A 115343-nucleotide genomic window follows, 5' to 3' on the forward strand; every position below is an offset into this window, starting at 1 on the left:
AGGTGCGGACGCTTCCTTCGTTCCTGTTTCCAGGCCCTCCGGGCGCTTCCTTCGTTTCCAGCTTAGCAGATCCGATTTCCGTTTCTGCCACCCGCTGGAGCGGGCTGCTGGGGCAGGAATTCGCTTTTCGCGTTTTCCGTTCCCGGCGGGGTTGAACATTACCAGGCTTTCTCGGTCCCCCTGACCACATCCCCTGCGAGCACGCAGAGGTGTAGACCACTGGGGTTAGGATCTGGCTTGATAGGTGCTGCCGACCCGCGACCCAAAGCCGCGTTGGGGTCAGGCAGGAGTACGACAGTACATCCCACCGCCAGTAGAGGCAAATCGTTTCCGGTAGTCCCTAGCTCCGACCAACGGGTACGTCTCGTGCGGAACCGGGACTTCCTATGACATACGCTTCAGAACAGTACGCCGTCCAGGACAGGTAGTGACGGCGCCACACCATCTCCGCCCCTGGGAGGCTTCCCATGACAACCGTGACGTCGCCGCTTGCTGGACGCGCCATCGGTCTCGCCGCAGTTCCCGACCCGGTCTTCTCCGGTGCGATGGTCGGTCCCGGTACCGCCATCGATCCCGTACGTGAACCCTCGGAGGTCGTCTCCCCTCTCGACGGGGTCATCGTCTCCATGCACCCGCACGCCTTCGTCGTCGTGGACGACCAGGGACACGGTGTGCTGACCCACCTGGGAATCGACACCGTTCAGCTCAACGGCGAGGGCTTCGAGCTCCTCGTCAAGAAGGGTGACACCGTGACGCGCGGACAGGGCGTGGTGCGTTGGAACCCTGCCGCGGTCGAGGCCGCCGGCAAGTCCCCCATCTGTCCCGTCGTGGCCCTGGAGGCCACCGCCGAGTCGCTCTACGACGTCGTCGAGGACGGCGATGTGAAGGCCGACGACCAGCTCTTCGGCTGGAACTGAGCCGGTCCGTCCTCGTGACGACCGCGAGTTCGACATTCAACGCGGCGGCCGGGGCCGTCGCTCAATCGGAGACGGGTGAGATGGAGACAACGCTGCGAGGCGTCGGCGTCAGCCACGGAGTGGCGATCGGCGAGGTCCGGCACATGGGTACCGCGGTCCTGGAGCCGCCGGCCAAGCAGATCCCCGCGGACGAGGCGGAGCGCGAACAGGGGCGCGCCCGTCAGGCCGTGGAGGCTGTGGCCGCGGACCTGATTGCCCGGGGCAATCTGGCCGGTGGTGAGGCCCAGGCGGTTCTGGAGGCCCAGGCGATGATCGCCCAGGACCCGGAGCTCATCGCCGACGTCGACCGCCGGATCGCGGTCGGCAGCACCGCCGAGCGCGGTATCTACGACGCCTTCTCGCACTACCGCGAGCTGCTCGCGGGGGCCGGCGAGTACATGGCGGGCCGGGTCGCGGACCTGGACGACGTGCGGAACCGGATCGTCGCGCGGCTGCTCGGCGTGCCGATGCCCGGCGTGCCGGACAGCGACGAGCCGTACGTGCTGATCGCGCGGGACCTTGCGCCCGCCGACACGGCGCTGCTCGACCCGACGCTGGTGCTCGGGTTCGTGACGGAGGAGGGCGGACCGACCAGCCACAGCGCGATCCTCGCGCGGGCGCTGGGTGTGCCGGCCATCGTGGCGCTGCCGGGCGCGGGCGAGCTGGCCGAGGGCACGCTCATCGCGGTCGACGGTTCCACCGGTGAGATCTTCGTGGACCCGAGCGAGGAGAAGAAGGCGGAGCTGACGAAGGCCGCCGCCGAGCGCAAGGCCGCGCTGGCCACGTCCAGCGGTCCGGGCGCGACCTCCGACGGTCACAAGGTGCCGCTGCTCGCGAACGTCGGCGGTCCGGCGGACGTGCCGGCGGCGGTGGAGGCCGGCGCCGAGGGTGTCGGTCTGTTCCGTACGGAGTTCCTCTTCCTGGACGACAGCAAGAAGGCTCCGTCCGAGGAGAAGCAGGTCGAGGCGTACCGGAAGGTGCTCGAGGCGTTCCCCGAGGGCCGTGTGGTCGTGCGGGTGCTCGACGCGGGCGCCGACAAGCCGCTGGACTTCCTGACGCCGGTGGACGAGCCGAACCCGGCGCTCGGTGTGCGGGGTCTGCGGTCGCTGCTCGACCACCCGGAGGTGCTGCGGACGCAGCTGACCGCGCTGGCGAAGGCGGCCGAGGGGCTGCCGGTGTACCTCGAGGTCATGGCTCCGATGGTGGCCGACCGTACGGACGCGAAGGCGTTCGCCGACGCGTGCCGTGAGGCGGGGCTGCGGGCCAAGTTCGGTGCGATGGTCGAGATTCCCTCGGCCGCGCTGCGGGCGCGCTCGATCCTCCAGGAGGTCGAGTTCCTGTCGCTGGGCACGAACGACCTGGCGCAGTACACCTTCGCGGCCGACCGTCAGGTCGGTGCGGTGTCCCGGCTCCAGGACCCGTGGCAGCCGGCGCTGCTCGACCTGGTGGCGCTGTCCGCCGAGGCGGCCAAGGCCGAGGGCAAGAGCTGTGGTGTCTGTGGCGAGGCCGCTTCGGATCCGCTGCTCGCGTGTGTGCTGACGGGTCTGGGGGTCACCTCCCTGTCCATGGGTGCGGCGTCCATTCCGTACGTGCGGGCGACGCTGGCCAAGTACACGCTGGCGCAGTGCGAGCGGGCGGCGGCCGCGGCGCGTGCCGCGGACACGGCGCACGAGGCGCGGGTCGCCGCGCAGGCGGTGCTGTCCGGGGAGTGATCCCCTGAGTGCTCGATGAAGGGGCTTTCCGTCACCTGGTGGCGGGGAGCCCCTTCGTCGTGTCCTGCCGGGGGTCAGTGATGGGTGGTCCAGTCGTCGTCGGGGTCGGGGGCGAGGGGGTGGCCGGCGCGGTACTCGACGCCCGGTTCCGGGGAGAGGGGTTCGCCGGTGCGGGCGTCGGTGCAGTAGGCGGCGAAGACCTCGGCCTCGGTGAGGGGGGTCAGGGTGCCGTCCGTGAGGCGCCAGCCGTGGAGCCGGTCGGGGGTGCCGGGGGTGGTGGTGCGCAGGACGATGCCTCCGGGTGCCGCGAGGGCGATGCCTGCGGCGAGCACGGCGGTGAACTCCGGTCCGGTGGCGTCCTCGGGGGGTGTGGTGCCGTGGGTGTGGAGGACGGCGAGGAGTTGGTCGTCGGCGGCCTGGACGCTGCAGACGAGGTGGTGGGTGCCGGGACCGGCGGCTTCGAGGAGTCGTAGGAGCAGGCGGGCCGCCCGCTCGTACGCCGCTTTGCCGATGTCCTTGTCGCAGACGGCGCAGTCGCCGGCGGTGGCGAGGACGGTGGTGGCGTACTCCCAGGTGGCCTGTCGGACGGCGGTGTCGACGAGCTCGGGGAGGAGGGTGGTGAGGGGCTGGCCGGTGTAGGTGACGCGGGCGCCGGTGGTGGCCAGGTGGGCGGTGAAGCGGCTGCGGCTCGCGGGGTGGTCGGGGTCGGTGCCGGTCTCGGCGCACCAGAGCGCGTACTCCTCGGGGTCGAAGAGGGTGACGGTGGTGTGGCCGCCCTGGGTCGCGAGGGTCCTGAGGAGGGCCTCGATCTGCCGCAGGTAGGTGGCGTGGTCGTCGAAGGCGAAGGTGCGGTACCGGCGCATGGCCGCGAAGTCCTGCTCGTCGGCGAGGAGTCCGACGGTGCTGGGGACCTCGCGGCGCAGGGCGCGGCGGAGGTGTGCGGTGGTGGTGCCGGTGCGTGTCATGTCTCCCCCTGGTGACGCTCCGATCAGTGCTCACTCACCGTAACCTTCGGCACTGACAGTGACGGCTTGGTGAGGCGTCGGCGGACGAGGCGGTTCTGGGCGGCGGTGGTGGCGACCAGGGCGGCGCCGAGGAAGGGCCAGGCGAGGGGCCCTGCGGAGACCAGGCCGGTCATGAGGAGGGGGCCCGCGAAGCGCTGGGTGGACTGGGCCAGGCCGTGGACTCCGAGGTAGGCGCCCTGGGCGTCGTCGGGGGCGAGGGCGACGGAGATCTCCCAGGAGACGAGGGTGTGGATCATCTCGGCGAAGGTGAGGACGACGGCGGCCGTGGTCAGGGCGGTGATCGCGAGGGTGCGGCCGCCCAGGGCGGAGACGGCGAGGGCGAGCGTGCCGACGGCGAAGAGTCCGGCCAGGGGGCCGAGGAGGCGGCGGGCGGCGTCGGTGGTGGCGCCGAACCGGGAGAGCGGGACCTGGAAGAGCACGACGAGGGCGCTGTTGACCACCATCAGGAGCGGCGCGAGGCCGACGGGGGCGTCGGTGGCGTGGACGATCCACAGCGGGAGGGCGACCTGGAGGATCGAGTCGTGGAGGAAGAAGACCGCCTCGCCGGCGGTGAAGGCGAGGAAGCCTCGGTCGCGCCAGGGGTTGGAGGGCTTGCTCGTGGGGGTCGGGTCGGTGGAGGCGGCGGCGACGCGCGAGGACGCGGGGGCCGGGGGTTCGGCGCAGCGGAGGGTGAGGGCGGCCATCACGAGGTAGGACAGCGCGTCGCCCACGAGCAGGAGTTGGAAGGCGGTGGTGGAGCCGACGGCGAGCGCGGCGGCGGCGCCGAGGCCGCCGAGGGTCCAGCCGATGTTGGAGGTCGTGCGGTTGATGGCCTGGTAGCGGACGCGGTCGGGGCCGGCGACGCGGGCCGCGTAGAGCTTGGTGAGGACGTTGGTGGCGCGGTCGGGGAGGGCGCCGGCGGCGGAGAAGAGGACGAGCAGGAGGTAGTTGTCGGTGGCGAGGAGCGCGAGGAGGGCGGCGGCGCGGAGGAGTTGGGTGCAGATGATGACGCGGACGAGGGGGAAGCGGTCGGCGAGGCGCCCGCCGAGGGGGGCGCCGGCGATGCCCGCGGCGCCGGAGAGGGCGATGAGGAGGCCGACCTGGCCGAGGCCGAGGCCGGTGACGTAGGTGAAGTAGAGGGCCATGGCCGTGGACCAGAGTCCGGTGCCGCACTTGTCGATGAAGCCGATGAGGAGCATGCGGCGGCCGTCGGCGCCGCCGGGGATGCGGTCCTTGAAGGGTGGGCGGGCGGTTCGGGTGGTGCTGCGGCTCATGGATCCCCCTTGCGAACTGCTTTGTATTGATACATAATTGATTACGTGGCAGCACAATATGCGATCGAAGGGGCGACGGCCAAGGGGATTGCCGCGTCCGTGGAGCGGGGCGTGTCCGAGGGCGGACTCGCCCCGGGCGACGCCCTGCCGCCGGTGCGGCGGCTCGCCGACGAGCTGGGGGTGAGTCCGGGGACCGTCGCCACGGCCTACAAGGAGTTGCGGCAGCGGGGGCTGATCGTCACCCGGGGCCGGGGCGGGACGGTGGTGGCGGAGGTGCCGTCGGCGGCCTCGCGGCGTCCCCCGCGCGTGCCCGCGGGCCTGGTGGACCTGTCCACCGGGTTCCCGGACCCGGCCTTCCTCCCCGTACTGCGGCCCCCGGCGGCCGTCGACCCGGTGTACGGCTCCCATCGCGCCGCGCCCCGGCTCGCGCGCCTGGAGGCGCTGACCAGGGCCTGGTTCGAGCGGGACGGGGTGCCGGCGGAGCATGTGACGTTCGCTCACGGCGCCCTCGACTGCATCGCGCGGCTGCTCTCGACGGAGCTGCGGCCCGGCGACTCCGTGGCGGTCGAGGACCCCGGGTTCCACCATGTGCTCGACCTGGTGCCCGCGTTGGGACTGCGGGCGGTCCCGGTGGCCGTGGACGGCGAGGGGCTCGTACCGGAGTCGCTGCGGGCCGCGCTGCGGGGCGGGGTGCGCGCGGTGGTGTGCAGCCCGCGCGGGCAGTGTCCGACGGGTGCGTTCTTCACGCGCGCGCGGAGGGACGAACTGGTGGAGGTGCTCCGGGGGTTCCCCGAGGTGCTCGTCGTCGAGGACGATCACAACGCGGAGGTCGGCGGGGCCGCGGCGTACACGCTCGCGGCGGCCGGGCTCGACCGGTGGGCGCAGGTGCGGACCGTGTCGAAGCACCTCGGCATCGACCTGCGCTGGGCCGGGGTCGCGTGCGACGCGGTGACGCTGGCGCGGCACGACCGGCGGATGGTGATGACCTCGGGCTGGGTCAGTCACGTCCTGCAGGAGACGGTGGCCGGCCTGTTCGCCGACGAGGCCGTACGGGACCTGGTGGCGGCGGGCGAGGAGGCGTACGCGGAGCGGCGGACGGCGCTGATCGGCGCGCTCGGCGCGCACGGGATCCGTGCGGTCGGCGCGAGCGGCCTGAACGTGTGGGTGCCCGTGCGCGACGAGTCCGCGGTGGTCAACGGGCTGCGGACGCAGGGCTGGTGGGTCGCGGCCGGGGCGCGGTTCCGTGTGGCGGCCCCGCCGGCCGTACGGATCACCACGGCGAGGCTGGCACCCGTGGACGCGATGCGGTTCGCGGCGGACTTCGCCGAGGTCATGGGGGACGCGCAGGCGACGTACGGCGGGTGAGGGCGCGGGCCGGCGGGGCGTGTGGCCCAGGTCACGGGAACGCCGGCGAACCATCGCCCAGTGCCTTATGTGGAATCACCTATGAGAGATCGTTTCCGCGCCGGGGACCCCGCGGCGCTCGGAGAGGCGTACGACGAGCACGCACGCGTGCTGTACCACTACGCCTACCGGGTGTGCGGGGACCGGGCGGCCGCGGAGGACGTCGTGTCCGCCGCGTTCCTCGAGGCCTGGCGCTGCCGCGGCAAGGTGCACGCCGACGGCGGCAGCCTGCGCCCGTGGTTGCTCGGCATCGCGACCAACATCATGCGCGGCGCGGCCCGTGAGGCGCGCCGGCGGGACGCCGCGCTCGCCAGGATCCCCGAGCGCGGGGTCCTGCCGGACTTCGCCGACGACGTCCTCGCCCGGATGACGGACGGGGAGCAGATCCGTGCCGCCCGTGCCGCGCTCGGCAGGCTCAAGCGGCGTGAGCACGAGGTCTTCACGCTCGTGGTCTGGGCAGGTCTGGACTACGCCGCGGCCGGGGAGGCGCTGGGGATCCCGGTCGGCACCGTCCGCTCCAGGCTCTCCCGAGCCCGTGAACGGCTCCGGAAGCTCGCCGAGGCCGAACTGCGCGCGGGGCGGCGCCGGGAGCGGGCCGCCGCCTCCGCCGTCCGCTCCCCCGGGCGGCCCGTCCCGGGCGGCGCCCCGGCCCGGGCAGGAGGCCCGCCGCCCGCCGCCGGGAGCGCACCCGGATCCGTCTCCGCGCCGGCGTCCGTGCCCCAGCCCCTGCCCGTACCGGGCTCCGTCGCCGTCCGCTCGACCGTCCATCCGGCCCTCGCGCCCCGACCCACCCAGGAGACCCAGGCATGAACGCCTCCGCCCCCCGCCCGCCGCACGCCGACGCGGACGAGCTCCTGCGTGCCGAGCTCACCGAACTGCTGCCCCCGCCGCACGTCCCCGACCTGACGGCGGAGCGGAACCAGCACCTCAGGCACACCGTCCTGCGGACCGCCCTGGCCGCCGGGAACGGCGCGACCGCCCGCCCGGTCCGGGCGAGCCGGCCGCGTCCGGGGCTCCGACTCGGCTGGATCGCCGCTCCGATGGCCGCCTGCGCGGTCGTCGCCGGAGTGGCGGTGCTCGCGCCCCAGGACGGACCCGCCGGGTCCCCGGACCGGATCTCGGTCGGGCAGCCCGCCTCGCCCGAGGCGGTACGGATCCTGTCCGATGCCGCGCTCGCCGCCGCCGCCGCTCCCGCCCCGGACGCCCGGCCCGGTGGGTACGTCTACGTCAAGAGCCTCGTCGCCCACGCGGGGCGCGACGCGTCCGGCGGTCCCGCCACGCTGCCGCCCGCGCATCAGCGCGAGGTGTGGCTCTCCGTCGACGGCAGCCGGCCGGGGCTGCTGCGCGAGCCGGGCGCCGCCGACACCGAACTCGGCAGCGAGGCACCCGTGTACGAGGTGGACCGTCGCGGGGCCACGCCCCGGAGGACCACCCTGGAATCGGCGCCGCCCTCCGTCACGAACCCGACCCACGCGTACGTGGCGACCCTCCCCACGGATCCGGAGCTGCTGCTGCGTCTGATCCGGGACCAGACGCGCGCGGGCGAGGGCGACGCCGATCAGCGGGCGTTCACCGCGATCGGGACGATGCTCGCCGAGACCTGGGCCCCGCCCAAGGTGACCGCCGCACTGTACGAGGCGGCGGCGCGGATCCCCGGCGTGACCGTCCTCCCGTCCGCGAAGGACGCGGCCGGCCGCGAGGGCGTCGCCGTGGCCCGTACCGCCCACGGCGAGCAGACCCAGTGGATCTTCGACCGGACGACGTCGGCGTTCCTCGGTGAGCGCACCGTGCTCACCGCGACCACCTCGGCCGGCCGGGCGGGGACGGTCCTCGGGGTCTCGGCGGTGCTCGCCAAGGCGGCCGCCCCGGCGCCCGGCGAGCTGCCGAAGGACTGACGGAAAAGGGCCGCGGGCCCGCCGGTCCGGTCGGATCGGCGGGCCCCCGGCGTGTGCTCAGCGACGGCGGCGGTCGGCCGCGAGGGTCTCGTAGAAGTGGAGGAGGCCGAGGTCGTCGACGGAGCCGGCGTTGACGGCCTTGGCCAGCGGGGTGCCCTGGAGGAGGCGCTTGACCGGGACCTCGATGCGCTTGCCCGTGAGGGTGTGCGGGACGCCCGGGACCTCGATGATCTCGTCGGGCACGTGGCGCGGGGAGAGTTCGCTGCGGATCGTCCGCTTGATGCGGTCGATCAGGTCCTCGTCCAGGGTGACGCCCTCGACGAGGTGCACGAAGAGCGGCATCCAATATCCGCCGTCCGGCTCCTCCAGGCCGATGACGAGGGACTCGCGGATCTCGGGGAGGCGTTCGACGGCCTCATAGATATCGGCGCTCCCCATCCGGACGCCCTGGCGGTTCAGGGTGGAGTCGGACCGGCCGTGGATCACGACCGAGCCGTGGTCCGTGATCGTGATCCAGTCGCCGTGGCGCCAGACGCCCGGGAACATCTCGAAGTAGCTGTCCCGGTAGCGGCTGCCGTCGGGGTCGTTCCAGAAGTGGATGGGCATGGACGGCATGGGGTTGGTGACGACGAGTTCGCCGACCTCCCCGATCAGCGGCTTCCCGGAGGGGTCCCAGGACTGGAGGTCGGTGCCGAGGCCCGCCGCCTGGAGCTCGCCGATGTGGACGGGCAGCGTGGGGACGGCGCCCGCGAAGCAGGAGCAGACGTCCGTGCCGCCGCTGACGGAGGCGATCCAGAGGTTCTCGCGGACCTCGTCGTGGAGCCAGCGGAAGCCGTCGGGGGGCAGCGGGGAGCCGGTGGTGGCGACGCACTTCACGGCGGAGAGGTCGAAGTCCCGGCCGGGGTGGACGTCCGCCTTCGCGCAGGCCATCACATACGCGGCGGAGGTGCCGTAGAGGGTGGCCCGGGTGCGTTCGGCGACGCGCCACTGGGCCGCCGTGTCGGGGTAGCCGGGGCTGCCGTCGTACAGGACGACGGTCGTGCCGGTGAGGAGGCCGGAGACGAGGAAGTTCCACATCATCCAGCCGGTGGAGGTGTACCAGAAGAACACGTCCTCGGGCCCGAGGTCGCAGTGCAGGCCCAGCTGCTTGACGTGCTCGACGAGGATGCCGCCCTGGGACTGGACGATCGCCTTCGGCAGCCCGGTCGTGCCCGAGGAGTACAGGACCCACAGCGGGTGCGAGAACGGCACCTGCTCGTAGACCGGCTCGACGTCGGCGGCGACCAGGTCGGCCCATTCGAGGGTGCCCTCGGGGGCCGGGGTGCCGAGGAGCGGGATGTGGACGACGGCGCGGAGGGTGGGGAGCTCGGCGCGCAGTTCGGCCACGGTGTCGCGGCGGTCGTGCTCCTTGCCGCCGTAGCGGTAGCCGTCGACGGTGAAGAGGACGACCGGCTCGACCTGCTGGAAGCGGTCGAGGACGCTGCGGGCGCCGAAGTCGGGGGCGCAGGACGTCCACACGGCGCCGACCGCGGCGGTGGCGAGGAGCGCGACGACGGACTGCGGGACGTTGGGCAGGTAGCCGCTGACGCGGTCGCCGGGGTTCACGCCGAGGGCGCGCAGTTCGGCGGCGAGGGAGGCGACCTGGCGGCGGAGCTCGCCCCAGGTGGTCGGCGTCGGCTCTTGTGTTTCGTCCACATGGAGCAGGGCCGTGTCATGGGGACGCTCGTCGGCGGCGCGCAGGGCGTGCTCGGCGTAGTTGAGGGTGGCTCCGGGGAACCAGTCCGCGCCGGGCATGGAGCGGTCGCCGAGGACCCGCTCGTACGGGGTCGAGAACCGGACGTCGAACCACTCGGCGACGGCCTGCCAGAAGGCTTCGAGTTCCTCGACCGACCAGCGGTGGAACGCCGCGTACCCGCCCTCGGCGGGGGCGCCGTGGTGCTCGGCGGCCCAGGCCTGGAAGCGGGTGACGGCGGCCGTGGCGATGCGTTCCTCGTCCGGCTGCCAGAGGGGCTCGGTCGGCGCTGCGGATGTCATTGGGGCGGCTCCCTGGCTGTACGCGGGTCTGCGTGTGTCTCGCGCACGTGCTGGGGTGTGCGCGTGACGCGGCTGACAGGACGATGCCATGTGATCGTCTTTCGCACCAGGTCTGCCCGCCCATGGTCGGGCAGTTGAACATGTGCTCCCACCACGGGTGAACGCCGGCTGAACGGAGCTTGTTCGGCCTTCGGCGAGTGGCAGGGTGAGCTGCATGGACGGTCGGGAACTGGTGCGTTCGATGAAGGTGTTCGGTGCGGTGCAGGGCTTGCGGGCGGTGCGGTCGGCGTGGCGGCGGCGCCGTACGGATGCGTGGGGGCTGCCGCCCCTGGGGGCGGAGCGGGCCAGGGTGCCGGGGCTCGCGGTGGAGGCGAAGCCGGCTCCGGGCGGAGGGACCGTCCGGTTCGCCCGGTCCACGCTCCGGATCTGCGTGTCGTCGGGGGGCACCGTCTTCTGGGGATGGGACGGGGCCGGACCGCTCCCCTCGTACGCCCTGGCCGGCGAGGCACCCGACGCGGACCCGAGGGCCTTTCTGGAACCGGACACCGACGGCGGATGGCGGATCGTGTCGGAGCGGGTGACCGTGACGGTCTCCCGGCACGGGGCGGTGGAGCTCCGGACACCGGGCGGGGTGATGCTCCGCCGCGACCTGCCGCCGCGCTGGTGGGAGCCGGTGACCGGCCCGGGCGAGGACACGGCGGCGGGTGACGGCGGCGGGACGGTCGCGGGTGACGGCGAGGGGGCGCGCGCGGATGCCGGGGCGGGTGCCGTGGCAGGAAACGGTGCCGGGGCGGTGGTCCCGGGTTCCGCGCGGTGGGTGCAGCGCAGTGAGGTGCCGGCCGACGCGCGGTTCTTCGGTCTCGGCGGGCGGGCGGCGGGGCCGCGCCTGCGGGACGGCTCGTACCGGCTGTGGAACACCGACCCCAAGGGGGGCTTCGGCCCCGGGGACGATCCGCTCTACCTGACCATGCCCGTGCAGTTCGTGGTCTCGGACGCCGGTACGCACCTGGCGTTCCACGACAACTCCTGGGACGGCCGGGTGACCCTCGCCGAGGGCGAGGAGGGGGCCGGGTCGGGGCACGACCGGCCGGGGACCAGTGAGGTGCGGATGACGGGCGGGCCGCTGCGCTGCTGGGTGGTCGTCGGCACCCCCGCGCGCGTCCTGCACGGCTGGGCGGCGCTGACGGGCGCGCCCGCGCTGCCGCCGTCCTGGGCGCTCGGGCCGCAGCACGCGCGCTGGGGCTTCGGCAGCGCGCGTGAGGTGCGGCGGGTGGTGGCCGGGTACCGGGAGCGGGGGCTGCCGCTGTCCGCCGTGCACCTGGACATCGACCATTACGACGGGCACCGGGTGTTCACGGTCGACCGGGAGCGGTTCCCCGATCTGCCGGGGCTCGCGGAGGAGCTGCGGGAGCAGGGCGTGCGCCTGGTGTCGATCGTGGACCCGGCGGTGAAGGCGGAACCGGGCGACCCGCTCTACGACGGCGGCTCCGCGGCGGACGCCTTCGTGAAGGACGCGCGCGGGCAGGAGATCCGCGGGGTGGTGTGGCCGGGCGAGTGCGCCTACCCGGACTTCACCGACCCCGCCGTCCGGAAGTGGTGGGGCGGTCTGTACGAGGAGCGGCTGCGGCAGGGCTTCGCCGGGGTGTGGCACGACATGAACGAGCCGGTGTCCTTCGTCCCGTTCGGCGACCCGACCCTGCCCCGTTCGGCGCGGCACGCGCTGGAGGGCCGGGGCGGCGACCACCGGGAGGCGCACAACGTGTACGCGCTCACGATGGCCGAGGCCGGATACGAGGGGCTGCGCCGGCTGCGGCCCGACGAGCGGCCGTTCCTCTTCTCGCGCTCCGGCTGGGCGGGCATGCAGCGGTACGGGGGCACGTGGTCCGGCGACGTGGCGACGGGGTGGCCGGGGCTGCGGGCCTCGCTCTCCCTCGTCCTGGGCCTCGGGCTGTGCGGGGTGCCCTACTCGGGGCCGGACGTGGGCGGCTTCGACGGCAGTCCGTCCCCGGAGCTGTTCCTGCGCTGGTACCAGCTGGGCGCGTGGCTCCCCCTCTTCCGTACGCACGCGGCGATCGACGCGGGGCGGCGCGAGCCGTGGGAGTTCGGCCCCGAGGTCCTGGAGCACGCGCGTGCGGCGCTGGCCGAGCGGGAGCGGCTGCGGCCGTACTTCACGACGCTGGCCCGGCTGGCCCGGATGACGGGTGCGCCGTACGTGCGTCCGGTGTGGTGGGGGGCGCCCGAGGACCGGGTGCTGCGTGACTGCGAGGACGCCTTCCTCCTCGGCGACGCGCTGCTCGTGGCCCCGGTGCTGACGTCGGGCGCGGACCGGCGGGCGGTACGTCTGCCGCGCGGGCGCTGGTACGACACGGCGACGGGGCGGGCGTACGAGGGTCCCGGGCAGGTGCTGCTCGACGCGCCGCTCTCGCGTGTGCCGGTCCTGGCCCGGGCGGGTGCGGTGCTCCCCGTGCGGGGCGAGGGAGGCGAGCCGGAGCTGGAGGTGTGGGCGCCCGCGCCCGGGAGGACCGGGGGCGGGCTGGTCGTGCGGGACACCGGGGACGGCTGGGAGCCTGCCGCGATCGAGCGGTACCAGTCGCGGCTCGTGGACGGCCGGGTGGTGGTGGAGCGCGTCACGGACGACGGGGTGGAGGAGCCGGGGCTGCCGGTGCGGGTGCGGGGGCTGTGAGGGGCGTGGATCCAGAAGGTGGACGCACGCGGGGGTCCCGTGGGCGGATCCGCTGTCCGGGGAAACGGATCCCTCGTCCGGGGCCTGTCACCCGTACTCCCCCGCGAACCATTTCCGTACCGCCTCCGTGTGCAGCGGGAAGGCCAGTTCCCGGGGTGTCGTGAGCACGTGATGGCCGCTCGTCTCGTCCGTCGGTGTCGACGGCGGGAGTTGTGCGGCCGGGCGGGGCGGGAGGAGGCCGAAGAGGAGGAGGTGGCCGGCCGGGGAGCTGAGCGCGTCGGCGAGGCGGACCTCCTCGGCGGAGGCGGGGATGCCGGTCTCCTCGCGGAGTTCGCGGGCGACGGCGGCACGCCAGTCCTCGCCGTGGTCGATGAATCCGCCGGGCAGCGCGACCCCGCCGCGCGCGGGTTCGATGGTGCGGGTGATGACGACGAGGCCCGTTCCCGTTCCGTCCGTGACCGGGAGGAGCGCGACCGCGACGGGCAGCGGGTTGCGGTAGGCGGTGTGGCCGCAGGCCGGGCAGGTGCGGGGCCAGCCGGCGCCGGGCAGGTGGGCGGCGCCGCAGGCGGAGCAGTGGGTGTCCTTCACGGCCCGACGGTATGCGATCGGCCTTTCCCGGCGCTGCCGGAACTGATAGACGGTGCGCATGACAGGACTCGCCACCGCCCTCCGTACCCTCGCCGTCACGGCCGCGGCCGGGCTGCTCGCCGTCACCGGCACCCTCGCCGCGCCCGCTCCCCCGGCCTCGGCCGCACCCGAGCCCAGGGCTCCGAGGGAGTTCGTGGCCCTGAGTTCCGTGGACCGGACGATCCTCCAGGAGATGCGCTACGGGACGGAGCACAACTTCGTCGGCGAGCCGGTGGACGGCTACCGGCAGCCGCTGTGCATCCTGACCCGTCCCGCGGCCGAGGCGCTGCACCGCGCGCAGCTCCGGCTGCTCGCGCGGGGCTACACGCTGAAGGTGTACGACTGCTACCGGCCGCAGCGGGCCGTGGACCACTTCGTGCGGTGGGCGAAGGACCTGGAGGACGAGCGGATGAAGAAGGAGTTCTATCCGCTCGTCGACAAGTCGAGGCTGTTCACCGACGGATACATCGCGGAGAAGTCCGGGCACAGCCGGGGTTCGACGGTGGATCTGACGATCGTGCGGCTGCCGGCGGCGCCCACGCGCGCGTATGTGCCGGGCGAGGAGCTCGTGGAGTGCTGGGCCCCTCAGGAGGAGCGGTTTCCGGACAACTCCGTGGACATGGGGACCGGGTACGACTGCTTCGACACGCGCTCGCACACCGACGACCCGCGGATCCAGGGCGCGCAGCGGGCCCACCGGCAGCTGCTCAAGGGCGCCCTCGCCGAGCAGGGGTTCGTGAACCTGCCCGAGGAGTGGTGGCACTTCACCTTCAAGCCGGAGCCGTTCCCGAGCACGTTCTTCGACTTCCCGGTGGCGCGGAGGTCCGTGGCCGGGCACTGAGCCCTTCTCAGCACCGGTCTCCCGTGCCACACTTCTGACGCTTCGTCAGATCACGGGAGGTCCCGATGGCACGGACGCGCAGACCGGTGGTGGCCGGCTGGTTCACCGACGACACCGTGCCGGGGGCGGAGTTCCGCCTGCTCGGCACCCGCTGCACGGCCTGCGCGTCGGTCTTCTTCCCGCGCGAGGACGACTGGTGCCGCAACCCCGGCTGCCCGGGCGGCGGAGAGCTGGCGGAGGTCCCGCTCTCGCCGCGCGGCCGGGTCTGGTCCTACACCGACGGCCGGTACCGCCCGCCCGCCCCGTACGTCTCCGACCCGGACGAGCCCTGGGAGCCGTACACCCTCGTCGCGGTCGAGCTCGCGGCCGAGGCGATGGTGGTCCTCGGGCAGGCGGCCCCGGGCGTGTCGACGGCCGACCTGGCCGTCGGGACGGAGGTCGAGGTGGTGCCCGGTGTCCTGAACGAGGACGAGGAGCACACCTGGACCACCTGGAACTGGCGGCCCGTGGCACCGGAGCGCAAGGAGGAGCGGTCGTGAACGACATCGCCGTGCTCGGGGCCGGGATGCATCCCTGGGGCAAATGGGGGCGGAGCTTCGTCTCGTACGGGACGGCCGCCGCCCGGGCCGCACTCGCCGACGCCGGTCTGGAGTGGTCCGACATCGGCTCGGTCGTCGGCGCCGACACCATGCGGTGCGGATACCCGGGCTACGTGGCGGGGGCGACCTTCGCCCAGGCCCTCGGCTGGCAGGGGGCCCGGGTCACCAGCGTGTACGCCGCCTGCGCCTCGGGGGCCCAGGCCATCGGGACCGCCCGGGCCCAGATCCTGGCGGGCCTCGCCGACGTGGTCCTGGTCGTCGGGGCCGACTCGACGCCGAAGGGGTTCTTCGCCCCGGCCGGCGGCGAGCGGCCCGGCGACCCCGACTGGCTGCGCTTCCGGCTCCTCGGCGCGACCAACCCCGCGTACTTCGCTCTCTACGCGCGCCGCAGGATGGCGCTGTACGGCGACACGGCCGAGGACTTCGCCCAGGTGAAGGTGAAGAACGCGGCGGCCGGCGCGCTCAATCCGCTGGCCCGCTACCGCGCGCGCGTGACGGCCGAGGAGGTCGCGGCCTCCGCCGTCGTCGCCGATCCGCTGCGGCTCCTCGACATCTGCGCCACCTCGGACGGGGGTGCCGCGCTCGTGCTGTCCAGCATGGAGTTCGCGCGCCGGCACGGGCACGCCGACCCGGTCCGGGTCCGGGCGGTGTCCACCGTCTCCCCCACGTACCCGAAGGCGGTCCTCGACCTCCCCGACATCGCGACCGACTCGGCGGCGGCCGTCGACCCCGCCCCGCACACCTTCCGCGCCTCGATCGCCCGCGCCGCCTACGAGGAGGCGGGGATCGGCCCCGAGGACCTGTCCCTCGCGGAGGTGTACGACCTGTCCACCGCCCTGGAGCTGGAGTGGTACGAGAACATCGGGCTCTGCCCGCCGGGCGAGGGGGCCAAGCTGCTGCGGGACGGCGCGACGGCCCTCGGCGGGCGCCTGCCGGTGAACACCAGCGGCGGTCTCGGCTCCTTCGGGGAGGCGGTGCCGGCCCAGGCGATCGCCCAGGTCTGCGAGCTGACCTGGCAGCTGCGCGGCACGGCGGGCGACCGGCAGGTGCCGGGGGCACGGGTCGGGATCACCGCGAACCAGGGTCTGTTCGGGCACGGTTCGGCGGTGGTGGCGGTGCGCTGACCACCGCCGGGCACCGTGCCGTCAGGTGGTGACGGCCGAGGGGGTCCGGTCCGCGAGGACCAGGGCGTGCTGGACGACCGCCACGAGGACGTTCTTCACGGACTCGCGGTCCCGGGCGTCGCACATCAGCAGCTCCACCTCGGGGTCGAGGTCGAGCGCGCCGCGCACGCTCTCCGCGGGGAACCGCCGGGCGCCCTCGAAGCAGTTGACGGCCACCGTGAACGGGATGCCGCGCCGCTCGAAGTAGTCGATGGCCGCGAAGCTGTCCTCCAGGCGGCGGGTGTCCGCGAGGACGATCGCGCCCAGGGCTCCCTGCGCCAGCTCGTCCCACAGGAACCAGAACCGGTCCTGCCCCGGGGTGCCGAAGAGGTAGAGGACGAGGTCCTCGCGGAGGGTGATCCGGCCGAAGTCCATGGCGACCGTGGTGGTCGTCTTGGTCTCGACGCCGTGCAGGTCGTCGACGGGCCGCCCCGCCTCGCTGAGGATCTCCTCGGTCCGCAGCGGCCTGATCTCGCTGACCGCGCCCACCAGCGTCGTCTTGCCGACCCCGAACCCGCCCGCGACGAGGATCTTCAGGGTCACCGGCTCGACGAAGGGCTTCTTGCGGCTAGAGCGCCCGAAGGCCATTGATCACCTCGCGAAGGATGCTCACGTCCGGCAGCTCGGCCGGCGGAACGGGGCGGGTCACATGGACGAGTTCGTCCTCGACGAGGTCGCCGACGAGGACCCGGACCACCCCGACGGGGAGGTCGAGTCCGGCGGCGAGCTCGGCGATCGACTGGGGCTGCTCGGAGCAGCGTTCGACGATCTCCACGTGTTCCGGGGAGAGCGTCTGGTCCCGGCCGGGGTCGTCGGCGGCGGGTTCGGGAACGACCACCGCGATCAGGTCGAGCCGGTGGCGGGTGGCGGCGCTCGTCCGGCCGCGGGTCATCGCGTACGGACGGACCACCGGACCGGCGTCGTCGTCGAACCAGTGGTGGTGGCCGGGGGTCAGGTCCCGCTCGCGCTGGTTCCGCTCGGCTTCGTCACTCATGCCGTCCCACTCACCCTCCCGAGGGCAGGCCGGTCCGGGGAGCCGTCGTGAGGTGGGCCCCGACCCGCTTCACCATCAGCGTCATCTCGTAGGCGACCTGGCCGACGTCGGAGTCGGCGTCCGCGAGCACCGCCAGGCAGCTGCCGTCGCCGGCGGCCGTGACGAAGAGGAAGGCGTCCTCCAGCTCGACGACCGTCTGGCGGACCTTGCCCGCCTCGAAGTGGCGGCCGACGCCCTTGGCGAGGCTGTGGAAACCGGAGGCCACGGCGGCCAGGTGCTCGCCGTCCTCCCGGGTGAGCTCCTGGGAGGCGCCGGTGGGGAGGCCGTCGCTGGAGAGCACCAGGGCCTTCCGGATGGATCCGACGCGCTGGACGAGCTCGTCGAGGAGCCAGTTCAGCTCGCCGTTCCCGTGTCCGTGTCCGGAGGTCGTGCTGGGTGCTGCGGCGTTCGGTGCGGTCATCGACCGTCCCCCTCGGGTGTCGTTCCTGGTGCTGTCGGGTCGTCCGGTTCGGTGGTGTCCCGCCGGCCGCGCTGCCAGCCACGCTGCATGGCGGCCATGCGGGCGCGTACCTCCTCGGCGTCGCGCTCGAAGGAGTCGGGCCCGTCGGACGGCGCTCCCGCGCCCGTACGGGCGTCGCCGCCGGTTCCCGCGGCACGGCCGCCCTCGGTCTCGCGCAGCTGGGGCGCGAGGCTGGCCTGGCGGACCCGGCGGGGCAGCCCGACGAACGGCTCCGGGCTCTCCGGGGCCGCGGGACCCTCCGGCGGTACGGGGACGAGGACGGGACCGGCTCCGGGCGCCGGCGGAAGACCCCGCCGGCCGTCCTGCGCGAGGCCCGGCCGGTCACCCTGCGGAAGGCTCCGCCGGTCGTCCTGCCAGGATCCCCGACGGCCGTCCTGCGGGAGCTCCGTCCGGTGCTCCCGCGGGTGCGCGCGGTCCGGCTGCGGCTGGGAGCGGTCGGCCGGTCCGTGGGCGCGGCCCGGCTGGGGGTGCGCGCGGTCGGGCTGGGCGTGGGCGCCGTCCGGCTCGTCGAGGCGACGGCCGTGGTCCACGACGAGCGTCGGGGTGCGGCGGCGCGGCAGCGGCACGGGGCCGAGGAGCGTGGCGTCGGCGGGCGCGTCCTGTTCGGCGCGGCCGGCCGTCCGGTCCGGGGCCTGGTCGTGCTGCTCGCCGGCGGGCGCGAGCCCGGTGCGGCGGCGGTCGCGGGGCAGGAAGAGACCGCCGCGCTCGCTGTCGCTGTCGAGGAGGTCCGCGGACCGGTCGAGGAGGACGTCGAAGTCCTCGGCGCCGAGCGGTGCCTCCAGCTCCACGGGGCCGTCCATCGCTCCCGGGGCCTCGGTCACGTCGGGGACCTTCGTGAGGGCCGGGCGGCGCGTGGGAAGGACGCCCGCGTCGCCGGACGCGTCCTCGGTCCGCCCGGGGCGCTCCAGGGTCTTGCGGTCGAGCCGGAATCCGGCGCCCTGGGTCTCGGGCGCGTCGGTGAGCAGCGCGGCCGGGATGAAGACGACCGCGGTGGTCCCTCCGTACGGGGAGGTCTGCAGCGAGACCCGGACGTTCTGGCGCTGGGCGAGACGGCTGACGACGAAGAGGCCGAGCCGGTCGGTGTCCGAGAGCTCGAACTCGGGGGTCTCGGCGAGCCGGAGGTTGGCGTCGAGCAAGGCGTCGGGGTTCATGCCGAGGCCGCGGTCGTGGATCTCCAGGGTGAAACCGTTGGCGACCCGCTCGCCGAGCACCTGGACGGCGGTGTGCGGCGGCGAGTACACCGTGGCGTTCTCGAGGAGTTCGGCGATGAGGTGGGTGAGGTCCGCGACGGCGGGGCCGCCCACGCCGAGGCGGGGCAGCCGGCGCACCTCGATCCGCTCGTAGTCCTCGACCTCGGCGACGGCGGCGCGGACCACGTCCATGAGCTGGACGGGCTTGCGCCACTGGCGGGAGGGGGCGGCACCGGACAGGATGACGAGGCCCTCGGCGTGCCGGCGCATGCGGGTGGTGAGGTGGTCGAGGCGGAAGAGGTCGGCCAGCTCGTCGGTGTCCTCCGTGCGCCGCTCCATGGTGTCGAGGAGGGTCAGCTGACGGTGGAGCAGGACCTGGTTGCGGCGGGCGAGGTTGACGAACACCTCGGAGACGCCGCGGCGGAGTTCCGCCTGCTTGACGGCGGCCTCGACGGCGGCGCGCTGGAGGGTGTTGAGGGCCTGGCCGACCTGGCCGACCTCGTCCTCCCCGTACCGCAGATGGGGCACCTCGGTCCCGACGTCGACCTGCTCGCCGGCGGCGAGGCGGCGCATCACGCTGGGCAGCCGGACGCCGGAGACCTCCTGGGCCTCCTTCTGCAGGCGGCGCAGGTCGCGGATGAGTGCGCGGCCGATGCGGAGGGAGATGACGACCGAGGCGACGAGGGCGAGGAAGCCGAGGACGCCGGCGACGCCGACCTTGAGGAGGACGCTGTACGCGGCGGGCTGGACGCGGTCCTGGTAGCGGTCGCCGGCAGCGGTGTTCTCGCGGGCCAGGTCGTCGAGGACGGGGCTCGCCTGGTCCTGCCAGCGTTCGGCGGTGATGGCGCGCGGGCTGTCGGTGGGGCCCTCTTCGACGATCGCGTTCTCGGCGGTGCGCAGCGGCAGGGTCTTGGGGCTGCGCCAGTACTTCTCGAAGTGCTCGCGTTCGGCGGCGGGCAGGAGTTCGAGGTTGACCTCGTAGAACTGCTCGCGGTTGGCGACGAGGTCGGATATCTCCCGGATCTCCTCGGCGGTGACGCGGTCCGCGACGAGCGCGGAGAGGACGAGTGCGTCCTCGCGGGAGAGCAGCTCCCGCGCGCGCGTGATGCCGACGAGGGCGCGGCCCTGCTTGTCCATCTCCACGTTCTCGAGGGCGTGGAGGGTGATGAGGAAGCTGTAGCAGGGGTCGACGAGCCGGTTGTAGAAGTCGAGGGCCTGCATGCGGCCGATGTCCCGCTTCTCCACCGAGCGGCGCAGCGAGGCGAGGCCGTCGAGCGCGTCGAGGAGGGAGGTGAGCCGTTGGGCGGTGACGGGCCGCATCTCCTCGCGGACGCCGGGGTCGGCGGCGTTGGCGCGGATGCGGGCGATCTGCCGGTCGGTGGCGCGGCGGGTCTCGCGCAGGGCGGGGAGGGTGTCGGAGCCGCGGGGGTCGGCGAGGTAGATGAGCGACTGACGGCGTTCGATCTGGATGACCCGGGCGGTGTCCTCCAGGGGGTAGCCGACCTTGTCGACGATGTAGCCGACGTCGAGGAGCTGGTCGGCCTCACGGCCCGTCAGGACCGTGGCGAAACCCCACAGTCCGGTGAGGGAGACGAGCGGTACGAGCAGCAACGCCACGATCTTCCTGCGGATGGACTTCCCGCGAAAGCGCATGGCCTCCCCCAGCTCGGCCCCCGCGCGACGCGGGGGTCCTTCACGTTCGTGACGTCCGGCGTCAACACGCGGCGTCAACCTTGAATTTCAACAAACGGCGGCGCGAGCCTACTACTGCATCGCGGCCATCCCGAAGGCGTGTCCGAGCTATTTTCAGCCTGCCGAGTGAGTGTTGATCATGAGATGTCCTGGTATTACGGGAGTTGAGATTGGCCACTGTGGCGTAGGACACCTGATGGTGTGGCATTTCTCCGGCCTGCGCGGATGGCTGGAACTGTTCGTTCCGCGGGGATGTGAGCCGAGTTCGCCCCCACCCGGGCGAAACCTTTTCCCTCTCTCGTGCGTCAATGAGTACGGGGAGGGTTCTGTCCGCGTAAAGGCGCTCAAGACGGGCAACCGACCCTGAAGTCGTTCAGTGGTGGGGAGTGACAGGACAATGGAACACGAGGCGCGGTCGGCGCGGCAGTTGTGGGTGGAGGACGAACGGGCCCGACGGCGGATGCCCGATCCGGTGCGCAACGCCGCCGTGCGGGCCGTGATGATCACGTCGGTGACACTCGTCCAGGCCGTGGTGGCCTTCTTCTGCACGGTCGCGGGCGCGTGGCTGGCGTTTCCGGTGACCGTCACCGCGGTGGCCTCCACCGTCGTGGCGACCTGGAGCGTCCTCGACGTCTGGATCACCCGTCAGGTGTGGCGTCAGCGCAACGGCGTGGTGTCGGAGCCGAGCAGCACGGCGCGTCCCTCGATCCGGGACCGGCGCGACGAGGGCCGGACGGAGACGGCGCCGCTGTCCGAGGCGGCCTGAGAGAGAGCGAGGGCGAGCGGCCCGGTCCCCGGAAGGGGCCGGGCCGCTCGCCTTTGTGCGCCCAGGGTCACGCGTCGCCCGACGGGGCCGCCGGCTCGTCGGACTGGTGGCGGCGGAACATCCGCGTCGCCGTGATCTCGCCGTGGATCGTCTCCCCCGACGCGGCCGGCTGCGGCAGTCCGGGCCGGAGGTGCTCCTCCACGCTGATGTACTTCAGTCCGGCCCGCAGGTCCGCGTCGTTCCGCAGCCGGATCACCAGCGGGAACTCGGCGAGCGCCGTCGTGTCGAACAGGCCCGTCGTGTACAGGAGCTGGACGCCCAGCGCGTCCGACACGGCCCGCTGGAGCTCCAGGAGGTACGTGGCGTTGGCGCGGCCGATCGGGTTGTCGAGGAACAGCGTGCCCGCGTGCCGGTGCTTGTCGCGGCCCCGGTCGTTGGAGCGGAGCGCCGCCATCGTGCAGTACAGCGCGATGGCCGCGGTGAGCAGCTGGCCGCCGGAGAAGACGTCGCCCATCTGGCCGACGGGGACCCGCTCGGCGCGCAGCACCGCGTCCGGCTTGAGGATCTCGACCGAGACGCCCTTGGGCTCCAGGGCCGCCTGGACGCCCCTCAGGAGCAGCGACATGCCGTCGCGCCGCAGGTCGGAGTTCTTCTTGACGGCGGCGCGGGTCGCCTCGTCGACGACTTCGCCGAGCCGCTCGGCGAGCGTGGCCTGGTCGGGCTCCTCGAAGCGGATCCGCAGGAACTCCTGGCCGGACCACTCGCCGAGGCCCTCGGGGAGCCGGGAGAGCCGCTGGGCGGAGCGGAGCGTCGCGAGCGAGGACTCCACGAGGCCGCGCAGCCGGTCCACGATCGAGTCCCGGTTGCGCTCCAGCTGCTCCAGCTCGTCGGTGAGGACGCGCAGCCGGGGCGCGAAGGCCTCGGCCCACTTGGCGGCGTGCTCGGGCAGCGCGGACGCCGGCAGTTCGCGGATCTGCTGGCGGGCGGGGGTGCGGACCTGCTCGTAGCGGGTGGAGTTGGCGTGCCGCACGAGGATGTCGCTCGCCTCGCGCACGGAGGCGTCGGCGGCGGACAGCTCGGCGGTGCAGGCGCGCAGCGAGCGCCGGGCCTCCGCGGCCACCGTACGGGCCTCCTCCAGGGTTCCGCGGTACGGCTCGGTCTCCTCCCGCTCCTCGTCCGTGTGGTCGCGGAGCAGGTCCCGCAGCAGGGCCGCCGTCTCGTCGAAGCCGCCGGCCGCGTCCTCGGCGGCGCGGTGGTCACGGAGCAGTCCGGCGTGGGCGGCACGCGCCGCTTCCAGGGCGTCGGTGCGGGACGCGAGTTCGCCGGTCGCGGTACGGAGCAGGGCCTGGGCCCGCTCGGCGTCGGCGGGCACCAGCTCCTCGGGCAGCTCGGTGTGCGCCTCGCCGTCCTCGGGGGCCAGCCGCTCGGCCTCGCCGCGGAGCCGGCCGAGCTTCTCGCTCGCCTCCGAGGCGCGGGTCTCCAGCATCTGGACGAGGGCCTCGGCGCGGGCGGCGGCGGCCTGCCGGGACGGGCCGTCGGCGCCGTCGGTGGACTCCAGGAGCTGTTCGGCGCGGGTGCGGACCTTGTTGGTGAGGCGGTCGAGCTCCGCGAGGGCGGCGGACTCGTCGCTCTCGGCGCGGGCCTGCTCGGCGCGCAGGTCGGCGCCGACGCCGACCTTCTCGTACACCTGGGAGGCGGCCCGGTAGGCCTCGCGGAGGGTCGGGAGCGCGGCGCGGGGCGCGTCGGGCTCCTCCTCGGGGAGGGTCTCGGGGGCGCCGGCGATCTCGGCGCGCTCGGCCCGCAGGGCCCGGGCGGTGCGGTGGGCGTCGTCGGCCGCGCGCTGGGCGGCGCGGCGGTCCTCGTCGGCGGCGCGGGCGCGCTCCAGGCAGGTCTGGGCGCGGGCCTCGGACTCGGTGGCGTCGTCGGCGAGCTCGCGGAGCTTGGCCTGCCAGGCGGAGCGCTCGCGCAGCCGGAACGCCAGGCCCGCGAGCGCGTCGGCGACCCGCCGGGCACGCTGGGCGGCCTCCTGACGCTCGTCCCGGAGCCCTGCGGCCTCGGCGGCGGCCTCGTCGGCCTCCGTGCGGGCCGCGCGGGCCTCGTCGAGGGCGGCGGCCGCGGCCGCGGCGGTCTCGCGGGCGGTCGTGGCGACGGACGCGAGCTCGGCGAGCATCCCGAAGGGGCAGTCGGCGCGCCAGGCACCGATCCGGGAGGCGAGGGCGCGGTCGCCGGCGAGACGGGCCGCGAGGCCGCGGATCTCCTCGTCGCGGGCGGTCGCGCGGGCGCGCAGCGCGTGCCGCTCCTCGTCGGCCGCGTGCTCGTCGTGCATGGCCGGGTTCGGCGGCACGAGGAAGACCCCGCCGTCCTCCGCCGCGTCCTGGGCGGGCACGGGGGCGAGCAGGGCGGCGGCGGTGCCGACGGCGACGGCGGAGCGGGGCAGCAGGGCGGCGGTGCCGAGGACCTCGCGGGCTCGTCCGTACGAGACGGGGTCGGTGATCACGACGCCGTCGACGAGCTCGGGGCGGGCGGCGAGGACGCGGGCGTGGTCGGCGGGGTCGACGGCCTGGGCGAGGTAGCGCCAGCCGGGGAGGGCGGGGATGCCGTGCTCGCCGAGGTACTCGACGGTGGCGAGGACGTCGGGGCCGGGCGGCAGCAGGCCGCCGTCGCCGAGGGCACCGAGGATGCGGGAGTCGTCGGCGGCGGCGGTGCGCAGTTCGAACAGCTGGCGCTCGGCGGAGGTGACGGCCTGGTCGAGCAGGCCGCGCAGCTCGTCGGCGTACCGGTCGAACTCGGTGACGGTGAGCGGGCCCTGGGGCTCCGATCCGGTTCCCGTGTCCTCCTCGGGTTCGGCGTCGGAGCCGGTGGCGGCGCGCTGGCCCGGGAGCGGGGAGCCGGAGGACGGCAGGCTGAGCAGTTCGGCGAGGCGCTCCTCGGAGGCGAGGGACTCGGCGGCGCGCCGCTCCGCGTCGTAGGCGTTCCCGGCGGCCTCGGCGGCGTCCGCCGCACGGGCGGCGGCGAGTTCGGCGCGGGACTCGGCGCCGGCGGCCTCACGCGCGCGCTCGGCCGCGGTGCGGGCGGCCTCGCGGGCCGTGTCCCAGGCGGCGACCGTCGTCTTCTCGGCGTCGCTGGCGGCGAGCGCGGCGCGGGCCGGGTCCGCGTCGGGGGCGGTGTCGTCGAGCCAGCCGGCCCGTACGGCCTCGGCGGTCTCCTGCTCGACCTCGGCGAGCCGCTGGCGCAGGTGGCCGGCCTCGCTGCGGGCCCGCTGGGCCTCGGTGGCGGCGGTGGTGGCGTCGCGGTGGGCGGTCTCGCTCGCCTCCTGGAGGGCGGTGGAGCGTTCCTCCTCCTCCGCCGCGTGGCGCTCGCCCTCCTCGGCGGCGCCGGCGAGGGCCCGGACGAGATCGGCGGCGGCCTTGGCGCGGGCGGCCAGGGCGGGGGCGGCGTCGCGCTCGGCCTCGAGGATGGCGGCGGCCACGCGCGCGGAGCGGTCGCCCGCGGCACGGTGGCGGAGCACGACCTCGGCGGCCTGCCAGGCGGAGTGCATGGTCCGGGCGTCGACGAGTTCGCGGCGCTGGGCGGCGGCGCCCTTCTCGCCGGCGGTCAGGGCCAGGGAGGCGTGCCGGTAGGCGAGTTCGGCGGCGATGAGGGAGCTGCGGCTGCGGGCGGTCTCGGCCTCGGCGACGGCGTGCCCGGCCGAGGTGACCTGCTGGGCGAGTTCGGCGGCGCGGCCGCGTTCCTCGGCGGCGCGGGCGGAGAGCCGGCGGGCGAGCGAGCGGGTGCGGCGCTCGGCACCCGCGTGGACCTCGCGCGCGTGGGCCCGGGTCCCGGCGGCCTCGACGATCCGGCCGAGGAGGTCCACGGAGCCGGCCGTGAAGTCGCGCTCGGCGGTCAGTTCGGCGCGGCGGCCGAGCTTGTTGCCGAAGCCGCCGACGAGGTCGGCGAGGCCGTCGGTGTCACGGGTGTCGGTGACGGCGCGCAGCAGCAGGTCCGTGAAGTCGGAGTCCTTCTTGACCGCGAAGAGGCCGGCGGCCTCGCCCTCGTCGGCGTTCATCTCGCGCTGGTAGCGGAAGAGCTCCGGGTCGAGGCCGAGGTCGCCGAGGTGCTCGTTCCAGCGGTCGTGGATCTCCTCCCAGACCACCTCCAGGTGCGGGTAGGCCTTCCCGGCCTCGGTGAGCGCGTCGCGGAAGCCCTTCATGGTGCGGCGGCGGCCGGTCGCGCCGGAGGCGCCCTCGACGGGCGGGCGGACGGAGGTCGCCTCGGCGACGGGCAGGTTGTCCAGGCTGAGGCCGGGGCCGGGCCGGAAGGAGTACCAGGCCTCGGCGAACTTCCGCGGGTCGTTGGAGACCTGGCGGCCGCGCCACTCGCTGGCCTTGCCGACGACGACGAGTTCGCCGGTGAGGGTGTGCTGCCACTCCAGGGCCACGTGGCCGCAGTCGTCGGCGAGGAGGAACTTGCGCAGCACGCCGGAGCTGGCGCCGCCGAGGGTGTTGCGGTGGCCGGGGAGCATGACCGAGAAGATCAGCTTGAGGAGGACGGACTTCCCGCCGCCGTTCTCCAGGAAGAGCACGCCCGCGGGGGCGGGGCGGCGCGGCGGGCCGACCGGCTCCTCCTCGAAGAACTCCGCCTGGGTGGGGGCGGGATGGGGCACGGGCGCGCCGACTCCGCGCAGGTCCAGGACGGTGTCGGCGTAGCGCGCACCGGCGGGGCCGATGGAGTAGAGGCGGACCCGGGACAGCTCGTACATGGCGAGGGACTCTCGTGCTCGTCGTGCTCAGGAAGGTCGGTTGCGCGGGGAGGTCACGCGGGGGCGGTCACGCGGGGCGGTCACGCATGGAACGGCAGGCCCGCGTCGGCGGCGAGTTCCAGGTCGTCGCCCTCGGGCGGCGGGAGGAGGGTCGCGGAGCCGTCGCTGACGGGCACGACGCCGAGTTCGAGGAGTTCGGCCATGGCGGCGGAACCGGCCATGTCGCGGACCTGGAGCTGGTAGCGGGCGGTGGTGCGGTAGGAGCCGCCGCCCTCGTCGCCGGTGCGCTGGAGGAAGCCGGAGTCGGTGAGGAACGCGGCCGCCTTGCCGACGATGCCGGTGGTGGAGCCGGCGAGGCGGCGGGCGTCCTTGGTGGCTCCGGTGGCGCTCCGGCGGGCGTAGATCCGCCAGGCGGCCTCCAGGCCGGGGGCGTCGGAGGCCGGGTCGGTGTTCTCGCCCTGTTCCTCGGCGCGCTGCTCCAGGCGCAGACAGGCCTGGCGTACGAAGGCGTCGACGCCGTTGACCGTGAGGCGGCCGATGTACGCGTCGTCGGCGAGGTCCTCGGGCCGGGGGAAGGCCATGGCGGCGACCGCGAGGTGGGCCAGGCCGTGCAGGAACCGGTCGGCGGAGTCCGTGGAGGCGCGGCGGGCGTAGTCGCCCATGCGGACGGCGAAGACGGAGTCCTCGGCGGCGGTGACGGCCATGCCGGCGCGCGGGGACACCTCCAGGACGACGAGGCCGAGGCCGGTGGCGACGGCGTCGGCGAGGCGCGCGAAGGCGGGGTCCTCGCGGTAGCGGCGCAGGAGCTCGGTGTATTCGGCGTCGCGGGCCGGGAGCAGCTTGGGCTGGAGCCCGAACGAGACGAGCCGGGCCGCGTCGGCGGCGTCCGCGGGGGTGACGGCGGAGGCGGTGGAGGCGGCCGGGGGCTGCTGGGGCTCCTGCTCGCTCCACGCGTCGGTGTACTCGGCGTGGGTTTCGCTCACGGCTGGGGCTCCTCGGTACGGCTCTCGGTCGGTACGGCGCGGGGGGCGGGTCGGGGTACGGGCAGCGGGACGGGGGTGACGGCCGCGGGGGCGGCTGCGCCGCTGCGGTCCACGGGCGCGGGTGGCTCGTCCGTGAGCCGCACGGCACGCACGGACGGCATGTCCCCGCGCCGGGCCTGCTGGGCCCGGGAAGGCATCGCCACCGTCCCGAACCGCGGCCGGGCGCCGCGGCCGCCGGCCGACTCCGGCGCGGCGGCGGGAGCGGGTACGCCGGGGTCCGCCGGCTCCGCCGGGGGCGCCGGTTCGGCGGCGGGCACGGGTGTGTCCTCGGCGGCGGCCGGTGCGGGTGCGTCCTCGGCGGCGGCCGGTACGGGTGCGGCGGCCGGGAGGGCGCCGTCCTCGGCTACGGGCGGTACGGGTACAGCCGGGAGGGCGTCGTCAGCGGCGGTGCCCGGTGCCGGTACCGCCGGGAGGACGCCGTCCTCGGGCGCGGTCGGTACGGGCACGGCCGGGAGAGCGTCGTCGGCGGCGATGCCCGGTGCGGGCACGGCCGGGAGGACGCCGTCCTCGGGGGCGGGGCCCGGTGCCGGTACGGCCGGGAGGGCGCCGTCCTCGGCCACGGCCGGTGCGGGTACAGCCGGAAGGGCGTCGTCGGCGGCGCTCGTCGGGGTCGGGGGGACGAGGGTCACGTGGCCTCCGTGCGGTCCGCGGCCATGCCCACCGCGTCGAGCAGCGCCGTGCCGACGATCAGGTCGGCGCCGCCGAACTCGGGGTCGTCGAGCGGGGTGCCGTCGTCGACGGCGAAGAGGAGGCGCTCCTCGCCCTGACGGTAGGCGGTGCCGACCGGCGGGCTCGCCGCGTGGACGGCGAGGAGGGCGACGAGGTACGGCAGGTCGGCGTCGAGACGGCGGGCCTCGGCGAGCAGACCGGAGAGGCGGCGCGGGGCGTCGTGCTCCAGGTCGAGCAGGCGCATGGCGCTCGCGAGCTGCTCCTCGCTGAAGCGGGAGTCGTCGGGGGTGGCGATGAGGTCGGGCTCGGGCATCTCCGCGCCGAGGTGCTCGCGCTCGACGGGCGGGGTGAGGAGCAGGTCGACGAGGTCGCCGAGGCGGACGGAGGCGGGGGTGCGCAGTCCGGTGCCGTGGGCGAAGAAGGCGTCGGTGACGCGGGTGGCCCCCTCGACCGGGAGCGGCAGGACGGGGGCGACGAGCTGCCCGTACAGATCGAGTCCGGTGTACGCGGCGGGGGCCGCGAAGGCCTGCCGGTCCTGTTCGGCGCGGAAGAGCGGCCCGGCCTCCAGGAGGCGGGACTGGAGCTGGGTGTGGCGCCGGATGCAGTCCTTGACTATGTCGACGAGCTCGGCGGCGCGCCGCTTGTGCTCGGCCGTCCTGACGTCGGCCGTGGCCTCGGCCTCGTCGCGGACCCTGCGGATGTTGGTGAGGATCGCGTTCTCGTGCCGGTAGCGGTCGGCGACGTGGTCGAGCGCCTCGGCGATCATGTCGGGGACCGTCTGGAGCCAGTCGACGGCGCGGACGTTGCGCCGGGTGGCCTCCAGGGTCTTGCGGAGGGTCTCGGCGTACTGCACGGTCCGGTAGCGGGCCTGCTCGGCGGCGAGCTGGGCGTCGGCGAGCCGGCCCCGGTTGATGAGGACCTCCAGCTTCACCTCGGCGGCGATCTGGGCGCTGGTGACGTCGGTGTCGAGGGCTCCGACGAGGACGTTGACCGCTTCGTCGGTGGTGCGGAGGTAGACCCCGCCGCCGTATCCGGGGACCTCTTCGATGAGCTTGAAGTCGTAGTCCCTGCGGGTGTAGACCCCGTCGGTGCCGAAGGTGCCGTAGACGGCGCGGAAGCCGCGGTCGACGCTGCCGACGTTGATCAGGTTCTCCAGGACCCAGCGGGCCACGCGCTCGTGCTCGGCGGTGGGGCGGGTGGGGGCCTGGGCGGCGACGCGGGGCAGCAGGCGGGTGACGATCTGCTCGTGGTCGGCGCCGGTGTCGAAGTCCATGTTCAGCGTGATGAGGTCGATCGCGGCGAGGGCCACCTCGGCCATCGCGTAGACCGTGTACTCGCCGGCGAGGTTCGCCTTGCGTGCGTCGAGGTCGTGCAGCGGCGCGGTGCACGCGAGCGCGCGGAGGCGCCGCGCGAGCCCTTCGTCGGCGGCCGGGCCCTGCGCGGGGCGCGGCCCCGCGCTGAGCTGGGGCGGAGCGAGGTCCGTCGAGGCAGGCGAAGTCACGGTGCACAGATTAGGTCCTCACCATGACAACGGTCGAAACGGCGCAGATGCGACCGGCCCGGCCGGTAGCCTCGTCCGGCCTGTGCGCTCAGCCCGCGGAGCCTGCCGGATCGTCGACGGCCTGGGCGTAGGCGGCGGCGACCCGGGTGCGGGAGTCGTCGAGGTAGCGGGCGAGGAGGCGCTCCGCCGAAGCCCGTTCCCCGGCGCGCAGGGCGTCCAGAATCTCCCGGTTCCTCCGGAGATAGGGCTCGTGCAGGGCGTGCGGGTCGTCGACGACGTGGAAGGCGAGGCGGAGTTCGGCGAGGACACCGCGCATCAGTTCGTCGGTGCGGGCGCTGCCCGCGAGGGCGACGAGTTCGCGGTGGAAGTGGATGTTGGCCGTGGAGACGCCCGTCCAGTCGTCGGCGCGGGCCGCGGCCTCGCCCTCGGCGACGGCGGCGGCGAGGCCGTCGACGGCGAACGGCGGCTGCCCCAGGCCCCGCACGACGGCGCACTCGACGAGCCGCCGGGTGCGGTAGATGTCGTCCACGTCACCGACGGCGAGGACGCGGACGAAGACACCCCGGTTGAGCTCGTGGACGAGCAGGCGCTCGTGCGTGAGGAGACGGAAGGCCTCGCGGAGTGTGTTGCGGGACACACCGAGGGCGCCGCCGATGCTCTCCTCCGAGAGCCGCGCCCCGGGCGGGAAGTAGCCCTCCGCGATCCGGGTGCGCAGGATGTCCGCCACCCGTTCCGCCGTGCTGGTGCGCCCCAGCAGCACACGGTCGTCCGTCAGCCCGCCGGCCCCACTCACGTCCACAGCGCCTCGTCCCTTCCGTCGTCCGCGGCCGAGTCAACCGCAGAAACGGATGAGCGACAACACGCCTCTTGTCGGATCGTTGAACAATCCTCTACCTTGACGGCACCGCACGGTTCCTCGGTACGCCTCTCAGGCACGCTCCTCCCCTCTCCTGCGAGGTGCAGATGAGCACGACACAGACCCGGCAGTACTCCCAGGGCGAACGGCCCGGCGACACGGGCACGTTCGCCTGGCTGCGCGGCCTCGGGCCGCGCGGCCGGCGCGCCTTCGGCGGCGCGTTCGGCGGATACGCCCTGGATTCCTACGACTTCTTCACCCTGCCCCTGTCGATGGTGGCCATCGCCGCCTACTTCCATCTCGACAAGGGCCAGACCGGCCTCCTGACCACCGTCACCCTCGTCGTCTCGGCGGTCGGCGGCGCGCTCGCCGGCGTCCTCGCCGACCGCGTCGGCCGGGTGAGGGCCCTGATGATCACGGTCGTCACGTACGCGCTCTTCACCGTGCTCTGCGGCTTCGCGCCCGACTACGAGACGCTGCTGGTCTTCCGGGCGCTCCAGGGCCTGGGCTTCGGCGGCGAGTGGGCCGTCGGCGCGATCCTGGTGGCCGAGTACGCCTCCGCCCGGCACCGCGGTCGGACGCTCGGCGCCGTCCAGAGCGCCTGGGCGGTCGGCTGGGCGCTCGCCGTGCTCGTCTACACCCTGGTCTTCCAGTGGGCCGACGCGGACCTCGCCTGGCGGATCCTCTTCTGGACGGGCGCACTGCCCGCACTGCTCGTCGTCTACGTGCGGCGGAACGTGGAGGACGCCCCGCAGGCGGCCGAAGCCCGCCGGGCCGGCGCCGGACGCGGCTCGTTCCGGGCCGTGTTCCGTCCCGGACTGCTGCGCATCACACTCTTCGCCACCCTGCTCTCCACCGGCGTCCAGGGCGGCTACTACACGCTCGCCACCTGGGTCCCGACCTTCCTGAAGACCGAGCGCGGCCTGACCGTGGTCGGCACCGGCGGCTATCTGACCCTGCTGATCTCCGGCGCCTTCACCGGCTATCTGACCGGCGGATACCTCACCGACCGGCTCGGCAGGAAGAAGAACATCGCCCTGTTCGCCGTGCTGTCCGCGGTGTCCGTCCTCGCCTACACCCACATCCCCGCCGGGGCGAACACCCTGCTCCTGCTGCTGGGCTTCCCGCTCGGCTTCTGCATGTCGGCCATCTTCAGCGGCTTCGGCTCCTTCCTCGCGGAGCTGTACCCGACGGCGGTGCGCGGCACCGGGCAGGGGCTCACGTACAACACGGGCCGTGCGGTCGGTGCCGTCTTCCCGACCCTGGTCGGCTTCCTCGCCGAGAGCTGGGGCGTCGGCGGGGCGCTGGTCTTCGGCGCCGTCGGCTACGGCCTCGCCGTGCTGGCCCTGTTCGGGCTGCCCGAGACCCGCGGGAGGGAACTCCCCTGACCACCGCACCACCAGGCGAGAGAGGAAACACCGCATGACCTGGGTCCCGATCGATCTCAACGCCGACCTCGGCGAGGGCTTCGGCCGCTGGACGCTGACCGACGACGAGCAGCTCCTGTCCGTCGTCACCAGCGCCAACGTGGCCTGCGGCTTCCACGCCGGCGACGCGGCCACCATGCGGCGGGTCTGCGAGCTCGCGGCGGCACGCGGGGTACGGATCGGGGCCCAGGTGTCCTACCGCGACCTGGCCGGCTTCGGACGGCGCGCGATGGACGTCCCGGCGGCGGAGCTGGCCGCCGAGGTGGCGTACCAGATCGGCGCCCTGGAGGTCTTCGCCCGGGCCGCGGGCTCGCGGGTCTCGTACGTGAAGCCGCACGGGGCGCTCTACAACCGGGTGGTCCGGGACGCGGAGCAGGCGGCGGCGGTCGTCGACGGCGTGCTGCTCGCGGACCGGACGCTGCCGGTCCTCGGGCTGCCGGGGTCCCGGCTGCACGAGGCCGCCGCGGCGGCCGGGCTCCCGGTCGTCGCCGAGGCCTTCGGCGACCGGGCCTACCGGGCGGACGGCTCCCTGCTGCCACGGGGGCAGGAGGGGGCCGTCGTCACGGATCCGGACGAGGTCGTCGAACGGGCGGTGTCCATGGCCCGGTTCGGGATCGTCACGGCGCACTGCGGGAGCTCGGTCACCGTCCGGGCCCGCTCGCTCTGTCTGCACGGGGACACCCCGGGCGCGGTGGGCCTCGCCCGGCGGGTCCGGGCGCAGCTGGAAGCCTCCGGCGTGCGCGTGGAGGCCTTCGCGTGAGGGTGCTGAGGGTGGGCGACCGCGCCCTCCTGGTGGAACTGGACGACGGCGCGGCGACCGAGGCCTTCCACGCCGAGCTGCTGCGGCGGCGCGCGGCCGGTGCGCTGCCTGCCGTACGGGAGCTCGTACCGGCGGCGCGGACCGTGCTCCTCGACGGGGTGGACGAACCGGAGCGGCTCGCGGCCGAGCTGACCGGCTGGGAGCCGGCGCCGCTCCACGCGCGCGTGGGCGAGGCCGTCGAGGTGCCGGTGCGGTACGACGGTCCCGACCTGGCGGAGGTGGCCGCGCTCTGGGGGGTGTCCGTGGAGGCGGCGGTACGGATCCACACGGCGGCCGAGTTCCGGGTCGCCTTCTGCGGGTTCGCGCCCGGCTTCGGCTATCTGACGGGGCTCGGCGAGCGGTACGAGGTACCGCGCCGGGCCACGCCGCGCACGGCCGTCCCGGCCGGCTCGGTCGCCCTGGCAGGCCCGTACACGGGGGTGTACCCGCGTTCCTCCCCCGGCGGCTGGCAGCTGATCGGCACCACGGACGTGGTGCTGTGGGACGCCGAGCGGGATCCGGCCGCGCTGCTCACGCCCGGCACCCGGGTCCGGTTCACGGCGGGGGGCGGGCGATGAGCGACCGGGCCGTCGCCGTCGTCCGGGCCGGGGCGCTGACCACCGTGCAGGACCTGGGGCGCCCGGGGTACGCGCATCTCGGCGTGCCCCGCTCCGGCGCCCTCGACCCGCCGGCCCTACGGCTCGTCAACCGGCTCGCCGGCAACGGGGAGGACGCGGCGGTCCTGGAGACCACCGTCGACGGGTGCGCGCTGCGGCCCCGGTGCGCGGTGACCGTGGCGGTCGGCGGCGCACCGTGCCCGGTCCGGGTGGACGGCCGTCCGGCCGCCTGGGGGACGACGGTCCGGGTCGGGGCCGGATCGGTCCTGGAGATCGGCGCGGCCGCGCGCGGGCTCCGCTCGTACGTGGCGCTCGGCGGCGGGATCGCCGTCCCGCCGGTGCTCGGCAGCCGCTCCACCGACCTGCTGTCGGGTCTCGGCCCGGCGCCGCTGGCGGACGGGGCGGTGCTGCCGCTGGGAGCGGCCGCGGCCGTACCGGGGTCGGTCGACGCTCCCCCCTGGCCGGGCCCGCCGGACGAACTCGTCCTGCGGGTCCGGCCGGGTCCCCGGGACGACTGGTTCACCGCCGAGGCGCTCCGCGCCTTCACCACGCGCGCGTACCGGGTGTCACCGGCGAGCAACCGGATCGGGCTGCGCCTGGAGGGCCCGGCCCTGGAGCGGGCGGTGCCGGGCGAGCTCGCCAGCGAGGGCATGGTCCTCGGCGCGGTGCAGGTGCCGCCGGACGGACGCCCGGTGGTGTTCCTGGCGGACCATCCGACGACCGGGGGCTATCCGGTCGTCGCGGTGGTGCGGGAGGCGGACCTGGGCGCTGCGGCGCAGGCGGTCCCGGGGACGCCGGTGCGGTTCGTGCGCGTGCGCTGACGGCTCGGTGGCGGGGCGGATCAGAGGGCTGGCGGGCCGTAGCCCCCGCCGCCCGGGGTGCGCAGGACGAGGACGTCGTCGGGGCCCACCTCCGTGGTGGCGGCGCCTCCGAGGTGCTCGACGGTGCCGTCGGCGCGTTCCACGAGGTTCTCGCCGAGGGCGCCCGGTTCACCGCCGGCCATCCCGTACGGCGGGACCCGGCGGTGACCGGTGAGCAGGGCCACCGTCATCGGCTCCAGGAACCGCAGGCGCCGCTCCACGCCGTGGCCGCCGTGCCACCGGCCGCGCCCGCCGCTGTCCTCCCGTACCGCGAAGGCGTCCACCCGGACCGGGTGGCGCCACTCCAGGATCTCGGGGTCGGTGAGCCGGGAGTTGGTCATGTGGGTCTGGACGGCGTCGGCGCCGTCGAAGCCGTCGCCCGCCCCCGAGCCGCTCGCGACGGTCTCGTAGTACTGCACGCGCGCGTTGCCGAAGGTGACGTTGTTCATCGTGCCGGAGCCCTCGGCCTGGACGCCGAGGGCCGCGTAGAGCGCGCCCGTGACGGCCTGGGAGGTCTCGACGTTCCCGGCGACCGTGGCCGCCGGGGCGACGGGGGCGAGCATGGAGCCGGGCGGGACGCGGACCTCCAGGGGTTCCAGGCAGCCGCTGTTGAGCGGGATGTCCTCGTCGACGAGGGTGCGGAAGACGTACAGGACGGCCGCCATGACGACGGCGGTGGGCGCGTTGGCGTTCCCGGGCAGCTGGGCGGAGGTTCCGGTGAAGTCGAGGACGGCGGAGCGCCGTTCGCGGTCGACCCGCACGGCGACCCGGATCACCGCGCCGCCGTCGGTCTCGTACCGGTACGCGCCGTCGTCGAGGCGCGCGACGATGCGCCTCACGGACTCCTCGGCGTTGGCGCGCACGTGCCGCATGTAGGCCCGGACGACGTCGAGACCGAACTCCTCGACCGTGCGGCGCAGTTCCTCGATGCCCTTCTCGTTGGCGGCGATCTGGGCGCGCAGGTCGGCGAGGTTGGTGTCCGGGTCGCGGGAGGGGTGGCGGGCGCCGGCGAGCAGGGCCCGGGTCTCGGTCTCGCGCAGCCGCCCGTCGCGCACGAGCGGCCAGTTGTCGAAGAGGACGCCCTCCTCGTCGACGGTCCGGCTGAACGCGGGCATGGAGCCGGGGGTGATGCCGCCGATCTCCGCGTGGTGCCCGCGCGAGGCGACCAGGAAGCGGAGTTCGTCTCCCGCGTCGTCGAACACCGGGGTGACGACGGTGACGTCGGGGAGATGGGTGCCGCCGTGGTACGGGTCGTTGATCGCGTACGCGTCGCCGGGGCGGAGGTCGTCCCCGCGCCGCCGCAGCACCTCCTTGATGGACTCCCCCATGGAGCCGAGGTGGACGGGGATGTGGGGCGCGTTGGCGATCAGGTTGCCCTCGGCGTCGAAGAGGGCGCAGGAGAAGTCGAGGCGTTCCTTGATGTTGACCGACTGGGCCGTGTTCTCCAGGCGGACGCCCATCTGCTCGGCGATCGACATGAAGAGGTTGTTGAAGACCTCCAGGAGGACGGGGTCCACGTCCGTGCCCGCGGCCACGCGGGCGGGGCGGGGCACGACACGCCGCAGCAGGAGGTGGCCGCCGTCGGTCGCGGTGGCCTGCCAGCCGGTGTCGACGACGGTCGTCGCGTCGGCCTCCGCGAGGATCGCGGGCCCGTCGACGGTGTCGCCCGGCAGCAGGTCCTCGCGCCGGTGGAGCGGGGCGTCGTGGGGCCCGCCCGCGCTGTGCATCCGGACGGTGGCCACGGGGGTGAGGGCGCCGGTCCGTTCTCCGGCGTCGACGAGGACGGGGCCGTGCGGACCGGCGCTGCCGACGGCCTCGACGGTCACGGCCTCGACGACGAGCGGCCGGTCCAGGGTGAAGGCGTACCGCGCGCGGTGCAGGTCCGTGAACCGGGTGGTCAGCTCGTCGGGCGGTGCGAGGTCGACGGGAAGGCTCGCGTCCGTGCCCGCGTAACGCAGGAGCACGCGTGCGCGCGTGGTGATCGCCGCGTCCGGCAGTCCGTCGGCCCGCAGCTCCTCGCGGGTGCGGTCGGCGAGTTCGGCGCAGAGGTCCGTCACGCGCGTGTGGGTGCCGGCGGCGTCGAGCTCGGCCTCGACGGACCGCTCCCGCATGGCGGTGGCGTCGGCGAGCCCGATCCCGTACGCCGAGAGCACCCCGGCCAGCGGGGGTACGAGGACGGTGTCGACGCCCAGGGCGTCGGCGACGGCGCAGGCGTGCTGGCCGCCGGCGCCGCCGAAGCTGGTGAGGGCGTACCGGGTGACGTCGTGGCCGCGCTCCACGGAGATCTTCTTGACGGCGTTGGCCATGTTGAGGACGGCGATCTCCAGGAAGCCCGCCGCGACGTCCTCGGGGGTGCGGCCGCCGCCGACCTCCCGGGCGAGGGCGGTGAAACGCTCCCGTACGACCTCGGCGTCCAGCGGAAGGTCCCCGCCCGCGCCGAAGACGGCGGGGAAGTGGGCGGGCTGGACCCGCCCGAGCATGACGTTGGCGTCGGTGACCGTCAGGGGTCCGCCGCCGCGGTAGCAGGCGGGCCCGGGGACGGCGCCGGCGGAGTCGGGTCCGACGCGGTAGCGGCGCCCGTCGTAGTGGAGGACGGAGCCGCCGCCGGCCGCGACGGTGTGGATGCTCATCATGGGCGCCCGCATCCGCACGCCGGCGACCTGTGTACCGAGTTCACGCTCGAAGGTGCCCGCGTAGTGCGACACGTCGGTGGAGGTGCCGCCCATGTCGAAGCCGATGACACGGTCGTGCCCCGCCCGCGCCGAGGTGCGGACCATGCCGACGACGCCGCCCGCCGGTCCCGACAGGACGGCGTCCTTGCCGCGGAAGTGGGCGGCCTCGCGCAGCCCTCCGTTGGACTGCATGAACATGAGGCGGATTCCGGCGAGTTCGCGGGCGACCTCGTCGACGTACCGGCGCAGGATCGGCGAGAGATAGGCGTCGACGACGGTGGTGTCCCCGCGCGGGATCAGTTTGATGAGCGGGCTGACCTCGTGCGAGCAGCTGATCTGCGGGAAGCCGGCGGCGCGGGCCGCCTCCGCGACCCGGGCCTCGTGCTCGGGGTGCCGGTAGCCGTGCATCAGGACGACGGCGGCGGAGCGGAAGCCGTCGCGGTACGCCTCGGCGAGTGCCCCGGCGACGGCGGGCTCGTCCAGCGGACGGACGACCCGGCCGTGCGCGTCCACCCGCTCGGGCACCTCGATCACGCGCGCGTAGACCGCCTCGGGCAGCACGATGTGGCGGTCGAACAGCCGGGGCCGGTTCTGGTAGGCGATGCGGAGCGCGTCGCGGAAGCCCTCGGTGATCAGCAGCACGGTCGGTTCGCCGCGGCGCTCCAGGAGGGCGTTGGTGGCGACGGTGGTGCCCATCTTGACGACGGCGATCCGGTCGGCGGGGACGGGTTCGTCGGGGGCGAGGCCGAGGAGGAGGCGGATGCCGGCCACGGCCGCGTCCCGTCGGCGGGCGGGGTCGTGGGAGAGCACCTTGCGGGTGACGAGCCGGCCGTCGGGCCGTCGCCCGACGACGTCGGTGAAGGTGCCGCCCCGGTCGATCCAGAACTCCCAGCGCCCGGTCATCTCCCCATTGTGGCCGCGAGCGCGGCCGCGAGGGCGTCGTCCGCGCGCGCGTCGAGGGGTCCCGTGCCGGTGCCGTCGGCCCAATGGCGCAGTTCGGCGCCGGCGAGCAGCAGGAGCTGCGGGAGCAGGTCGCGGCTCCGGCGCAGGACCCAGCCGGTGCCGGCGGTGGCGAGCCGGAGCAGGGCCTCGGTGCGGGTCGGCGGCGGCTGGAGGGGCTCCGGCGAGGGCGGTGCGCCCTGGGCGAGTCCCCGGGCGGCGAGCAGCCGGTGGAAGCCGCCGGCGACGGCCCGGTGCCCGCGCTCGCCGGGATGGAGCCGGTCGGCGCTCCACAGGGCGCGGTCCTCGGTCCAGGCCGGATCGGCGAGGTGGAGGTGCACGGCTCCGTACCGGGCGGTCAGCGCGTGCACGACCGCGTTGACGGAGCGCTGGCGGCGGGCGAGCGGGCGAGCCAGCGGCGGGGGCAGCCCGAGCATCCGGCCCGGATCGGGAAGGCAGGCCGTCAGGAGTACGGCTCCGACGGCGTCGAGATCGGCGCAGACGCGGTCCAGGCGGCGGGCGAGGAGCGCGATGTCGAAGGTGCGGCGCAGGGTGTCGTTCACCCCGACGACGACGGAGGCGAGGTGCGGCCGGAACGCGAGGGCGCGGGGGGCCTGCGTGTCGGCGACGTCCGCGCTGAGCGCCCCGCTGACGGCGAGGTTGAGGAAGGCCGGCCCCCGGCCCCCGGCCGCGAGCCCCTCGGCGAGCAGGGCCGCCCACCCCCGCCAGACCCCGTCGGCACGGTCCCCGACGCCTTCGCTGAAGGAGTCCCCGAGCACGACGAACCGAAGGGGCCCTGCGTCGTCGGCCCCGACGGGCCCGCCGCCGTCCCGGGCGGCGGGGACGGCGGACGCGGCGGCGGGGACGGCGGACAGGACGGCCGGGACGCCGGACAGGACGGGTGGGACGCAGGACGGGACGGGTGGGCCACCGGACAGGGCGGCGGGGACGACAGACAGGGCGGCCGGGACGCAGGACGGGACGGGCGGGGCGGCGGGCCGGGCCGGTGACGCGCCGGGCGCGGGCGGCGGGGCCGGCAGGGGCCCGGGTGCGGTGGCGGCCGTGGACGCGCCGGACTCCGCCTCCGCCGTCTCCGGTGTCATCGGCGGGCCTCCTCGGGGAAGAGCGGCCGGGGGACCGGGAGGGCGTCGTGGGCGTGGAGGAAGGCGGTGACGGCGCGGTCCCAGGAGAAGCCCTCCGCACGCGCGCGTGCGGCCCGGCGGCGGACCTCCTCCGGGACGGCGAGAAGACCCCGCACCCCGGCGGCGAAGGCCCCCGGTGTGTCGACGGCGGCCGCCCCCGCCGTGCCCACGACCTCGGGCAGGGCGGAGGAGGCGCTGACCACGACGGGGGTCCCGCAGGCGAGGGCCTCCAGGGCGGAGAGACCGAAGGTCTCCGCCGGCCCGGGGGCCAGGCACACGTCGGCCGACGCCTGGAGGTCCGCAAGGGCCTCCCGGTCGGCCACGTGCCCGAGGAACCGCACCGGCAGGCGCCGCTCGCGCGCCCGGCGCTCCAGGGTGCCCCTCAGCGGCCCGTCCCCCGCGACCACGAGCGCGGCCGCGACCCCCGTGCCCCGCAGCTCCTCCAGGGCGTCCAGGGCCGTGCCGGGCCGCTTCTCGACCGAGAGCCGCGAGCACAGCAGGAGCAGCACCCGCTCCCCGGCGGCGTACCGGGCCCGCAGCACGGTGCTGCGGCGACCGGGGCGGCAGCGCTCCAGGTCCACGCCGAGCGGAGCCCGTACGACGTTGCGGGCCCCGATCCGCACGAACTCGCGCTCGGCCCACTCCGTGGTGCACACGATCCGCGCGAAGGCCCACGCCGTGCGGCGGTTGAGCCGGTCCGCCGCGCGGGCCGCGACCGCGGGCGGCACGCCCCAGGTGCGGAGCACTCCGTCGGCCGTCTCGTGGGAGACCATCACCGACGGCACGCGCGCGCGTCGCGCCCACTCCCCCGTCCACCGCAGGGTGGTGCGGTCCGAGACCTCGATCCGGTCGGGGGCGAGTTCCTCCAGGAGCCGGCGGACCCGGCGCCGGTCGGCGAGGACCCGGTAGCCGCCGGTGCCCGGCAGTACGGGTCCGGGCAGGGTGACGACCCGGCCCTGCTCGGTGTGGTGGTCGCTCGCGACGTCGCCGGGGACGACGAGGACGGGTTCGTGGCCGGCGGCCAGGTAGCCGCGGCCGAGCTGGTCGAGGGCGGTGCGGAGGCCGCCCGAGGTGGGGGTCACGAAGTTCGCGAGACGGACGATCCGGAGCCCGGCGCGGCCGGCGCCGGCCTCCGCCCGGATGCCGCCGGCACCGAGGACCCCCGCGTGGACGCCGTTCACGCCGCCACCGCCGTCCGCTCGCGCAGGACCTCCAGGTAGTGGCCGATCAGCTCGTCGCCGAGCGCCTCCCAGGTGCGCCCCTCGACGGCGGCCCGGCCGGCCGGGCCGTACGCGGCGCGGGTCTCCGGCGCGGCGGCGAGCGCGGCGACGGCCTCGCGCAGGGCGTCCGGGTCGTCCGGGGGGACGAGGAGCCCGGTGCGGCCGTGGTCGACCAGGTCGAGGGGGCCGCCGGCGGCCGGGGCGACGACCGGGATCCCGCTCGCCATGGCCTCCTGGACGGTCTGGCAGAAGGTCTCGTACGGGCCGGTGTGGGCGAAGACGTCGAGCGAGGCGAAGATCCGGGCGAGGTCGGGTCCGGTGCGGCGGCCCAGGAACCGGGCGCCGGGCAGGGCCGCGCGGAGGGCGGGCGCGCTCGGCCCGTCCCCGACGACCACGACCCTGACGCCGGGCAGCGCGCAGACCCCGGCGAGCAGGTCGACCCGCTTCTCGGGGGCGAGGCGGCCCACGTAGCCGACGAGGAGCTCCCCGTCGGGGGCGAGCTCACGGCGCAGGGCGGGGTCGCGCCGTTCGGGGCGGAAGCGGACGGTGTCCACTCCGCGTCCCCAGAGCCGGACGCGGCCGATGCCGTGGGCCTCCAGGTCGCGCGCGGCGGCGGAGGACGGGGCGAGGGTACGGTCGGCGGCGCCGTGCACGGCGCGGAGGCGGCGCCAGGCGGCGCCCTCGCCGGTCCCGACGTACGTGCGCGCGTAGCCGGCGAGGTCGGTCTGGTAGACGGCGACGGCGGGTATGCCGAGGCGGGCGGCGGCGGTCATCCCCCGGACGCCGAGGACGAACGGGCCTGCGAGGTGGACGAGGTCGGCACGGTGGGCGGCGATGGCCGCGGCGACCCGGCGGCTGGGCAGGGCGACCCGTACCTGGGGATAGCCGGGCAGGGGGAGGGAGGGCACGCGGACGACGGCGCAGGGGGCGTCGGCGTCCGCGGCCGGGTCGGCGACGGCGGGGGCGATGACGAGCGGGGTGTGGCCCCGCCGGACGAGGTGGCGCGCGGTCTGCAGGGCGCAGTGCGCCACACCGTTGACGTCGGGAGGGAAGGATTCGGTGACGATGACGACACGCATACGGGTGTTGTCGTCGCGCTCGGCGTGTCCCCGCCAACGTGGATCTGGACGGGGAGGGAACGTCCCATGAGCGTTTCCCCCGGGCCCCGAAGGCAGGGTCCGGAGCCTGTGCGGGACGGCGCCGGTGCCGGTGCCGCCGCCCGGTGCCGGTCGCGGGCGGCGGGCCCGGGTGCCGGGCCAGAGACCGGGTCCGGGTCCAGGTCCGGCTCCGGGTCCGGGTCCGGGTCCGGGTCCGGGTCCGGGTCCGGATCCGGCTCCGGGTCCGGGTCCGGATCCGGGTCCGGGTCCGGGTCCGGGTCCGGGTCCGGGTCCGGGTCCGGGTCCGGATCCAGGATCCGCACCGCGTCCGGAGCTCCGGCTCCGGCTCCGGCTCCGGCTCCGGCTCCGGCTCCGGCTCCGGCTCCAGGATCCGCGCCGCGTCCGGATGACGCACCGGCCCCCGGGGCGGGGCCACGTTCGGCGGGTTCTCCGCCGCAGGCCGCGCCGCCCCGGGGGCCGGGTGGCGGGTGGCTCGGGTGCGCGAGGTCGGGCCGGGAGGGGTTGGTCGGACCTGTCGCTGCCCCGGAGCCGGGGTCAGACCTGGAGGTCCGGCCCTATCCGGTTGCGTACCGCCGTCTGGACCTCGACCTCTTCGGCCGGGTCCGCGGCGAGGCGGCGCAATCGTTCGGCGACGCGCACGTCACCGGTCTCTGCGTGCTGGGCCGCGACCTCGCGGGTGGTCTCCTCGCAGTCCCAGAGGCATTCGACGGCGAAGCCGGTCGCGAAGGTGGGGTCGGTGGCGGCGAGGGCGCGGGCCACACGGCCGCGCAGCTGGGAGGAGGTCGTCTCGCGGTAGACGTGGCGCAGCACGGGGGCCGCGCAGGCGACGTCGAGGCGTCCGGTGCCGTCGACGAGGCAGGCGAGCTCGGGGGCGTCGGGGCCCGCGGAGCGCACGGTGTCGCGCAGGGCGCCGAGGACGAGGGTGGCGTCCTGGGCGGTGCCGCGGCAGGCGAGGACCTCGGCGGCGGCCGTCCCGAGGGCGTCGGTGCGCCGGATCCACGCGCGGGCGCGGGCGACGGCGTCGTCGCCGCACATCCGCCGGTAGGCGGCGACGGCGGCGTCGGCGACCTCGCGGGAGTCGCCGTCGGCCGCGGCCTCGACGAGGTCGAGGACGGCGGGGTCCCGTGACTCGGCGAGGTGGTGCAGGGCGGCGCCGCGGGCTCCGGCCGCGCCGTACCGGGCGGCGGCCAGGATCTCGGGCCGGTCCTCGGGTCCGGCGACGGCGGTCAGGCAGCGGGCGGCGGGGCCGTAGAGGACGGCTCCGCGCTCGTACCCCTCCTGCGCCCAGTCGAGGACGGCCTTGACGCTCCAGCCGGGGCGGGGTCCGGCGGGGCGCATCTGGCGCTGCCAGCGGTCGAAGGACCCCTGTTCCTGGGCGGCCCTGACCCGGGCGCCGACGGTCTCGCGCCCGTCCTCGGCCCACAGCCGCCAGGGGCGGGGCTCGAAGGCGTCGCGGACGGTGCGCGCCAGCTCGGCGTCGCCTTCCGCGTCGGCCGGGAAGCGGGCCAGTACGGGCAGGGCGAGCGCGCGGAGCCCGGCGTCGTCGTCGCGGAGGGCCAGCTCGTCCAGGGCCCAGGCCCAGTTCACGCCGGTCGCCGCGTACCGCCGGAGCAGCAGCAGGGCGTCCTGGCGTCCGTAGGAGGCGAGGTGCCCGAGGACGGCGAGCGCGAGCCCGGTCCGGGACTCCTCGGTGTCGAGGTGGTCCTCGGCATCGAAGAGGTGCGCCTCGATCTCGTCCAGGCCTCCGTGGAGGTCCAGGTAGAGACGGGCGTAGTACAGGGAGCGGTTCTCGACCTGCCAGTCGTGGCGGGGGTCGTCGAGAACGCAGTGGTTGAGGGCCGCGAGGGCCTCGGCGCGTGGCGCGGCGAGCGCGTGCAGGGTGCCGTCGCCGCGGCCCCGCTGCAGCAGGCCGAGCAGGGTGCCGCTCGGCGCTATGACTGGATCGAACATGGGAAGACGCCTCACATCAAGCTGTCGACACGACCGGGGGATACCGGGGGGAGCCCGGTCGGGCGGTACATCGCCCGTACGCCTAGGCCGCGCGGCAACATTCGGGGCCGTCCGTCGTCGTCCTTCGCCTGCCAGTGACCATCTTCCTCAGCCTCTCGTCGGTGGCCCGTTTTGCCGGGCCCGACGTCATGATGACCCACCCATTTCGCCACCGCGACCACATTTACGACGCCGCTCCCACCTGGGGTTCAGCCGCCGTTCACCTGGCTCCGAAGAGTTCCAGGAGCTCGGCCTTGCCGAACATGCGGGCGGTGTCGAGCGCGGACGGAGTCCCTGCCTCCGGATTCGCGCCGCCGGCGAGGAGGGCGCGGATGACGGCGTCCTCGCCCTTGAAGACGGCGCCGGCGAGCGGGGTCTGGCCGCGGTCGTTGGCGCGGTCGGCCTCGGCGCCGCGCTCCAGGAGGGCGGTGACCGCGGCGGCGTGGCCGTGGTAGGCGGCGAGCATGACGAGGGTGTCGCCCTTGTCGTTGGTGAGGTTCGCGGGGACGCCCGCGTCGACGTAGGCGGCGAGGGCGTCGGCGTCACCCGTGCGTGCGAGGTCGAAGACCTTGGACGCCAGCTCGATGACCTCGGGGTCCGGAGTCTCGCTCATCGGGTGGGACCGCCTCTCTCTCCTGCTGTGTCGGCCTGTGCACGGCAAGCGCGGCCGTACGAGTGAATCGACAGGGTACTGCCCGTCCGGCGACATGACGGCGCCCGGCCGAGGCAAAGATCACGTCATCCCGCCCCGGGGTGCCTCTAGCGCATGCCGCGCATTTCGCCACCCGGCACGGCGTTCGATGTCTGCCGGTCAAGTGAAATCACCCGTTTTTCACTCTAATGCACCTTTAGTCACATAGATACTTGCTGTGAACCTGGAAGGACTCATGGTGACTGTCCCCTCAACCAGGAGAACAACCCATGATCCTGTCCATCTCAGGCGTCGTCCTGCTCGGCATCATCTGCTTCCTGTTCTTCAAGAAGGACGGGATGAAGGCCTCGCACGCCCTCGTCAGCTCGCTGTTCGGCTTCTACCTCGCGGGCACCGCCATCGCCCCGAGCATCACGGCGGGTGGGCAGAGCCTCGCCGGCCTCCTGGGCGGGATCAAGTTCTGACGCCCTTCAGTCCCTTCCACCGATTCAGGAGTACTTCGTGGCCCGGCGACCACTCCCCCGCATTCTGAGCAGCGGCAGCGCACAGATCGCTCGTAGTCGAGAGATCGCGCGCACGGCCGCCGACAGCGCCACCGACGTGCTCCATCCACTGATCACGGTCACCCGTGGTCTGCGGAAGCTGGCCGCGACCGCGCGCGCCAGGTGGGCCGCGACCCCCAAGGAACGGCGTGGTCCCACGCTGGCCCTGGTCGCGGCCTGCGTCCTGGTCGTCGCCCTCATGCCGTACGGGCCGCTGCTCGCGCTCGTCGTGCTCATGGGCGCCGCCGCCTGGAAGGGCCGTGAACGCCCGGTCGTCAAGACCGGGCCCGACGACGCGGAGATCGCCCGGCTCAAGGGCCTGTACGAGGCCCTCGTGCCGTACTTCTCCGTCCCCGACGACCCCGAACCGCTCTTCGCCCACGGCGGCGACTGGAGCGGCGCCTTCGCGGAGTACGCCTTCGACGAGGACGGCCGCCTCACCCGCCTCAGGATCGCGTACCCCCCGTACTTCACCGACGGCGAGCCCGCCGCCCGCGCCCGCATCGAGCAGCTGCTCCACGCCAAGTCGGGGCGCGGCCGCGAGTACCGCTTCGACTGGGACGAGGAGGGCAACCGGCTCGACCTGAGCGTGCTGCCCGCCCTGCCCACCACCATCGCCGCCCAGCGCTTCGTCACGGTGCCGGGCGAGACCGTCCTGGGCTTCACCGACGCGGACGCCGTGCAGCGGACCGTGCCCGTCGTCTCGGCGGACGGCACGGAGGACGCGCCCGCCGTCGTCTGGCGCACCGGCCCCCGCTCCACCGAGCCGCACCTGCTCGCCGTCGGCCAGCCCGGCAGCGGCACCACCTCCCTGCTGCGCTCGATCGCCCTCCAGGCGCTCCCCCACGGCGACGTGCTGATCGTCGACGGCGGCGGCACCGGCGAGTACGCGTGCCTGGCCGGCCGCGACGGAGTCCTCGCGATCGAGTGCGGGCTCTCCGGCGCCCTCACCACCCTGGAGTGGGCGGCCCACGAGACGGAGCGGCGGCTGATCGCCGCGAACCGGGCCCGGCAGGCCGGGCAGCCCGCGCCCGAGGACACCCGCCGCCCGCTGTGGATCCTGCTCGACCGGCCGAGCGTCCTCGGCCACCTGGCCGCCGCCGACGGCCGCCAGGACCCCCAGGACCTGCTCCAGGTGCCGCTGCGGCACGGGCGCGCGGCCCAGGTCACGGTGGTCGTGGCCGAGCAGTCCGACAGCACGGACACCCTGAGCGAGGCGGTACGGACCCACACCAGGGCCCGGATCGTCCTCGGCCCCGCCGCTCCCGAGCAGATCACGGCCGTCCTCGGTGCCCAGCCGCACACCACGCCGACGCCCGAGGTCCCGGCGGGCCGCGGCTACGCGCGCCTGGGCACCGGTCCGGTCCTCCGGCTCCAGGTGCCGGCGACGCCCGACCCGTACGACGACGCGACGAGCGAGGCGCACCGCCGGGCGGTCCTGGAGCTGCTCCCGGAGCGCCACGCGATCGCGGCGCCGCCCGCGCCCGCGGACCCGCCGACGGTCGCCGCCCCGACCGTGGTCACGGTCAAGGCCCCGGCCCCGGTCGCGGCCTCGGACACGGTGTCGATGCCGACCGCCGTGGTCGAGACGGTCCCCGGCTCGGCCCCCGAGCCGGCCCCGGCGCCCCGCGCCGAACAGGAGCCCGGTCCGGCCCCGTTCCACACCCCGGTCCCCGCGGAGGGCTGACGACGGACGTACGAAGGGTCCCCACGCGCGCGCGTGGGGACCCTTCGTACGTCCGCGTCACCGGCTATGCCACGAACGACCTCGGCGGTTCCGCTCCCCCGCCGCCCGCGCCGGACTCGACCAGGCGGGCCGCGGCGGCCAGCCGGGCGGCCGCCTCGTCGGCGACAGGTCCGCCGACCGTGAAGGGCAGCCGGACGAAGCCCTCGAAGGCGCCGTCGACGCCGAAGCGCGGCCCGGAGGGGACCCGGACGCCGACCCGCTCCCCCGCCTCGGCGAGCCGGGAGCCGGACAGGCCGCCGGTACGGACCCAGAGGGTCAGACCGCCGCGCGGGACCGAGAACTCCCACTCCGGGAGCTCCCGGCGGACGGCGGCGACGAGCGCGTCCCTGTTCTCCCTCGCCTGCTCGCGGCGGAGGCTCACGGCCTCCTCCCAGCCGCCCGTCCGCATCAGCCAGTTCACGCCGAGCTGCTCCAGGACGGGGGTGCCGAGATCGGCGTACGCGCGCGCGGCCACCAGGGAACGGATGACGTCGGGCGCGGCCCGGACCCAGCCGATCCGCATGCCCGCCCAGAAGGCCTTGCTGGCCGAGCCGACCGTGAGGACGGTGGCGCCCGCCGGGTCGAAGGCGCACACCGGCCGGGGCATCGCCACGTCCTCGTCGAGGTGCAGCTCGGCCATGGTCTCGTCGACGACGAGGACCGTGCCGGCCGAGCGGGCCGCCTCGACCAGCTGCCGCCGCTGGTCCTCGTCGGCGAGCGCGCCGGTCGGGTTGTGGAAGTCGGCGACGACGTACGCGAGGCGGGGCGCGGCGTCACGCAGCACCTGGCGCCAGCGGCCCAGGTCCCAGCTGCCCAGGCCCTCGGCCATGGCGACGGGCACGAGCCGGGCACCCGCCGAGCGCATGAGCTGGAGGATGTTGGCGTACGAGGGGGACTCGACGGCGATCCGTTCGCCGCGGCCCGCGAAGAGGTGGCAGATGGCGTCGATGGCGCCCATGGCGCCGGTCGTGACCATGATCTGCTCGGGCATGGTGGGGATCCCGCGCGCGGTGTACCGGTCGGCGAGCATCTGCCGCAGCGCGGGCAGCCCGGCCGGGTAGTCCCCGTGCGTGTGGGCGTAGGGCGGCAGCTCCTCCAGGGCCCCCTGGACACCCCGGGTGAGCCAGGGCTCGGGCGCGGGCAGCGCCGCGCAGCCGAGGTCGATCATCGAGCCGAGGGACTCGGGGGGCAGCGGTTCGAGGCCGCGCGCCGGCAGCGGGTTCCCGGCGGGCACGGCGGTCCAGCTGCCGGCGCCGCGCCGTGACTCCAGGAAGCCCTCGGTGCGGAGCGCCTCGTAGGCCGCGGCGACCGTGGTGCGGCTGACGGTGAGCGCGAGGGCGAGCTCCCGCTCGGCGGGCAGGCGGGCGGCGACCGGGACGCGGCCCTCCAGGACGAGCAGCCGGATGCCGTCGGCCAGGGCGCGGTAGGCGGGCGGCTTGCGGGCGCCGGGGCCGGCGGGCCGGGGCTGCTGCGCCTGGAGCTGCCGGGCGAGCTGAGCCGGTCCCACCGCCGAAGTCCACTGAGCCATGGAAATCAGTCCACCTTCCTCGAATTGGCCATGGTTGGCACCCGTTCCCCCGCCACAGAGTGTCATGAGTCAGTCCACTACCACCACCTTGGGGGGCAGTCCCTTGTCCATCGCCTCCGGCCTCCACGGCCGGCACCTCACCCGTCGGCTCGTCCAGCTGTACGCCGGACTCACGCTGTACGGGGTCAGCTCGGCGCTGCTCGTGCGCAGCGGGCTCGGCCTGGAGCCCTGGGGCGTCCTCCACCAGGGTCTCGCCGAGAAGACCGGGCTGACCATCGGCGTGGTGTCGATCATCGTCGGTGCGGTGGTGCTCCTCCTGTGGGTCCCGATCCGGCAGCGGCCCGGGCTCGGCACGGTCTCCAACGTGTTCGTGATCGGCCTGGCGATGGACGGCACCCTGGCCCTGGTCCCGGACGTCGACGGTCTGGTGGGGCAGGTTCCGCTGCTCGCGCTCGGCATCGTCCTCAACGGGGTCGCGACCGGCCTGTACATCGCGGCGCGGTTCGGGCCCGGTCCGCGGGACGGCCTGATGACCGGCCTGCACCGGCTCACCGGCCGGTCCATCCGGCTGGTGCGGACGGCGATCGAGGTGGTGGTGGTCGCCACCGGCTTCCTGCTCGGCGGCTCGGTCGGCGTCGGCACGGTCCTCTACGCGCTCGCGATCGGACCGCTCGCCCAGTTCTTCCTGCGCCGGTTCGCCGTCCCGGAGCCGGCCTCCGACAGCGCCGCGCCCTCCTCCGGGGCCGGGTCCGACAGCGCCGCGCTCACCCCCGGGCCGGACTCCGTCCCCTCCGCGGTCGCCACCGGGACACCGGAAGGCGCCATACTGCGGCCGTGACTCGCGTACGCCACCCTTACCTCGACCATCCCTCCCCCCTCGCGTTCGCCCATCGCGGCGGCACGGCGAACGGCCTGGAGAACACCGCGGCCGCCTTCCGCCGGGCCGCCGCGGCGGGCTACCGCTACTTCGAGACCGATGTGCACACGACCTCCGACGGGGTGCTCGTCGCGTTCCACGACGCGACCCTCGACCGGGTGACGGACACCGCGGGCCGGATCCGCGACCTGCCGTGGGCGGCCGTGCGGGAGGCCCGGGTGGCCGGGAAGGAACCGCTGCCGCTCTTCGAGGACCTCCTGGAGGAGTTCCCGGAGGCCCGCTGGAACGTCGACCTCAAGGCCGAGTCGGCGCTCCTCCCGCTGATCGACCTGATCCGGAGGAAGGGCGCCTGGGACCGGGTCTGCGTGGGTTCCTTCACCGAGTCCCGGGTGGCGCGGGCACAGCGTCTGGCCGGTCCGCGGCTCGCCACCTCGTTCGGGGTGCGCGGGGTGGTCGGCCTGCGGCTGCGCTCCTGGGGCATCCCCGCGGCGGTGCGGGCCGGAGCCGTGGCGGCGCAGGTTCCGGAGCGCCAGGGCGGTGTCCCGGTGGTCGACGGACGGTTCGTGCGGGAGGCGCACGCGCGCGGGCTCCAGGTCCACGTGTGGACGGTGAACGATCCGGCCCGCATGAACTCTCTCCTCGACCTGGGGGTCGATGGCATCATGACCGATCATCTGGAGACGCTGCGCTCGGTGCTGACCGAGCGGGGCGTGTGGGTCTGAGCAGGCGCGTCCCGTTTCCGGGGACGGCCACGAGGACCACGGGGACGAACGAGGGGGCGCGGCCTTGACCGCTGACACCACCGAGCCGGAGGAGTACACCGCCGGTCCCGCCGAGCGGCGGCGCGAGCAGCGGGGCTGGTACTTCTACGACTTCGCGTGCTCGGTGTACTCGACGAGCGTGATCACCGTCTTCCTCGGCCCCTACCTGACCTCGGTGGCGCGGGCGGCGGCCGACGCCGAGGGCTTTGTGCACCCGCTCGGCATACCCGTGCGGGCCGGCTCGCTCTTCGCGTACGCCGTCTCCGCCTCGCTGGTGGTCGCGATCCTGGCGATGCCGATGGTCGGCGCGATCGCGGACCGCACGGGCCGGAAGAAGCCGCTGCTGGCGGCCTCGGCCTACCTGGGGGCGACGGCGACGGCCGGCATGTTCTTCCTGGCGGGCGACCGGTATCTGCTCGGCGTCCTCCTGCTGATCGTCGCGAACGCCTCGCTGTCGGTCTCGATGGTGCTCTACAACGCCTATCTGCCGCAGATCGCCGAGCCCGACGAGCGGGACGCCGTCTCCTCGCGCGGGTGGGCCTTCGGCTACACCTCCGGGGCCCTGGTCCTCGTCCTGAACCTGGTCCTGTACTCGGGCCACGACTCCTTCGGGCTGACCGAGGGCGAGGCGGTCCGGATCTGCCTGGCCTCGGCCGGTGTGTGGTGGGGCGCCTTCACCCTCGTGCCGCTGCGGCGCCTGCGGGACCGGCGGCTCGGCCCGGCGGCCCCGGAGAGGGCCGGCGAGGGGGCGGTGGGCAGCGGCTGGCGCCAGCTGCGGGAGACGCTGAAGGACATGCGCCGGCACCCGCTGACGCTCTCCTTCCTCCTCGCGTACCTGATCTACAACGACGGCGTGCAGACGGTGATCTCGCAGGCCTCGATCTACGGCTCCGAGGAGCTGGGCCTCGACCAGACGACGCTCATCACGGCGGTCCTGCTGGTCCAGGTGCTCGCGGTGGCGGGGGCCCTCGGGATGGGGCGACTCGCCCGGGTGCACGGCGCCAAGCGGACGATTCTGGGCTCGCTGGCGGTCTGGACGCTGATCCTGGCGGCGGGCTACTTCCTGCCGGCCCGTTCACCGGTGTTCTTCTACTTCCTGGCGGCCGCGATCGGCCTGGTCCTGGGCGGCAGCCAGGCCCTGTCGCGTTCGCTGTTCTCGCATCTGGTGCCGCGCGGCAAGGAGGCGGAGTACTTCTCGGCGTACGAGATGAGCGACCGGGGGCTCAGCTGGCTGGGTCCGCTCGTGTTCGGTCTCGCGTATCAGCTGACCGGAAGCTACCGGGATGCCATCATCTCCCTGGTGATCTTCTTCGTCGTCGGTTTCGCGCTGCTCGCCAGGGTCCCGGTCCGGCGTGCGGTGGAGGCCGCGGGGAACCCGATACCCGACCGTATTTAGACGTGGCGGTGAAAGGGCGGTAGTGTACGCGTTTGGCCTGCCAGGCGGACCGTTACTGCGTGCTGCTTTGGTGAAGACACCGGGTCACATCTGCCGTCAGATGTGACAAAACGGGCACTGGTGGGTACAACAAGGGGCGGCACGACGGGCGACGCATGACCCGGCACGGGAATCTTTACCGCCGACCGGACGTTGACCGGATAACGACGACAGCGACACCTGTCCTGTGGGCGACAAGCCCGGGAGGCACGATTCATGAGTGAGCGAGCTCTTCGCGGCACGCGCCTCGTGGTGACGAGCTACGAGACCGACCGCGGCATCGATCTGGCCCCGCGCCAGGCGGTGGAGTACGCATGCGAGAAGGGACATCGTTTTGAGATGCCCTTCTCGGTCGAGGCGGAGATTCCGCCGGAGTGGGAGTGCAAGGTCTGCGGAATCCAGGCACTCCTGGTGGACGGGGACGGACCTGAGGAGAAGAAGGGCAAGCCTGCGCGTACGCACTGGGACATGCTCATGGAGCGCCGCACCCGCGAGGAGCTGGAGGAGGTCCTCGCCGAGAGGCTGGCCGTCCTGCGTTCCGGCGCCATGAACATCGCCGTGCATCCGCGCGACAGCCGCAAGTCCGCCTAGCGGACGGCCGCAAGAGCACCACGCCGCGGGGCCCGGTACACACATCGTGTACCGGGCCCCGCGGCGTTTCCGCGCGTCCGCCGCGGGGTGCGCGCGTTCCCGGGCCTCCCGGGCCTGTACGCGCGCCCCGCCCCGGCATACGCGTGCCCCGGTCCCGGCGTACGCGTGCCCCGGTCCCGGCGTACGCGTGCCCCGGTCCCGGCATGCGCGTGCCCCGCTCCCGAGGGGGGCGGGGCACGTGGGGGCGCGGGGATCAGGGCATCAGGGGCGGGCGGGGCTCCTCGGGCCTGCGAGGGCCCTGGGAGGCGTCCTCGCGGATGACCTCGCCCGGGACCACCTTCCCGTCCGGCCGGTGGATACGGGCCTGCTGGAAGGCGTCCTGGAGGCTTCCGGAAGGCGCGGCGCTCATCCGGCGCTCGACGGCCTTCTCCGCGTACCGCCCGAGGAGGGAGCGGACCTGCGGGATCAGCAGGAGCAGACCGGCCGCGTCGGAGATCAGGCCGGGGATCATCAGGAGGAGGCCGCCGAGCATCAGGAAGCCGTTGCGGTCGTCCGCGCCGGCCCGGTCGGCGGGCGAGGGCGTCACGCCGGCCTGCGCGGCCGCCTGGGCCTGCTGGAAGGTCGAGGAGAGGTTGCGGAAGGCACGGCGGCCCGCCCGCTTGACGACGACGGCGCCGAGCACGGCACCGCCGACGAGCAGGGCGAGGACGGTCAGTCCGCCCGCCGCGTTCGCCACCAGCGTGAGCAGCCAGATCTCCAGGACCAGCCAGGCGGCGACGCCGAGCGGAAGGAACGTACGCGCGCGTGAGCGCTTGCGGGCGAGGGGAGGCGGTGCGCCGGTCGTCATGGTGCCCAGTGTGCCTGGCGCCCCGCCGGAACGTCGTAAAGGAAGGATCAGTGCGGACGTCAGGAGGACTTGCGGCCGAGGAGCCTGCCGACCTTCTCCGCGCGAGCCGTCAGGCCCCAGCCGGTGACCCGCCACAGCGCCTCGACGACGATGTTGCGGCTCATCTTCGAGTCGCCGATCTCGCGCTCCACGAAGGTGATCGGGACCTCGACGACGTGGAAGCCGGCGGCGACCGCGCGGCGCGCCAGGTCGACCTGGAAGCAGTAGCCCGCCGAGGCCACGTCGTCCAGGCCCAGGCCCTCCAGGGTCTCCTTGCGGAAGGCCCGGTAGCCGCCGGTGACGTCGCGGATCGGCACGTCCAGCATCACGCGCGAGTAGAGGCTGCCGCCCCGGGAGATGAACTCGCGGGACTTCGGCCAGTTCACGATCCGGCCGCCCGGCACCCAGCGGGAGCCGAGGACCAGGTCCGCGCCCTTGAGGGCGGTGAGCAGCCGCGGGAGCTCCTCGGGCTGGTGGGAGCCGTCGGCGTCCATCTCGACGAGGACGCCGTAGCCGTGCTCGATGCCCCACCGGAAGCCGGCGAGGTAGGCGGCGCCGAGGCCTTCCTTGCCCTTGCGGTGCAGGACGTGCACATGGTCGTCCTCGGACGCGATCTCGTCCGCGAACTTGCCCGTGCCGTCAGGGCTGTTGTCGTCGGCGACGAGAACGTGCGCCTCGGGTACGGCTTCCCGCACCCGCGCGACGATCGGCTTGATGTTCTCCGCCTCGTTGTAGGTCGGAATGATCACCAAGGCCTTGCCGAGCGGGCCGTAACGCCTCTGGCCACCGTCGTTCACTACTGCCCCTTCGGATACATACGCAGGCCCCCACCATAGCGAGGTCCCCGGAGTGCTCCGGCGCGGCGGGTCGTGTGGGGCGGGTGACGTGCGGTGCGGGGCCCGGCGTCCTTCGGTCCGACCTGGGATCCGCTGGCTGCGGGTCGACCGAGAGCCGTTGTCTACTGAACGTCCGGGCCCCACCCGGGTCGCACCTACCGCCGGAGAAACCTTCCCTCGTGACCGAGGCGCGGGCGGCGTTCGGCTACGGCGTGGGAGTGCGGTCCGGTCGGACGTCCTGTGGTGGACGCCGTGAACCTACCCGCCCGTGACGGGCGACTGTCAACACCCGCTTGACCTGCGGAGACTCCTCAAAAGGCCAGGCCGGAGGGGAAGATCCGCAGGTCGGGGACAAGCGTGCGGGACCGTGCCGAGGGGTGCGAAATGTCCCCACATCACTCGTTCGGCCGTACGAACACCGTCTGTCCGTACACCACCGTGCGCAGGCAGACGGGGAGATCGACACCGGGGGTCAGATCGGGCAGACCGGGCGTTCCGGACCGGGGGTCGGTGGACCAGCGGGCGACCCGGTCGTCGGGCGCCTGGACGACGAGCTCCTCGGTGCGCCAGACCGCGTAGTCGGCGGGGGCGCCGGGGACCAGCGTCCCGGCGTCGTCCCGGCCCACGGCCCGCCAGCCGCCGCGGGTGTGGGCGGTGAAGGCGGCGCGGGCGGAGATCCGGTGCTCGGGGGTGCGGTGGAAGGCGGCGGCCCGGACGGTGCCCCAGGGGTCGAGCGGGGTCACCGGGCTGTCGGAGCCGAAGGCCAGCGGCACGCCGGCGCGGAGCAGCGCCGCGTACGGGTTGAGCGTGCGGGCCCGCTCGGCGCCGAGCCGGTCGGCGTACATGCCCTCCTCGCCGCCCCAGAGGGCGTCGAAGGCGGGCTGGACGGAGGCGGTGAGACCCAGCTCGGCGAAGGCGGCGATCGTCTCGGGGGTGAGCATCTCGACGTGCTCGACGCGGTGCCGGGCGGCCCTGATCCGGGCCAGGCCGAGCTTCTCGGCGGCCGCCCTGACGCCCTCGACGACGGCGGACACGGCGGCGTCCCCGATGGCGTGGAAGCCGGCCTGGAGGCCCGCCTCGGTGCAGGCGACGACATGCAGGGCGATGGAGGTCGCGTCCAGGTGGGCCGAGCCGCTGTGCCCGGCGTGGTCGGCGTACGGCTCGTGGAGGCAGGCCGTGTGGGAGCCGAGGGAGCCGTCGGCGAACAGGTCGCCGGCGGCGCCGAGGGCGCCCAGGGCCCTCGCCCGCTCGACGTCGAGGTCGGCCCAGTAGCCGACGACCCGCGGCCCGGCCTCCTCGCGCGCGAGGTCCAGGAGGCCCGTGAAGTCCTCCTCGGAGGAGATCTGCGGTCCGCCGCACTCGTGCAGGGTGCCGATGCCGAGGGAGGCGGCCTTGAGCCGGGCGGCGCGCTGCGCCTCGGTGCGCTGGCGCGGCGACACGGCGCCGAAGGCGGCCGCGCGCACGGCGTGATGGGCGTCACCGGTCAGGGGCTGCCGGCCGTCGTGGAAGCCGTCCAGGTCACGGACGCCGGGCACGAGGTCGAGGAGGGCCGTGGTGACGACGGCCGAGTGGACGTCGATCCGGGTCAGGTAGAGCGGGCGGCCGCCGGTGAGTTCATCGAGCTCGGAGCGGGTGAGCGGGCGGCGCTCGGGCCAGCGGGAGGCGTCCCAGCCGTGACCGATGAGGATGCGGTCCTCGGGGCGGGCGGCGGCGTGGGCCCGGATCAGCTCCGCGGCCTCGGCGAGCGAGGCGGCGGAGGACAGGTCGAGCCCGGTGAGGGCGAAGCCGGTGGCGGTGGTGTGCACGTGCGCGTCGACGAACGCCGGGGTGACGAGCGCGCCCTCCAGGTCGACCACCTCGTCCACGCCGGACGCGAAGGCGTCGGCGGCGCCCTCCGAGCCCACCCAGGCGACGTGACCGCGCTCCACCACCATGGCGGTGGCGAAGGGGTCGGCGGGGCTGTGGACTTCTCCACCGCGCAGCAGCACGGTGCGGTGTTCGCCGGGAGACGCGACAGGCATGGACTCACTCATGCCCACCAGGCTAGGACCTGCCGGAGGCCGGTTTGTCCGGCAGGTCCCCCTCGGCGGACCGGGCGCGTCAGATGCGCGGCGGTCTGGCCTCGTACGGCGTGGACAGGACGACGGTCGTGCGGCTGGACACCCCGGCCTGGGAACGGATGCGGCTGAGCAGGTGCTCCAGCTCCAGCGGGGTGGCGACGCGCACCTTGAGGATGTAGTTCTCGTCACCCGCGACGCTGTGGCAGGCCTCGATCTCCGGGATGTCGGCGAGCCGGTCGGGGGTGTCGTCGGGGGCGCTGGGGTCGAAGGGTTTGACCGAGATGAACGCGGTGAGCGGCAGACCCACGGCCTCCGGGTCGACGACGGCGGCGTAGCCGCGGATGACACCGCGCTGCTCCAGCCGGCGGACGCGCTGATGCACCGCCGACGTGGACAGGCCCGTGGCCTTGCCCAGGTCGGTGTAGCTCATGCGCCCGTCCTTGACGAGCAACTCCACGATCTGACGATCCAGCTCCTCCATGCGGTGACCCTATTGCGCCGCGCGGACGGGGGCACAGCCGGGGGCGCCCCGCGGAAGGCGCCGGGCGACCCATATGAGGGGCTATGGACAGTCACGGGGCACCTGCGACAGGCATGTGACGAACGCCACAGGTTTGCACCCTGCCTGGAGCACCGCCTCACGGTTATGCGGAGTTCCGCATGGGAAGTGCTTGCTGTGGTCGAGGCCGCACAGATCCGGCCGACCCAGCCGAGGGGGAGAATCCCAATGCAGGAGCCTGTTGAATCGGTCGACACGTCCGACGAGCTCGACGCGTACGACACCTTTGAGATGTTCCGGGTCGTCTGCCCGGAGTGCGTGCAGCCCATCGCGCTGCTCGCGGACGAGGACGCGCTGCCGGAGCACGCGCTCTGCCCGACGCCGTGGAACCCCTTCGTCCTGACGGTCTGCCCGGGCACGGGCCTCGCGGCTTCCGAGGCCCGCCCCACCGACGACGACCTCGGGGTCCAGGAGCAGGACACCGCGCTGCTCCTGACGCTCCCCCAGGGCCTCGACTGGCGCACGCAGCCCTTCTCGCACGTCGGCGGTCCGGGCTCGCGTCCGATCCGGGTGCCGCAGATGCGGCGCGCGGCCTGAGGCCGTCCGCTACCAGTAGCCTCCCCGCACCATCGCCGCGAGCGTGGCGTGGTGCAGGATCAGGCCGTCCGGGTCACCGGGCACCTCGACCTCGCCGAAGTGGGCCTGGCGGTACGCGATCCTGAGCATCACGATCGCGTGCCGCAGCGCCGCGTAGAGCGTGTGGAACTCCATGTCGCGCGGGGTGTGCCCGGTGAGCTCCGCGTACTGCCGCTCGACCGCGTCGCGCCGCAGGAAGCCGGGGAGGCCGGGCTGGCCGAAGCCGACGGTCAGGTCCTGGAAGAAGCGGTGCAGATAGACCGCCCAGCCGAGGTCGACCTCCCGGGGGACGTACGCCGCCATCTCCCAGTCGAGGACGGCGGCGGGCGTGAATCCGTCGTAGACGATGTTCCCGATGCGCGCGTCGCCCCAGCCGAGGACGGCGGGCCCCTCGTCGGCCGGCCAGTGCTCCTCCAGCCAGTCGAAGGCCGACTCGATGAGGGGCGAGGGCGCGAGTCCCTCCACCACCCAGGCGTAGTAGGCGCGTTGGGCGTCGACATGGCGGCGAAGCGGGCTCCCGGTGCCCTCGGGCAGCAGGAACTCGGCCTCCTTCGCGGGGAACTGGTCGTGCAGTCTGGCCAGCACGGAGACGGACTCGGCCTCCAGGAGGGCGCGTTCGGCGTCGGTGGCGGCGTGCAGCCAGTTCCCCTCGTACGTGTAGGGCATGACGTCCGGCGGGACGCGGCCCTCGGCGCGGGCCATCACGAAGAAGGGGGCGCCGAGCGGTTCCGGGTCCTCCTCCAGCCAGAGCACCCGGGGCACGGGGACGTCGGTGTGCTCGCCGACCAGGCGCATCACCCGGTACTGGCGGGCCATGTCGTAGACGGGGAAGACCGTGTACGCGGCGGGGTCGGCGGCGAGCCGCAGGGCGCAGCCGCGCACGGGGGCGTCCGGGTGGTCGAGGTCGAAGAGCAGGGTCTCGCTGGACATGCCGTTGGAGCCGGGGACGGCGAGGCCGCCGATCCTGGCTCCGGGCAGGTGCCGGTCCAGCCAGGCGGTGAGGCGCCGGCCGAGCTCCTCGGGGTCGCGGGTGGTGGTGCGGGGACGGGGCGCGGTGGCCAAGGGGCGCTCCTCAGATCGCGGTGGACGTGTGGTCGGCGAAGCCGCTGGGGTCGTGGCGGCCGAAGGAGCCGTGCTCGAAGATGCCGTGGCCGGTGCGGCCGTCGAGGGTGAAGCGGGCGGCGTGGTCGGTGACGCCGTACGCGGCCATGGGGTGGGCGGCGGGGTCGGAGAGGTCGTAGACGCGGCGGTCGGTCCAGCCGCGGCCCTGCCAGGTGCCGTGCTGCCAGTCGGTGGCGGGCGGGTATCCGGCGCCGACGGCGAGCGGTGAGGAGGCGAGGATCTCGACGCCGATCTCCAGAGGCTTTCCGGCCGGGTCCGTGAGGTGGACGGAGGCCCGCTCGGGGTGCCGGGTGCCCGGGCGGTACGTGATCTCGGTGCGGGGCCAGCCGAGTTGGGTGTCGCGGTGGCCGTTCCGTACGAGCAGGGCCTCGTTGAGGGTGCGGTAGCCGTCGGCGTCCTCCTGGGCGATGACCATCAGGAAGCGGTCCTCGAAGCGCATCGGGATCCAGAGCCAGTGGAAGCCCTCGGGGCGGAACTCCGCGGCGCGGCCGGGCTCCTCGCCGGGGAGCGGGCGGACTCCCCAGCTGCGGTCGCGGGTGCCGGTCCACTCCCCCGCCGTGACGGTGAACTCCTCGCCGCCGGCCCGGATGGTGCCCGCGCAGTGCCCGGCCTGGACGAAGCGGCGGCCTTCGAGGGTGAGCCGGCCGCCGTGGCGCTGGGTGTGGTGCGGCTCCCAGACGGTGGGGAAGTCGCCGGTCCAGGTGAGGTCGAAGGACAGCCCGTCGGGGTCGTCGGGGTCGGCCGCGCAGTGCAGGGAGAGGCGCTTGAGGGGTTCGTCGACGGTGATGGTCAGCGGGCCGACGGCGAGGTTCGTGCGGTCGTCGCCGAGGGCGTCGGAGGCGCGGACGGCGTGCAGCCGGTCGCCGGTGCGCAGGGTGGCGTAGGCGTCGACGACCCCGGTGTTGGGATAGACGCCGAGGCCGGCGATGAGCAGGGCGCGGCCGGTGTGGTCGAAGACGTGGAAGATGCAGCGGTCGTAGGCGTTGCGGTCGCCGCTGACGTGGTGCTTCATCGAGAGCGGTGCCTGGTGCACGGGGTATTCGTCGAGCGCGACGGGCCGGTCGTCGTCCACGGCTGACCTCCTGATCGGCGAGTGGGATCTGACGGTACGTCAGGTCTCGTCCGAGGGGCCAGAGCCGTGCAGCGGGTACCGGGCGAACTGCCGCTCGAATCCCCTCGGCGGTGACCCCGGCCGCCGGGGCGCGTTGGTCCGGGCATGACCACGCTGTACAGCACTCCCAGCGGTTACGGTCGGCACCGGCAGGCCGAACCGCGCGGTGAAGAATCGGTTCCTCAGTCGACGGTGACGGCGCCCGCACCGGCACCTCCACCTGCGCCCGCGCCGCCCCCCGTCCCTGTACCCGCGCCCGTCCCGGTCCCGGTACCGGCGCAGGGCCCGGCACAGGTGCGGGTGAAGCCCCCCGCCCCCGCCGACCCGCCCATCTACCGGGACGTGCTCTCCCTGTGGGCCAGCCAGGGCCGCACCCTGCCCGGCCACCGCGACCAGGAGTGGACCCGGCTCGCCGCGGGGCCGGTCTGGGCGGACCGCACCGTGCGCGTCAGCGGGACTCTGGTCCGACCAGGTGACGTGCGATGACCACGCGCTGGATCTGATTGGTCCCCTCGACGATCTGGAGCATCTTCGCCTCGCGCAGATACCGCTCCACGGGGAAGTCCGCCGTGTAGCCGTAGCCGCCGAGCACCTGCACCGCGTCCGTCGTGACCTGCATCGCGGCGTCCGTGCAGAAGAGCTTGGCCATCGCCGCGCACCGGCCGAAGGCCCGTCCCTCGTCCCGGAGCCGCGCCGCCTCCAGGTACAGGGCCCGGCCCGCCTCGACCCGGGTCGCCATGTCGGCGAGCAGGAAGCGCAGCCCCTGGAAGTCGGCGATCGGCCGGCCGAACTGACGGCGCTCCTTCGCGTACGCGACGGCCTCCTCCAGGGCCGCCTGGGCCAGGCCCACGGCGCAGGCGGCGATGCCGAGCCGCCCCGAGTCCAGGGCGTCGAGCGCGATCGAGAAGCCCTGCCCCTCCCCGCCGAGACGCCGGTCGTCACCGACCCGCACCCCGTCGAAGTGGAGCTGCGCGGTGGGGGACCCCTTCATGCCCATCTTCCGCTCGGGAGGGGCCGCGCTCAGCCCCGGCGCGTCCCCCGGCACGAGGAAGGCGGTGATGCCGCGCGCCCCCGGGCCGCCGGTGCGGGCCATGACCGTGCAGAAGTCGGCGATCCCGCCGTGGGTGATCCAGGCCTTCGTCCCGTCGATCACCCAGTCGTCGCCCTCCCGGACCGCGCGGGTCCGCAGGGCCGCCGCGTCCGATCCGGCGGAGGGTTCGGAGAGGCAGTACGCGCCGAGGAGTCCGCCCCCCAGCATCGCGGGCAGGTGCGCGGCCCGCTGCTCCTCGGTGCCGAAGCCCGCGAGCGCGTGGCAGGACAGGGTGTGGACGCTCACCCCCAGCCCGACGGTGAGCCGGGCGGCGGCGAGCTCCTCCAGGACCTGGAGGTAGACCTCGTACGGCTGGCCGCCCCCGCCGTGTCCGGGGTCGTACGGCAGTCCGAGCAGCCCGGAGCGGGAGAGCAGCGCGAACAGCTCGCGGGGGAAGCGGCCGGCGGCCTCCTCCTCCGCGGCGCGCGGGGCGATCTCCCGGCGGGCGATGTCACGCACCAGGGAGAGCAGTTCCCGGGCCTCGTCGGTGGGCAGCCGGCGTTCCACGCCGTCCGCGGTGCTGTCGGCCATGACCGGACGCTCCTCCCTGCCGGGCGCGCGCGGGGCGCGGCGACCGGGGGGAGTATGCCCGTTCCGTACCGGGGGATCACGCGGCCGGGAGGGATCCACACGGTTGCCGGTCGGTCTCAGGTCACATCAGGCCGGCCCGGGTGACGAGGACGGCGAGCAGGACGACCAGGGTCCAGCCGAGGACGTGCTCCAGGAGCTTGGGGCCGTCGTCGCGGGGTCCGCCGGTCCGTGCGCGGGTGAGGAGGCGGGCGTGGGTGGTGGAGGTCATGGCGACCACCTTGCGCCACGGGGGCGGCCCCGGGGTAGAGACGTCGGTCACGTCGCCCCGGGTCCGCCCCGCCGCATCGGACGACGCCGAGGGCCTCCGGGGCCTTGCGCCGGGCGGGTGAGGGCCGGTCGGGGGAAGGAGGGACCGCGGCCCCCACCTGTGCCGGACACCACTCCGCCGCTCGCGTCGTACCGCTCGGTACGGAACCAGAGGTTCTCCACAGGAGAGGGCGCCCCTCGCGGGACGGAGTCTCCCCCCCTCTCCCCACGCAAGCCGGCCGCCGACGCAGAGAACTGTCAGTTTCCGCGCCGCGAGGGGCAGGACCGGCCGGAAAGCACCCCAGACAACTGGGATGTCCGAGGGCCTGGGAGCTCGGACAGAATCGGTCCGCGGGCGCCGCTCAGCTGTTCGACGGCGGGACGGTCCGGCACGTCCGACGGTTCGGTATCCCGCCCAGCGCGAGAGCCACGAGTGACCGGAAGGCTCCATTGACCACTACAGCGTTTCGTCGGGCAACCATCCGATTCGCCCACATGAATGCCGGGGAGCTCGTCGACCGGTCATCGGTCGCGGCCTCCACGGCGGTGGACCGGGAATGGGCCTGGGGCGGGTCGCGCGGTGCGGGAATCCGGGTCTGCGTCATCGACAGCGGAGTCACGCCGGACCATCCCGAGATCGGGCCCCTGGAGGGGTCGTACGCGGTGGAACGCGTCGAGCAGGACGCCGAGGGGGACGGTCGGCCGGGCTACCGGATCGTCCCGGACGACGAGGGCGACGCCGCCGGCCACGGCACCGCGTGCGCGGCGATCATCCGGCGGATCGCGCCGGACGTGAGCCTGACCAGCGTACGCATCCTGGGTCCGCGGCTCGCGGGCGACGGCAACATGCTGCTGGCCGCCCTGCGCTGGGCGGTGGCGGAGCGCTTCCACGTCGTCAACCTCAGCCTCTCCTCACGCAAGGGCGACTTCAAGGCCTCGCTGCACGACATCGCGGACGAGGCGTACTTCAACCGGGTGGCGATCGTGGCCTCGGCGCACAACAGCCCGGTCCGCAGCTATCCCTGGATCTTCCCCTCGGTGATCTCCGTCGGGTCGCACGAGATCGCCGACGCCGAGCGCATCGAGGTCAGTCCGCAGCCCCCGGTCGAATTCTTCGCGGCCGGCGTCGGGATCGAGGTCCCCTGGACGGGCGGCGGCCGTTCGTACCTCTCCGGGAACAGCTTCGCGACGCCCCATGTCAGCGGATTCGTGGCCCGCATCCTCGGAAAGCATCCGCATCTTCCGGTGAGCGAGGTCAAGCACGTCCTCGCCTCCCTCTCGGACAACTTCACCGACGCGTCCGGCCCGGCCCGCGCCCCCACCCCTGCCACCGCTTCCGCCGTACCGGACCCGCCCGGTGAACCCGCCCGGTCCGACGTCTCCGCCATACCTGTCTCAGCCACCCCGTCCACCCCGTCCGCCGAAGGAGCCGGCCATGACGAATCCGGCGCATGACGCCCCACTCAGCGGCTCTCCGCTGTCCCGGCGCGACGAGGTGTTGCGCTCGACCGTACGGCTGGCCCGGCTTGTCTTCGGCGCTCCCGCCTCATCGGTCTTCCTGCACGACGCGGCGGGCGAGGCACTCGTCCTGGAGGCGATCTCCGACCCCCGGGAGGACAGCCTGGTCGGCTGGACCATCCCCGACTACAGCGGCATAGCCGGATGGGTCTTCCAGAGCGGGGAGGCGGTGATCGCCGACAACCTCGACAACCACCCGCAGTTCAACCGGGACTTCGCGGCCTCCACCGGCCGGATACCGAAGGCCATCATCGCCGCGCCGCTGGACACCGACGGGTCCGTCTTCGGCGTACTGGAGGTGCTCGACCCGGTGCTGGGCCCGCGCAGCGCGACCTCCGGCCTGGAGCTGGTCTCGGAGCTGGCGCGCCAGTGCGCGGCGGCCCTGGCGCTGGCGGGCCCGCGGCCCGGCCCCGCCGGACGGCACGCGGCGGCCGCCGAACGGCTGACCACCCTGGTGGCCGACCTGGCCAGCACCGACGACCCGAATGCCGCGCGGACGCTCGCCTCGCTCGAGGAGATCGCCAGCGCCCTGACATCGAGAAGGGGGTGAGCCCGTGCACCTGCTGGAAATCGGCGCCATCCGCAACAAGCCCGCCGCCGGCCTCTATCTGGCCCTGACCCGCCGCTGCCCGCTGTCGTGCGCCCACTGCTCCACCGACTCCTCCAGTACCAGCGAACAGCATCCCGAGACGCCGTTCCGCCGGCTCGTGGAGTCCTTCGACCACGAGACCCGGCCGGACCTGCTGCTGATGTCCGGCGGTGAGGCGCTGCTGCGGCCCGCGCTCGTCGCCGACCTCGCGCGCACCGCCCGGTCCGCGGGCTCCCGTTCGTACGTGCTGTCGGGCATGTGGTTCGCCCGGGAGAACCGGCGGCTGCCCGCCCCGGTGTCCGCGGCGATCCGCGAGGTGGACCACTTCGCGGCCAGCCTCGACGAGTTCCACGAGCGCGAGGTGGGCCGGGCCGACGTCTTCCGGGCGATGCACCGCATCCGCGAGCTGGTGCCGCAGGTGAGCTTCCAGCTCACCGGGCGGGGGGACGACGATCCCTACCTCCAGGGCCTGGTCGACGATGTGCGCCGCGAGTTCGACGACCACGTGCCCATCCTGGTGGGCACCTTGAGTCCCATCGGCCGTGGCCGCCAGCTCGGCGGGCTGACGCCCACGCCCACCTCCGGCGTCCCGGTCGCGCCCGTCGACCCGTGCGACCGGATCACCTGGCCGCTGGTCACCTACGACGGCACCGTCTACGCCTGCTGCAACCAGGACCTGGTGGAGCGGCGCGTGCCGGAGCACCTGATCCTCGGCCACGCGTCCCACCAGTCGTGGCCCGAACTGCGCGAGAAGTTCCTGCAGCGGGAGCTGTACCGGGCGCTGCGCGTGCTCGGACCCAGCTTCGTGGCCTCCCGGTTCTCGGACGGACCGTGCGACAAGGGCATGTGCGGCAACTGCGTCGCGCTGTCCGGCGACGCCGAAGCCGAGCGGCAGGTGACGGAGTACCTGCGCAGCGACTCCGGGCGGCAGGTGGAGGCCGCCGCCCGCCGCATGGTCGAGCAGGTGGACGGGACCGCCTTCTCGGAACGCCGCTCCGGCCGCTACGGCGGCCTGGTGTCCCTGGGATGGGAGGCGGACCGTGAACAGTCCTGCACGCGCTGACACCGACGCGGTCCGCACCCGCCCCACGCTGGCGGACACCGAGGCGATGCGCCGGCGTCGCGGCGAGTCGGTCCTGCTGTACATCACCGACCAGTGCCCGGTCGGCTGTGCGCACTGCTCGGTGGACGCCCGCGCGGACGGCGGCAGGGTCGCCGACTGGGAGGTGTTCCACGACGTCGTCGCCGGCATCGTCGCGCTGCCCGGCCTGCGGTCGGTGGCGGTCTCCGGCGGCGAGCCCTTCGCCGAGCAGCGGGCGCTGCCGTACGCGATCGGGGCGTTCGCCGACGCCGGTCTGGAGACCATCGTCTTCACCAGCGGGTACTGGGCGCGCGAGAGCGGCTCCGCGCCCGGCTGGGTGCGGCGGCTGCTGCCGCGGATCTCCACGCTCTTCCTGAGCACGGACGGCTTCCACCAGGGCGGTGTGTCGAGCCGGCGCTTCGTCGGCGCGCTGCGCGCGGCCCACCGGGCGGGCTGCCGCATCGTCGTCCAGGAACTGGACACGGGCGACGGCGCCCGGGTGGCCGAGGGGCTGCTGTCGGAGGCGCTCGGCCCGCGGTGGGCCGACGAGGCGGAGACCAAGCTGATCACCCCCCTGCGGTACGGGCGGGGCTCGGGGGTCTTCGCCCTCCAGAGCCGGCACGAGGTGGGGACGTTGGCGTCGTGCACCCTGCTCGGCTCGCCCACGGTGCGCTACGACGGGGTGGTGATCCCCTGCTGCAACGAGGGGCTGATCACCGGTCACGGGCCGTCCGCGCTGCGTGCCCCGGTCCGGCGGCCCGAGGGCGTGGCGCAGGCGCTGACCGGGTTCCGGGACGATCCGCTGCTGAAGGTGATGGGGCGCCTCGGCCCGGGGGCGGTGGCCGACCTGCCCGGCTTCGAGGCCCTGCGCGAGGAACGCTTCGAGAACGTCTGCGGCGGTTGCTGGAAGGCGTACGACATCGCCGGCCGCCCGGGGAGGGCCGCGGACTCCGTGAGAGCACTGGGCGTGGCCCTGAGGGAAGGCGGTTGACGGTGGAGGAGCAGACGAGGTCGCGGGCGCTGCGCCGCAAGATCGGGCTGCTGATGCCGGCGGTGGACGCCGCGTCCCGGCAGATGTGGACCCATCCGCACAGCGACCAGGTGTACCTGGAGTGGCTCAGGACGCTGCACGGGACGATCCGGGCCACGGTGCCGCTGATGCTGGCGGCCGTCGAGCAGTGCACGGCCCGTCAGGGCGACCCGGTGGCCGATCTGGTGGGCCGCTACCTGGCCAAGCACATCCGTGAGGAGTACGGGCACGACCAGTGGGTGGCCGAGGACTACGCGGTGGCCGGGGGTGATCCCGAGACGCTGCGCACGACGCTGCCGGGGGCGGCCATCGCCTCGCTGGTCGGCTCGCAGTACTACTGGCTGCGCCATGTGCATCCGGTGGCACTCGTGGGGCACATCGCGGTGCTGGAGGGCAACCCGCCCGGTCCCGGTCTTGCCGGTGACCTGGCGGCCCGGACCGGGCTGCCGGAGGCGTCGTTCCGCACCATCGCCCGGCACGCCCAGCTGGACGTGCAGCACCGCGACGACGTGCACCGGCTGATCGACCGGCTGCCGCTCGACCCGGCGCAGGAGGAACTGCTCGGTGTGAGCGCGCTGCACTCCATGAGGGGGCTGATCGAGGTGATGGAGGACGTCCTCGGCCGGGTCCACCGGCGCTCCCCGGTGGCCCTCGCCGGATGAGCCGCGCGCGGGTTCCGGGCCCGCTGGCGGGCCGCGACTTCCGGCTGCTGTACACCAGCACGGTGGTCTCCGGTCTGGGCGACTGGCTGGACCAGGTGGCCCTGCTGGTGCTGGTCACCACGGTCTGGCACGGCGGCGCGGGCGATCTGGCGCTGGTGGTGGCCGCGAGCATGCTGCCGCTGCTGGCGACCCCGTTCCTGGCCGTGCTGGTGGACCGCCGGCCGTCGCGCCGGGTGCTGATCCTCACCGACCTCGTGCAGGCGGGGCTCACCCTGGGCCTGGTGGTCGCCCCCGGGGTGTACTGGGCGGCCGGGCTGGTGCTGGTCCGTTCTGCGCTGGGCTCGGTCGGCGGGCTCGCGGGCCAGATCCAGCTGCGGGTCTCGGTGCCGCCCGACGGTGTCCAGGCCGCCACCGTGCTGCTCCAGACGGCGATGCAGTCGGTCAAGATCCTCGGGCCCGCGCTCGGTGGTCTGCTGATCGCCTTCATGTCGCCCCGGGCGGTGTTCGCGGCCAACGCGTGCACGTTTCTCGTCGGGGTGATCACCGCCCGTGCCCTGCGCACCACGTCGTCACCTTCCCCGAGCGCGGATCAGCACTATTTCAAAGAACTCGGGGAAGGATTCCGGCACGTTTTCGGATCGCGCCTTCTGCGTTCTCTTCTGTTCGTCATGTGCAGCCTGATGTTCGTCGTCTTCCTTTACGACTCCATGGCCGCCCTGATCGTGCCGGCACTGGGAATGGGCACGCCGTACATCGGCTACATGGTGTCCGCCGTCGGATTGGGCGGGGTCGCGGGATCGCTGCTCATGGGCCGTTTCGCAGGGCGCCTTCGGCCTTTCCTCACCATGGCGGGGTCGGTCCTCGTGATCGGCTGCATCATCGTCGTCATCGGATTCACCATCGTCCGCGACATACGCATTGACTCCGCCATATGGCTGTGTGTAATTTTCCTTCTGGGAATCGCAAGCGCCGGAATTCTCGTCACTTTTCCGAGCGTCGTACATTCCGAGACGCCGGTCGAACTGACCGGCCGGGTGTGGGCGCTCATGAATTCCGTGCCGGCCGTTCTGAACGTACTGGCCCCCATGACGGCGGCGGCCCTGGTCGCGTGGATCGGGCTCGGAAGCCTGCTGCTGCTGGCGGGTGCCGCCCTGCTGCTCACCGCCGTCGCGGTCGCCGCCCGCCTCGGCCGCGTACCGCCCACCGCTCCGCCGCCCACCGCCGCGCCGTCCGGCGCGGACGACGGTGCCGGCCGGGCCGAGGAGCCGGCTCCCGGCCCTGCCCCCCTGAACTCCGGTGCGCCGCACCGGGAAACCAGAGCCCCGTGCGTGAAACGCGCGGGCTCGTCAACCGAGGAGATCACCATGGCAGACAAGATCGACAAGCTGGCCGAAGCCGGTTTCTCCCTGACCGACGCCAACGACGCCCAGCAGGCGGTGCTCAAGTCCCTCACCGAGGACGAGGTCAACGTCCTGCTGAGCGTCAAGTCCCGCATCGAGGCCGCGGGTTCGGACGTGGAGGGCCATTCGCTCTCCGACCCCAGCGGCGGCTACCTCTGGTAGTGCCGGCCCTCGTCAGGGGATCGGCCCCGGACCGGTGACGTCTGGGCCGTAGCACAGACCGGGTGGTTCACGACGGGGCAAACGTCGTGAACCACCCGCTTGCCGCTCAGTGAACGGGGAGGACAGTATGACCAAGCCCACCGGTCCCATCGCAACCACCGCGAGCCGATGCACCGGCTGCGGTGTGGACAACCCGTCGGCGGCCCGCTTCTGCATGGCCTGCGGGGCGGAGATCGGCCTGCCCGCCACTCCCGCCAGCGGCCTGCGCTTCGTCTCCGTCGTCTTCTGCGACGTGGTCGGCTCCACCGGGCTGGCCACCTCCCTCGAACCCGACCGGTGGGCGGCCGTCCTGGACGGCTACTTCACCCTGGTCGGCTCGCTGGTGGAGGGGTACGGCGGCAAGGTGGAGAAGTTCATCGGCGACGCGGTCGTCGCCGTGTTCGGCGTCGAGGGGCACGGCGAGTCGGCCGCCGCCACCGCCGTCTCCGCCGCCACCGCCATCGCGCACCGCACCGGCGAGTACGCGCGGGGCCTGGGCGATCTCCTGCTGGGCGACTTCCCGGTACGGTGCGCGGTCGCCTCCGGTCACGTCGCGGTCAGCGGGCGGACGTCGAGCTTCGTCATCGGCTCGGTGCTCAACCGGGCGGCCCGGCTCCAGGCACACGCCCCCGACGACGGGGTGATCGTGGACCTGGCCACCCGGCTCCAGCTGCAGGACCACTTCCCGCTGCAAGCGATCGAACCGATCGCCGCCAAGGGCTTCGCCCGGCCCGTCCCGGCCTGGATCGTCGGGCCGGCCGACACCCAGGCCCCCGGCACGGGCACCGTCGGAAGGACCGGCCTGGTCGGCGAACTGGCCGCCCGCATCGGCGCGGCCGCCACGGCCGGCGGCCCGACCCTGATCCTGGTCGGGGGCCCCTCCGGGGTGGGCAAGTCCCGGCTGGTCACCGAGGCGCTCGACCACTGCACCGGCCTGGCCACAGCCATCCTGCGCTGCCCGCCCGCCGGGACCGGACTCGACCTGCTGGCCTGCTGTCTGTTCCTGGAGGAGATCGAGAACGCCGCACGGCAGGGCCACGACAGGGTGGACGTGACGGTGCAGCTGACCGGCGCCTCCACCCGCGCCGAGCAGGCCCTGGCCCAGGACCGCGGCGAGCTGGGCCGTGCGCTGACCGCTGCACTGGACCGCCTGCGGGGCGCGCGGCCCCTGCTTCTGGTGGTCGAGCACAGCGAGTGGACCCCGGGGGCGCTGGCCGACCTGCTCGACGAGCTGACCGCCGCACCGGGGCGGCCGGTCGTGGTGCTGCTGGTCGGGGTCTCGGCCCCCGAGGCGCTGGCCGGCCGCGGGGACCACCGGCTCACCGTGCCGCCACTCGAACGGCCCGACGCGCGGCGGCTGGCCCACCGGCTGCTCACCGCCCAGCACGACCCGACCGCCGCCGACCGCTCCCGGTCCGCCGGCACCGGGGCCCCTGGACAGGACCCGGCCCCTGCCGCCGTCCCCGCCCCCGACTCCGCCGCCGAGGAGATCGCCTCACGGGCCGGCGGCATCCCCCGGTACATCGAGCAGATGGTCGTCCTGAGCCGCTTCGCCGAGCCCGGCGACGACTGGGCGCCACCCAGCGCGCATGCCGCGCTCGGTGCCCGGCTGGACCGGCTGGACGCCGACTCACGGGAACTCCTGGTGCTGCTCGCCGCCGCCGGCCGGGACCTGTCCCTGGAAGACCTCGGGGCCCTGATGGACCCCGACCGGGTCGCCGCCGCCGCGGCCTGCCTCCTCGAAGCCGGTCTCGTGGAGTCCGCCGACGCCCACAAGGGCCGCCTGGCCCCCGCCTTCCCGGTCGTGGCCGAGGTGGCACTGCGGCGGCTGACGCTCTCCGAGACCGCCGACGTGCACGCCAGGCTCGCGCGCTCCCTGGAACCGGTGGCCGAACGGCGCCCCGCTGTCGCCGAGCTGCTGGCCGGGCACTGGGAGGCGGCGCACACCGCGTTGCGCGGGGTGGAGCCCGGCTCCGACCGAACGGCCCGGGCCGCCGAGTCCGCCGTGACCGCGTTCGGCGTCGCCGCCCGCTTCGTCCTCTCCCGCGGGCGACCGGAACGGGTGCCGACGCTCACCGGACGCGCCCGCGCACTGGCGGAGGCGGACGACGCGCAGGGCCACGACCTGGATGTCCTGGAGGCGTACGCCCTCGGCACGCAGGGAATGCCGCAGGCCGCCCTCGAACGCGTCGAGCGCGTACTGTCGGCCCCGGGCCGGGCCGCCCCGGCCGCCCGCATCCACGCCCGCCTCAACGCGCTGTACTCCCGCACCTATCTGACCGGCGACGCACCCGCCGTACCGGACGATCCGCACTACCTCGCCGCGGTCGCCTCCCCGGAGCCCGAGGCCCGGGTCGGCGCACACCTGTACGCCGGGCTCCAGTCCCTGCGGGCGGGCGACCACCCCGCCGCCGAGCGGGCGCTGCGCTCCGCGCTGCGCTCGGCCGACGGCGCCGGCACCTGCCTGGGCCTGACCGAGGTCTACGCCAACCTGGCGATGGCCCTGGTCAACGGCGACACCCCGGTCCCCGCCGCACTCGCCGACTGCGAGCGGCTGCATCAGGAGGTCGCCGGTTCCCGGCTGCTGAGCTCGGCCACCGGCGTCGCGCTGGCGCTGGTGCGCCACATGTCCGGCGACCGGGCGGCGGCCGACTCCGCGATGGACGAGGCCGAGGACGTGCTGCGCGATCTGGGCCAGGGCACCGGGGCCGCGACCATCGCGGGCTGGCGTGCCGTCCTGGCGGCCCGGTCCGGCGACTGGGGCGCCGCGGCCGACTGGTGGACCGCCCAGGGCGATCGCTGCGCCGCCCTCGGCATGGCCCGACAGGCGTCGCTGTCCCGCCTCCAGGCCGAGCTGGCCCGGGAGGCGTCCGGTGACGGACGGTCCGGCGGCACGCGGGGCGGGCCCGCGCTCGACGAGGTGGCCGTTCCGCCCCCCGAGGCCTGGGCGGAGTACACCGTCGCCCTGCAGGCCCGCGCCGTACGGGCCCTGCGGGCCGGCGAACCGGAACCGGCCGCGACGCACCTGGACGCCGTGGTCCGCCATCTGCGCACGGTGCGCGGTAGCGGCGCGGTCATCACCCCGCTGCTGTTCAGCGCCGTCCTCGCCCGCCGTACCGGCCTCCCGGTGGCCGGACGGGCGGTGACCGCGCTCCAGCGGGCGATCGACGCCAAACAGGACCTGGGCGTCCGCGCCCCGCAGGCATAGCCGTGCGCACCGCCCCACCGCACGACCCGTCCCCCGCGAGGGAACTCCGAGAAAGCAGCCGCCCGTGCGTGTCCTCCTGCTCTACGCCAACCCCCACCAGGTCCTGCCGGTCGGCCCGTACGGACTGGAGATCCTGCGGGCCGCGGTCACCGAAAGCGGACTGCCCGTCGAGGTGTCCGTGTGCAACCCGTTCCTCGAATCGCTCGACCACACCGGCCTGTTGACCGAGGTGCTCGACCGGGACCGTCCCGACCTCGTCGCACTGTCGATCCGCAACATCGACAACGCCGTGGTCGCCTGCGACACGGCGGCCGGCCCGGACGGGCGGTGGATCGACGTGGTGGACTACCTGGCGCCCGTCGCCGAGCTGACCGCGACGCTGCGCGCCTGGGACCCCGGACTGCCGGTGGTGGCGGGCGGCGCGGCGTTCACCTCCTGCCCGGTGGAGGTGATGGACCGGCTCGGCCTCGACTTCGGACTCGCCGGCCCCGGTGAGGCCGCGTTCACCGCGCTGCTGGCGCGCGTGGTCGCCGACGGCGGCGGACGGGGCGTGCGGCAGGTGGTCGCCGAGACGCTGTCCACGCTCCCCGGCGGCCTGGTGCGCACCGCCGACGGAGCCCTGGGGCCCGGCCTGCGGCCGCGGCCCGACGTGGTGTCCCGGCCCACCACCGCGCTGCCGCGGATCGCACCGGAGTACGTACTGTTCGCCAAGGCCCGGGGCATCCCCACCGCGCTGCGCAGCCACGCGGGCTGCCCGCTGCGCTGCTCGTACTGCGTCGATCCGCTGAACGTCGGCCGGGTGGACGCGCGCCCCGCCCGGGCCGTCGCCGCCGAGGCGGAACACTACGTCGAGCGGTACGGGCTGACCCACTTCCATCTGGCCGCCCCCGAGGTCAACCTCCCCTACGAAGGGGCGCTGACCGAGGTGTGCGAGGCGCTGGCCGGAAGCCGCCACGGCGAAGTGATCAGCTGGCACGGCTACTTCAACGTCAGGCCGTTCTCCGAGCGGCTGATGGACGCCTTGATCCGGTCCCGCTGCGTGCGGCCGAGTTTCTCGGTGGACGCCTTCGACGACCGGATGCTGCGCGGCCACCACAAGAACTACCGGATGTCCGACGTCGAGGACACCTTCGGTCTGCTGCTGCGGCATCGGCCGGAGTGGATGGACGTCCAGATCGGGGTGCTGTTCGGTCAGCCCGGCGAGACGGCCGCCACCCTGGAGAACGCGATCCGCCACATCCGCCGACTGGCCGACCGGGGCGTGTCGGTGGGCTACTCCTGCGGGTTGCGGGTCTACCCGCACACCCCGCTGGCCCGCACCCCTCTCGACCCCCGGCACCTGTACCGGGCGGACGGACCGCTCGCCCCGGCCGGTGCCGTCGGACCCCGCGCCCTCCCCGCGGCCGACCTGCTGACACCGCTGGTGTACTGCGAGCCGATGCCGCCCCGGGAGCTGGCGGCCCACCTGGCCGACCGGCTCTCCGACTGCCCCGGAGTGACCTTCATCGACGAGGGCCCGGTGAAGGAGGCCCGGCAGCCGGACTGGCTGCGCCCCCTCAACGTGGCCACCGTGCACCTCGCGCACGGGCGTTCGGAGCCGGCGGCCGAGATGCTGCGGCTGGTGCTGAGCTCGGGCGACGCGCGGGCGGCGGGCATGACGCGGCGACTGCTCCAGGAGGCGGCCGCACGGCCACCCGTACCGGTGGGCACCGGGGGCCTCCGGACCGCCCTCGCCTGACCGGGCCCGCCCGCCCCCACACCCCGCCCCTCCCCCTGCCGTACCGCCTTCCCCGTCCACGGAGGACACCCATGGAACTGACCTGGAGCACGGACGACTTCGCCGTCTTCGACGACTTCCTCGCCCCGGAGGCCGCGGCCACCCTGTGGGAGCGACTGCGCACCGAGGACTACCACTTCGTCCACGGACGCCGGGACGGGGCCTGGAACAAGGTCTACGGGCTGCTGGACGGCACTCCCCTCAGCGGGCCCGGCACGCTGAACGACCCGGAAGGCCACTTCACGGGACGCTTCGCCGACCACACTCCGCACCCGTCCGGCGGGGCGACGGACGCCGTGGCGAAGCAACTGACCGAGGAGGCGGCCCGCATCGAGCCGTGGACCGGGCGGTTCGGAACGGACTGGCACGCCTTCACCTGCCGCCCCTTCCTCTACCCGCAGGGCTCCGGACTCGCCTGGCACGACGACTCCGGCGACCGGGCCGCCTCGTTCGTGTTCTACGCGCACCCCGAGTGGCAGGCGTCCTGGGGCGCCGAACTGCTCGTCTCCAGCGGAACACCCGGGGCGCGGCCCGCCGACCAGAACGCCCATCTCACCTCACGGGTCGGACACTACGTCGCCCCGCACCCCAACCGGCTGGTCGTCCTGCGGTCCGGCGTACCGCACATGATCAAGAAGGTGGAGCCGCACGCCGGGGACCGGGTCCGGGGCTCCGTCGCCGGCTTCTTCCTGCGCCGCCCCGCCGCTCGGCCGCAGTGACCCGGCCGCCCCGGCACCCGGCCGCCGCCCGGACGGGCCGTCCCGCACGGTGCGGTCGGCCCTCAGACCTGGTCGTCGCGGGGTTCCGCCGCGGGCGGGGCCTCCTCCGCCCCGCGGGCACGCCGGGCGGCCGCCTCACGGACGGCGATCACGTCGATGAGGTCGCTGACGGTGCCGAGCGCCTCGGAGGAGAGCCCCACCGCACGCAGGGCCACGCTGCGCACCCCGGCGTCCCGCAGGGCGCCGAGGAGTTCGAGCTCCGCGGCGATCTTCGCACCGTGCTCGTCGTCGAAGAAGTAGGAGACCGGGACCTCGAAGTGGTCGGCCAGGGCCTCCAGATGGCGCTTGGTCGGGTTGTTCCTCCGCCCCGTGCGCAACTGCCACAGGTACGTGGTCGAGAAGGACACCCCCGTGGCCTCCCGGCACGCGGCGGCGACCTCCTCATTGCTGAACGGCAGGCCGTCGGGCCTGCGGGCGAGTCGGAAGAGTCCGTCGATCTTCCGGCTCAGCGACGACGGCTCGGGCTCCGCTTCGGCCACTGCCTACTCCCTTCGGCCGCCGCCCTCCAGTACGCCTACCCCCACAGGCGCAAGCAAATCCGTTGATTTTCACTGTAGTTGACACCCCCGAAGTCGACAGCCATGCTGAAACGGCAAACGGATATGAAAACTGCGAAATGGTTGTTCATCTCAGCTGAAACGCCTGGCTGTCCCCACCCGCCTGGGTCCACCCCCCGGAGCCGTCCTTGACGATCCCCGCGCCCTCATCTGTGACGAACGCCCGCCCGTCCGCTGCACGCCCACCCACCGCGTTCCCCGCCGACATGGTCGGACGGGACGCCGAGATCGCCGCGCTGTCGGCGCTGCTGACGGATCCGTCGACCCCCGGAGTGCTGCTGACCGGCGTCCCCGGGGCGGGCAAGACACGGCTCGCGGCCGAGGCGGCGGCGGCGTACCGCGCGTCGACCGGCGCCACCACCGTGCGCCTGGACACCGCGGAGGAGCCGTACGAGGACAGCGCGCTCGACCTCCTCGCCGGCCTCACCGCCGGCCGGGACGCGGGAGGGGCCCGGCCGCTCCTGCTCGTCGACGACCTCGACCGCTCGGACCACCACCGGCTGCTGCGGGCCTGCGCGGTCGCGTCCGTCGTGGTCCTCGGCACGGCCCGCCAGCCCCCCGCGGCCCACGGCCTCGTCCCCTTCCCGGTGGACCCGCTGCCCGTGCCGCTCGACTGCTCGGCGCTGGATCTCGGCGCACTGGCGCGCGTCCCCTCGGTGCAGGTCTACCTCGCCTGCCTGCGCACGATCAATCCCGCGTTCTCCCTCCAGCTGCACAATCAGCAGGTCATCGCCCGGACCTGCGTCGAGGTGGGCGGCAACCCCGGGGCGCTCTGCCGCACCGCGCGGGTCGCCGCACTGGAGAGCCCCGAGGTGGCGTGGGCCTCGCTCGGCGACCGGACCGTCCCGTACCCGGTCCACGCCGAGGACGGCGCACCCTGCGCGGCGCCCGGTGACGATCCGCCCGGCGCCCCTCCCCGGGACGCCGACGGGACGCCGGGCCGGCTGCTGGCCCACTGCCAGGTGTTCAGCGGCGGCTTCGGCCCCGAGGCGCTGCGCCACATCACGGCCGTCGCGCCTGAGGAGTTCTCCTCGGCGCTGGAGACCCTGCTGCGCGGCCATCTGCTCACCGCCTCCACCCTGCCGTCCGGCCGGCTGGACGGCACGGCCCGGTTCCGGCTCCGGCTGCCGCCGGACGGACCCGCGCACCGTCTCCCCCCGCCCGAGGACACCGCGGCCCGGCTGGCGCACGCCCGCTACTACGCGGCCCTGGCCCGCGCCGCCGCCGACCGGATCGTCTCGGGGCACCAGCACTCGGGCCTGACCGCCTTCTGGAGCGAGGAACGCAACCTCCGTACGGCACTGGAGACGCTGCTCCGCCACGGGCGCACCGGCGAGGCGCTCGACCTCGTCGACGGCATCCGCGTCTACTGGCGGGCAACGGGCGGCTGGAGCACCTGGGCCGAAGGGCGCCCCCGCCCCGACCCGTCGTGCACCGCGACCGGCCACCGCGACCGGATCCGCGTCGACCTCCTGCTCGGCGAGGCGGGCATCCTGGCGGGCCAGCCCGAGGCCGCCACGGACCTGCTGGACCGGATCACGGCGGATGCCGCCCACGACGCGGGGCTGTCCGCGCGGGTGACGCGCCTGCGAGCCCTGTGCGTCCTGGCCGCCGACCCCTGCCGCGGCGCTGCCCTGCTCCATGAGGCGGCCGACCGGTACCGGTCCGACGGCGACCGCCACGAGGCCCGCTACGTGTCACTGGAGGCCGCACTCGCGGGCTTCCGTCTCGGGGACACGGCGGCCGCGGCGGCCACCGCACTGGAGGTGCTGGCCGCGGCCCAGCAAGGACGCGACACGCTCGCCGCCGGTGCCGCCCTGCTCCACCTGGCCGTCTTCGCCGCCGCGGAGGGACGCGCGCAGGCCACGGCGCACTACTGCGAGCGTGCCCTGTCGGCCCTGCGCGTCCTGGGGCCGCCGGCCGTCCTGGGCGCCATCGCCACCACGCTGGGCAGTCCCGCCCTGCCCGACGTCGCCGAACGCGCCGTCGGCACCGCCCGCGGCCTGGGCGCCTTCCACACCTGGCGCGGCGCGTTCCCTGAGGAGGCGGGCACGCCCGACTTCGCCATGGCCCGGCTGGAGGAGCCGGTGCGGGAGCTGCTGGGCGACGCCGCCTTCTCCCGTGCCCTGGTCGAGGGTTCCAAGGTGTCGCTCCCGGACCTTCTGGCCTCCCTCGTCCCGGCCCCCGCCCCTCCCGTCGCCGCTCCCGCGGGCCCCTTATCCCCGGACACCCGCACCCGGATCGATCCACTGACGCCGCGCCAGACCGAGGTGTCGCGCCTGGTGACGGCCGGTCTGAGCAACCGGCAGATCGCCCACCGACTGGCGATCTCGGAGTGGACCGTGGTCAACCACATCAGGGACACGATGAAGAAGCTGGGCTGTTCCTCCCGAGTGGAGATAGCGAGCTGGATGCACCACTCCGGCCTGCGCCCGTCAACGGAACCGCCGCTGTTCCTCCGCACGGCCCTTCCGCCGTCCGCCCCCGCCCGGTCCGGACCGACGCTCATCCCGTCCTAGGCACTGTCGTCGACGTGACGCCGTCCGCCCAGGGCGGACGTGCCCTGCCTAGCGCCCGACCCGGTGGCGCATGTGCTCCACCAGCCCGGCCACGGTGAACGCCTCGGCCACCTGGACCAGCCACGCCGCCTCCTCCTCGACCGAGCAGTCGACCGGGTAGGCGAGCGCGACGTCCTGGTCGCCGGAGGCGCCGGGGCCGATCCTGGCGGACTCCAGTGCGGCGGCGATGACCGCGGCCTCGGCCATCGCCGCGCGGCCCGCGGGCGGCACGGGGAACCGGGCCAGCGCCGCGTCCGACAGGGCGCGGGCGTCGGGGGGAACGAAGGCACGGAGTTCCAGGTAGCCGTCCCGGATCTCGATCACCCGGCGATAGAGGGCGAACTCGGACCGGTGCAGGGAGAACAGACGCACCGACGGCCAGCCCAGGTCCAGGGCCGTCCCGGGGGAGACGGCCCGCAACGCCGACCACAGCGGCTCCAGGGCACGGTAGGTCCGGTAGGCCCGTAGCCACCGCCCGACCGCGGTGGTGGCGGAGACCCAGCCGCCGGCGGTGCCGCCCAGGACGCCCAGCACCAGACAGCACAGTCCGAGCATCCGGCCCACCGGGTCCAGCCCGGCGCTCTGCCGGTTGTCCAGGGCCATGGTGACGATCGCCGACACACCCCACAGGGCCCAGAGGAGGCCCACCGTGATGCTGGCCGTGATCAGCCGCAGGCCCGTGCGCAGCGCGCCCGCGCCCAGTCCCCGGGTGAACCGGTGCACGGGGACCAGGAACACGGCCAGGCACCACAGGCTGTAGCCGGTGAAGACCGTGTCGCTGGAGGCGAGGAGCACCGCTCCGGTCCCCTCCGCGAGAAGCGAGCCGTGCCGGATGCGTACGCCGGAGGAGAGGAACAGCACCGCGCACAGCACGAGGGCCGAGAAGGTGACGCCGACGTGCAGCCGGCCGGTCAGCGGTCGGGGCCGGGGCAGGCCGATCTCGATGACGGTCAGCGGGAGGAAGGCGAGGGCGGCCATCTCCATCTCGCGGCCCAGGAGATGGGTCGACTGCGGGGACCACGGCCACTCCAGGTGCATCGTCGGAGCGGCCAGCAGGGCCATCGCCGCGGCCATGCAGAATCCGAAGCGGCACAGGCAGCGCACCGCGTAGGGCGAGTCGCTTCCGTTGCGCAGCAGACGCAGTTCGTAGCAGCCCAGCCACAGCGCGGCGACGGCCGGGAGGTACGCGAGCAGGTCAGACACGTGACCGCTCGGGGCGGCGGGAGGAGGCCCCGACGAGGCTTCCGGCCCGTCCGTGGTCCGGTCCCGGCACGGGACCTTCCCTGAGCACGCGGTGCAGGATGAGAGAGGCGAGCAGTTCCGCCTCCCGCTCGGCGGGCTCGGCGTACACGGTGCGTCCCAGGACCCGGCGCACCAGGTCGGGGGAGAGTCCGGGCAGCAGCGCGCGTACGCCCGGCGTCTCGGGGGTGGGCAGCCGATCGTGCCCGCAGAGCAGGTGGGCCGCCTCGTGGACGAGGATGTGCTGCCGGTGGAGTGCGCTGGTCCCCGGGGTGCACAGGATGTAGTCGGCGCGGTCGGTCGTCACCAGCACACCGCACGGGATCGCCGCGTCCACCGCGACCGGCAGGACCTCGATCGGGCGGCCACGCCGTTCGGCCAGGAGGCCCAGGAAGGTCTCGGCCTCGAAGGGGTCCGGCAGTTCGAGCCCCTCCGAGAGGGCGCGAACCCTCCGCCAGAGGCGTCTGTGCGACCGATCGGCGAGCATCAGGGACCCCTCCCACCGGAACGGCGCCACCGCTCCGCCTCTGCTGTCCTCGAGCGACCCGACGTCCCTCCCCTGGGCCGCCCGGACATCCGCTCTGAAGGATCAACTCGACGATCAAGGATGATTTTTGCGATTGTATGCACGTCGAGTCGTACGCCGACAGAGCGCATGTGGCGCTCCCGATACCCGCCTCCGCCCCGCCCCGCCCGGACGACACCCGCCGGCGGGGCGGACGACAGACACCGGAGCGCCCGCGGACCGGAACGGGCCGCACCGCAGCCGGGGCAAGCGGCGCCAACCGCGGAGAGCGTAGGCTCGCAGCCCGAGGGCGCTTCGACCGGCGCGCCATGCCGTCCGGCTACAGCGGGCGAGCCCGTTGAGTGGCCCAGCGCATCCGTACAGAGAGGGGCAGCGGGGAATGAGTGTGGTGGAGAGCTGGTCCCGCGTGATGAGTCTTCTTCGGGAGTGTGCCCCGGCCGATCACGCGGATCTGCCCGGTCCGGCCACGGAACAGATGATCGCGGCCGCCGAGGAGCGGATGGGCGTCTCGCTGCCTCAGGATCTGCGGGCGTGGCTGCTGCAGAACAACCTCGATCTGCCCGAGGACGAAGCGGACGACGAGGTCGCCTGCTGCGGTTACGCCGGGTTCCCGGACGAGGGGAGCTTCTTTCTGGGCATCCGGGCGATGGAGAAGCTCTACGCGAACCACCCCCTGTCCGGTGGGGGCGAATGGCGCGAGGAGTGGATCCCGTTCCTGTCGGATCAGGACGGCTGGACGGGACGGTTCATCGACGCGAAGGACGGACGTATCGGCAGATGGTTCGTGGGTGAGCCCACGCTCACCGGCGAGTACGCGTCATTGGCCCACCACTTCGACTCCGTGGCGGAGATGCTGACGAGGATCGGCGCGGGGGACCATCCGACCTGTCCCGTCGTCGATGGGCGACTTGTCTGGTTGTGAGGCCACGACGCCGTGAAACACAAGTGCCCCCCGGAACCGAAGGTCGGCCGGGGGGCACTTCTCATGGTGCGGTTACGGAGTGGGTGCGGTGAATCCGGCGAGGTCGACCCAGTAGCCGTCGTCCTCCATCAAGCGCTGTTCCTTGATGAAGTCGCCGAACGGGCGCATCGACTGGGTGTTCTGCCAGTTCGACATCGAGGACCGGCCACACGGCTCGTTCCACGTCGGTGGCGTGGCACTCGGGCGCAGGCGGAGCGTCATGGTGTCGTCGGGGTTGCGCGCGACATAGGTCTGGATGCACTCCGCGCCGCTGTAACCGACGGGGTTGGGGCCCGCCGAGTTTCCGGCGCTCTGGGCGGCGTTGGCGAACACGAACTCGTCACAGCTCTTCGAGTCGGTACGCGGCTCCCCTGCGTCCAGGGACCACTTGTCACTGAACAGACCGGTGCCGCTGTAGGCCTTCCACTTCCTGCCGCAGATGAGCTGACGGTTGCGATCCGACTGGATCTTGCCCGAGCCGTCGACGGACATCTTGTTGCCCAGGTAGGTGAGCGGCTTTCCGTTGCTGGTGTGCTGACCAAACTTGATGTTGGTCTTGCGCCACATCATGTCGATGTGTGCAGCGGCCCCGGGGAACTTCTTGGAGTTCATGACGTACGTCGGCTTGTAGCCGGGGAACACACAGCCGGTGCCCGCGCTGGAGACCTCGGTGTCGCAGCGGATGATCAGCTGGCCACTCTCGAACTCGGTCGGATTCACGACCGTAGTGCTGTTGACCTTACCGCCGAGGGACAGGTACGGGGTGATCGAGTTCCTGGTGGCGCCCCCGCTGGGCGACCACTTGAACCGCGTGGTGACGGTCCGCAGGAGCGTGTCGCCCTTGGCGAAGGTCTTCGACCCGTTCCAGTCGACGCTGGTGATGTCGCAGTAACCGCGGCACTTGGCCGCGTAGTCGAAGGTGGCGGAGTTCACCGAACCGTCCATCGACTTCAGCCGGATCGTGGCGACCTGCGAGAACTCGGCACTCTTGGGGTCGAGGTAGTACGTCGCGTAGACGTCGAATCCCGCGCTTCCGAGCGGGACGACCGGGACGGTGTTCGAGTACTCCGTCATCCCGTAGTCGCTGTGGATACAGGCGGTGCTGCGCTTGCGGGTGAGGTTGTGGTTGACCGTCGAGCACGTCGCGGTGCTCATGGCTGCCATCGGCGCCACCGTGGCGGTCTTCGCCGAGAAGCTGCGGGCCGCGGAGAAGGAGCCGTTGGTGATGTCCTCCTCCGGCTCGACCGGCGCCGGATCCGGAGCGGTCGGGTCGGCCGTCATACTGCCGGTCAGCGCCTGACCTTCGTACGTGCCCGGGACGAACGCCACCGCGTCGAAGGCGATGTCCGCCGACCCGTTGCCGCCGTTGAAGTTGTCGAGCCGCACCTCGGGGATCTGGTCACCGAATTCATAGGCGCCCAGGTCCACCCACTTGTTGGCCTGGTTCGCCGTCTGCGAGATCGCCGCCTCCTCTTCCCCTTCGGGCGTCTGGATCCGGTACACGGCGTTGGTGGTCTGCGCCCCGTGGTCGGGTATGTGCGCGAAGATCTTCGCCTGGCGCGTGGTGTTGGTCAGCGGAGCGTTCAGCTTCCACGTGCCGGTCACCTTCAGACGCTCGGCGTCAGCCGGGTTCGACTCGGGCGAGCGGGTGTGCGTGAACCAGAAGTGGTTGCCGTAGCCCGCACCGATCTGATGCGTGTCGATCTTCCCCGGATACGTGGTGACGGTGGTCGGGTTGTCCGTACCGTCGTTGGTGAGATCCATCTGGGTGTCCCACGGGACATACGTGAAGTTGAACGTGCCGCTCGACTTCACCGCCCCGCATCCCCGCTTGGCGTCCACGCCGGCGGGTATGGTCCCGTCCGCCAGATCGTCGACCACGAGGGCGTTGGCGGGCAGAGCCGTGGTGACGCAGTTCGGCGGGTAGGAGCCGGCATCCGGCTGCTCGCCATAGGACGTCGGGAAGCGGTGCACACCGTTGCCGCACTTGGCCCCCGTGGTGCAGTTCTTCCACTGCGCCTCGGTGACCGGCTGGTTCCACCAGCAGTGCAGCCAGTGCGGGTTCGTCTTGCTGTTGCCCGCGTCCAGGGTGCAGGCACCCAGGCCCGGGTCGTTGGAGTCGTTGTCGCCGATCTTGGCCGGGTTGCAGTTGTTCGACGCGTTGCAGAACAGGTCGATCGGAGGCTTGGCGCTCGCGCGGTCCGCGTTGGAGTTCCACCATGCGCCCTTGTAGCCCGCTTGGAAGTCACCGGGAGCGAACATCGCTGAGATCGGGCGCGCCGCCCAGCCGATCACCTTCTCCTCGTACGGCCAGTCCTGCGGGTGCGCGGCGTGGCTGTAGTCGTCCTTGGAGGAGTCGGTGGCGTGCTGCAGGAACGGCACCCGGTTGGCCTTCCACAGCGGGTTAGCCGGGTTGTTCGTCCAGCCCACGCCCGAGTGCCCCGCGGAGTCGGCGGTGTCGTAGAAGCCGGAGTTGTACGCCCAGAGGGCGAAGAACCAGTTCTCGATCCACTTGGGGTGGCCGCCGTTGATCTTCATGCCGGCGTTGTACGTCTGGTTCCACTTCTCCGACAGGATCCGCACGCCGGCCGCGACGTTCGCGGTGTAGTCCAGCGCGACCGCTTCCTGGGCGACCGTGGACAGGGCGGTCTCGCCCGGCTTGGTCTTGCCCGCCAGGCGCATGCCGTCGGTGGCCTGGGTGATGCCGTAACCGCAGTCGGCGTCCGCCCAGTCGATCCGCCAGGGGTCGAGCTGCTCGCCCGAGGCGGCGTAGTCGACACCGTAGTAGTTGCCGATCAGGGAGTTGGCGGTGACACCGGGCACGGCGAAGCGGGTGGCCTGCCACATGTTCGACTCCTGCGCGGTGATGCCGAGCATCACCTGCGCGGGAATGTGCCACTTGTCGGTGACGGCCGGGTCCTCGTTGTCGAGCTTGCCGTTGGGGTCACCCGCGAGGACGGTCGGCGGGAACAGGCCCTGCGGCTGGTAGCCGCCGGCGATGCCGGTGTTCTTCCAGTTGCTGTCGCGGTAGAAGTTCAGCTCACCGACGACGGCCTGGTCCACGGCCCATTCGACCTGGCGCGGAGTGGGCTGGAACGCCTGCTTCTTCACGTCGTTGCGGGCCACCGCGCAGTAACGTTCCCCGGTGCCTTCGCTCGGGCTGTCGGCCTGCGCGGTGAGGGCCTGCGCACGGGCGCCCGGCGTGGACCGGCCGTCCGTGCTCTTCCTGCCCATGGCCGGGCCGGAGCCGACCGGGCCGCCGGTGGTGAGAGCGGGCGAAAGGGCGTGCCCCTGTGCCTCGCCCCCCACGCGGTGCGCGCCGGGGCGCAGGTCGAGGGTGACGGACTTGCCCGAGTCCAGCATGCGCAGGGCCGTACGGGCGGAGCGCGGCTTGGCGGCGTCCTCCGGGTTGACCAGGGTGGTCTTCCCGTCGGACCAGGTGGTGGTCAGGGCCGCCTGGGCGTGGCTGGAGATCGCCGCGCCCTTGGGGAGCTTGCCGGGGTTGTGCACCCGCTTGGGCAGGGCCTTGGACGTGGCGTCACCGGTGACGAACACCTCGCCGCGCGCCGAGCGGGTCAGGTCCCAGGCGTACAGCCCGCCGGAGGCGACGGTGACGGGCTCGGTCTTCTTGCCCTGCCTCACCTTCGTACGGTCCAGGTGCTTGGCCCAGGCGGCCGGCTTGACGGACGCCTTCTTGTCCAGCTCGCGGTCGATGAAGGTGATGCCGCCGTCGGCGTCGGCGGTGATCTGGAACGGCACCGTGGTGGTGGACGCCAGGGTCTTCTCGGCCGTGCCGTTGATCCGTACCAGCTTGTTGCCGTGGGCGGCGACGATGCCCGCGCCGGTGGGGATCGCCGAGGTGATCTGGCCGCCGAGCGTGACCGGCTTCGACTGCTTGCCGGTGGCCGCGTCGACGGTGATCAGACGGGTCTGCTGCTTTTCGTCGCCGTCATGGGTGAGCTGGGTGAACACCGCCTGATCGCCCTGGCCGCAGCCGGGCGAGAAGTAGGCGAGCGACGACTGGAACGGCAGCTTGGTGACCTTGCCCGAGGTCAGGTCGACCACGGCGGTGAAGGCACCGCGCACCATCAGCTCGGGCTTGTTGGTGAACATCCTCGGCGCGTACGAGACGGCCGCGTACTTGCCGGACTCGGTGACGCAGTGGTTGCCGATCCAGGTGTCCGAGGCGAAGCCGTCCTCGAACAGACTGGCCACCGTGCGGAGTTGGTAGCCGTCCTTCTCCTTGCCCGCAAGGAGATGGAAGCCGGTGCCGTCACCGGTCGTGGTGACCGCGGTGTCCGCGGACTTCTCGTAGCCCTTGCCGAGCAGGCCGGCGCGGTCCTTCGCGGGGATCACGGAGGGCTTCGGGGAGAGCTTCTTCCGCTGCTGGGTGGCGTCGTTCCACCCCTGCGCCGCTCCCTTGGGCGGCTTTGGTTCCTTGGCCTGCGCGGGCAGGCTCAGCGGTATCGCCAGCGCGGTGGTCACCACAAGGGTGATCGGCGCGCGCAGGCGACTACGTATCGGTCTCAACTGTGTTCCTTCTCTGGTTACTTGACTGCTTTCGCGGCCGCAAGGGCCTCACCCATCCGCTTCTTGACGGCGGCGAGCTGGTCCTTGTTCTCCTCGATCAGCCGCTTCTGGACGGCCGACTCCTCCTTGAACCAGACCTCGATCAGACGGGTCTGCTCCTTGCAGTCGATGTCGTCCAGCGCGAGCTCGATCGCGTTCTTGGTGGTGCCGTCGCCGTCGGCGTAGCCCTGCTCCATCGCCCGGTACGGATCGGCGGCCTTGCGGCCCTTGCCCTTCATGCAGGCCGACCAGCCCTTGAGAGCCTTCTCGACCGGCTTCAGCGGCCGGGACTCGGAGAGGCTCATCGAGGCGAGCCCGGAGACGAAGCCCGCATCCGCCTCGTTCACCTTGAGCCGCCGCTTCGACCAGCCGGCGCAGCCGCCCTCGTGCAGCTTCTTTCCGTTGTGCTCGGCGCGCGCGGGCTTCGGGACCCCGCCGAAGTGGCCGTCGGCGCCATGGGCACCCTTGGGCGGGGTGACCTCGGGCTTCTTCTGCCCGGTCAGGACCTCCACCTCGACGCCTGAAAGCCCCTCCTCGACGGGTTGGAGGCTCCGGGTCAGCTCCTTCGGCAGCCCGTACCCGTACTTCTGTGCCTGTGCGCGGTCGCTGAGGCCGTAACGCCGCTCGATCGAGACGGCGTTGCTGTAGGGCGGCGGGTTCGCGCCGGGACGCGGCAGATCGACGGTCAGCCCGTACTCGGACATGCACCGCGTCTCCAGGGTGCGCAGCGCGGTGTCGACGGCGACCTGATCCGCGTAGGAGGGCAGGTAGGACTCAAGCGGCAGCTCCAGGCCCTTGACCAGTCCGGAAGTGGGCACCTCCGCTGGCCAGTTGGCTTGGTCGACCGGGGCCTTGTCCTTCGGGGCCTTGTCCTTCGCCGAGTCGGAGGCCGATCCGGACGAGGAGCAGGCACCGAGCGAGATTGCCGCGAGCATGACAGCAGTGGCGACGGTCGTTCGCCTGAGGACGTGCATGGGTTTTCCTTCTCTACGTGACGTGAGGTGGTCCACGTGCGTGGCGCATGGCGGCCACGCTCCTTACGCTCAGCGGCGCGGCGCCTCTACCGGCGCGATGCGGGACTCGACTCCGCCGGCACGTCTCGTACGCCTGACGGGTACGGACCGAGCGTTGTGGCGACCTCGGCGCAGTCGCACCATCGGCATGAGTCTGCGCCTCGCCTCCGCACCTCTTCCGTGAGTCGTCCGTCGCGGATGGTGATCGTTCGTTCGCCCAACTGGGCCACTGCCGGATCGTGCGTAATGACAAGAATGGTCATGCCGGCCCCGCGCAAACGGCATCCCTTGATTTCACTCAAGCCGAGGGGGATCGTGCGCATCTGAGCGATAGTTGCACGGCGAGCGTCACCACTCGCATGAGTTGCGATACAGGCCGCATGAGCCCCCCGGCCTGCTGAAATCCATGTGGATCACCCTACACTCCGGGGCGGCCGATTCAAGATCCATAAAGCTGACCTGTCGTGCGATCAGGGGCAAACGGGATGACCGCTGATCCTTGACGCCGCTTTGATGGGCCCTCGACTACGGAATTCCGAATTCACGGAAGTCTGGGCCGAATTGTGCCGCAGCAGCCGCGTACGCACTCAGGGCGACGCCGCACGCAGTCAGCGGTGCAGGGCTCCGTCGCTCGCGCCCTTGGCCCGACGTCGTCGGCATGGGCCCGGTGCGGCATTCGTGATGGCTCGACAGATGCACGCGCAGGCAGGGCCTCCAGCGATCACGGAGTGTCGAGTTCGCTGATCACCACGACCGAGGACCGTGCCTGCCCGGTTCACACCCGTCGCCCCTGAGGTTGAAGGTGTGGGGTGACAGCGGACGTTGGCGGTGCTACGTCGTCGTCATGAAGTACGCGGATGGCGGCGGTCCGACGACACAACGCCCGCCGAACCGGAGGCCGCCCCTGCTGCGCTGGTGATGCGCCGCAAGGACAGCTCCGGAGAACACGCACCGAAATGCGCCCCGTCGAAGCATCGGAAAGAAGGAGGGTGGCGCGACATACTCGCGCCTGCTTCCCCTGAGCCATTCATCGACCGGCTTCCGATCCGCAATGCGAGCGGCGGACCACCGTATCCCGATCCTCTACGCAAGTCATGGGACCGCGCCATCAGGCGACTTGAGCCTCCCGCATACAGCCCGCACGAATTGCGGCACAAATGGACCACCGTGGCCCTGACCAACGGAGTGTCCGTTCACGAAGCGTCTCGCCGGCTCGGACATCGTTCGATCAAGGTCACGGTGGACCGGTACGGCCACCTCACGCAGGACGGCCAGGAGCGCTGCCGTCAGGTCGTCGGGACGACCGTCGGGCCGCACATGCTCACACCAGGCCGAGCGACCGCAGCACGCGGTGCTGGGTCGGGGCCGGCTCGGTGGGCCAGTAGACGTAGCAGACGCCGCCCGTACCGCCTCTGACCTTGCCGTTCGCGTCGTAGCGCTTCGTGCGGAGCCAGATGTTCTCCCACTCGCGGCGCCGGTAGACGCGGCGGACGGCCTCGTTGTCGGGGGAGGCGGGGTCGTTGGCGATGATGTCGCCGTCCGCCGTGAAGCCGATGACGGTCATCAGGTGGCCCGAGGTGCCGTATCCGGCTCCGGTCAGCTCCTCCTTGCGGAAGGACTGGGACGTTATGGCCGGGATGCCGGCCCGGATCAGCGATTCGAGTTCCGTGAGCGAGCTCAGCCGAGTGACCACGGCGTTCATCTCGGGGTAGGTGGCCGCGTAGGCGGCGTTGAAGGGCCAGTTGCCGCAGCCCTGGTACTGGTGGTCGTAGGTGAAGCGGGCCGCGTGGCAGACCTGCGGGTCGGCGAAGGACGGGTTCACCCAGGCCAGCTGCTCGGCCGAGGGCCGGCGCCCCCAGTACTCGACGATCATCTGGGAGGAGGTCGGGCTGCACCAGGCCTCGCCGCCGTTGTCGTACTCGGGGTACTGGCCCACGTGGGTGTTCTGGGAGTAGCGCGGGACGTCCAGCTCGTGCGCGAGGCCGGGCTCGGCGGCCGGAACGGTGAAGCGGTCGGGGATGTCCGAGGCCATGGCCCCGAGCCGCCAGACCGTCGGGGTGAGGTCGCTGCCCGGGGCGCGGTAGAGGGTCAGGCGCAGGCGGTACGAGCGCAGCCGCAGGCCGCTCGCCGCGTCGTCGATCGCGAAGGTGTCGGTCCAGACCGTGCTCTTCCCGTCGGTCTGGTCGTCGACCGAGGTGCGCCGGACGTCGTCGTCGCCGGAGGCCCAGCGGCCGAGCACGTACCAGGGGGTGGCGGTGGCGTCGGAGTACGTGCCGGACAGCTCGACCTGGAGCCAGGTGCCGGGCGGTGTGGCGGCGTTCCAGGAGGCGATGACCTCGGTGGCCGGCACGGCCGGGGTGTGGACCGGCGAGGTCCAGCTCGCGTACTCCCAGGCGGAGGTGAGGCCGGTGTGCGGGTCGGTGTAGTCGAGGCGCCCGGCGGGGGTGGCGAGGACGAGGCCGGGGCGGTGGCCGGCGACGGCCTTCGTACCGGCCGCCGTGCCGCACCTCCAGTCCGTGTACGAGGACCAGAAGCGGTTGTCGACGGGCCCTGGGGCGGGGGCGTGGCCCCGCCCGGCGCCGGCCGGCGCGGTGGAAAGGTCCGGTGCGGTGGGGCCGGCGGCGGTGGCGGGGCCGGCGGCGGCCGTTCCCGCGGCGGCCGCGAGCGCCGCGGCGAGGACGGTTCTGCGCGGGGTGGAGCTGGTCATGGGCGGTGACCCCCAGTCGAGAACGGTGGGCGTGCGAAAGTGCCGAGGCGTGGCCGTACGGGCCTCCACGCCGGTGGACGGACGGGGCTGCGCGGGCCCACTATCCCGGCTTCCGCGGGGCCTCCGCCAGCACTTCGCCCCGCGTCGCCGCACCAATATTGGTCTCCACCACTGACGGCGGCACCTCCCTGACCTGCGGCGGTCCCCCGCTCCCCTACCCTGGGGCCATGAACGACCTCGACCGCGCGGCGCACGCGCTGCTCCGGCTGCCGCCCTCCTGCGGACCGGTCCGGCTGGTCGCCGTCGACGGGCACGCGGGCTCCGGCAAGTCCACCCTCGCGGCCCGCCTCTCCGCCGCGCTGGGCGACGCCCCCGTCCTCCACCTCGACGACCTCGCCACGCACGAGGAGCTCTTCGCGTGGACCGGCCGGCTGCGGGAGCAGGTCCTGGAGCCGCTCTCGCGGGGCGAGACCGCCTCCTACCGCCCGTACGACTGGCGGCTGCGGCGCTTCGGGGAGGCGCGGGCGCTGCCCCCGGAGCCGGTGGTCCTCGTCGAGGGCGTCGGTGCGGGCCGACGGGTGGTGCGGCCGTTCCTTGCGTGGCTGCTGTGGATGGAGCGAGGCGCCGAGGAGTCCTGGGCGCGCGGGCGCCGGCGGGACGGACCGGAGCAGGCTTCCTTCTGGGACGGCTGGACCGTGGCGGAGACTCGCCATTTCGCCGAGGACCCCTCCCGGGCCTTCGCCGACACGCTGGTACGGGAGCGCCAGGAGGGGTACGACTGGCTCCCCGGGCCGTCCGTGACAGCGGGCGCGCACCAGATCATCACGCACGGTGACGGCTTCCTGTCCGTGAACTGAGCGGGCGGAAGTCCGCTTCCGCAAGTGCCTCAACTTCGCTTGACCCAAGGGGCGTACAGGTCTTACGTTCTGAATGTGCGGCTTTTCGGAGCCGCCGCGGACACGAAGCCCCCGGTTGTTCCCCCGTGATCGGGGGCTTCGTTCTGCCCTCCGAGCCCCTCTCCGGGGCCCCTCCCACCCCTTTCGCGGCCCCTGACGCTCACCCAGGGTCACCGCTTCCGGATCATGCGCTTCTCCTTAAGCGCGCACCCCCTGCGCAGGTACGATGCCCCCAGGTGCGGTCAAATCCCGTCCATGCGATGACGGTTGTGGGGGACCCGATGGACATCGGCACGCAGGGCTCGCAGGCCCCGGCCGAGCTCGCCTGGCTGCGCGGAGTCGACGCCTACACGATGGGCGCGTATCCGCAGGCGGAGGACGAGTTCCGGACGGCGGTACGGATCGATCCCGGGATGGCGGACGCCTGGCTCGGGCTGCACGCGCTCCGGGTCGACACCACGACCGCGCTGCTGCGCATGTACCGCAACCGCGATCGCTTCGGCGAGCAGCGGACCCGGTACCGGCGCACCCTGAACTCCTGGTACTGGCTGGGCTGGTGGGTGCAGCCGGTCCTGGAGAGCCCGCGCGACCTGTTGCTCGCGCACGCCTCCCACTGGCTCGACGGCCGCCATGTGCCGGAGCTCGACCGCGCCCTCGCGGGTCTCCCCCCGGTCGACACCGACCCGCAGGTGCGCTTCCTGCACGCCTGCCGCGCCTATCTCGTCAAGGACTGGGACCAGCTCGTCCGGCACACCGAGACCCTCGTCGACGATCCGCTGCTCGGCATCGAGGCCGGGCTGTTCGGCGGCATGGCCCGGGTGCGTCTGGAGATGTACAGCCAGGCCGAGCCGCTTCTGTCGGCCTCGCTGATGCGCTGCCGCAGCGAGCAGCCGCAGCGCAAGGAGCTGCGCTACTGGCTCGCCCGCGCCCACGAGGGCACCGGGCGCAGCGCCGCCGCCCTGCCCCTCTACCGGGCCGTGCACCGGATCGATCCGGCCTTCATGGACACGGCCGCCAGGCTCGCGGCCATCGCCGAGTACGACGGGTTCGAGGGGTACGACGGCGTGGACGACCCGGCCGGCCTCGCGACGGTCGCGATGGGCACCGTCGGCGGGGGCCTCGGCCAGGACGCGGCGGACACCGTGCCGGGTGCCGAGCCCGACGGCGGGCTCGGCGACGGGCTGCGGCTCGCGCCCGAGCCGGTGCCGCCCGCCGCCCCCGTCACGTCGCCGGAGACCGTACGGCAGAAGGCCCCGCTGCCCGGGCAGCCGGTGCCGCCGCGCTTCCCGGCGGGACCCACCGATCCGACGCTGCTCGCGGAGGCACTCGCCGAGCTGGAGGGCATGGTCGGGCTCGAACCGGTCAAGAGACAGGTCAAGGCGCTCTCGGCGCAGCTGGAGATGGCCCGGCTCCGGGCCGGAGAGGGCCTTCCGGTCCAGCCGCCCAAGCGCCACTTCGTCTTCTCCGGCCCCTCGGGCACCGGGAAGACCACCGTCGCCCGGATCCTGGGGCGGGTCTTCTACGCGCTCGGGCTGCTCGGCGGCGATCATCTCGTGGAGGCCCAACGGGCCGATCTGGTGGGCGAGTTCCTGGGGCAGACGGCCGTCAAGGCCAATGAGCTGATCGACTCGGCGGTCGGCGGCGTGCTGTTCGTGGACGAGGCCTACGCGCTCTCCAACACCGGCTACAGCAAGGGCGACGCGTACGGCGACGAGGCCCTCCAGGTGCTGCTGAAGCGCGCCGAGGACAACCGGGACCACCTGGTGGTCATCCTCGCCGGCTACCCCGAGGGCATGGACCGGCTCCTCAGCACCAACCCGGGCCTTTCCTCCCGGTTCACCACCCGTGTCGACTTCCCCTCGTACCGCCCGCTGGAACTCACCGCCATCGGCGAGGTCCTCGCGGCGGCGAACGGGGACGGCTGGGACGAGGAGGCCCGGGACGAGCTCCGCTCGATCAGCGGGCACGTCGTCGAGCAGGGCTGGATCGACGAGCTCGGCAACGGCCGCTTCCTGCGCACCCTGTACGAGAAGTCCTGCGCCTACCGGGACCTGCGGCTCTCCGGATACCCGGGAACCCCGAGCCGGGAGGACCTCGCCACCCTCCGGCTCGCCGACCTCATGCAGGCGTACGGCGAGGTCCTGTCGGGCCGCGGTCCGGTCGACCGCGGCCCTCAGCAGGAGCCCCCTGGCTACTAGGACCGAGCGGGTCCTGGGACCGAGCGGGCCCTAGGACCGACCGGATCCTAGGACCGACCGGACCCTAGGACCGACCGGACCCTAGGCGGCCGGGACAGGCTGCACGCGGTGCGCGGGGTCGCGGACCTCGCCCACCAGCATCTCCAGGACGTCCTCCAGGGCGACCAGGCCGAGGACCCGGCCCGAGCCGTCCGCGACCTGCGCCAGATGGGTGGCGGCGCGGCGCATCACGGTGAGGGCGTCGTCGAGGGGCAGCTCGGCGCGGAGCGTCGCCATCGGGCGCCACAGCCGCTGCGGCACCGCCCGCTCGCGCTCCTCCAGGTCCAGGACGTCCTTCACGTGCACGAAGCCCATGAAGGTCGCCCGGCCTTCGGCGCGGACCGGGAAGCGGGAGTACCCGGTCCGTACGGTCAGCTCCTCGATCTCGCGCGGGGTGACCGACGGCGGGACCGTGACGAGGGAGGCGGAGGCGATGAGGACGTCCGTCACCGGGCGGCTGCCCAGTTCGAGGGCGTCCTCGAGGCGCTCCTGCTCGACCGGGTCGAGCAGCCCCGCCTGGCCCGCGTCCTCCACGAGACGGCCGAGCTGGGCGCTGGTGAAGACCGCCTCCACCTCGTCCTTCGGCTCGACGTCGAACGCCCGCAGCACCAGCCGGGCGCAGGCCCCGAGCGCGGCCGTGACCGGCCGGCAGAGCCGGGCGAAGCCGACGAGGCCGGGGGCGAGCCAGAGGGCGGTGCGCTCGGGGTCGGCCATCGCCAGGTTCTTCGGGACCATCTCGCCGATGACGAGGTGGAGGAAGACGACCGCGGCGAGGGCGATGACGTAGCCGAGCGGATGGATCAGCCCCTCCGGGACACCGATCGAGTGGAAGACCGGTTCGAGGAGGTGGGCGACGGTCGGCTCGGCGACCGCGCCGAGCGTCAGGGAGCAGACGGTGATGCCGAACTGGGCGGCGGCCATCATCTGCGGCAGGTTCTCCAGGCCGTGCAGGACCTGCTTGGCCCTGGCGCCCCCGAGCGGTTCGATCTGGCTGCGCCGGACGGAGACGAGGGCGAACTCGGCCCCGACGAAGAAGCCGTTGGCGAGGACGAGGAGGAGGGCGAAGAGGAGTTGCAGGGTGCTCATCGGACCGCCTCCGCCGGAACGGGCACCGGGGCGGCGGGGGCCGCGACCGGGTCCGGGTCGGGGGCGGTACGGACGATCCGCACGCGCTCGGCGCGGTAGCGGTCGACCTGGCGCACCGAGAGCCGCCAGCCGGGGAGCTCGGCCCGGTCCCCGGGGGCCGGGATGCGCCCGAGGAGGTCGGCGACGAGCCCGGCGACGGTCTCGTACGGCCCGTCGGGCACGTCGAGGCCTATCCGGCGCAGGGTGTGGACCCGGCAGGAACCGTCGGCCTCCCAGGCGGGACGGCCGTCCTCGGCGGGCGCCGCGGCCAGCTCGGGCCGCCCGTCGGCGGCGGTGTCGTGCTCGTCGCGGACCTCGCCGACGAGCTCCTCGACGATGTCCTCCAGGGTGACGACGCCGGCCGTGCCGCCGTACTCGTCGACGACCACGGCGATCGGCTGCTCCCGGCGCAGCCGCTCCAGGAGCGTCTGGGCGGGGAGCGTCTCGGGGACGAGGAGCGGCGGGACCGCGATCCGTCCGACGGGGGTGCGCAGGCGGGCGTGCGGGGCGACGGCGAGCGCGTCCTTGAGGTGGACCATGCCGACGATCTCGTCGATGCGGTCGCGGTAGACCGGGAAGCGCGAGAGGCCGGTGGCCCGGGTGAGGTTGAGGACGTCGGCCGCGGTGGCGTCCCACTGGAGGGCGCTCACCTTCACGCGCGGGGTCATCACCTGTTCGGCGGTGAGGCCGCCGAGGCTCAGGGTCCGTACGAAGAGGTCGGCGGTGTCCTGTTCGAGCGCGCCGGCCAGGGCCGAGTGCCGGGCCAGCGAGACGAGCTCGCCGGGGGTGCGGACCGAGTCCAGCTCCTCGGTGGGCTCCACGCCCAGGAGCCGTACGAGCCGGTTGGCGACGCGGTTGAGCAGGGAGATCACCGGCCGGAACAGCGCCGAGAAGCGGCGCTGCGGGGTGGCGACGAAGCGGGCGACCTGGAGCGGCCGGGAGACCGCCCAGTTCTTCGGGACGAGCTCGCCGACCACCATCTGGACGGCGGAGGCGAGCAGCATGCCGACCACCACCGAGACCCCGGAGACGGCCCCTTCGGGCAGTCCGGTCGCGGTGAGCGGAGCGTGGAGGAGCCCGGCGAGCGCGGGCTCGGCGAGCATGCCGACCACGAGCGAGGTGATCGTGATGCCGAGCTGCGTGCCGGAGAGCTGGAAGGAGAGCTCGCGCAGCGCGGTGACGACGGTGCGGGCGCGCCGGTCACCGGCGGCCGCGGCCCGCTCGGCCTCGGCGCGCTCGACGGTCACGAGACCGAACTCGGCGGCCACGAAGAAGCCGTTGGCGAGGATCAGGAGGAAGGCCGCGACGAGCAGCAGGAGGGAGATGATCATGCCGCCGCCTCCAGGGAGGGGGCGGCGCAGGTACTACCGGACGATCCGTCCATTGCTGGAGGGAGTCACTCCTCGGGTCGAAGGGTGGTCTCGCGGGCCGCGGTCGCGGCCCTGCACACGCGAGACGGTGGTGCCGCTCGGCACCACCGTCTCCAGAGTAGTCACGTGAACGCCCCGAAGGGCAGGGGGTCGGCCCCGGATGGGGGACGGACCGGGGATTCCCCCGAGTGCGGCCGGGGCCTCAGCGGGTTTCCGTGCCCGTTCCGCGGCTGTCCGCGAGGGCCCGCAGGGCGCGGGCGTCGCGGATCGCCGTCTCCCTGGCGATGCCGGGCTGGATGCCCAGCGCGGGCATGCTGGTGCCGTCGCTCAGGTCGAGGAAGACCCAGGGGTCGCCGGGGCGGAGGTTGACCTTGAGGATCTCCGCCCAGGCCAGGCGCCGGCTCCTGGTGATGTTGACGACCGTGACGCCGTCCTCGTCGGCGACGACCTTCGGACGGCTCAGCAGGACCAGGACCCCGGAGAGCAGCGCGGCGGTGAGGACGAAGCTGGCCCGCTCCCCCGGTCCCAGGCGCTCCAGCAGCAGCGCCACGGCGGTGACGACGACGAACATCGAGACACCCAGGGTCAGCAGGACCGCCCGGGTGCGACCGGGACGGAAGGTGACCGGCAGGGTGGGCGTCGTGGGCTGCGACATCAGGGGTTCCTCGGTGCCTGGTGGGACGTGCGGGCCGGCGGCCGTCAGAGGCGGCAGGCGTGGATGGCGGTGGTGAGGATGGCGCGGGCGCCGATCTCGTACAGGTCGTCCATGATCCGCTGGGCCTCCTTGGCGGGGACCATCGCGCGGACGGCGACCCAGCCCTCGTTGTGCAGCGGGGAGACGGTCGGCGACTCCAGGCCCGGGGTGAGGGCGACGGCCTGCTCCAGGTGCTCGGCCCGGCAGTCGTAGTCCATCATCACGTAGCTGCGGGCGACGAGGACGCCCTGGAGGCGGCGCAGGAACTGCTGCACCTGCGGGTGGTCGTCCGTGGCGCCGTGGCGGCGGACGACGACGGCCTCGGAGGTGAGGATCGGCTCGCCGATGACCTCCAGGCCCGCGTTGCGCAGGCTGGTGCCGGTCTCCACGACGTCCGCGATGACCTGGGCGACGCCCAGCTGGATCGCGGTCTCGACGGCGCCGTCCAGGTGGACGACGGAGGCGTCGATGCCCTGGTCGGCGAGGTGCTTGGCGACGATGCCCTCGTACGAGGTGGCGATCGTCATGCCGCCGAAGTCCTCGGGACCGTTCGCGGTGCCCGGGCGGGTGGCGTAGCGGAAGGTGGAGCGGCCGAAGTTCAGCGCGAGGATCTCCTCGGCGCTCGCTCCGGAGTCCAGGAGCAGGTCACGGCCGGTGATGCCGATGTCCAGCTTCCCGGAGGCGACGTAGATCGCGATGTCCTTCGGCCGCAGGTAGAAGAACTCGACCTCGTTGTCGGGGTCGATGACCACCAGTTCCTTGGACTCCTTGCGCTGGCGGTAGCCGGCCTCATGGAGCATTGCCGACGCAGGTCCGGAGAGGGAACCCTTGTTGGGGACGGCGATGCGCAGCATGGGGTGAGCTTCCTTTGCCTGGGAGTTTTCGGGGAGTGGGGGACGTGTGTGCTCAGAGGTGGGCGTAGACGTCGTCGAGCGAGATCCCGCGGGCGACCATCATCACCTGGACGTGGTACAGCAGCTGCGAGATCTCCTCGGCGGCAGCTTCCTTGCCCTCGTACTCGGCGGCCATCCAGACCTCGGCGGCCTCCTCGACGACCTTCTTGCCGATGGCATGGACGCCCTTGTCCACCAGCTCCGCGGTGCGGGAGGTGGCCGGGTCGCCGGTCTCTGCCTTGAGCTTGAGCTCCGTGAAGAGCTCTTCGAAGCTTTTACGGGTTCCGTTCGCCATGATGGTCCTAAGAGTACGGGGTAAGGGTCACGTACTTAGCGCCAGGGTTCGCTGACGGTGCGCAGCGTGGTCGCGGTGGCGACGGCGGCGGTGACGGCCTCGTGGCCCTTGTCCTCGGTGGATCCTTCGAGGCCGGCCCGGTCCAGGGCCTGCTCCTCGTTGTCGACGGTGAGGACGCCGAATCCGACGGGTACGCCGGTGTCGATCGAGACCTGGGTGAGGCCGTGGGTGACGCCCTGGCACACGTACTCGAAGTGCGGCGTTCCGCCGCGGATGACGACGCCGAGCGCCACGATGGCATCGTAGCCGCGTCCGGCGAGGACCTTCGCCACGACCGGGAGCTCGAAGCTGCCGGGGACGCGCAGCAGCGTCGGCTCGTCGATGCCGAGCTCGCTGAGGGCGCGCAGGGCGCCGTCGACGAGACCGTCCATGATCTTCTCGTGCCACTGCGCCGCGATGACCGCGACCCGGAGGTCGCCGCAGTTCTTCACGCTGAGGACGGGTGCGCCCTTGCCGCTCATGTCTCTCCTAGCAGTTTCGTACGTACGTGATCACTGGTTGTTGCAGGTGGAGGCCGGGGAGCCGTCCAGCCACGGCAGGTCGTGGCCCATCCGGTCCCGCTTGGTGCGCAGGTAGCGGAGATTGTGCTCGCCGGCCTGGACCGGCATGGGCTCCCGGCCCTCGACGCGGAGGCCGTACCGGGCGAGGGCGTCGATCTTGTCGGGGTTGTTGGTCATCAGGCGCAGGCTGCGGACGCCGAGGTCGCCGAGGATCTGCGCGCCGGCCGCGTAGTCGCGGGCGTCGGCGGGCAGCCCGAGCTCCAGGTTGGCGTCGAGGGTGTCGCGGCCGCGCTCCTGGAGCTCGTACGCGCGCAGCTTGGACAGCAGGCCGATGCCGCGGCCCTCGTGGCCCCGCAGGTAGACGACGACACCGCGCCCGGCCTCGGTGATCCGGTCCATGGAGGCCTGCAGCTGGGGGCCGCAGTCACAGCGGAGCGAGTGGAAGATGTCGCCGGTCAGGCACTCGGAGTGGACCCGGACGAGGACGTCCTCGCCGTCGCCGATCTCGCCGTGGACGAGGGCGACGTGCTCGACGCCGTCGACGGTGGAGCGGTAGCCGTACGCGGTGAACTCGCCGTGCGCGGTGGGGAGCTGGACCTCGGCCTCGCGTCGGACGGTCGGCTCGGCGGAGCGGCGGTAGGCGATCAGGTCCTCGATGGAGATGATCGTCAGGCCGTGCTTGCGGGCGAAGGGGACCAGCTCGGGCAGGCGCAGCATCACGCCGTCCTCGCCCGCGATCTCGACGATCGCGCCGGCCGGGCGCAGGCCCGCGAGGCGGGCGAGGTCGACGGCGGCCTCGGTGTGTCCGTTGCGGACGAGGACGCCGCCGGGCTTGGCCCGCAGCGGGAAGATGTGGCCGGGGCGGACGAAGTCGGAGGGCTCGTGACTGCCGGAGGCCAGCATCCGCAGGGTGGTGGCGCGGTCGGCGGCGGAGATGCCGGTGCTGACGCCGTGGGCGGACGACGCGTCGACGGAGACGGTGAAGGCCGTCCGCATCGACTCGGTGTTGTGCGCGACCATCTGCGGGAGTTCGAGGCGCTCCAGCTCTTCGTCCTCCATGGGGGCGCAGATCAGACCGCGGCACTCGCTCATCATGAAGGCGACGATCTCGGGGGTGGCCTTCTCGGCGGCGATGACGAGGTCGCCCTCGTTCTCGCGGTCCTCGTCGTCGACGACGACGACGGGGCGGCCGGCGGCGATGTCGCGGATGGCCTGCTCGACGGGGTCGAGAGCGAGGTCGGTGGCGTCCCAGAGGGGATGTGCGCTCATGCGTGGGCTCCTTCCAGGGCGGTGCTGCGCGAGCGCAGCCACCAGTCGCGCAGGCCCCAGAGGACGAGCGCGCCGTAGATGACGTAGACGAAGCCGGAGAAGGCGTAGCCGTTGGCGAAGTTCAGCGGGACGCCGACCAGGTCGACGAGCAGCCAGGCGAACCAGAACTCGACCATGCCCCTGGCCTGGGCGTACATGGCCACGATGGTGCCCACGAAGATGTAGGCGTCGGGCCAGGGGTCCCAGGACAGGTCCGGGAAGGCCTCGAAGAGCAGGGCCACGCCGACGGTGCCGACGGCGGCCGCGGCGACCATGGCGGCGCGCTCGGTCCAGGTGGCGAAGCGCACGGCGATCTGGCCGTCCGCGCCCTGGCCCTTGCGGCGCTGCCACTGCCACCAGCCGTAGAGCGCCACGAGCATGACGACGACCTGCTTGCCGGCGCTGCCGGCGAGGTGCCCGTAGAAGGCCGCGAAGAGGACGAGGCCGGCGAGGAACTGGACGGGCCAGGTCCAGACGGAGCGGCGCCAGCCCAGGGTGAGGGCGACGAGTCCGAATATGTTGCCGATCATGTCGGACCAGATGATCTTCTGGTCGAGGACGGTGAACGCCTCGGAGTTGAGCCAGTTCAGCTGGGAGTCGAGCCAGTTCACTTCTCGTTCTCCTTGGCGTCGGCGCCGAGCAGCCGCTCGACGTACTTGGCGATGACGTCCACCTCGAGGTTGACCGGGGCGCCGGGCTGCTTGATGCCGAGCGTGGTCAGGTCGAGGGTGGTCGGGATGAGGCTGATGGTGAACCAGTCGTCGGCGACCTCGACGACGGTGAGGCTGACGCCGTCGACCGTGATCGAGCCCTTCTCGACGACGTACCGGGAGAGGTGGGCGGGCAGGCCGACCTTGACGAGTTCCCAGTGCTCGGACGGGGTCCGCTCCAGGATCGTGCCGGTGCCGTCGACGTGGCCCTGGACGATGTGACCGCCGAGGCGGCCGCCGACGGCCATGGGCCGCTCCAGGTTGACCCGGGAGCCGGTCTCCAGGGCGCCGAGGCTGGACCGCTTGAGGGTCTCGGCCATGACGTCGGCGGTGAACTCGCCGTCGCCGAACTCGACGACCGTGAGACAGACACCGTTGACGGCGATGGAGTCGCCGTGCTGGGCGCCTTCCGTGACCAGGGGTCCGCGCAGCCGGAAGCGGGAGGCGTCCTCCAGCTGCTCGACGGCGACGACCTCGCCCAGTTCTTCGACGATTCCGGTGAACACGGTCAGGCTCCCTTGAGGGTGGCGGTGATGCGGAGGTCGGATCCGATGCGCGCGGTCTCGGTGATGTCGAGCCGCAACGCTTCGGTGAGGGTGGAGATTCCGGCGTCGGCGAGGGCGTTGGGGCCCGCGCCGAGGAGGACCGGGGCGAGGTAGCCGACGACCTGGTCGACGGCGCCCGCGGCGAGGAAGGCGCCCGCGAGGGTGGGGCCGCCTTCGAGGAGGATCGAGCGGACGCCGCGCGCGTGGAGGGCGTCCAGGAGGGCGGGGACGGCGAGTCCGCGCTCGGCCCTGGGGAGCCGTACGACGTCCGTGAGGGTGGTCTCGGCGTCCTCGGCGATCGCGATCAGGGTGGGGGCGGCCTCGTCGAGGACCCGGGCGCCGGGCTTGACGGCGGTCGCCTCGGTGTCGACGACGACCCGCAGCGGCTGGACGGCGCCTTCGACGTTCCGTACGGCCAGGTGGGGGTCGTCGGCGCGGGCGGTGCCGGAGCCGACGACGACGGCGTCGGCCTCGGCGCGCAGCCGGTGGACGTCGGCGCGGGACTCGGCGGAGCTGATCCAGCGGGAGGTGCCGTCGGCGGCGGCGATCCGGCCGTCGAGGGTGGCGGCGTACTTCCAGCGGACGAAGGGGCGGCCGCGGCGCACGGAGGTGAGCCAGGCGATGTTGCCGGCCTCGGCCTCGTCGGCGAGGAGCCCCTGGGAGACCTCGATCCCGGCGGCGCGGAGGGTGTCGGCACCGCCCGTGGCCTGCGGGTTCGGGTCGCCGACCGCGTACACGACCCGGCTGATCCCGGCCTCGATCAGGGCCTGGGCGCAGGGGCCGGTGCGGCCGGTGTGATTGCAGGGTTCGAGGGTGACGTAGGCCGTGCCGCCGCGGGCCAGGACGCCGGCCGCGCGCAGGGCGTGGATCTCGGCGTGGGGGCCGCCGGCGCGCCGGTGGAAGCCTTCGCCGACCTGGTGTCCCGAGGCGTCGGTGATGACGCACCCGACGACCGGGTTGGGGCTGGTGGCGCCGAGACCGCGTGCGGCGAGCTCGACGGCGCGTCGCATGGCGGTGATGTCGGCCTGCTGGGCCACCGGGTCCTCCTGCCTCTTCGGGCACGGACTCCGGGGCCTGTCGATGACGACAGAGAGCGGGAAGGACGCCTCGCACAGGGTGCGCCGAGGCCGCGTCCTCCGGGTACGCCGATCGATCACGGAACGGCGTCCAGCGGACGTACGGCCGGCACACCCCTGGAAGGGGTCACCCGCCGCGCACTGCCTCCCATCCGGACTTTCACCGTCGGTCCAGGAATTTCACCTGGTCAACCGGCCGCTGGCTGCGGACGGGTCGCGGACTATACCGCCGGTTCGGAATTGCACCGACCCCGGAGTGCGCTGCTGCTGATACAGGGCCAGTGTGCCACGACCCGCGTGAGGCGATAGCCCCGGACCCTGTGGGCTGGCTCACAGACTCCCACAGAACCCTTCTTTGGTCCAGACCTATTGACGCACTGGTCTAGTCCTCTTAATCTCCGTGTCACCTCCGAGGTAACGGTCCGTCGGCGTGCGCACTCCACGGACCCAACACGACCCACCCCCTTGTTCGTTGTGTTCCATCACCTCCCCAGGAGGAACCGATCGTGTTGTCCCCCACGACGAAAAGAGCCTCGCTGCTCGCGTCCGGCGCGGCCGTCGCCGGGCTCCTGCTCAGCTCGCTCTCCGGCGGCGTCTCGTACGCCGCCGACAACGAGTCCTGTCGCCCCGACGGGCTCTACAAGACCCCGGGCGTCGACGTCCCCTACTGCTCGGTCTACGACACCGAGGGCCGCGAGAAGATGGGCGCGGACCACCAGCGCCGGGTCATCGGCTACTTCACCGGCTGGCGCGACGGCAAGAACGGCCAGCCCGCGTACCTGGCCAAGGACATCCCGTGGGACAAGATCACCCACATCAACTACGCCTTCGGCCACATCGGCGGGGACAACAAGCTCTCCGTCGGCACGGACGGTCCGAACAACGCGGCCACCGGGATGACCTGGCCCGGTGTCGCAGGCGCCGAGATGGACCCCGCCTACGCGTACAAGGGCCACTTCAACCTGCTCAACAAGTTCAAGAAGCAGCACCCGAACGTCAAGACGCTGATCTCGGTCGGCGGCTGGGCGGAGACCGGCGGCTACTTCGCGGACAACGGCGACCGGGTCAACTCCGGCGGCTTCTACTCGATGGCCACCAACGCCGACGGTTCGGTCAACCAGGCCGGGATCGACACCTTCGCGACCTCGGCCGTCGACTTCATCCGCAAGTACGGGTTCAACGGCGTCGACATCGACTACGAGTACCCGACCACGATGAAGGACGCGGGCAACCCGCTCGACTGGCAGCTCGCCAACGCGCGCCGCGCCGGGCTCGTGCAGGGCTACGCGGCCCTCATGAAGTCCCTGCGCGAGAAGCTGGACACGGCCGGCGCCGCCGACGGCAAGCACTACCTGCTGACCGTCGCCGCCCCCTCCTCCGGCTACCTGCTGCGCGGCATGGAGACCTTCCAGATGCAGAAGTATCTGGACTACGTCAACATCATGTCCTACGACCTGCACGGCGCCTGGAACGAGTACGTCGGCCCCAACGCCTCGCTCTTCGACGACGGCAAGGACGGCGAGCTCGCCGCCGCCAACGTGTACGGCTCCTCCCAGTACGGGAACATCGGCTACCTCAACACCGACTGGGCGTACCACTACTTCCGCGGCTCGATGCCGGCCGGCCGCATCAACATCGGCCTGCCGTACTACACCCGCGGCCACAAGAACGTGCAGGGCGGCACCGACGGTCTGTGGGGCAAGGCCTCCGCGACCACCTGCCCCGCCGGCGCCGGTCTGACGAAGTGCGGCGACGGCGCCAGCGGCATCGACAACCTGTGGCACGACAAGGACACCAACGGTGTCGAGTCGCCCGCCGGCTCCAACCCGATGTGGCACGCCAAGAACCTCGAGAAGGGGATCGTCGGCGACTACGTCACCCAGTACGGCTTCCCCGCGAACACCACGCTGACCGGCACCTACGCCCGCAGGTACGACTCGACCCTGGTCGCGCCGTGGCTGTGGAACGCGCAGAAGAAGGTCTTCCTCTCCACCGAGGACGAGCAGTCCGTGGCCGCGAAGGCCGACTACGTGGTCGACCGCGGCATCGGCGGCACCATGGTCTGGGAGATGGCCGGCGACTACGCCTGGAACGCGGCCAAGGGCCAGTACGAGATGGGCTCGACGCTCACCTCGCTGATGTACGACAAGTTCAAGGCGGCCACCCCGTACGGCGCGAAGAAGTCCAACAAGGCGCTGCCGACGCAGGCCGTGAAGATCGACGCCCAGTTCACCGAGTTCAAGCTGGGCGACTCGAACTACCCGATCACGCCGAAGATCAAGATCACCAACAACACGGCGACGACGCTGCCCGGCGGCACGGAGTTCCAGTTCGACTACGGCACCTCGGCGCCGTCCAACGCCTCCGACCAGTCCGGCTTCGGCACGAAGGTCATCAGCAGCGACCACACGGGCTCCAACGTGGGCGGCCTGAAGGGCGACTTCCACCGCGTCTCCCTGAAGCTCCCGGCCTGGCAGACGCTGGCCCCCGGCGCGACGGTCGACCTGGCCTTCAACTACTACCTGCCGGTGTCCACCCCCTCCAACTGGACCGTGAACATCAACGGCACGACGTACGCCCTCGCCGGTGACCTGGCGCGCGGCACGACGGTCGTGGAGCCGGGCACCACCACCCCGCCCACCACGCCGCCGACCACCCCGCCCACCACCCCGCCGACGACTCCCCCGACCACGCCTCCGACGACGCCGCCCACGGGCTGCACCGCCCCGGCGTACGTGGCCGGCACGGTCTACAACGCGGGCAACGAGGTCTCCCACAAGGGCAAGAAGTGGAAGGCCCAGTGGTGGACGCAGAACGAGGAGCCGGGCACGACCGGCGACTGGGGCGTCTGGAAGGACCTCGGCGCCTGCTGACGCACCCCGTCCGTTGAACCCCCGGCGGCGGACACTCACGGCCCTTGCCCACCGCCGGGCCCACCGCGCCGCGCCCCCCTGTCCGGGGCGCGGCGCGGTCGCGTTCGCGCGCCCGGGCGGTCAGGCTGAGGACATGAGCACGATCCTGGTGACCGGCGGCACGGGAACGCTCGGACGGCCCGTCTGCGAGCGGCTGCGCGCGGACGGCCACGAGGTGCGGGTGCTGAGCAGGCACTCACCGCCGTACGCCGTCGACCTGCGGCAGGGCGGACCGCTGCTCGACCGGGCGGTCGACGGGGTGGACGCGGTCGTCCACTGCAGCAACATCCTCCGCGGCGACAAGGAGGCCGCCCGCCTCCTGATCGAGGCCGCGCGGCGGGCCGGGGTGCCACACCTGCTGTACATCTCGATCGTCGGCGTCGACCGGATCCCCCTCGGCTACTACCGGACCAAGTACGCCGTGGAAGGCATGATCCGCGCGTCCGGCATCCCCTGGACCCTGCTCCGCACGACCCAGTTCCACGACCTGGTCCTGCGGCTGCTCCAGGGCCTCGCGAAGCCGCCCGTGATGCTGCTGCCCAAGGACGTCCGGGACCAGCCCCTGGAGGTCACGGAGGCGGCCGCACGCCTCGCCGAGCTGGCCGCGGGGCCACCGGCGGGCCGGGTGGAGGACATGGGCGGCCCGGAGATCCTCACCTTCACGGAGCTGGCCCACGCCTGGCTGCGGGCGACCGGGCGCCGGCGCCGCCTCGTGGAGGTGCCGCTGCCGGGCCGCGTCTACCAGGGGCTGCGCCACGGCCGTCATCTGGCGCCGGAACGGACGGTGGGCCGGGTGACCTTCGAGGAGTTCCTCGCACGGCGCTCCGCTCCGTGATCCCGCCGGACGGTTCTACGGGAACAGCTCCTCCTGGGCCGCGTCCCGCGCCCGGAGCAGGGCGCCCCGGAGGACCGCCGCGTCGCCGAGGGCGGTCGGGCGGACCTCCGTGCGCAGCGGGGAGAGCGCGGCGAGTTCGGTCTCCACGCGCGCGGCGAGTCCGGGGCCGCCCTGGTGGCCGGTCTCCCCGGCGAGGACCACGCAGCCGGGGTCCAGGACGGAGACGACGGCGGCCGCGCCGACGGCGAGGCGGCGGGCGAGGGCGTCGAGGAAGGGGCCGTGGCCCGAGGTGAGCGCCTCGGCCGGGTCGAGGCCGTGGGCGGCGGCGAGGGTGCCGACGGCCGCCGCACAGGCCAGCTCGTGGAAGCCGCCGTCACAGCCGGTGGCCGAGGGGAGTCCGGAGGTGCCGGGGACCGGAAGGAAGCCGATCTCCCCCGCGCCGCCGGAGGCTCCCCGGCGGAGGCGGCCGCCGAGGACGACGGCGGCGCCGACGCCCTGGCCGAGCCAGAGCAGGACGAAGTCCTCGCGGTCGCGGGCCGCTCCCTCGCGCAGTTCGGCGACGGCGGCGAGGTTGGTCTCGTTCTCGACGAGGACGCGGGCGGGCAGCCGTTCCTGGAGGACGCCGACGAGCCGGCGGTGCCAGGCGGGCAGCCCCGAGGAGTCGCGCAGCTCGCCGGTCGCGGGGTCGATGAGCCCGGGGGCGCCGACGGCGACGCTGTGCAGCCGGTCGGCGCCCGCCTCCTTCACGGTCCGCTCCAGGAGGGCGACCGCCTTCTCGACGGCCGGTCCCGTGCCGTGGTCGTCGCCGACGGGGACGGACGCCTCGGCGAGCGTGGTGCCGAGGAGGTCGGCGACGGTGACGGAGACGGAGCGGGTCCGGACGTCGAGGGCGGCGAGATGGGCGCGGTCGGCGACGATCCCGTACAGCTTGGCGTTGGGACCGCGGCGCTCGGCTCCGGCCTCGCCGACGACGTGGACGAGACCGGAGCCCCGGAGCCGCTCGACGAGGTCGGCGACGGTGGGGCGGGAGAGTCCGGTGAGCGTCTTGAGCTGAGTGGCCGTCAACGGGCCTTCGTCCTGGAGCAGTCGCAGGGCGAACCGGTCGTTGATGGCTCGTGCGGTGCTCGGGGATGCGGCCATGCGGCGATCCTCTCAGACTCGTGGGGAGCGGGACTCCTTCCGCGCTCTATTTATCAGGCAGGGTTCCTGATAGTTTACGCGGCACACCACGACCACAGGGAGGGCCCATGGCGGCGGAGACCGTCACCAGCACCGATCGCCTCCGGCGGGCGCGCTTCGCCGTCGCCGCCGTCTTCTGCGTGCACGGCTCGGTCACCGGCAGCTTCGCGACCCGGATCCCCTGGATCCAGGAGCACACGGGCGTCAGCGCCGGGCAGCTCGGACTCGCGCTCGCCTTCCCCGCGCTCGGCGCCTCCCTCGCGATGCCGCTCGCCGGGGCCGTCTCGCACCGCTTCGGCGCCCGCACGGCGCTGCGCGGCCTGCTCGCCCTGTGGACGCTCTCGCTCACCCTGCCCTCGCTCGCCCCGAACGTCTGGGGACTGTGCGGCGCGCTCTTCGTGTACGGGGCGACCGCGGGCATGTCCGACGTGGCGATGAACGCGCTCGGCGTCGAGACCGAGAACCGGCTCGGGAAGTCCATCATGTCGAGCCTGCACGGCATGTGGAGCGTGGGCGCCCTGCTCGGCTCCGCCGCCGGCACGGTCGCCGCCCACCTCGGCGGCGACGCCCGGCTGCACCACCTGATCGCGGCCCTCGTGCTCACCGCGCTCGGCCTGGTCCTCTGCCAGGGCGTGCTCGACGTCCGCAGCGCCCCGGAGGAGGAGCCGCCGCCGCGCTTCTCGCTGCCGCCGCGGTCCGCGCTGATCATCGGCGCCATCGGCTTCTGCGGAGTGTTCGCGGAGGGCGCCAGCCTCGACTGGTCGGCCGTCTACCTCCGGGACGAGCTGGGCAGCTCGGCGGGGCTCGCGGCCGCCTCCACGACCGCCTTCGCGCTGACGATGGCGGTGGCACGGCTGGCCGGCGACCGGGTGGTGGACCGCTTCGGAGCGGTCCGTACGGTACGGGTCGGGGGCGCCGTCGCCACCCTCGGCGGGGCCCTGGTGGTCCTCGCCCCGCACGCCGCCGTCGCGATGGCCGGTTTCGGTCTGATCGGGCTCGGCATCGCGGTCGTCGTCCCGCTGGCCTTCGCCGCGGCCGGGCGCAGCGGCCCGAACCCGAGCCAGGCCATCGCGGGCGTCGCCACCATCACGTACACCTCGGGGCTCATCGCCCCCTCCGCGATCGGCGGGATCGCCGACGCGACCTCCCTGGTGTTCTCCTTCGGCCTGGTCACCCTGCTGGCCCTCGGTCTGGTGCTCGGTGCGGGCGTGCTCAGGGCCGGCGGCCGGGAGGCGGCGTCGGCGACGCCCGAGCCCGCGAAGAGCGCCGGGTCGGTGGGGTAGGACCGTCCGTCGTCTCCGGTCCCCGGTGGTGCAGACCAGGCGCATACCATGTGGCTGATCTTTTGCGGTCGCGACACGGCCGCCGGAACCGGAGAACGGGAGCGACCTCATGAACCTCGGCGTGCGCTGGACCCTGCACGGCGACGGGAGAACACCGGCTCCTGGAGCCGTCGTCCGCCCGGACGAACGGCTCTCCTGGCCCCGTACGGCCGGCCTCGGCGCCCAGCACGTCGTCGCGATGTTCGGGGCGTCCTTCGTCGCCCCCGTCCTCATGGGTCTGGACCCGAACCTGGCGATCATGATGTCCGGCGTCGCGACCGTGATCTTCCTGCTCGCGACCCGTGGCACCGTGCCGTCCTACCTGGGCTGCTCGCTCTCCTTCGTCGGCGTCGCCGCCGCCATCCGCGCGTCCGGCGGCACCAGCGCCACCGTGACGGGCGCGGTCCTCGTCGTCGGCGCGGTGCTCTTCCTGGCCGGTCTCGCCGTCCGGAAGTTCGGCGCCCGGATCATCCACGCGGCGATGCCGCCGATCGTGACCGGCGCGGTCGTCATGCTGATCGGCTTCAACCTGGCGCCGGTGACCGCGTCGACGTACTGGCCTCAGGACCAGTGGACGGCCCTGCTCGTGATGCTGTTCACCGGTCTCGCCGTGGTCTGTCTGCGCGGCTTCTGGTCCCGGATCGCGATCTTCCTCGGTCTGGTCTTCGGCTACGCGATCTCCTGGATCTTCGACCTCGTCTTCGGGAAGATCCACTCGATGTCCGCGAGCGGTCAGGTCACCGACCACTGGCGGCTCGACCTCTCCGGCGTCGCCCAGGCCGACTGGGTCGGCCTGCCGTCCTTCCACGCCCCGAGCTTCGAGTGGTCCGCCATCCTGGTCGCGCTGCCCGTGGTCATCGCCCTGATCGCGGAGAACGCCGGACACGTCAAGGCCGTCGGCGAGATGACCGGCGACAACCTGGACGACAAGCTCGGCACCGCGATCGCCGCCGACGGCGCCGCCTCGATGCTTTCGACCGCCGTGGGCGGCCCGCCGAACACCACGTACTCCGAGAACATCGGCGTCATGGCCGCCACCCGGGTCTACTCGACCGCCGCCTACTGGGCCGCCGCCGGCTTCGCACTGCTCTTCGGCCTCTGCCCCAAGTTCGGCGCGGTCGTCGCCGCGATCCCCGGCGGTGTCCTCGGCGGCATCACCGTCATCCTGTACGGCATGATCGGCCTGCTCGGCGCCCAGATCTGGATCAACGCCAAGGTCGACCTGCGCAACCCGCTCAACCTGGTCCCGGCCGCCGCGGGCATCATCATCGGCGTCGGCGGCGTGAAGCTGACCTTCACCGACACGTTCGAGCTGGGCGGCATCGCGCTCGGCACGATCGTCGTCATCACCGGCTACCACGTGCTGCGGGCCTTCGCCCCGGCCCACCTCAAGACGCAGGAACCGCTCCTGGACTCCGGCACCAGCTCGTACGAGCCGAGCGCGGACGACGTGTCGAAGAACTGAGTGATTCGCCCGTTCTGGGTAAGCCGGGCCCGATGAGTTCCCTCCCGGGCCCGGCTGCTGGGAGCCTGCCCCCATGGCGCAGACCCAGCAGATCGGGCAGCAGATCGGACCGCGCATCGGCCAGTTCGTCGCGGTCGACCCCGTGGTGGACCGGATGCGGGCACTCCGCGCGGCCTGGCATCCGGCCGACGGGGTCGCCGTCTTCAACCGGGTCTACCTCACGGTCACCGAGGAGATCGGCCACGCCATCGAGGCGGGCACCTTCACCGACCGGCGGGCCGCCGCCACCCTCGACGTACGGTTCGCCGAGCGCTATCTCGCGGCGGTCGACGCCGTCACCACCGGCCGCCCCGCCCCCGCCTGCTGGCGGCCCCTCTTCCACTACCGGCGGCATCCCGGCGTACGGCCGCTGCAGTTCGCGCTCGCCGGGATCAACGCCCACATCGGCCACGACCTGGCGCTCGCGGTGGTCGACGCCTGCCGGATCCTGGACTGCGCCCCGGCCGACCTGGAGGACGAGTTCGACCGGGTCGGCGACATCCTCGTCCTCCTGGAGGAGCGCATCCGGGAGGAACTGATGCCGGGCCCGGACCTCCTGGAGATCGCGGACCCGCTGACACATCTGCTCGGCTGCTGGAGCCTGGACCGGGCCCGCGACGGGGCCTGGCTCGCCGCCCGCTCGCTCTGGCAGCTGCGGCGGCTGCCCGACCTGGCCGAGGAGTTCACCGAACGCCTCGACCGGTCGGTGGGCCTGGTGGGGCGGATGCTGCTCACGCCCCTGACCAGGCCCTGACGGGGATCAGTCCTCCGGCAGCTCGACCGGGGCGATCTCGTCGTACACGTCGCCCGGACCCGGGTTGGTGCCGTCGGTCGCGCCGCCGAAGTGGTGCATCACGCCCCAGACCGCGTTGAGCGCCGTCTGCACCGCGCCCTCGGCCCAGCCGGCCGTCCAGGAGATGTCGTCGCCGGCGAGGAAGATGCCCCGCTTGTCCTCGGGCAGCCGGTCCTGCATGAAGTGCGTGAACAGGCGGCGCTGGTAGCGGTAGTGGCCCGGCAGGTTCGCCTTGAAGGCGCCCATGAAGAAGGGCTCGTTCTCCCAGGAGACCGTCACCGGGTTGCCGATGATGTGCTTCCGGATGTCGACCTTCGGGTAGATCTCGCCGAGCGACTTCAGCATGACCTCCATGCGCTCGCTCGCCGAGAGCGGCAGCCACTTCAGGCTGTCGTCGCACCAGGTGTACGAGAGGCAGATGACGGCCGGCTTGTCCGGGCCCTCGTCCAGGAGGTAGGTGCCGCGGGTCATCCGGTCGGTCAGCGTCATCGACATGACGTCCCGGCCGGTCTCCTCGTCCTTGTCCAGCCAGAACGGCCGGTCCACGGGCACGAAGAGCTTCGAGGACTCCATGTAGTGGGTGCGCTCGATCGCGGTCCAGTGGTCGATCGGGAACAGCGAGTCGTCGCAGGCGATCTTGGAGAGCAGCATCCAGGACTGGGCGGTGAAGATCGCCGCCTGGAAGGTGCGGATGTCGCCGGAGGCGTCGGTGACCGTGATCCGGTTGCCGGCGGTCCGGTTCAGCCGCGTCACGGCCGGCTTCGGGGCGCCCCCGTGCAGGGAGCTGAGCGAGGTGCCCTGCGCCCAGTGGACGATCTTCTCCGGCTCGCGCTCCCACAGGCGCAGCGGCAGCTGCTGCGAGCCGCCGACGATGCCGCGGTGGTGGTCGTCGGCCTCGGTGTAGACGACGCGGAGGATCTCCAGGATGGAGTTCGGGAAGTCGGTGTCCCAGCCGCCGGTGCCGAAGCCGACCTGGCCGAAGATCTCGCGGTGCCGGAAGGACTTGAAGGCCTCGGACTCGCAGAGGAAGCCGTAGAAGGTCTGGTTGTCGAGCTTCTCGACGAGCTTCGACCAGATCTCGCGGATGCGCGGGACGTCGCGCTCGCGCATGGCCTGGTTCATGTCGGAGAAGTCGGCGCCCTCGTCCAGACAGGCGTTCCACGCGTTCATCACGTCGCGGTAGACCTGCGGGAGGTCGTCGACGGTGGTGGCGTAGTGCGACTCGCCCTTGAGGTCGACGACGGTCGACGGCGTCGACTCGGCCAGCGGGTTCGGGAAGGGCTTGGTCTCGAGGCCGACCAGGTCGATGTAGTGCTGGAGCGCGGTCGAGGAGGGCGGGAAGCGCATGGCGCCCATCTCGGCGGTGAGGCCCTCGGTGCCGGTGCCCTCGAAGCCGACGGTGCGCAGCCGGCCGCCGATCTCGTCGGCCTCGTAGACGACGGGCTTGAGGCCCATCTTCATGAGCTCGTACGCGGCGATGATGCCGGAGAGCCCGCCGCCGATGACGGCGACCTCGGTGCCGTGCTCGGTGGCCGGTATCTGGCCGAGCCCGGCCGGGTGGGCCAGGAAGTCGTCGTAGGCGTACGGGAAGTCCGGACCGAACATGGTGATCGGCGGCTGGCCGTCGCTGTGGGGGACGGCGGTCGTGGGCACCGTGGACGTCATGGGGTACGGACTCCTTGCACGGAAAAAAGGGTGAGGCGGGGGAGGGTGGGGGCGGCGGCGCGGCCCGGTTCAGACGAGGGGGCCGTAGAGACCCGGGCGCCGGTCGCGGAGGTAGGGGTTCTCCTCGCGGGAGGCCGCCAGGAACGCCGGGTCGACGTCGCCGAGGACGAGGTCCTCGCCGCGCCCGGCGCGGGCGCGGGCGGTGCCGTCGGGGCCGGCCAGGGTGGAGAGGCCGACGAACTCGAAGTCGCCCTCGGGGCCGGTCCGGTTGGCGTACGCGATGTACAGCTGGTTCTCGAAGGCGCGGACCGGCACCACGGACAGCGGGACGACCTCGGCGGGGTGCATGAGCGCGGTCGGTACGAGGAGGAGGTCCGTACCGGCCAGCGCGTGCGCCCGGACGTTCTCGGGGAACTCGACGTCGTAGCAGATCATCATTCCGACGGTGAGCCCGTCGAGCTCCGCCTGGACGACGGCCCGGTCACCGGGGGTGAACCACTTCAGCTCGAAGTCCCCGAAGAGGTGGGTCTTGCGGTACCGCACCAGCGGGACGCCGTCGGCGCCGATGAGCTGCGCGGAGTTGTACAGGACCCCGTGGCGCTCGGTGTCCCGCTCCGGGTAGCCGTAGCCGACGGCCAGGCCGTGGCGCACGGCGATCGCCGCGACGGCGCGGGCGGAGGGGCCGTCGGCCGGCTCGGCGAGCCGAGCGATGTCGGCGCCGATGGCGTAGCCGGTGAGGAACAGCTCGGGGGCGAGCAGCAGGCTCGCGCCGGCGGCCGCGGCGCGGGCGGCGGCCTCGTCGAGGGCCTTGAGATTGGCGGCCACGTCACCGAGCTCGCCGGAGCTCTGGAGCAGGGCGGTGCGCAGCGCGGGCATCGGCGTTCCTCGGGGGTCGGAAGTGCGGGGAGAAGTACAAGGGGAAGACGTCAAAAACGGTACGGTTTCGCGCTCGGCCGGGACAAGGCGGCAGCGTTGCGGACCGACCGTCGAACCGTTGCGCGATCGGCGGCCGTGGCGTCGATTCGTTGCGTACGGCTCCGCCCGGGGGCGTAGGGCTCCCCCGCCGCGCGGCGGAGAAGAGGACCGTCCTGCGGCCCGACGCCCGGGCGCGGTCCGCGCGGAAGAGTGGTGCTCGTCCGGAAGACCCCCGGACGACCTGCCGAAAGGGACCACGATGAACCGCCGTACGAAGATCGTCGCCGTATCCGCCGCCGTTCTGCTGACCCTCGGAGCCGGGGGTGTCGCCGTCGCCCAGGGAGGAGACGGCGGGCACGGGAACCACGGGGTCCGGGAGGCCGCCGCGCTGACCGGGACGGCCAAGCTCTACCGGCCGGCCGGGGACGACATCACGTTCAGCTTCGACGCGCACCTGGCGGCGAAGGACAACAAGGATCCGCAGGCCGCGACCGGCACCTTCCGCTTCAGCCACTACAAGAACGGGAAGGGCGGGTACGCGGTGGCGAAGGTCGACTGCCTCACCACGGGCGGCAAGGTGGCCGTGGTGACGGGCAAGGTGATCGAGACCGATGTGGACGCGTTCCGGAACAAGCGGGTCGGCGTCTCGGTGCACGACGACGGCAAGCGCGACCGGCTGGGCTACAGCTGGGTCGGGAGCGAGACGAACCTGGAGGTCCCGCCGTGCCTGAGCGCGGCCCCCTTCGAGAAGGTGCTGCCCGGCACCGGTGACTTCAAGGTGCTGCCCTGGCAGCTCGACTACCCGACCGAGTAGACCGCCCCACGGGGGTGGGCGGGCGGAGGACGGTGCGGGAACCACGGCCCGCACCGCCCCGGCCGCCCGGCCGCTCCCGAGACACCCCTAGGCGGGCGAGCCCGAGGAGAAGCGCCGCAGCAGCGGCGAGAGCACCAGGACGGACTTGGTGCGCTCCACGAAGGGCTCGCCCGCGATGCGTTCCAGGACGCGCTCGAAGTGGCGCATGTCCGAGGCGAAGACCTGGACGACGGCGTCCGCGTCACCGGTGACGGTCGACGCGGACACCACCTCGGGGTACCGCTCCAGACCTCGCCGGATGTCGTCCGGCGAGGTGTTGTGGCGGCAGTAGATCTCGACGAACCCCTCGGTCTCCCAGCCGAGCGCCGCCGGGTCCACCCGTACGGTGAAGCCGGTGATGGCACCCTCGGCACGGAGCCGGTCCACGCGCCGCTTCACGGCGGGCGCGGAGAGTCCCACGAGCGAGCCGATGTCGGCGTAGCTGCGGCGGGCGTCTTCCGCGAGGGCGTGGACGATGCGTTCGTCGAGGTCGTTGAGTCGCACTACGGGTGGATCACTTCTGTTCGGATGCCAGGCGGGAGCGGCGAATGCCGTACAGGAAGTAGAACACGAGCCCGGCGGCCATCCATCCACCGAAGTACTGCCAGGTGGCGGCGTCGAGGCCGAACATGTTGTACACGCAGAAGACCAGGCCGAGGATCGGGAAGACCGGTCCGAGGGCCACCTTGAAGGTGCGCGGCATGTCGGGGCGGGTGTAGCGGAGCACGATGACCGCGATGTTGACCAGGCCGAAGGCGAAGAGCGTGCCGATGCTGGTGGCGTCGACGAGCTTGAAGAGCGGGACGACCGAGGCCAGGACGGCGCAGAAGAGCGACACGATGACCGTGTTCACGCGCGGGGTGCCGGTCTTGCCGCTGACCTTGCCGAAGACCTTGGGGACCAGGCCGTCGCGGGACATGGCGAAGAGGATGCGGGTCTGCCCGTAGAGGACGGTGAGGACGACGCTGGCGATGGAGATGACCGCGCCGGCGGCGAGCATCGTGCCCCAGAAGGTCTGGCCGGTGACGTCGTTCATGATCGCCGCGAGCGTGGCCTCGGAGCCCGCGAACTCCTTCCAGTTCCACGCCCCGACCGCGACGGCGGCGACGAGGACGTAGAGGACGGTGACGATGAGCAGCGAGAGCATGATCGCGCGGGGCAGGTCGCGCTTGGGGTTCTTCGCCTCCTCGCCGGCCGTGGAGGCGGCGTCGAAGCCGATGTACGAGAAGAAGAGGCTGGCGCTCGCGGCGCCGACGCCGGTCATGCCGAGCGGCATGAAGTCCTTGTAGTTGCCCGACTTGAAGCCCATGAAGCCGATGGCGCAGAAGAGCACGAGCGCGGCGATCTTCACCACGACCATGATCGTGTTGACCACGGCGGACTCGCGGGCGCCGCCGAGCAGGAAGACCATCGCGAGCAGGACGACGATCAGACCGGGCAGGTTGATGTAGCCGCCCTCGCCCGGGGCCGAGGAGAGCGCGTCGGGGATGGTGACGCCGATGGTCCCGTCGAGCAGCTCGTTCAGGTACTCGCCCCAGCCGACGGCCACGGCGGCGACGGAGACGCCGTACTCCAGGACCAGACACCAGCCGCAGACCCAGGCGACGAGTTCGCCCATCGTTGCGTACGCGTACGAGTACGAGGACCCCGCGACCGGGATGGAGCCGGCCAGCTCGGCGTACGAGAGAGCCGAGAACAGCGCCGTGAGACCGGCGATGACGAAGGCGATCGTGACGGCGGGACCGGCCTTCGGGACGGCGCCACCGAGGACGACGAAGATGCCCGTGCCGAGCGTGGCACCGATGCTGATCATGGTCAGCTGCCACATCGAGAGCGAGCGGCGGAGATTGCCACCCTCACCCTGGCCACCCTCCTCGACCAGGCGTTCCACCGGCTTGCGGCGAACGAGAGCGCCGAGAGCGGAGGTCTTCGGGGTGGTCGTGTCGTCGACCGGTGGGGCTGCGCCTTGATCCAGCACTGCGGAGGCTCCTTATCGCTGCCTGTGGGGAAGGAGACGACCGCGGCGGTACGGGGGCATGCCGAAGCAGACCCACGGGGGAACGGAAACCGCCGAGCAGGCGGTCGCCGCCACTCCTGGTACGGGGCACGAGCCTAAGGGGCAGAGGTTCGCAGTCGTAATGCAGGGTTGTTGCGCAGTGCCGGATGATCATTGCGCGCTTCGGGCGCAGACGGGCAAACATTGCGCTCCCCCGCATGAATCGACACATCGGGGTGTGAACCGGCACGCGCACGCGTATGGACTCCTCATGCGCGATGACCGACGCTGCGAGCCCCTGACCGCCCCACGATCGGAGGCCCCGGTGCACTGGCTCGACCCGGCACCGTTCCTGCGCGGCACCGCCTGGCTGGACGGCGACCGGCCGGTACGCGCCGACCCCGACGACCTCGAACGGCTGCCGTGGGACATCGCCGAGCGGGCCGCGCTGCCCATCGGCGTACGGATCGAGTTCACGGCCGCGCCCGGCACGCGCGCGGTGGAGCTCCGCTACCGGGCGGCCGTCCCGGAGCCCGGCGACCCCCTGCGCGCGCTGCGCCACTGCTTCGCCCTCTGGCAGGGCACCCGGCTCGTCGGCGAGACCTGCGCCGCCCCGGCGCCCGAGGCCGTCGTCACGCTCCCGCTGCCCCCGCGGGGCGGTGTCTTCACCGTCCACCTCCCGGAGGGCCAGGCGCCCGTGCCGCTCGCCTTGCGGGCCCTCGGCGGTGCCCTCTCCCCCGCCCCCGCCAGGCCCCGCTGGCTCGTCCACGGCGACTCGATCACCGAGGGCTGGTGGGCGACCCGCCCGGCGCACTCCTGGCCCGCCACGACGGGCCGGCTCCTCGGCCTCGACCCGGTCAACCTGGGGTACGCGGGCGGGGCCCGGGGCGAACTGCCCCTCGCCGAACACCTGGCCCGGCTCCCGGGCGAGGTCATCACCCTCGCCTTCGGCACCAACTGCTGGTCACGGGTGCCCGCCACGGCCGACTGGCTCTACGCGACCGTCCGCGCCTTCGTCGGGCTCGTCCGCCGAGGCCATCCGTCGACGCCGCTCCTCATCGTCTCGCCGGTCCTGCGGCCGGAGGCCGAGCACACCCGCAACGCCCTCGGTGCCACGCTCACGGAGCTGCGCAGGGCCATGGAACGGGCGGGGCGGGACCTGGCGACGGAGGGCGACCCACACCTCCACGTCCTCCCGGGCCGCCCGCTGCTCGGCCCGGAACACCTGGCGGACGGGTTGCACCCGAACGACGCGGGGCATGCGCGCATGGCGCTGGCGGTGACGCACGCGCTGCGGGGGGCGCTGAAGCCCCAGTGAGGACCGCGGCCGTGTGGGGTCCGCCCCGCGGCGGGTTCGCGCCCGTGGGCGGCGCCCACGCGCCCCCCGTGTGGGCGATCGTCCCCAACGGCCCGTGGGCCCCCGGGAACGAGTCCCGGGGGCCCACGGCGTGCGGCTAGGAGCGACTAGCTCCAGCTCGCGTGGAGCGGCTTGCCCTCGGCGTAACCCGCCGCCGACTGGATGCCGACCACGGACTTCTCCTCGAACTCGGCGAGCGAGGCCGCACCCGCGTAGGTGCAGGAGGAGCGGACGCCCGCGATGATCGAGTCGATCAGGTCCTCGACGCCCGGACGCTGCGGGTCGAGGAACATGCGCGAGGTGGAGATGCCCTCCTCGAACAGCGCCTTGCGGGCGCGGTCGTAGGAGGACTCGTCGGAGGTCCGGTTCCGGACGGCGCGGGCCGAGGCCATGCCGAAGGACTCCTTGTACGCACGGCCCTTGGCGTCGTGCTGGAGGTCGCCCGGGGACTCGTACGTACCGGCGAACCAGGAGCCGATCATGACGTTGGACGCACCGGCGGCGAGCGCCATGGCGACGTCGCGCGGGTGACGGACACCGCCGTCGGCCCAGACGTGCTTGCCGTACTTCTTCGCCTCCGCGGCGCACTCCAGGACGGCCGAGAACTGCGGCCGGCCGACGCCGGTCATCATGCGGGTGGTGCACATGGCGCCGGGGCCGACGCCGACCTTGATGATGTCCGCGCCCGCCTCGATGAGGTCCTTGACGCCCTCGGCGGCGACGATGTTGCCCGCGACGATCGGGACCTGCGGGTCGAGCGCCCGCACGGTGCGGATCGCGCTGATCATCGACTCCTGGTGGCCGTGCGCGGTGTCGATGACGAGCGTGTCGACGCCCGCGTCGAGCAGCTGCTTGGCCTTGCCGGCGACGTCGCCGTTGATGCCGACGGCGGCGGCGATCCGCAGGTGGCCGTTCTTGTCGACGGCCGGGCTGTAGAGGGTCGCGCGCAGGGCGCCCTTGCGGGTGAGGATGCCGACGAGCTTGCCGTCCGCGTCCACGGCCGGGGCGTAGCGGCGGTTGGCGGCGTCGAGGGTGTTGAAGGCCTCGCGCGGGTCGATGTCGGCGTCCAGGAGCAGCAGGTCCTTGGACATGACCTCGGAGAGCTGGGTGAAGCGGTCCACGCCGGAGAGGTCGGCGTCGGTGACGACACCCACCGGGCGGCGGTTCTCGTCGACGACGACACCGGCGTCGTGGGCGCGCTTCGGCAGCAGGGAGAGCGCGTCGGCGACCGTCTGGTGGGGTTCGAGGACGATCGGGGTGTCGAGCACGTGGTGGCGGCTCTTGACCCACGAGATGACGTCGGTGACGACCTCGATCGGGATGTCCTGCGGGATGACGACCAGGCCGCCGCGGCGGGCGACGGTCTCGGCCATCCGGCGGCCGGCGATGGCGGTCATGTTGGCGACGACGAGCGGGATGGTCGTCCCGGTCCCGTCGGGCGAGGAGAGGTCCACGGCCTGGCGGGAACCGACGGCCGAGCGGCTCGGCACCATGAACACATCGTCGTACGTCAGGTCGTAGGGCGGCTTGACGTCATTGAGGAAACGCACGTGCTGACATCCCAGTCGTTCGGATCGGCCCCTAGGCATTTCAGCCAGGGGAAAAAGCACGTAGTTCATTGTCCCACGCCAGTACGAATACCAGCCCCGGGCTAATCATCCGAGTCTTGCGGCAGGTGGTTCGTCGGATCCTCCGAAGGCCCGCCCAGGGCGAGGAGGACGGTGAGGCGGCCGGGGCTCTCGTCGACCGCCGTGGCGAAGACCTCCTGGGCGGTCCGCCACTCGCGCGGGCGGGC

The 115343-nt window shown here is 73.2% G+C and carries 95 protein-coding genes, 1 pseudogene and 1 riboswitch (1 of these 97 running past the window's edge); of the genes and pseudogenes, 44 read left to right on the plus strand and 52 right to left on the minus strand.

What is annotated here, in order from left to right:
* Positions 1–467: 467 nt before the first annotated feature.
* Positions 468–917: a PTS sugar transporter subunit IIA gene (locus IE237_RS24595; protein WP_189804291.1), complete on the plus strand. Its 450-nt coding sequence runs from the start codon at positions 468–470 to the stop codon at positions 915–917.
* Positions 918–997: 80 nt separating this feature from the next.
* A complete protein-coding gene (gene ptsP, locus IE237_RS24600; protein ID WP_189804292.1) occupies positions 998–2668 on the plus strand; it encodes a phosphoenolpyruvate--protein phosphotransferase in 1671 nt (556 codons plus the stop codon).
* A 74-nt stretch (positions 2669–2742) separates the two neighbouring features.
* On the opposite strand, the gene IE237_RS24605 is transcribed toward ptsP, so the two are convergent.
* Complete coding sequence (locus IE237_RS24605) at positions 2743–3633, minus strand: DUF8829 domain-containing protein (RefSeq protein WP_189804293.1); 891 nt, start codon at positions 3631–3633, stop codon at positions 2743–2745.
* Between the two features lie 23 nt (positions 3634–3656).
* A complete protein-coding gene (locus IE237_RS24610; protein WP_308433115.1) occupies positions 3657–4946 on the minus strand; it encodes an MFS transporter in 1290 nt (429 codons plus the stop codon).
* A gap of 45 nt (positions 4947–4991) precedes the next feature.
* On the opposite strand from IE237_RS24610, the gene IE237_RS24615 reads away from it, so the two are divergent.
* From IE237_RS24615 to IE237_RS24625, 3 genes are all read left to right on the plus strand, one after another.
* Positions 4992–6311, plus strand: coding sequence for an aminotransferase class I/II-fold pyridoxal phosphate-dependent enzyme (locus IE237_RS24615; RefSeq protein WP_189804294.1), 1320 nt, complete (start codon positions 4992–4994; stop codon positions 6309–6311).
* Between the two features lie 81 nt (positions 6312–6392).
* Complete coding sequence (locus IE237_RS24620) at positions 6393–7160, plus strand: RNA polymerase sigma factor (protein ID WP_229842869.1); 768 nt, start codon at positions 6393–6395, stop codon at positions 7158–7160.
* Complete coding sequence (locus tag IE237_RS24625; protein ID WP_189804295.1) at positions 7157–8245, plus strand: CU044_5270 family protein; 1089 nt, start codon at positions 7157–7159, stop codon at positions 8243–8245. Before IE237_RS24620 ends, IE237_RS24625 begins: the two co-directional genes overlap by 4 nt.
* Before the next feature lie 57 nt (positions 8246–8302).
* Here the strand turns inward: IE237_RS24625 and IE237_RS24630 are convergent, their stop codons facing one another.
* Complete coding sequence (locus IE237_RS24630; RefSeq protein WP_189804296.1) at positions 8303–10279, minus strand: acetoacetate--CoA ligase; 1977 nt, start codon at positions 10277–10279, stop codon at positions 8303–8305.
* 214 nt (positions 10280–10493) lie between these two features.
* Between IE237_RS24630 and IE237_RS24635 the strand changes: the two genes are divergently transcribed.
* Positions 10494–12962, plus strand: a complete 2469-nt coding sequence (locus IE237_RS24635; RefSeq protein ID WP_189804297.1) for a glycoside hydrolase family 31 protein — start codon at positions 10494–10496, stop codon at positions 12960–12962.
* An 87-nt stretch (positions 12963–13049) separates the two neighbouring features.
* Here IE237_RS24635 and IE237_RS24640 read toward each other — a convergent pair whose 3' ends face one another.
* A complete protein-coding gene (locus tag IE237_RS24640) occupies positions 13050–13610 on the minus strand; it encodes an NUDIX domain-containing protein (protein ID WP_189804298.1) in 561 nt (186 codons plus the stop codon).
* Between IE237_RS24640 and IE237_RS24645 the strand changes: the two genes are divergently transcribed.
* From IE237_RS24645 to IE237_RS24655, 3 genes are all read left to right on the plus strand, one after another.
* A complete protein-coding gene (locus IE237_RS24645; protein ID WP_189804299.1) occupies positions 13609–14430 on the plus strand; it encodes a M15 family metallopeptidase in 822 nt (273 codons plus the stop codon). The two genes, IE237_RS24640 and IE237_RS24645, sit on opposite strands and share 2 nt — an antisense overlap.
* Before the next feature lie 65 nt (positions 14431–14495).
* Positions 14496–14969, plus strand: coding sequence for a Zn-ribbon domain-containing OB-fold protein (locus IE237_RS24650; protein WP_189804300.1), 474 nt, complete (start codon positions 14496–14498; stop codon positions 14967–14969).
* Between the two features lie 26 nt (positions 14970–14995).
* Positions 14996–16153, plus strand: coding sequence for a lipid-transfer protein (locus IE237_RS24655; RefSeq protein ID WP_229842886.1), 1158 nt, complete (start codon positions 14996–14998; stop codon positions 16151–16153).
* Between the two features lie 21 nt (positions 16154–16174).
* On the opposite strand, the gene IE237_RS24660 is transcribed toward IE237_RS24655, so the two are convergent.
* The 4 genes from IE237_RS24660 to IE237_RS24675 are packed head-to-tail and all read right to left on the minus strand — an operon-like array spanning position 16175 to position 20549.
* Positions 16175–16780 carry a GTP-binding protein gene (locus IE237_RS24660; RefSeq protein ID WP_189804302.1) on the minus strand — a complete coding sequence of 202 codons (606 nt, stop codon included), beginning with the start codon at positions 16778–16780 and terminating at the stop codon, positions 16175–16177.
* Positions 16761–17186 (minus strand): DUF742 domain-containing protein, encoded by a 426-nt coding sequence (locus IE237_RS24665; RefSeq protein WP_189804303.1) that lies wholly within the window; start codon positions 17184–17186, stop codon positions 16761–16763. The genes IE237_RS24660 and IE237_RS24665 overlap by 20 nt, the downstream gene beginning before the upstream one ends.
* 10 nt (positions 17187–17196) lie before the next feature.
* Positions 17197–17646 carry a roadblock/LC7 domain-containing protein gene (locus IE237_RS24670; RefSeq protein WP_189804304.1) on the minus strand — a complete coding sequence of 150 codons (450 nt, stop codon included), beginning with the start codon at positions 17644–17646 and terminating at the stop codon, positions 17197–17199.
* Positions 17643–20549, minus strand: coding sequence for a nitrate- and nitrite sensing domain-containing protein (locus IE237_RS24675; protein WP_189804305.1), 2907 nt, complete (start codon positions 20547–20549; stop codon positions 17643–17645). Before IE237_RS24675 ends, IE237_RS24670 begins: the two co-directional genes overlap by 4 nt.
* A gap of 436 nt (positions 20550–20985) precedes the next feature.
* Here IE237_RS24675 and IE237_RS24680 point away from each other — a divergent pair, with 436 nt between their 5' ends.
* On the plus strand, positions 20986–21354 hold the full coding sequence (locus tag IE237_RS24680) for a hypothetical protein (protein ID WP_229842870.1): 369 nt from the start codon (positions 20986–20988) through the stop codon (positions 21352–21354).
* A gap of 67 nt (positions 21355–21421) precedes the next feature.
* Here IE237_RS24680 and IE237_RS24685 read toward each other — a convergent pair whose 3' ends face one another.
* From IE237_RS24685 to IE237_RS24705, 5 genes are all read right to left on the minus strand, one after another.
* Positions 21422–26092, minus strand: a complete 4671-nt coding sequence (locus tag IE237_RS24685) for a hypothetical protein (protein WP_189804307.1) — start codon at positions 26090–26092, stop codon at positions 21422–21424.
* A gap of 80 nt (positions 26093–26172) precedes the next feature.
* Entirely contained in the window at positions 26173–27075 is a 903-nt protein-coding gene (locus tag IE237_RS24690; protein WP_189804308.1) for a hypothetical protein, read from the minus strand.
* Positions 27072–27764: a hypothetical protein gene (locus IE237_RS24695; RefSeq protein ID WP_189804309.1), complete on the minus strand. Its 693-nt coding sequence runs from the start codon at positions 27762–27764 to the stop codon at positions 27072–27074. The genes IE237_RS24690 and IE237_RS24695 overlap by 4 nt, the downstream gene beginning before the upstream one ends.
* Positions 27761–29305, minus strand: coding sequence for a hypothetical protein (locus tag IE237_RS24700; protein WP_189804310.1), 1545 nt, complete (start codon positions 29303–29305; stop codon positions 27761–27763). Before IE237_RS24700 ends, IE237_RS24695 begins: the two co-directional genes overlap by 4 nt.
* A gap of 88 nt (positions 29306–29393) precedes the next feature.
* Positions 29394–30104, minus strand: coding sequence for a GntR family transcriptional regulator (locus IE237_RS24705; RefSeq protein ID WP_189804311.1), 711 nt, complete (start codon positions 30102–30104; stop codon positions 29394–29396).
* A gap of 164 nt (positions 30105–30268) precedes the next feature.
* Here IE237_RS24705 and IE237_RS24710 point away from each other — a divergent pair, with 164 nt between their 5' ends.
* From IE237_RS24710 to IE237_RS24725, 4 genes are read left to right on the plus strand one after another with little or no spacing between them, the layout of a single operon-like run.
* Positions 30269–31549 carry an MFS transporter gene (locus tag IE237_RS24710; protein WP_189804312.1) on the plus strand — a complete coding sequence of 427 codons (1281 nt, stop codon included), beginning with the start codon at positions 30269–30271 and terminating at the stop codon, positions 31547–31549.
* Positions 31550–31583: 34 nt separating this feature from the next.
* Positions 31584–32348 (plus strand): LamB/YcsF family protein, encoded by a 765-nt coding sequence (locus IE237_RS24715; RefSeq protein ID WP_189804313.1) that lies wholly within the window; start codon positions 31584–31586, stop codon positions 32346–32348.
* Positions 32345–32965 carry a 5-oxoprolinase subunit PxpB gene (pxpB, locus tag IE237_RS24720; protein WP_189804314.1) on the plus strand — a complete coding sequence of 207 codons (621 nt, stop codon included), beginning with the start codon at positions 32345–32347 and terminating at the stop codon, positions 32963–32965. The genes IE237_RS24715 and pxpB overlap by 4 nt, the downstream gene beginning before the upstream one ends.
* The gene (locus tag IE237_RS24725; protein ID WP_189804315.1) at positions 32962–33825 is read left to right on the plus strand and encodes a 5-oxoprolinase subunit C family protein; all 864 of its coding nucleotides are present in this window, start codon (positions 32962–32964) and stop codon (positions 33823–33825) included. The genes pxpB and IE237_RS24725 overlap by 4 nt, the downstream gene beginning before the upstream one ends.
* Before the next feature lie 20 nt (positions 33826–33845).
* Here IE237_RS24725 and IE237_RS24730 read toward each other — a convergent pair whose 3' ends face one another.
* The 4 genes from IE237_RS24730 to IE237_RS24745 are packed head-to-tail and all read right to left on the minus strand — an operon-like array spanning position 33846 to position 40916.
* Positions 33846–37439 carry a hydantoinase B/oxoprolinase family protein gene (locus IE237_RS24730; RefSeq protein WP_189804316.1) on the minus strand — a complete coding sequence of 1198 codons (3594 nt, stop codon included), beginning with the start codon at positions 37437–37439 and terminating at the stop codon, positions 33846–33848.
* Entirely contained in the window at positions 37436–38578 is a 1143-nt protein-coding gene (locus IE237_RS24735) for an SGNH/GDSL hydrolase family protein (protein WP_370468259.1), read from the minus strand. The genes IE237_RS24730 and IE237_RS24735 overlap by 4 nt, the downstream gene beginning before the upstream one ends.
* Complete coding sequence (locus tag IE237_RS24740; protein WP_189804540.1) at positions 38575–39759, minus strand: glycosyltransferase; 1185 nt, start codon at positions 39757–39759, stop codon at positions 38575–38577. The genes IE237_RS24735 and IE237_RS24740 overlap by 4 nt, the downstream gene beginning before the upstream one ends.
* A 35-nt stretch (positions 39760–39794) precedes the next feature.
* Entirely contained in the window at positions 39795–40916 is a 1122-nt protein-coding gene (locus IE237_RS24745; protein WP_189804317.1) for a glycosyltransferase family 4 protein, read from the minus strand.
* Positions 40917–41059: 143 nt separating this feature from the next.
* On the opposite strand from IE237_RS24745, the gene IE237_RS24750 reads away from it, so the two are divergent.
* Positions 41060–41344 carry a hypothetical protein gene (locus IE237_RS24750; RefSeq protein WP_189804318.1) on the plus strand — a complete coding sequence of 95 codons (285 nt, stop codon included), beginning with the start codon at positions 41060–41062 and terminating at the stop codon, positions 41342–41344.
* A 145-nt stretch (positions 41345–41489) separates the two neighbouring features.
* Here the strand turns inward: IE237_RS24750 and IE237_RS24755 are convergent, their stop codons facing one another.
* Both IE237_RS24755 and IE237_RS24760 read right to left on the minus strand, forming a co-directional pair.
* A complete protein-coding gene (locus IE237_RS24755) occupies positions 41490–42905 on the minus strand; it encodes a HEAT repeat domain-containing protein (RefSeq protein WP_189804319.1) in 1416 nt (471 codons plus the stop codon).
* Positions 42906–43164: 259 nt separating this feature from the next.
* Positions 43165–43557, minus strand: a complete 393-nt coding sequence (locus IE237_RS24760; RefSeq protein ID WP_189804320.1) for an ankyrin repeat domain-containing protein — start codon at positions 43555–43557, stop codon at positions 43165–43167.
* Positions 43558–43865: 308 nt separating this feature from the next.
* Here IE237_RS24760 and IE237_RS24765 point away from each other — a divergent pair, with 308 nt between their 5' ends.
* Both IE237_RS24765 and IE237_RS24770 read left to right on the plus strand, forming a co-directional pair.
* On the plus strand, positions 43866–44060 hold the full coding sequence (locus IE237_RS24765) for a hypothetical protein (RefSeq protein WP_030691317.1): 195 nt from the start codon (positions 43866–43868) through the stop codon (positions 44058–44060).
* 37 nt (positions 44061–44097) lie between these two features.
* A complete protein-coding gene (locus tag IE237_RS24770) occupies positions 44098–45825 on the plus strand; it encodes a hypothetical protein (protein ID WP_189804321.1) in 1728 nt (575 codons plus the stop codon).
* 64 nt (positions 45826–45889) lie between these two features.
* Here IE237_RS24770 and IE237_RS24775 read toward each other — a convergent pair whose 3' ends face one another.
* Complete coding sequence (locus IE237_RS24775; RefSeq protein WP_189804322.1) at positions 45890–47392, minus strand: SCO1417 family PLP biosynthesis transcription factor; 1503 nt, start codon at positions 47390–47392, stop codon at positions 45890–45892.
* Positions 47393–47495: 103 nt separating this feature from the next.
* On the opposite strand from IE237_RS24775, the gene yczE reads away from it, so the two are divergent.
* From yczE to IE237_RS24795, 4 genes are all read left to right on the plus strand, one after another.
* Entirely contained in the window at positions 47496–48230 is a 735-nt protein-coding gene (yczE, locus tag IE237_RS24780; RefSeq protein WP_189804323.1) for a membrane protein YczE, read from the plus strand.
* Entirely contained in the window at positions 48227–48991 is a 765-nt protein-coding gene (locus IE237_RS24785; RefSeq protein ID WP_189804324.1) for a glycerophosphodiester phosphodiesterase family protein, read from the plus strand. The genes yczE and IE237_RS24785 overlap by 4 nt, the downstream gene beginning before the upstream one ends.
* Before the next feature lie 64 nt (positions 48992–49055).
* Positions 49056–50426: an MFS transporter gene (locus tag IE237_RS24790; protein ID WP_189804325.1), complete on the plus strand. Its 1371-nt coding sequence runs from the start codon at positions 49056–49058 to the stop codon at positions 50424–50426.
* A 255-nt stretch (positions 50427–50681) separates the two neighbouring features.
* Positions 50682–51056 carry an RNA polymerase-binding protein RbpA gene (locus IE237_RS24795; protein ID WP_015032218.1) on the plus strand — a complete coding sequence of 125 codons (375 nt, stop codon included), beginning with the start codon at positions 50682–50684 and terminating at the stop codon, positions 51054–51056.
* A 253-nt stretch (positions 51057–51309) separates the two neighbouring features.
* On the opposite strand, the gene fxsA is transcribed toward IE237_RS24795, so the two are convergent.
* The 4 genes from fxsA to IE237_RS24815 all read right to left on the minus strand — a co-directional run bounded on the left by fxsA (position 51310) and on the right by IE237_RS24815 (position 55319).
* The gene (gene fxsA / locus IE237_RS24800; RefSeq protein ID WP_189804326.1) at positions 51310–51903 is read right to left on the minus strand and encodes an FxsA family membrane protein; all 594 of its coding nucleotides are present in this window, start codon (positions 51901–51903) and stop codon (positions 51310–51312) included.
* 59 nt (positions 51904–51962) lie between these two features.
* Positions 51963–52739, minus strand: coding sequence for a polyprenol monophosphomannose synthase (locus tag IE237_RS24805; protein WP_189804327.1), 777 nt, complete (start codon positions 52737–52739; stop codon positions 51963–51965).
* Positions 52740–53173: 434 nt separating this feature from the next.
* Positions 53174–54811: an amidohydrolase gene (locus IE237_RS24810; protein ID WP_189804328.1), complete on the minus strand. Its 1638-nt coding sequence runs from the start codon at positions 54809–54811 to the stop codon at positions 53174–53176.
* 67 nt (positions 54812–54878) lie between these two features.
* Entirely contained in the window at positions 54879–55319 is a 441-nt protein-coding gene (locus IE237_RS24815; RefSeq protein WP_017242178.1) for an Lrp/AsnC family transcriptional regulator, read from the minus strand.
* Positions 55320–55565: 246 nt separating this feature from the next.
* On the opposite strand from IE237_RS24815, the gene IE237_RS24820 reads away from it, so the two are divergent.
* A complete protein-coding gene (locus IE237_RS24820; RefSeq protein ID WP_189804329.1) occupies positions 55566–55934 on the plus strand; it encodes a hypothetical protein in 369 nt (122 codons plus the stop codon).
* 9 nt (positions 55935–55943) lie between these two features.
* Here the strand turns inward: IE237_RS24820 and IE237_RS24825 are convergent, their stop codons facing one another.
* Both IE237_RS24825 and IE237_RS24830 read right to left on the minus strand, forming a co-directional pair.
* Positions 55944–57035 carry a phosphotransferase family protein gene (locus IE237_RS24825; RefSeq protein ID WP_189804330.1) on the minus strand — a complete coding sequence of 364 codons (1092 nt, stop codon included), beginning with the start codon at positions 57033–57035 and terminating at the stop codon, positions 55944–55946.
* A 10-nt stretch (positions 57036–57045) separates the two neighbouring features.
* Entirely contained in the window at positions 57046–58107 is a 1062-nt protein-coding gene (locus IE237_RS24830; RefSeq protein WP_229842888.1) for an Rv3169 family protein, read from the minus strand.
* A gap of 399 nt (positions 58108–58506) precedes the next feature.
* Here IE237_RS24830 and IE237_RS24835 point away from each other — a divergent pair, with 399 nt between their 5' ends.
* Positions 58507–58692 (plus strand): hypothetical protein, encoded by a 186-nt coding sequence (locus IE237_RS24835; protein ID WP_189804332.1) that lies wholly within the window; start codon positions 58507–58509, stop codon positions 58690–58692.
* On the opposite strand, the gene IE237_RS24840 is transcribed toward IE237_RS24835, so the two are convergent.
* Positions 58655–59827, minus strand: a complete 1173-nt coding sequence (locus IE237_RS24840; RefSeq protein WP_189804333.1) for an acyl-CoA dehydrogenase family protein — start codon at positions 59825–59827, stop codon at positions 58655–58657. The two genes, IE237_RS24835 and IE237_RS24840, sit on opposite strands and share 38 nt — an antisense overlap.
* Positions 59828–59948: 121 nt before the next feature.
* A complete protein-coding gene (locus IE237_RS24845; protein WP_189804334.1) occupies positions 59949–60095 on the minus strand; it encodes an SCO1431 family membrane protein in 147 nt (48 codons plus the stop codon).
* Between the two features lie 533 nt (positions 60096–60628).
* Between IE237_RS24845 and IE237_RS24850 the strand changes: the two genes are divergently transcribed.
* The 9 genes from IE237_RS24850 to IE237_RS24890 all read left to right on the plus strand — a co-directional run bounded on the left by IE237_RS24850 (position 60629) and on the right by IE237_RS24890 (position 72318).
* Entirely contained in the window at positions 60629–61588 is a 960-nt protein-coding gene (locus IE237_RS24850) for a S8 family serine peptidase (RefSeq protein WP_189804335.1), read from the plus strand.
* The gene (locus IE237_RS24855) at positions 61569–62201 is read left to right on the plus strand and encodes a GAF domain-containing protein (RefSeq protein WP_189804336.1); all 633 of its coding nucleotides are present in this window, start codon (positions 61569–61571) and stop codon (positions 62199–62201) included. The genes IE237_RS24850 and IE237_RS24855 overlap by 20 nt, the downstream gene beginning before the upstream one ends.
* A 4-nt stretch (positions 62202–62205) precedes the next feature.
* Positions 62206–63303 (plus strand): radical SAM/SPASM domain-containing protein, encoded by a 1098-nt coding sequence (locus tag IE237_RS24860; protein ID WP_189804337.1) that lies wholly within the window; start codon positions 62206–62208, stop codon positions 63301–63303.
* Complete coding sequence (locus IE237_RS24865; protein ID WP_189804338.1) at positions 63281–64312, plus strand: radical SAM family protein; 1032 nt, start codon at positions 63281–63283, stop codon at positions 64310–64312. The genes IE237_RS24860 and IE237_RS24865 overlap by 23 nt, the downstream gene beginning before the upstream one ends.
* A 2-nt stretch (positions 64313–64314) precedes the next feature.
* Positions 64315–65013 carry an iron-containing redox enzyme family protein gene (locus tag IE237_RS24870; protein ID WP_229842873.1) on the plus strand — a complete coding sequence of 233 codons (699 nt, stop codon included), beginning with the start codon at positions 64315–64317 and terminating at the stop codon, positions 65011–65013.
* Positions 65010–66575, plus strand: coding sequence for an MFS transporter (locus IE237_RS24875; RefSeq protein WP_189804339.1), 1566 nt, complete (start codon positions 65010–65012; stop codon positions 66573–66575). The genes IE237_RS24870 and IE237_RS24875 overlap by 4 nt, the downstream gene beginning before the upstream one ends.
* Positions 66576–66702: 127 nt before the next feature.
* Positions 66703–69822: an adenylate/guanylate cyclase domain-containing protein gene (locus IE237_RS24880; protein WP_189804340.1), complete on the plus strand. Its 3120-nt coding sequence runs from the start codon at positions 66703–66705 to the stop codon at positions 69820–69822.
* A 64-nt stretch (positions 69823–69886) separates the two neighbouring features.
* Entirely contained in the window at positions 69887–71560 is a 1674-nt protein-coding gene (locus IE237_RS24885; RefSeq protein ID WP_189804341.1) for a B12-binding domain-containing radical SAM protein, read from the plus strand.
* Between the two features lie 71 nt (positions 71561–71631).
* A complete protein-coding gene (locus IE237_RS24890; protein ID WP_189804342.1) occupies positions 71632–72318 on the plus strand; it encodes a 2OG-Fe(II) oxygenase in 687 nt (228 codons plus the stop codon).
* 62 nt (positions 72319–72380) lie between these two features.
* Here IE237_RS24890 and IE237_RS24895 read toward each other — a convergent pair whose 3' ends face one another.
* Positions 72381–72857 carry a helix-turn-helix domain-containing protein gene (locus IE237_RS24895; RefSeq protein WP_189804343.1) on the minus strand — a complete coding sequence of 159 codons (477 nt, stop codon included), beginning with the start codon at positions 72855–72857 and terminating at the stop codon, positions 72381–72383.
* 284 nt (positions 72858–73141) lie between these two features.
* Between IE237_RS24895 and IE237_RS24900 the strand changes: the two genes are divergently transcribed.
* A complete protein-coding gene (locus tag IE237_RS24900; protein WP_189804344.1) occupies positions 73142–75454 on the plus strand; it encodes a LuxR C-terminal-related transcriptional regulator in 2313 nt (770 codons plus the stop codon).
* Positions 75455–75502: 48 nt separating this feature from the next.
* Here the strand turns inward: IE237_RS24900 and IE237_RS24905 are convergent, their stop codons facing one another.
* Both IE237_RS24905 and IE237_RS24910 read right to left on the minus strand, forming a co-directional pair.
* On the minus strand, positions 75503–76696 hold the full coding sequence (locus IE237_RS24905; RefSeq protein WP_189804345.1) for an MAB_1171c family putative transporter: 1194 nt from the start codon (positions 76694–76696) through the stop codon (positions 75503–75505).
* Complete coding sequence (locus IE237_RS24910; RefSeq protein WP_189804346.1) at positions 76689–77219, minus strand: ParH-like protein; 531 nt, start codon at positions 77217–77219, stop codon at positions 76689–76691. Before IE237_RS24910 ends, IE237_RS24905 begins: the two co-directional genes overlap by 8 nt.
* A 418-nt stretch (positions 77220–77637) precedes the next feature.
* Between IE237_RS24910 and IE237_RS24915 the strand changes: the two genes are divergently transcribed.
* Positions 77638–78180 (plus strand): SMI1/KNR4 family protein, encoded by a 543-nt coding sequence (locus IE237_RS24915; RefSeq protein WP_189804347.1) that lies wholly within the window; start codon positions 77638–77640, stop codon positions 78178–78180.
* Positions 78181–78252: 72 nt separating this feature from the next.
* On the opposite strand, the gene IE237_RS24920 is transcribed toward IE237_RS24915, so the two are convergent.
* The 3 genes and pseudogenes from IE237_RS24920 to IE237_RS40885 form a co-directional block, all read right to left on the minus strand.
* The gene (locus IE237_RS24920) at positions 78253–82749 is read right to left on the minus strand and encodes a hypothetical protein (protein WP_229842874.1); all 4497 of its coding nucleotides are present in this window, start codon (positions 82747–82749) and stop codon (positions 78253–78255) included.
* A 17-nt stretch (positions 82750–82766) separates the two neighbouring features.
* Entirely contained in the window at positions 82767–83762 is a 996-nt protein-coding gene (locus tag IE237_RS24925; RefSeq protein ID WP_229842875.1) for a hypothetical protein, read from the minus strand.
* Between the two features lie 203 nt (positions 83763–83965).
* Positions 83966–84079 (minus strand): annotated as a pseudogene (locus IE237_RS40885) (ABC transporter ATP-binding protein); the annotation flags it as partial.
* A 640-nt stretch (positions 84080–84719) separates the two neighbouring features.
* On the opposite strand from IE237_RS40885, the gene IE237_RS41630 reads away from it, so the two are divergent.
* Positions 84720–85217 (plus strand): tyrosine-type recombinase/integrase, encoded by a 498-nt coding sequence (locus IE237_RS41630; RefSeq protein ID WP_368858571.1) that lies wholly within the window; start codon positions 84720–84722, stop codon positions 85215–85217.
* Here IE237_RS41630 and IE237_RS24935 read toward each other — a convergent pair.
* Positions 85123–86508 carry a C39 family peptidase gene (locus IE237_RS24935; protein ID WP_189804349.1) on the minus strand — a complete coding sequence of 462 codons (1386 nt, stop codon included), beginning with the start codon at positions 86506–86508 and terminating at the stop codon, positions 85123–85125. The two genes, IE237_RS41630 and IE237_RS24935, sit on opposite strands and share 95 nt — an antisense overlap.
* Positions 86509–86735: 227 nt before the next feature.
* Between IE237_RS24935 and IE237_RS24940 the strand changes: the two genes are divergently transcribed.
* Both IE237_RS24940 and IE237_RS24945 read left to right on the plus strand, forming a co-directional pair.
* Complete coding sequence (locus tag IE237_RS24940) at positions 86736–87365, plus strand: uridine kinase family protein (RefSeq protein ID WP_189804350.1); 630 nt, start codon at positions 86736–86738, stop codon at positions 87363–87365.
* 320 nt (positions 87366–87685) lie between these two features.
* Complete coding sequence (locus tag IE237_RS24945; RefSeq protein ID WP_189804544.1) at positions 87686–89602, plus strand: AAA family ATPase; 1917 nt, start codon at positions 87686–87688, stop codon at positions 89600–89602.
* A gap of 81 nt (positions 89603–89683) precedes the next feature.
* Here the strand turns inward: IE237_RS24945 and IE237_RS24950 are convergent, their stop codons facing one another.
* The 10 genes from IE237_RS24950 to ribD all read right to left on the minus strand — a co-directional run bounded on the left by IE237_RS24950 (position 89684) and on the right by ribD (position 98178).
* Positions 89684–90727: a hemolysin family protein gene (locus IE237_RS24950; protein WP_189804351.1), complete on the minus strand. Its 1044-nt coding sequence runs from the start codon at positions 90725–90727 to the stop codon at positions 89684–89686.
* Positions 90724–92097, minus strand: coding sequence for a hemolysin family protein (locus IE237_RS24955; protein WP_189804352.1), 1374 nt, complete (start codon positions 92095–92097; stop codon positions 90724–90726). The genes IE237_RS24950 and IE237_RS24955 overlap by 4 nt, the downstream gene beginning before the upstream one ends.
* Positions 92098–92338: 241 nt before the next feature.
* A complete protein-coding gene (locus IE237_RS24960) occupies positions 92339–92791 on the minus strand; it encodes a PH domain-containing protein (protein WP_189804353.1) in 453 nt (150 codons plus the stop codon).
* Positions 92792–92835: 44 nt separating this feature from the next.
* On the minus strand, positions 92836–93684 hold the full coding sequence (hisG, locus tag IE237_RS24965; protein ID WP_189804354.1) for an ATP phosphoribosyltransferase: 849 nt from the start codon (positions 93682–93684) through the stop codon (positions 92836–92838).
* A 52-nt stretch (positions 93685–93736) separates the two neighbouring features.
* Entirely contained in the window at positions 93737–94018 is a 282-nt protein-coding gene (locus IE237_RS24970; RefSeq protein ID WP_189804355.1) for a phosphoribosyl-ATP diphosphatase, read from the minus strand.
* 35 nt (positions 94019–94053) lie between these two features.
* Positions 94054–94539, minus strand: coding sequence for a 6,7-dimethyl-8-ribityllumazine synthase (gene ribH / locus IE237_RS24975; protein ID WP_189804356.1), 486 nt, complete (start codon positions 94537–94539; stop codon positions 94054–94056).
* A gap of 30 nt (positions 94540–94569) precedes the next feature.
* Positions 94570–95847, minus strand: coding sequence for a bifunctional 3,4-dihydroxy-2-butanone-4-phosphate synthase/GTP cyclohydrolase II (locus IE237_RS24980; protein WP_189804357.1), 1278 nt, complete (start codon positions 95845–95847; stop codon positions 94570–94572).
* Positions 95844–96476, minus strand: coding sequence for a nicotinamide mononucleotide transporter family protein (locus IE237_RS24985; RefSeq protein WP_189804545.1), 633 nt, complete (start codon positions 96474–96476; stop codon positions 95844–95846). Before IE237_RS24985 ends, IE237_RS24980 begins: the two co-directional genes overlap by 4 nt.
* A 17-nt stretch (positions 96477–96493) precedes the next feature.
* Positions 96494–97102, minus strand: a complete 609-nt coding sequence (locus IE237_RS24990; RefSeq protein ID WP_189804358.1) for a riboflavin synthase — start codon at positions 97100–97102, stop codon at positions 96494–96496.
* A gap of 2 nt (positions 97103–97104) precedes the next feature.
* A complete protein-coding gene (gene ribD, locus IE237_RS24995) occupies positions 97105–98178 on the minus strand; it encodes a bifunctional diaminohydroxyphosphoribosylaminopyrimidine deaminase/5-amino-6-(5-phosphoribosylamino)uracil reductase RibD (protein WP_189804359.1) in 1074 nt (357 codons plus the stop codon).
* A 173-nt stretch (positions 98179–98351) separates the two neighbouring features.
* Positions 98352–98481, minus strand: a riboswitch (FMN riboswitch).
* A 242-nt stretch (positions 98482–98723) separates the two neighbouring features.
* On the opposite strand from ribD, the gene IE237_RS25000 reads away from it, so the two are divergent.
* Together IE237_RS25000 and IE237_RS25005 are read left to right on the plus strand one after the other, a co-directional pair.
* Entirely contained in the window at positions 98724–101090 is a 2367-nt protein-coding gene (locus IE237_RS25000; protein ID WP_189804360.1) for a chitinase C-terminal domain-containing protein, read from the plus strand.
* A gap of 133 nt (positions 101091–101223) precedes the next feature.
* Entirely contained in the window at positions 101224–101964 is a 741-nt protein-coding gene (locus tag IE237_RS25005) for an SDR family oxidoreductase (protein ID WP_189804361.1), read from the plus strand.
* Positions 101965–101979: 15 nt separating this feature from the next.
* Here the strand turns inward: IE237_RS25005 and IE237_RS25010 are convergent, their stop codons facing one another.
* Positions 101980–103104, minus strand: a complete 1125-nt coding sequence (locus IE237_RS25010) for an ROK family transcriptional regulator (RefSeq protein WP_189804362.1) — start codon at positions 103102–103104, stop codon at positions 101980–101982.
* A 107-nt stretch (positions 103105–103211) separates the two neighbouring features.
* On the opposite strand from IE237_RS25010, the gene IE237_RS25015 reads away from it, so the two are divergent.
* The 3 genes from IE237_RS25015 (at position 103212) to IE237_RS25025 (ending at position 106723) form a co-directional block, all read left to right on the plus strand.
* Positions 103212–104426, plus strand: coding sequence for an MFS transporter (locus tag IE237_RS25015; RefSeq protein WP_189804363.1), 1215 nt, complete (start codon positions 103212–103214; stop codon positions 104424–104426).
* 109 nt (positions 104427–104535) lie between these two features.
* Positions 104536–105930, plus strand: coding sequence for a uracil-xanthine permease family protein (locus IE237_RS25020; RefSeq protein WP_189804364.1), 1395 nt, complete (start codon positions 104536–104538; stop codon positions 105928–105930).
* 73 nt (positions 105931–106003) lie between these two features.
* A complete protein-coding gene (locus tag IE237_RS25025; protein ID WP_189804365.1) occupies positions 106004–106723 on the plus strand; it encodes a DUF5995 family protein in 720 nt (239 codons plus the stop codon).
* Positions 106724–106729: 6 nt separating this feature from the next.
* On the opposite strand, the gene IE237_RS25030 is transcribed toward IE237_RS25025, so the two are convergent.
* Both IE237_RS25030 and IE237_RS25035 read right to left on the minus strand, forming a co-directional pair.
* Positions 106730–108427: a flavin monoamine oxidase family protein gene (locus tag IE237_RS25030; RefSeq protein WP_189804366.1), complete on the minus strand. Its 1698-nt coding sequence runs from the start codon at positions 108425–108427 to the stop codon at positions 106730–106732.
* 69 nt (positions 108428–108496) lie between these two features.
* Complete coding sequence (locus IE237_RS25035; RefSeq protein WP_189804367.1) at positions 108497–109303, minus strand: carbon-nitrogen hydrolase family protein; 807 nt, start codon at positions 109301–109303, stop codon at positions 108497–108499.
* 298 nt (positions 109304–109601) lie between these two features.
* On the opposite strand from IE237_RS25035, the gene IE237_RS25040 reads away from it, so the two are divergent.
* On the plus strand, positions 109602–110156 hold the full coding sequence (locus tag IE237_RS25040; protein WP_189804368.1) for a Repetin: 555 nt from the start codon (positions 109602–109604) through the stop codon (positions 110154–110156).
* Positions 110157–110243: 87 nt separating this feature from the next.
* Here the strand turns inward: IE237_RS25040 and IE237_RS25045 are convergent, their stop codons facing one another.
* Positions 110244–110699, minus strand: coding sequence for an Lrp/AsnC family transcriptional regulator (locus IE237_RS25045; RefSeq protein WP_015032260.1), 456 nt, complete (start codon positions 110697–110699; stop codon positions 110244–110246).
* Between the two features lie 10 nt (positions 110700–110709).
* Positions 110710–112173, minus strand: a complete 1464-nt coding sequence (locus IE237_RS25050; RefSeq protein ID WP_189804369.1) for an amino acid permease — start codon at positions 112171–112173, stop codon at positions 110710–110712.
* Positions 112174–112462: 289 nt separating this feature from the next.
* Between IE237_RS25050 and IE237_RS25055 the strand changes: the two genes are divergently transcribed.
* Entirely contained in the window at positions 112463–113509 is a 1047-nt protein-coding gene (locus IE237_RS25055) for a GDSL-type esterase/lipase family protein (RefSeq protein ID WP_229842876.1), read from the plus strand.
* 146 nt (positions 113510–113655) lie between these two features.
* On the opposite strand, the gene IE237_RS25060 is transcribed toward IE237_RS25055, so the two are convergent.
* Together IE237_RS25060 and IE237_RS25065 are read right to left on the minus strand one after the other, a co-directional pair.
* Positions 113656–115098, minus strand: a complete 1443-nt coding sequence (locus IE237_RS25060; RefSeq protein ID WP_189804370.1) for a GuaB1 family IMP dehydrogenase-related protein — start codon at positions 115096–115098, stop codon at positions 113656–113658.
* Between the two features lie 101 nt (positions 115099–115199).
* Positions 115200–115343 carry the 3' portion of a barstar family protein gene (locus IE237_RS25065; RefSeq protein WP_189804371.1) on the minus strand. The gene runs 192 nt beyond the window's last position, so 144 of the gene's 336 nt are visible here — the last part of the coding sequence; its start codon lies off the right edge, out of view; the stop codon is at positions 115200–115202.

This window comes from Streptomyces tanashiensis, from assembly GCF_014648895.1.
Taxonomy (GTDB): domain Bacteria; phylum Actinomycetota; class Actinomycetes; order Streptomycetales; family Streptomycetaceae; genus Streptomyces; species Streptomyces tanashiensis.

What these genes read in the sequence shown, in the direction of transcription:
- IE237_RS24595 (WP_189804291.1), top strand. Translation starts at nt 468, where the DNA reads ATGACAACCGTGACGTCGCCGCTTGCTGGACGCGCCATCGGTCTCGCC.
- ptsP (WP_189804292.1), top strand. Translation starts at nt 998, where the DNA reads ATGGAGACAACGCTGCGAGGCGTCGGCGTCAGCCACGGAGTGGCGATC.
- IE237_RS24605 (WP_189804293.1), bottom strand. Translation starts at nt 3,633, where the DNA reads ATGACACGCACCGGCACCACCACCGCACACCTCCGCCGCGCCCTGCGC.
- IE237_RS24610 (WP_308433115.1), bottom strand. Translation starts at nt 4,946, where the DNA reads ATGAGCCGCAGCACCACCCGAACCGCCCGCCCACCCTTCAAGGACCGC.
- IE237_RS24620 (WP_229842869.1), top strand. Translation starts at nt 6,393, where the DNA reads ATGAGAGATCGTTTCCGCGCCGGGGACCCCGCGGCGCTCGGAGAGGCG.
- IE237_RS24625 (WP_189804295.1), top strand. Translation starts at nt 7,157, where the DNA reads ATGAACGCCTCCGCCCCCCGCCCGCCGCACGCCGACGCGGACGAGCTC.
- IE237_RS24630 (WP_189804296.1), bottom strand. Translation starts at nt 10,279, where the DNA reads ATGACATCCGCAGCGCCGACCGAGCCCCTCTGGCAGCCGGACGAGGAA.
- IE237_RS24635 (WP_189804297.1), top strand. Translation starts at nt 10,494, where the DNA reads ATGGACGGTCGGGAACTGGTGCGTTCGATGAAGGTGTTCGGTGCGGTG.
- IE237_RS24645 (WP_189804299.1), top strand. Translation starts at nt 13,609, where the DNA reads ATGACAGGACTCGCCACCGCCCTCCGTACCCTCGCCGTCACGGCCGCG.
- IE237_RS24640 (WP_189804298.1), bottom strand. Translation starts at nt 13,610, where the DNA reads ATGCGCACCGTCTATCAGTTCCGGCAGCGCCGGGAAAGGCCGATCGCA.
- IE237_RS24650 (WP_189804300.1), top strand. Translation starts at nt 14,496, where the DNA reads ATGGCACGGACGCGCAGACCGGTGGTGGCCGGCTGGTTCACCGACGAC.
- IE237_RS24655 (WP_229842886.1), top strand. Translation starts at nt 14,996, where the DNA reads ATGCATCCCTGGGGCAAATGGGGGCGGAGCTTCGTCTCGTACGGGACG.
- IE237_RS24660 (WP_189804302.1), bottom strand. Translation starts at nt 16,780, where the DNA reads ATGGCCTTCGGGCGCTCTAGCCGCAAGAAGCCCTTCGTCGAGCCGGTG.
- IE237_RS24665 (WP_189804303.1), bottom strand. Translation starts at nt 17,186, where the DNA reads ATGAGTGACGAAGCCGAGCGGAACCAGCGCGAGCGGGACCTGACCCCC.
- IE237_RS24670 (WP_189804304.1), bottom strand. Translation starts at nt 17,646, where the DNA reads ATGACCGCACCGAACGCCGCAGCACCCAGCACGACCTCCGGACACGGA.
- IE237_RS24675 (WP_189804305.1), bottom strand. Translation starts at nt 20,549, where the DNA reads ATGCGCTTTCGCGGGAAGTCCATCCGCAGGAAGATCGTGGCGTTGCTG.
- IE237_RS24680 (WP_229842870.1), top strand. Translation starts at nt 20,986, where the DNA reads ATGGAACACGAGGCGCGGTCGGCGCGGCAGTTGTGGGTGGAGGACGAA.
- IE237_RS24685 (WP_189804307.1), bottom strand. Translation starts at nt 26,092, where the DNA reads ATGTACGAGCTGTCCCGGGTCCGCCTCTACTCCATCGGCCCCGCCGGT.
- IE237_RS24710 (WP_189804312.1), top strand. Translation starts at nt 30,269, where the DNA reads ATGAGCACGACACAGACCCGGCAGTACTCCCAGGGCGAACGGCCCGGC.
- IE237_RS24715 (WP_189804313.1), top strand. Translation starts at nt 31,584, where the DNA reads ATGACCTGGGTCCCGATCGATCTCAACGCCGACCTCGGCGAGGGCTTC.
- IE237_RS24725 (WP_189804315.1), top strand. Translation starts at nt 32,962, where the DNA reads ATGAGCGACCGGGCCGTCGCCGTCGTCCGGGCCGGGGCGCTGACCACC.
- IE237_RS24730 (WP_189804316.1), bottom strand. Translation starts at nt 37,439, where the DNA reads ATGACCGGGCGCTGGGAGTTCTGGATCGACCGGGGCGGCACCTTCACC.
- IE237_RS24735 (WP_370468259.1), bottom strand. Translation starts at nt 38,578, where the DNA reads ATGACACCGGAGACGGCGGAGGCGGAGTCCGGCGCGTCCACGGCCGCC.
- IE237_RS24745 (WP_189804317.1), bottom strand. Translation starts at nt 40,916, where the DNA reads ATGCGTGTCGTCATCGTCACCGAATCCTTCCCTCCCGACGTCAACGGT.
- IE237_RS24755 (WP_189804319.1), bottom strand. Translation starts at nt 42,905, where the DNA reads ATGTTCGATCCAGTCATAGCGCCGAGCGGCACCCTGCTCGGCCTGCTG.
- IE237_RS24760 (WP_189804320.1), bottom strand. Translation starts at nt 43,557, where the DNA reads ATGAGCGAGACTCCGGACCCCGAGGTCATCGAGCTGGCGTCCAAGGTC.
- IE237_RS24765 (WP_030691317.1), top strand. Translation starts at nt 43,866, where the DNA reads ATGATCCTGTCCATCTCAGGCGTCGTCCTGCTCGGCATCATCTGCTTC.
- IE237_RS24775 (WP_189804322.1), bottom strand. Translation starts at nt 47,392, where the DNA reads ATGGCTCAGTGGACTTCGGCGGTGGGACCGGCTCAGCTCGCCCGGCAG.
- IE237_RS24795 (WP_015032218.1), top strand. Translation starts at nt 50,682, where the DNA reads ATGAGTGAGCGAGCTCTTCGCGGCACGCGCCTCGTGGTGACGAGCTAC.
- fxsA (WP_189804326.1), bottom strand. Translation starts at nt 51,903, where the DNA reads ATGACGACCGGCGCACCGCCTCCCCTCGCCCGCAAGCGCTCACGCGCG.
- IE237_RS24810 (WP_189804328.1), bottom strand. Translation starts at nt 54,811, where the DNA reads ATGAGTGAGTCCATGCCTGTCGCGTCTCCCGGCGAACACCGCACCGTG.
- IE237_RS24815 (WP_017242178.1), bottom strand. Translation starts at nt 55,319, where the DNA reads ATGGAGGAGCTGGATCGTCAGATCGTGGAGTTGCTCGTCAAGGACGGG.
- IE237_RS24820 (WP_189804329.1), top strand. Translation starts at nt 55,566, where the DNA reads ATGCAGGAGCCTGTTGAATCGGTCGACACGTCCGACGAGCTCGACGCG.
- IE237_RS24830 (WP_229842888.1), bottom strand. Translation starts at nt 58,107, where the DNA reads ATGAAGCACCACGTCAGCGGCGACCGCAACGCCTACGACCGCTGCATC.
- IE237_RS24840 (WP_189804333.1), bottom strand. Translation starts at nt 59,827, where the DNA reads ATGGCCGACAGCACCGCGGACGGCGTGGAACGCCGGCTGCCCACCGAC.
- IE237_RS24845 (WP_189804334.1), bottom strand. Translation starts at nt 60,095, where the DNA reads ATGACCTCCACCACCCACGCCCGCCTCCTCACCCGCGCACGGACCGGC.
- IE237_RS24850 (WP_189804335.1), top strand. Translation starts at nt 60,629, where the DNA reads ATGAATGCCGGGGAGCTCGTCGACCGGTCATCGGTCGCGGCCTCCACG.
- IE237_RS24855 (WP_189804336.1), top strand. Translation starts at nt 61,569, where the DNA reads ATGACGAATCCGGCGCATGACGCCCCACTCAGCGGCTCTCCGCTGTCC.
- IE237_RS24875 (WP_189804339.1), top strand. Translation starts at nt 65,010, where the DNA reads ATGAGCCGCGCGCGGGTTCCGGGCCCGCTGGCGGGCCGCGACTTCCGG.
- IE237_RS24880 (WP_189804340.1), top strand. Translation starts at nt 66,703, where the DNA reads ATGACCAAGCCCACCGGTCCCATCGCAACCACCGCGAGCCGATGCACC.
- IE237_RS24890 (WP_189804342.1), top strand. Translation starts at nt 71,632, where the DNA reads ATGGAACTGACCTGGAGCACGGACGACTTCGCCGTCTTCGACGACTTC.
- IE237_RS24900 (WP_189804344.1), top strand. Translation starts at nt 73,142, where the DNA reads ATGGTCGGACGGGACGCCGAGATCGCCGCGCTGTCGGCGCTGCTGACG.
- IE237_RS24910 (WP_189804346.1), bottom strand. Translation starts at nt 77,219, where the DNA reads ATGCTCGCCGATCGGTCGCACAGACGCCTCTGGCGGAGGGTTCGCGCC.
- IE237_RS24915 (WP_189804347.1), top strand. Translation starts at nt 77,638, where the DNA reads ATGAGTGTGGTGGAGAGCTGGTCCCGCGTGATGAGTCTTCTTCGGGAG.
- IE237_RS24925 (WP_229842875.1), bottom strand. Translation starts at nt 83,762, where the DNA reads ATGCACGTCCTCAGGCGAACGACCGTCGCCACTGCTGTCATGCTCGCG.
- IE237_RS41630 (WP_368858571.1), top strand. Translation starts at nt 84,720, where the DNA reads ATGCGCCGCAAGGACAGCTCCGGAGAACACGCACCGAAATGCGCCCCG.
- IE237_RS24935 (WP_189804349.1), bottom strand. Translation starts at nt 86,508, where the DNA reads ATGACCAGCTCCACCCCGCGCAGAACCGTCCTCGCCGCGGCGCTCGCG.
- IE237_RS24940 (WP_189804350.1), top strand. Translation starts at nt 86,736, where the DNA reads ATGAACGACCTCGACCGCGCGGCGCACGCGCTGCTCCGGCTGCCGCCC.
- IE237_RS24945 (WP_189804544.1), top strand. Translation starts at nt 87,686, where the DNA reads ATGGACATCGGCACGCAGGGCTCGCAGGCCCCGGCCGAGCTCGCCTGG.
- IE237_RS24950 (WP_189804351.1), bottom strand. Translation starts at nt 90,727, where the DNA reads ATGAGCACCCTGCAACTCCTCTTCGCCCTCCTCCTCGTCCTCGCCAAC.
- IE237_RS24955 (WP_189804352.1), bottom strand. Translation starts at nt 92,097, where the DNA reads ATGATCATCTCCCTCCTGCTGCTCGTCGCGGCCTTCCTCCTGATCCTC.
- IE237_RS24960 (WP_189804353.1), bottom strand. Translation starts at nt 92,791, where the DNA reads ATGTCGCAGCCCACGACGCCCACCCTGCCGGTCACCTTCCGTCCCGGT.
- hisG (WP_189804354.1), bottom strand. Translation starts at nt 93,684, where the DNA reads ATGCTGCGCATCGCCGTCCCCAACAAGGGTTCCCTCTCCGGACCTGCG.
- IE237_RS24970 (WP_189804355.1), bottom strand. Translation starts at nt 94,018, where the DNA reads ATGGCGAACGGAACCCGTAAAAGCTTCGAAGAGCTCTTCACGGAGCTC.
- ribH (WP_189804356.1), bottom strand. Translation starts at nt 94,539, where the DNA reads ATGAGCGGCAAGGGCGCACCCGTCCTCAGCGTGAAGAACTGCGGCGAC.
- IE237_RS24980 (WP_189804357.1), bottom strand. Translation starts at nt 95,847, where the DNA reads ATGAGCGCACATCCCCTCTGGGACGCCACCGACCTCGCTCTCGACCCC.
- IE237_RS25005 (WP_189804361.1), top strand. Translation starts at nt 101,224, where the DNA reads ATGAGCACGATCCTGGTGACCGGCGGCACGGGAACGCTCGGACGGCCC.
- IE237_RS25010 (WP_189804362.1), bottom strand. Translation starts at nt 103,104, where the DNA reads ATGGCCGCATCCCCGAGCACCGCACGAGCCATCAACGACCGGTTCGCC.
- IE237_RS25015 (WP_189804363.1), top strand. Translation starts at nt 103,212, where the DNA reads ATGGCGGCGGAGACCGTCACCAGCACCGATCGCCTCCGGCGGGCGCGC.
- IE237_RS25020 (WP_189804364.1), top strand. Translation starts at nt 104,536, where the DNA reads ATGAACCTCGGCGTGCGCTGGACCCTGCACGGCGACGGGAGAACACCG.
- IE237_RS25025 (WP_189804365.1), top strand. Translation starts at nt 106,004, where the DNA reads ATGGCGCAGACCCAGCAGATCGGGCAGCAGATCGGACCGCGCATCGGC.
- IE237_RS25030 (WP_189804366.1), bottom strand. Translation starts at nt 108,427, where the DNA reads ATGACGTCCACGGTGCCCACGACCGCCGTCCCCCACAGCGACGGCCAG.
- IE237_RS25035 (WP_189804367.1), bottom strand. Translation starts at nt 109,303, where the DNA reads ATGCCCGCGCTGCGCACCGCCCTGCTCCAGAGCTCCGGCGAGCTCGGT.
- IE237_RS25040 (WP_189804368.1), top strand. Translation starts at nt 109,602, where the DNA reads ATGAACCGCCGTACGAAGATCGTCGCCGTATCCGCCGCCGTTCTGCTG.
- IE237_RS25055 (WP_229842876.1), top strand. Translation starts at nt 112,463, where the DNA reads ATGCGCGATGACCGACGCTGCGAGCCCCTGACCGCCCCACGATCGGAG.